Origin of the sequence: Mongoliimonas terrestris, from assembly GCF_001927285.1 — a bacterium.
Classification (GTDB): Bacteria; Pseudomonadota; Alphaproteobacteria; order Rhizobiales; family Pleomorphomonadaceae; genus Chthonobacter; species Chthonobacter terrestris.
The window spans coordinates 1-109981 of the sequence record NZ_MSIG01000009.1 but is presented as its reverse complement, the minus strand read 5'-3'; the positions used below and the strand labels follow the sequence as shown (position 1 = coordinate 109981).

General features: G+C 69.4%; 116 protein-coding genes and 2 tRNA genes (1 of these 118 cut by a window edge). 44 read left to right on the top strand and 74 right to left on the bottom strand.

The window, feature by feature from the left end; translation table 11 throughout:
* A protein-coding gene (locus tag BUQ68_RS14405) for an SPOR domain-containing protein (protein WP_139315246.1) crosses the window boundary here: on the top strand, positions 1-52 show its final stretch. The gene continues 743 nt to the left of window position 1, outside the view; the window shows 52 of its 795 coding nt (coding positions 744-795); the start codon falls outside the window, past its left edge; its stop codon occupies positions 50-52.
* An 8-nt stretch (positions 53-60) separates the two neighbouring features.
* Here BUQ68_RS14405 and BUQ68_RS14400 read toward each other — a convergent pair whose 3' ends face one another.
* From BUQ68_RS14400 to BUQ68_RS14385, 4 genes are all read right to left on the bottom strand, one after another.
* Entirely contained in the window at positions 61-801 is a 741-nt protein-coding gene (locus tag BUQ68_RS14400; protein WP_075216683.1) for a cytochrome c biogenesis CcdA family protein, read from the bottom strand.
* Positions 802-931: 130 nt separating this feature from the next.
* Complete coding sequence (locus BUQ68_RS14395; protein ID WP_075216777.1) at positions 932-1678, bottom strand: ABC transporter ATP-binding protein; 747 nt, start codon at positions 1676-1678, stop codon at positions 932-934.
* A gap of 26 nt (positions 1679-1704) precedes the next feature.
* Positions 1705-2943 (bottom strand): ABC transporter permease, encoded by a 1239-nt coding sequence (locus BUQ68_RS14390; RefSeq protein ID WP_075216776.1) that lies wholly within the window; start codon positions 2941-2943, stop codon positions 1705-1707.
* Positions 2943-3950 (bottom strand): efflux RND transporter periplasmic adaptor subunit, encoded by a 1008-nt coding sequence (locus BUQ68_RS14385; protein ID WP_075216682.1) that lies wholly within the window; start codon positions 3948-3950, stop codon positions 2943-2945. The genes BUQ68_RS14390 and BUQ68_RS14385 overlap by 1 nt, the downstream gene beginning before the upstream one ends.
* Before the next feature lie 225 nt (positions 3951-4175).
* On the opposite strand from BUQ68_RS14385, the gene BUQ68_RS14380 reads away from it, so the two are divergent.
* The 5 genes from BUQ68_RS14380 to dprA all read left to right on the top strand — a co-directional run bounded on the left by BUQ68_RS14380 (position 4176) and on the right by dprA (position 9035).
* A complete protein-coding gene (locus tag BUQ68_RS14380; RefSeq protein WP_075216775.1) occupies positions 4176-5135 on the top strand; it encodes an aspartate carbamoyltransferase catalytic subunit in 960 nt (319 codons plus the stop codon).
* Positions 5132-6448, top strand: a complete 1317-nt coding sequence (locus BUQ68_RS14375; RefSeq protein ID WP_075216681.1) for a dihydroorotase — start codon at positions 5132-5134, stop codon at positions 6446-6448. The genes BUQ68_RS14380 and BUQ68_RS14375 overlap by 4 nt, the downstream gene beginning before the upstream one ends.
* Positions 6449-6554: 106 nt before the next feature.
* The gene (locus BUQ68_RS14370) at positions 6555-6962 is read left to right on the top strand and encodes a hypothetical protein (RefSeq protein ID WP_075216680.1); all 408 of its coding nucleotides are present in this window, start codon (positions 6555-6557) and stop codon (positions 6960-6962) included.
* A gap of 319 nt (positions 6963-7281) precedes the next feature.
* On the top strand, positions 7282-7896 hold the full coding sequence (gene plsY, locus BUQ68_RS14365) for a glycerol-3-phosphate 1-O-acyltransferase PlsY (protein ID WP_075216679.1): 615 nt from the start codon (positions 7282-7284) through the stop codon (positions 7894-7896).
* Positions 7893-9035 (top strand): DNA-processing protein DprA, encoded by a 1143-nt coding sequence (dprA, locus tag BUQ68_RS14360; protein WP_075216678.1) that lies wholly within the window; start codon positions 7893-7895, stop codon positions 9033-9035. The genes plsY and dprA overlap by 4 nt, the downstream gene beginning before the upstream one ends.
* A 14-nt stretch (positions 9036-9049) precedes the next feature.
* Here the strand turns inward: dprA and BUQ68_RS23790 are convergent, their stop codons facing one another.
* Positions 9050-9193, bottom strand: a complete 144-nt coding sequence (locus BUQ68_RS23790; RefSeq protein WP_175577821.1) for a hypothetical protein — start codon at positions 9191-9193, stop codon at positions 9050-9052.
* 383 nt (positions 9194-9576) lie between these two features.
* Here BUQ68_RS23790 and topA point away from each other — a divergent pair, with 383 nt between their 5' ends.
* From topA to rnr, 3 genes are all read left to right on the top strand, one after another.
* Positions 9577-12330 (top strand): type I DNA topoisomerase, encoded by a 2754-nt coding sequence (gene topA, locus BUQ68_RS14350; protein WP_083656585.1) that lies wholly within the window; start codon positions 9577-9579, stop codon positions 12328-12330.
* 142 nt (positions 12331-12472) lie between these two features.
* Positions 12473-13219, top strand: a complete 747-nt coding sequence (locus BUQ68_RS14345; protein WP_083656584.1) for a GGDEF domain-containing protein — start codon at positions 12473-12475, stop codon at positions 13217-13219.
* 244 nt (positions 13220-13463) lie between these two features.
* A complete protein-coding gene (gene rnr, locus BUQ68_RS14340) occupies positions 13464-15764 on the top strand; it encodes a ribonuclease R (protein WP_075216675.1) in 2301 nt (766 codons plus the stop codon).
* A 115-nt stretch (positions 15765-15879) separates the two neighbouring features.
* Here rnr and rpsI read toward each other — a convergent pair whose 3' ends face one another.
* The 3 genes from rpsI to BUQ68_RS14325 all read right to left on the bottom strand — a co-directional run bounded on the left by rpsI (position 15880) and on the right by BUQ68_RS14325 (position 17898).
* On the bottom strand, positions 15880-16356 hold the full coding sequence (rpsI, locus tag BUQ68_RS14335; protein WP_075216674.1) for a 30S ribosomal protein S9: 477 nt from the start codon (positions 16354-16356) through the stop codon (positions 15880-15882).
* A gap of 2 nt (positions 16357-16358) precedes the next feature.
* Positions 16359-16820 carry a 50S ribosomal protein L13 gene (gene rplM / locus BUQ68_RS14330; protein ID WP_075216673.1) on the bottom strand — a complete coding sequence of 154 codons (462 nt, stop codon included), beginning with the start codon at positions 16818-16820 and terminating at the stop codon, positions 16359-16361.
* A gap of 214 nt (positions 16821-17034) precedes the next feature.
* Positions 17035-17898 (bottom strand): cell envelope integrity EipB family protein, encoded by an 864-nt coding sequence (locus BUQ68_RS14325; protein ID WP_175577820.1) that lies wholly within the window; start codon positions 17896-17898, stop codon positions 17035-17037.
* A 104-nt stretch (positions 17899-18002) separates the two neighbouring features.
* Between BUQ68_RS14325 and BUQ68_RS14320 the strand changes: the two genes are divergently transcribed.
* The 5 genes from BUQ68_RS14320 to BUQ68_RS14300 all read left to right on the top strand — a co-directional run bounded on the left by BUQ68_RS14320 (position 18003) and on the right by BUQ68_RS14300 (position 21521).
* Positions 18003-18467, top strand: a complete 465-nt coding sequence (locus tag BUQ68_RS14320; protein WP_075216672.1) for a RidA family protein — start codon at positions 18003-18005, stop codon at positions 18465-18467.
* 145 nt (positions 18468-18612) lie between these two features.
* Positions 18613-19365, top strand: coding sequence for a glycerophosphodiester phosphodiesterase family protein (locus BUQ68_RS14315; protein ID WP_075216671.1), 753 nt, complete (start codon positions 18613-18615; stop codon positions 19363-19365).
* Positions 19366-19451: 86 nt separating this feature from the next.
* Entirely contained in the window at positions 19452-19682 is a 231-nt protein-coding gene (locus BUQ68_RS14310) for a hypothetical protein (RefSeq protein WP_075216670.1), read from the top strand.
* A gap of 84 nt (positions 19683-19766) precedes the next feature.
* Entirely contained in the window at positions 19767-21020 is a 1254-nt protein-coding gene (locus tag BUQ68_RS14305) for a GNAT family N-acetyltransferase (RefSeq protein ID WP_075216669.1), read from the top strand.
* A 72-nt stretch (positions 21021-21092) separates the two neighbouring features.
* Positions 21093-21521 (top strand): HIT family protein, encoded by a 429-nt coding sequence (locus BUQ68_RS14300; RefSeq protein WP_075216668.1) that lies wholly within the window; start codon positions 21093-21095, stop codon positions 21519-21521.
* A 38-nt stretch (positions 21522-21559) separates the two neighbouring features.
* Here the strand turns inward: BUQ68_RS14300 and BUQ68_RS14295 are convergent, their stop codons facing one another.
* The 3 genes from BUQ68_RS14295 to BUQ68_RS14285 form a co-directional block, all read right to left on the bottom strand.
* Positions 21560-22753 (bottom strand): FAD-dependent monooxygenase, encoded by a 1194-nt coding sequence (locus tag BUQ68_RS14295; protein WP_075216667.1) that lies wholly within the window; start codon positions 22751-22753, stop codon positions 21560-21562.
* A 37-nt stretch (positions 22754-22790) separates the two neighbouring features.
* Positions 22791-23036 carry a zinc-finger domain-containing protein gene (locus BUQ68_RS14290; protein ID WP_075216666.1) on the bottom strand — a complete coding sequence of 82 codons (246 nt, stop codon included), beginning with the start codon at positions 23034-23036 and terminating at the stop codon, positions 22791-22793.
* A 113-nt stretch (positions 23037-23149) separates the two neighbouring features.
* On the bottom strand, positions 23150-24079 hold the full coding sequence (locus BUQ68_RS14285; protein WP_075216665.1) for a lysophospholipid acyltransferase family protein: 930 nt from the start codon (positions 24077-24079) through the stop codon (positions 23150-23152).
* 227 nt (positions 24080-24306) lie between these two features.
* Here BUQ68_RS14285 and BUQ68_RS14280 point away from each other — a divergent pair, with 227 nt between their 5' ends.
* From BUQ68_RS14280 to BUQ68_RS14235, 10 genes are all read left to right on the top strand, one after another.
* Entirely contained in the window at positions 24307-24696 is a 390-nt protein-coding gene (locus tag BUQ68_RS14280; protein WP_075216664.1) for a GFA family protein, read from the top strand.
* A 702-nt stretch (positions 24697-25398) separates the two neighbouring features.
* Positions 25399-26670 (top strand): ABC transporter substrate-binding protein, encoded by a 1272-nt coding sequence (locus BUQ68_RS14275; RefSeq protein WP_075216663.1) that lies wholly within the window; start codon positions 25399-25401, stop codon positions 26668-26670.
* Positions 26671-26849: 179 nt separating this feature from the next.
* Positions 26850-27800 (top strand): carbohydrate ABC transporter permease, encoded by a 951-nt coding sequence (locus tag BUQ68_RS14270; RefSeq protein WP_075216662.1) that lies wholly within the window; start codon positions 26850-26852, stop codon positions 27798-27800.
* Positions 27797-28621: a carbohydrate ABC transporter permease gene (locus tag BUQ68_RS14265; protein WP_075216661.1), complete on the top strand. Its 825-nt coding sequence runs from the start codon at positions 27797-27799 to the stop codon at positions 28619-28621. The genes BUQ68_RS14270 and BUQ68_RS14265 overlap by 4 nt, the downstream gene beginning before the upstream one ends.
* Before the next feature lie 372 nt (positions 28622-28993).
* Positions 28994-30895, top strand: a complete 1902-nt coding sequence (locus BUQ68_RS23785; RefSeq protein ID WP_175577819.1) for a calcium-binding protein — start codon at positions 28994-28996, stop codon at positions 30893-30895.
* Between the two features lie 190 nt (positions 30896-31085).
* Positions 31086-31508 (top strand): DUF2141 domain-containing protein, encoded by a 423-nt coding sequence (locus BUQ68_RS14255; RefSeq protein WP_075216659.1) that lies wholly within the window; start codon positions 31086-31088, stop codon positions 31506-31508.
* 660 nt (positions 31509-32168) lie between these two features.
* On the top strand, positions 32169-33836 hold the full coding sequence (gene bglA, locus BUQ68_RS14250; RefSeq protein ID WP_075216658.1) for a beta-galactosidase BglA: 1668 nt from the start codon (positions 32169-32171) through the stop codon (positions 33834-33836).
* 405 nt (positions 33837-34241) lie between these two features.
* Complete coding sequence (locus BUQ68_RS14245) at positions 34242-35345, top strand: ABC transporter ATP-binding protein (protein ID WP_075216657.1); 1104 nt, start codon at positions 34242-34244, stop codon at positions 35343-35345.
* 382 nt (positions 35346-35727) lie between these two features.
* Positions 35728-36231, top strand: a complete 504-nt coding sequence (locus BUQ68_RS14240; RefSeq protein WP_075216656.1) for an SRPBCC family protein — start codon at positions 35728-35730, stop codon at positions 36229-36231.
* Between the two features lie 145 nt (positions 36232-36376).
* Positions 36377-37774, top strand: a complete 1398-nt coding sequence (locus BUQ68_RS14235; protein WP_075216655.1) for a TIGR03808 family TAT-translocated repetitive protein — start codon at positions 36377-36379, stop codon at positions 37772-37774.
* 117 nt (positions 37775-37891) lie between these two features.
* Here the strand turns inward: BUQ68_RS14235 and BUQ68_RS23320 are convergent, their stop codons facing one another.
* On the bottom strand, positions 37892-38212 hold the full coding sequence (locus tag BUQ68_RS23320) for a hypothetical protein (RefSeq protein ID WP_139315245.1): 321 nt from the start codon (positions 38210-38212) through the stop codon (positions 37892-37894).
* Between the two features lie 134 nt (positions 38213-38346).
* Positions 38347-39378, bottom strand: coding sequence for an asparaginase (locus BUQ68_RS14230; protein ID WP_075216654.1), 1032 nt, complete (start codon positions 39376-39378; stop codon positions 38347-38349).
* A 193-nt stretch (positions 39379-39571) separates the two neighbouring features.
* On the opposite strand from BUQ68_RS14230, the gene BUQ68_RS14225 reads away from it, so the two are divergent.
* Positions 39572-39916, top strand: coding sequence for a hypothetical protein (locus BUQ68_RS14225; protein ID WP_075216653.1), 345 nt, complete (start codon positions 39572-39574; stop codon positions 39914-39916).
* On the opposite strand, the gene BUQ68_RS14220 is transcribed toward BUQ68_RS14225, so the two are convergent.
* From BUQ68_RS14220 to BUQ68_RS14180, 9 genes are all read right to left on the bottom strand, one after another.
* The gene (locus tag BUQ68_RS14220) at positions 39864-40544 is read right to left on the bottom strand and encodes an SDR family oxidoreductase (protein ID WP_075216652.1); all 681 of its coding nucleotides are present in this window, start codon (positions 40542-40544) and stop codon (positions 39864-39866) included. The genes BUQ68_RS14225 and BUQ68_RS14220 overlap by 53 nt on opposite strands.
* Positions 40545-40584: 40 nt before the next feature.
* Positions 40585-41748, bottom strand: a complete 1164-nt coding sequence (locus BUQ68_RS14215; protein WP_075216651.1) for an aminotransferase — start codon at positions 41746-41748, stop codon at positions 40585-40587.
* 630 nt (positions 41749-42378) lie between these two features.
* Positions 42379-43968 (bottom strand): citramalate synthase, encoded by a 1590-nt coding sequence (cimA, locus tag BUQ68_RS14210; protein ID WP_075216650.1) that lies wholly within the window; start codon positions 43966-43968, stop codon positions 42379-42381.
* A gap of 68 nt (positions 43969-44036) precedes the next feature.
* Positions 44037-44993 carry a prolyl aminopeptidase gene (gene pip, locus BUQ68_RS14205; protein WP_075216649.1) on the bottom strand — a complete coding sequence of 319 codons (957 nt, stop codon included), beginning with the start codon at positions 44991-44993 and terminating at the stop codon, positions 44037-44039.
* Entirely contained in the window at positions 44990-45475 is a 486-nt protein-coding gene (locus tag BUQ68_RS14200) for a GFA family protein (RefSeq protein ID WP_075216648.1), read from the bottom strand. Before BUQ68_RS14200 ends, pip begins: the two co-directional genes overlap by 4 nt.
* Positions 45472-45873 carry a HEPN domain-containing protein gene (locus BUQ68_RS14195; protein ID WP_075216647.1) on the bottom strand — a complete coding sequence of 134 codons (402 nt, stop codon included), beginning with the start codon at positions 45871-45873 and terminating at the stop codon, positions 45472-45474. The genes BUQ68_RS14200 and BUQ68_RS14195 overlap by 4 nt, the downstream gene beginning before the upstream one ends.
* Positions 45870-46253 (bottom strand): nucleotidyltransferase domain-containing protein, encoded by a 384-nt coding sequence (locus BUQ68_RS14190; RefSeq protein WP_075216646.1) that lies wholly within the window; start codon positions 46251-46253, stop codon positions 45870-45872. The genes BUQ68_RS14195 and BUQ68_RS14190 overlap by 4 nt, the downstream gene beginning before the upstream one ends.
* Positions 46253-47659 carry a cysteine--tRNA ligase gene (gene cysS, locus BUQ68_RS14185; protein ID WP_075216645.1) on the bottom strand — a complete coding sequence of 469 codons (1407 nt, stop codon included), beginning with the start codon at positions 47657-47659 and terminating at the stop codon, positions 46253-46255. The genes BUQ68_RS14190 and cysS overlap by 1 nt, the downstream gene beginning before the upstream one ends.
* Positions 47660-47956: 297 nt before the next feature.
* The gene (locus BUQ68_RS14180; RefSeq protein ID WP_075216644.1) at positions 47957-48511 is read right to left on the bottom strand and encodes a DUF2087 domain-containing protein; all 555 of its coding nucleotides are present in this window, start codon (positions 48509-48511) and stop codon (positions 47957-47959) included.
* 365 nt (positions 48512-48876) lie between these two features.
* Here BUQ68_RS14180 and phnC point away from each other — a divergent pair, with 365 nt between their 5' ends.
* From phnC to phnE (BUQ68_RS14160), 4 genes are all read left to right on the top strand, one after another.
* Positions 48877-49674 (top strand): phosphonate ABC transporter ATP-binding protein, encoded by a 798-nt coding sequence (phnC, locus tag BUQ68_RS14175; protein WP_075216643.1) that lies wholly within the window; start codon positions 48877-48879, stop codon positions 49672-49674.
* Positions 49675-49758: 84 nt separating this feature from the next.
* The gene (gene phnD, locus BUQ68_RS14170) at positions 49759-50670 is read left to right on the top strand and encodes a phosphonate ABC transporter substrate-binding protein (protein WP_075216642.1); all 912 of its coding nucleotides are present in this window, start codon (positions 49759-49761) and stop codon (positions 50668-50670) included.
* 35 nt (positions 50671-50705) lie between these two features.
* Positions 50706-51623 carry a phosphonate ABC transporter, permease protein PhnE gene (gene phnE / locus BUQ68_RS14165; protein ID WP_083656579.1) on the top strand — a complete coding sequence of 306 codons (918 nt, stop codon included), beginning with the start codon at positions 50706-50708 and terminating at the stop codon, positions 51621-51623.
* On the top strand, positions 51623-52498 hold the full coding sequence (phnE, locus tag BUQ68_RS14160) for a phosphonate ABC transporter, permease protein PhnE (RefSeq protein WP_075216641.1): 876 nt from the start codon (positions 51623-51625) through the stop codon (positions 52496-52498). Before phnE (BUQ68_RS14165) ends, phnE (BUQ68_RS14160) begins: the two co-directional genes overlap by 1 nt.
* Positions 52499-52696: 198 nt before the next feature.
* Here phnE (BUQ68_RS14160) and BUQ68_RS14155 read toward each other — a convergent pair whose 3' ends face one another.
* Positions 52697-53197, bottom strand: a complete 501-nt coding sequence (locus BUQ68_RS14155; protein ID WP_210215649.1) for a CreA family protein — start codon at positions 53195-53197, stop codon at positions 52697-52699.
* Positions 53198-53321: 124 nt separating this feature from the next.
* A complete protein-coding gene (gene gltX / locus BUQ68_RS14150; protein ID WP_075216639.1) occupies positions 53322-54689 on the bottom strand; it encodes a glutamate--tRNA ligase in 1368 nt (455 codons plus the stop codon).
* Positions 54690-54897: 208 nt separating this feature from the next.
* Between gltX and BUQ68_RS14145 the strand changes: the two genes are divergently transcribed.
* Entirely contained in the window at positions 54898-56160 is a 1263-nt protein-coding gene (locus BUQ68_RS14145) for a glycosyltransferase family 87 protein (protein ID WP_245293258.1), read from the top strand.
* A 4-nt stretch (positions 56161-56164) separates the two neighbouring features.
* Here the strand turns inward: BUQ68_RS14145 and BUQ68_RS14140 are convergent, their stop codons facing one another.
* From BUQ68_RS14140 to BUQ68_RS14120, 5 genes are all read right to left on the bottom strand, one after another.
* The gene (locus BUQ68_RS14140; RefSeq protein WP_075216638.1) at positions 56165-57388 is read right to left on the bottom strand and encodes an MFS transporter; all 1224 of its coding nucleotides are present in this window, start codon (positions 57386-57388) and stop codon (positions 56165-56167) included.
* Positions 57389-57427: 39 nt separating this feature from the next.
* Positions 57428-58783 carry a nitrilase-related carbon-nitrogen hydrolase gene (locus BUQ68_RS14135; protein ID WP_175577818.1) on the bottom strand — a complete coding sequence of 452 codons (1356 nt, stop codon included), beginning with the start codon at positions 58781-58783 and terminating at the stop codon, positions 57428-57430.
* A gap of 79 nt (positions 58784-58862) precedes the next feature.
* On the bottom strand, positions 58863-59396 hold the full coding sequence (locus tag BUQ68_RS14130; protein WP_075216636.1) for a response regulator: 534 nt from the start codon (positions 59394-59396) through the stop codon (positions 58863-58865).
* 272 nt (positions 59397-59668) lie between these two features.
* Entirely contained in the window at positions 59669-61057 is a 1389-nt protein-coding gene (locus BUQ68_RS14125; RefSeq protein WP_075216635.1) for a class II 3-deoxy-7-phosphoheptulonate synthase, read from the bottom strand.
* Between the two features lie 196 nt (positions 61058-61253).
* Positions 61254-61688 (bottom strand): DUF1489 family protein, encoded by a 435-nt coding sequence (locus BUQ68_RS14120; protein ID WP_075216634.1) that lies wholly within the window; start codon positions 61686-61688, stop codon positions 61254-61256.
* A 413-nt stretch (positions 61689-62101) separates the two neighbouring features.
* Here BUQ68_RS14120 and BUQ68_RS14115 point away from each other — a divergent pair, with 413 nt between their 5' ends.
* Positions 62102-63727: a methyl-accepting chemotaxis protein gene (locus BUQ68_RS14115; RefSeq protein ID WP_139315244.1), complete on the top strand. Its 1626-nt coding sequence runs from the start codon at positions 62102-62104 to the stop codon at positions 63725-63727.
* Between the two features lie 25 nt (positions 63728-63752).
* Here BUQ68_RS14115 and gor read toward each other — a convergent pair whose 3' ends face one another.
* From gor to rpiA, 3 genes are all read right to left on the bottom strand, one after another.
* Positions 63753-65123: a glutathione-disulfide reductase gene (gor, locus tag BUQ68_RS14110; RefSeq protein ID WP_075216632.1), complete on the bottom strand. Its 1371-nt coding sequence runs from the start codon at positions 65121-65123 to the stop codon at positions 63753-63755.
* Between the two features lie 121 nt (positions 65124-65244).
* A complete protein-coding gene (locus BUQ68_RS14105) occupies positions 65245-65751 on the bottom strand; it encodes a DUF2059 domain-containing protein (RefSeq protein ID WP_075216771.1) in 507 nt (168 codons plus the stop codon).
* Between the two features lie 20 nt (positions 65752-65771).
* On the bottom strand, positions 65772-66476 hold the full coding sequence (gene rpiA / locus BUQ68_RS14100) for a ribose-5-phosphate isomerase RpiA (RefSeq protein WP_075216631.1): 705 nt from the start codon (positions 66474-66476) through the stop codon (positions 65772-65774).
* A gap of 252 nt (positions 66477-66728) precedes the next feature.
* Here rpiA and BUQ68_RS14095 point away from each other — a divergent pair, with 252 nt between their 5' ends.
* Both BUQ68_RS14095 and BUQ68_RS14090 read left to right on the top strand, forming a co-directional pair.
* A complete protein-coding gene (locus BUQ68_RS14095) occupies positions 66729-67418 on the top strand; it encodes an HAD hydrolase-like protein (RefSeq protein ID WP_075216630.1) in 690 nt (229 codons plus the stop codon).
* Positions 67419-67494: 76 nt separating this feature from the next.
* Positions 67495-67569, top strand: a tRNA-Val gene (locus BUQ68_RS14090).
* Between the two features lie 101 nt (positions 67570-67670).
* On the opposite strand, the gene BUQ68_RS14085 is transcribed toward BUQ68_RS14090, so the two are convergent.
* Positions 67671-69005 (bottom strand): NAD(P)/FAD-dependent oxidoreductase, encoded by a 1335-nt coding sequence (locus tag BUQ68_RS14085; RefSeq protein WP_075216629.1) that lies wholly within the window; start codon positions 69003-69005, stop codon positions 67671-67673.
* A gap of 512 nt (positions 69006-69517) precedes the next feature.
* Positions 69518-69964, bottom strand: coding sequence for a PaaI family thioesterase (locus tag BUQ68_RS14080; protein ID WP_075216628.1), 447 nt, complete (start codon positions 69962-69964; stop codon positions 69518-69520).
* Positions 69965-70118: 154 nt separating this feature from the next.
* On the opposite strand from BUQ68_RS14080, the gene BUQ68_RS14075 reads away from it, so the two are divergent.
* On the top strand, positions 70119-70550 hold the full coding sequence (locus BUQ68_RS14075) for a VOC family protein (protein WP_075216627.1): 432 nt from the start codon (positions 70119-70121) through the stop codon (positions 70548-70550).
* 77 nt (positions 70551-70627) lie between these two features.
* Here BUQ68_RS14075 and BUQ68_RS14070 read toward each other — a convergent pair whose 3' ends face one another.
* Positions 70628-72112 carry an SDR family oxidoreductase gene (locus BUQ68_RS14070; protein ID WP_075216626.1) on the bottom strand — a complete coding sequence of 495 codons (1485 nt, stop codon included), beginning with the start codon at positions 72110-72112 and terminating at the stop codon, positions 70628-70630.
* Between the two features lie 195 nt (positions 72113-72307).
* On the opposite strand from BUQ68_RS14070, the gene BUQ68_RS14065 reads away from it, so the two are divergent.
* Both BUQ68_RS14065 and BUQ68_RS14060 read left to right on the top strand, forming a co-directional pair.
* Positions 72308-73000, top strand: a complete 693-nt coding sequence (locus tag BUQ68_RS14065; RefSeq protein ID WP_075216625.1) for a DUF599 domain-containing protein — start codon at positions 72308-72310, stop codon at positions 72998-73000.
* Between the two features lie 13 nt (positions 73001-73013).
* Positions 73014-73370, top strand: a complete 357-nt coding sequence (locus tag BUQ68_RS14060) for a DUF3253 domain-containing protein (RefSeq protein WP_075216624.1) — start codon at positions 73014-73016, stop codon at positions 73368-73370.
* 19 nt (positions 73371-73389) lie between these two features.
* Here BUQ68_RS14060 and BUQ68_RS14055 read toward each other — a convergent pair whose 3' ends face one another.
* From BUQ68_RS14055 to BUQ68_RS14045, 3 genes are all read right to left on the bottom strand, one after another.
* Positions 73390-74187 carry a YdcF family protein gene (locus BUQ68_RS14055; RefSeq protein WP_075216623.1) on the bottom strand — a complete coding sequence of 266 codons (798 nt, stop codon included), beginning with the start codon at positions 74185-74187 and terminating at the stop codon, positions 73390-73392.
* Positions 74188-74287: 100 nt separating this feature from the next.
* Complete coding sequence (locus BUQ68_RS14050) at positions 74288-74680, bottom strand: hypothetical protein (RefSeq protein WP_075216622.1); 393 nt, start codon at positions 74678-74680, stop codon at positions 74288-74290.
* Between the two features lie 50 nt (positions 74681-74730).
* Entirely contained in the window at positions 74731-75360 is a 630-nt protein-coding gene (locus BUQ68_RS14045) for an ATP-dependent Clp protease proteolytic subunit (RefSeq protein ID WP_075216621.1), read from the bottom strand.
* A 226-nt stretch (positions 75361-75586) separates the two neighbouring features.
* On the opposite strand from BUQ68_RS14045, the gene thiM reads away from it, so the two are divergent.
* Together thiM and thiE are read left to right on the top strand one after the other, a co-directional pair.
* Complete coding sequence (gene thiM / locus BUQ68_RS14040; RefSeq protein ID WP_075216620.1) at positions 75587-76387, top strand: hydroxyethylthiazole kinase; 801 nt, start codon at positions 75587-75589, stop codon at positions 76385-76387.
* Between the two features lie 5 nt (positions 76388-76392).
* Positions 76393-77043, top strand: coding sequence for a thiamine phosphate synthase (gene thiE, locus BUQ68_RS14035; protein WP_075216619.1), 651 nt, complete (start codon positions 76393-76395; stop codon positions 77041-77043).
* 42 nt (positions 77044-77085) lie between these two features.
* Here thiE and BUQ68_RS14030 read toward each other — a convergent pair whose 3' ends face one another.
* The 4 genes from BUQ68_RS14030 to BUQ68_RS14015 all read right to left on the bottom strand — a co-directional run bounded on the left by BUQ68_RS14030 (position 77086) and on the right by BUQ68_RS14015 (position 80251).
* Positions 77086-77784 carry a glycoside hydrolase family 25 protein gene (locus BUQ68_RS14030; protein ID WP_075216770.1) on the bottom strand — a complete coding sequence of 233 codons (699 nt, stop codon included), beginning with the start codon at positions 77782-77784 and terminating at the stop codon, positions 77086-77088.
* 344 nt (positions 77785-78128) lie between these two features.
* The gene (gene mgtE, locus BUQ68_RS14025) at positions 78129-79541 is read right to left on the bottom strand and encodes a magnesium transporter (protein WP_075216618.1); all 1413 of its coding nucleotides are present in this window, start codon (positions 79539-79541) and stop codon (positions 78129-78131) included.
* Positions 79542-79798: 257 nt separating this feature from the next.
* Positions 79799-79883 (bottom strand) — tRNA-Leu (locus tag BUQ68_RS14020).
* 101 nt (positions 79884-79984) lie between these two features.
* Positions 79985-80251 (bottom strand): FliM/FliN family flagellar motor switch protein, encoded by a 267-nt coding sequence (locus tag BUQ68_RS14015; protein ID WP_075216617.1) that lies wholly within the window; start codon positions 80249-80251, stop codon positions 79985-79987.
* 106 nt (positions 80252-80357) lie between these two features.
* Here BUQ68_RS14015 and lipB point away from each other — a divergent pair, with 106 nt between their 5' ends.
* Positions 80358-81119: a lipoyl(octanoyl) transferase LipB gene (gene lipB, locus BUQ68_RS14010; protein WP_075216616.1), complete on the top strand. Its 762-nt coding sequence runs from the start codon at positions 80358-80360 to the stop codon at positions 81117-81119.
* 140 nt (positions 81120-81259) lie between these two features.
* Positions 81260-81427: a hypothetical protein gene (locus tag BUQ68_RS23780; protein WP_175577817.1), complete on the top strand. Its 168-nt coding sequence runs from the start codon at positions 81260-81262 to the stop codon at positions 81425-81427.
* 387 nt (positions 81428-81814) lie between these two features.
* Here BUQ68_RS23780 and BUQ68_RS14005 read toward each other — a convergent pair whose 3' ends face one another.
* Complete coding sequence (locus tag BUQ68_RS14005) at positions 81815-83824, bottom strand: acetyl-CoA carboxylase biotin carboxylase subunit (RefSeq protein ID WP_075216615.1); 2010 nt, start codon at positions 83822-83824, stop codon at positions 81815-81817.
* A 186-nt stretch (positions 83825-84010) separates the two neighbouring features.
* Here BUQ68_RS14005 and BUQ68_RS14000 point away from each other — a divergent pair, with 186 nt between their 5' ends.
* Positions 84011-85294 (top strand): lytic murein transglycosylase, encoded by a 1284-nt coding sequence (locus BUQ68_RS14000; RefSeq protein ID WP_245293256.1) that lies wholly within the window; start codon positions 84011-84013, stop codon positions 85292-85294.
* Positions 85295-85419: 125 nt separating this feature from the next.
* Positions 85420-86460 (top strand): AI-2E family transporter, encoded by a 1041-nt coding sequence (locus BUQ68_RS13995; RefSeq protein WP_075216614.1) that lies wholly within the window; start codon positions 85420-85422, stop codon positions 86458-86460.
* 16 nt (positions 86461-86476) lie between these two features.
* On the opposite strand, the gene BUQ68_RS13990 is transcribed toward BUQ68_RS13995, so the two are convergent.
* Positions 86477-87484 carry a hypothetical protein gene (locus tag BUQ68_RS13990; RefSeq protein WP_075216613.1) on the bottom strand — a complete coding sequence of 336 codons (1008 nt, stop codon included), beginning with the start codon at positions 87482-87484 and terminating at the stop codon, positions 86477-86479.
* 389 nt (positions 87485-87873) lie between these two features.
* A complete protein-coding gene (locus tag BUQ68_RS13985) occupies positions 87874-88464 on the bottom strand; it encodes an AprI/Inh family metalloprotease inhibitor (protein ID WP_075216612.1) in 591 nt (196 codons plus the stop codon).
* 632 nt (positions 88465-89096) lie between these two features.
* On the opposite strand from BUQ68_RS13985, the gene BUQ68_RS13980 reads away from it, so the two are divergent.
* Positions 89097-89543 (top strand): c-type cytochrome, encoded by a 447-nt coding sequence (locus tag BUQ68_RS13980; RefSeq protein WP_075216611.1) that lies wholly within the window; start codon positions 89097-89099, stop codon positions 89541-89543.
* Positions 89544-89618: 75 nt separating this feature from the next.
* Here the strand turns inward: BUQ68_RS13980 and BUQ68_RS13975 are convergent, their stop codons facing one another.
* Together BUQ68_RS13975 and BUQ68_RS13970 are read right to left on the bottom strand one after the other, a co-directional pair.
* Positions 89619-90932 (bottom strand): replication-associated recombination protein A, encoded by a 1314-nt coding sequence (locus tag BUQ68_RS13975; protein ID WP_075216610.1) that lies wholly within the window; start codon positions 90930-90932, stop codon positions 89619-89621.
* A 208-nt stretch (positions 90933-91140) separates the two neighbouring features.
* Positions 91141-92550, bottom strand: a complete 1410-nt coding sequence (locus BUQ68_RS13970) for a DegQ family serine endoprotease (protein ID WP_075216609.1) — start codon at positions 92548-92550, stop codon at positions 91141-91143.
* A gap of 179 nt (positions 92551-92729) precedes the next feature.
* Between BUQ68_RS13970 and BUQ68_RS13965 the strand changes: the two genes are divergently transcribed.
* Positions 92730-94745: an O-linked N-acetylglucosamine transferase, SPINDLY family protein gene (locus BUQ68_RS13965; protein ID WP_075216608.1), complete on the top strand. Its 2016-nt coding sequence runs from the start codon at positions 92730-92732 to the stop codon at positions 94743-94745.
* A gap of 131 nt (positions 94746-94876) precedes the next feature.
* On the opposite strand, the gene rplQ is transcribed toward BUQ68_RS13965, so the two are convergent.
* From rplQ to rpsJ, 27 genes are all read right to left on the bottom strand, one after another.
* Positions 94877-95302, bottom strand: coding sequence for a 50S ribosomal protein L17 (gene rplQ, locus BUQ68_RS13960; RefSeq protein WP_075216607.1), 426 nt, complete (start codon positions 95300-95302; stop codon positions 94877-94879).
* Positions 95303-95401: 99 nt separating this feature from the next.
* Entirely contained in the window at positions 95402-96424 is a 1023-nt protein-coding gene (locus BUQ68_RS13955) for a DNA-directed RNA polymerase subunit alpha (RefSeq protein ID WP_075216606.1), read from the bottom strand.
* A gap of 116 nt (positions 96425-96540) precedes the next feature.
* A complete protein-coding gene (rpsK, locus tag BUQ68_RS13950) occupies positions 96541-96930 on the bottom strand; it encodes a 30S ribosomal protein S11 (protein ID WP_075216605.1) in 390 nt (129 codons plus the stop codon).
* Positions 96931-97192: 262 nt separating this feature from the next.
* Entirely contained in the window at positions 97193-97561 is a 369-nt protein-coding gene (gene rpsM, locus BUQ68_RS13945) for a 30S ribosomal protein S13 (RefSeq protein WP_075216604.1), read from the bottom strand.
* Positions 97562-97945: 384 nt separating this feature from the next.
* A complete protein-coding gene (locus tag BUQ68_RS13940) occupies positions 97946-98539 on the bottom strand; it encodes an adenylate kinase (RefSeq protein ID WP_075216603.1) in 594 nt (197 codons plus the stop codon).
* The gene (gene secY / locus BUQ68_RS13935; protein ID WP_075216602.1) at positions 98536-99867 is read right to left on the bottom strand and encodes a preprotein translocase subunit SecY; all 1332 of its coding nucleotides are present in this window, start codon (positions 99865-99867) and stop codon (positions 98536-98538) included. Before secY ends, BUQ68_RS13940 begins: the two co-directional genes overlap by 4 nt.
* Before the next feature lie 319 nt (positions 99868-100186).
* Positions 100187-100663, bottom strand: coding sequence for a 50S ribosomal protein L15 (gene rplO, locus BUQ68_RS13930; protein WP_075216601.1), 477 nt, complete (start codon positions 100661-100663; stop codon positions 100187-100189).
* Between the two features lie 29 nt (positions 100664-100692).
* Complete coding sequence (rpmD, locus tag BUQ68_RS13925) at positions 100693-100896, bottom strand: 50S ribosomal protein L30 (RefSeq protein WP_075216600.1); 204 nt, start codon at positions 100894-100896, stop codon at positions 100693-100695.
* Positions 100897-100954: 58 nt separating this feature from the next.
* A complete protein-coding gene (gene rpsE, locus BUQ68_RS13920) occupies positions 100955-101521 on the bottom strand; it encodes a 30S ribosomal protein S5 (protein ID WP_075216599.1) in 567 nt (188 codons plus the stop codon).
* A 28-nt stretch (positions 101522-101549) separates the two neighbouring features.
* A complete protein-coding gene (rplR, locus tag BUQ68_RS13915; RefSeq protein ID WP_075216598.1) occupies positions 101550-101909 on the bottom strand; it encodes a 50S ribosomal protein L18 in 360 nt (119 codons plus the stop codon).
* A gap of 9 nt (positions 101910-101918) precedes the next feature.
* Complete coding sequence (gene rplF / locus BUQ68_RS13910) at positions 101919-102455, bottom strand: 50S ribosomal protein L6 (protein ID WP_075216597.1); 537 nt, start codon at positions 102453-102455, stop codon at positions 101919-101921.
* A 29-nt stretch (positions 102456-102484) separates the two neighbouring features.
* Positions 102485-102880 carry a 30S ribosomal protein S8 gene (rpsH, locus tag BUQ68_RS13905; protein WP_075216596.1) on the bottom strand — a complete coding sequence of 132 codons (396 nt, stop codon included), beginning with the start codon at positions 102878-102880 and terminating at the stop codon, positions 102485-102487.
* Positions 102881-102893: 13 nt separating this feature from the next.
* Positions 102894-103199: a 30S ribosomal protein S14 gene (rpsN, locus tag BUQ68_RS13900; RefSeq protein ID WP_075216595.1), complete on the bottom strand. Its 306-nt coding sequence runs from the start codon at positions 103197-103199 to the stop codon at positions 102894-102896.
* Between the two features lie 18 nt (positions 103200-103217).
* Positions 103218-103775 (bottom strand): 50S ribosomal protein L5, encoded by a 558-nt coding sequence (gene rplE, locus BUQ68_RS13895; protein ID WP_075216594.1) that lies wholly within the window; start codon positions 103773-103775, stop codon positions 103218-103220.
* Positions 103768-104085, bottom strand: coding sequence for a 50S ribosomal protein L24 (gene rplX, locus BUQ68_RS13890; protein WP_075216593.1), 318 nt, complete (start codon positions 104083-104085; stop codon positions 103768-103770). Before rplX ends, rplE begins: the two co-directional genes overlap by 8 nt.
* Positions 104086-104087: 2 nt before the next feature.
* Positions 104088-104456: a 50S ribosomal protein L14 gene (gene rplN / locus BUQ68_RS13885; protein WP_075216592.1), complete on the bottom strand. Its 369-nt coding sequence runs from the start codon at positions 104454-104456 to the stop codon at positions 104088-104090.
* An 84-nt stretch (positions 104457-104540) separates the two neighbouring features.
* On the bottom strand, positions 104541-104783 hold the full coding sequence (rpsQ, locus tag BUQ68_RS13880) for a 30S ribosomal protein S17 (protein ID WP_075216768.1): 243 nt from the start codon (positions 104781-104783) through the stop codon (positions 104541-104543).
* 11 nt (positions 104784-104794) lie between these two features.
* Positions 104795-104995, bottom strand: coding sequence for a 50S ribosomal protein L29 (gene rpmC, locus BUQ68_RS13875; RefSeq protein ID WP_075216591.1), 201 nt, complete (start codon positions 104993-104995; stop codon positions 104795-104797).
* 171 nt (positions 104996-105166) lie between these two features.
* A complete protein-coding gene (gene rplP, locus BUQ68_RS13870) occupies positions 105167-105580 on the bottom strand; it encodes a 50S ribosomal protein L16 (protein ID WP_075216590.1) in 414 nt (137 codons plus the stop codon).
* Positions 105581-105606: 26 nt separating this feature from the next.
* Positions 105607-106386 (bottom strand): 30S ribosomal protein S3, encoded by a 780-nt coding sequence (gene rpsC, locus BUQ68_RS13865; protein WP_075216589.1) that lies wholly within the window; start codon positions 106384-106386, stop codon positions 105607-105609.
* Positions 106386-106766 carry a 50S ribosomal protein L22 gene (gene rplV / locus BUQ68_RS13860; protein WP_075216588.1) on the bottom strand — a complete coding sequence of 127 codons (381 nt, stop codon included), beginning with the start codon at positions 106764-106766 and terminating at the stop codon, positions 106386-106388. Before rplV ends, rpsC begins: the two co-directional genes overlap by 1 nt.
* A 1-nt stretch (position 106767) precedes the next feature.
* On the bottom strand, positions 106768-107046 hold the full coding sequence (gene rpsS / locus BUQ68_RS13855; protein WP_075216587.1) for a 30S ribosomal protein S19: 279 nt from the start codon (positions 107044-107046) through the stop codon (positions 106768-106770).
* Positions 107047-107058: 12 nt separating this feature from the next.
* Positions 107059-107898 (bottom strand): 50S ribosomal protein L2, encoded by an 840-nt coding sequence (gene rplB / locus BUQ68_RS13850; RefSeq protein ID WP_075216586.1) that lies wholly within the window; start codon positions 107896-107898, stop codon positions 107059-107061.
* Positions 107899-107917: 19 nt separating this feature from the next.
* Positions 107918-108211, bottom strand: coding sequence for a 50S ribosomal protein L23 (locus BUQ68_RS13845; protein ID WP_075216585.1), 294 nt, complete (start codon positions 108209-108211; stop codon positions 107918-107920).
* Positions 108208-108828 (bottom strand): 50S ribosomal protein L4, encoded by a 621-nt coding sequence (rplD, locus tag BUQ68_RS13840; RefSeq protein WP_075216584.1) that lies wholly within the window; start codon positions 108826-108828, stop codon positions 108208-108210. Before rplD ends, BUQ68_RS13845 begins: the two co-directional genes overlap by 4 nt.
* Positions 108828-109544: a 50S ribosomal protein L3 gene (gene rplC / locus BUQ68_RS13835; RefSeq protein ID WP_075216583.1), complete on the bottom strand. Its 717-nt coding sequence runs from the start codon at positions 109542-109544 to the stop codon at positions 108828-108830. The genes rplD and rplC overlap by 1 nt, the downstream gene beginning before the upstream one ends.
* 28 nt (positions 109545-109572) lie before the next feature.
* Entirely contained in the window at positions 109573-109881 is a 309-nt protein-coding gene (rpsJ, locus tag BUQ68_RS13830; RefSeq protein WP_026782425.1) for a 30S ribosomal protein S10, read from the bottom strand.
* Positions 109882-109981 lie beyond the last annotated feature (100 nt).

Below are 109981 nucleotides of genomic sequence, written 5' to 3'. Positions count from 1 at the left end.
CATCGCCTGCCTGCCGGCCTTCTACCTCGGCCAGCCGCTGGCGCTGCGCTAAAAGCCGGCTCAGCCCAGGGTGGCGAGGGTCGGGAAGGTTTCCAGGAGCCAGAAGGAGACGGTCTGCATCTGGCCGGTGAGGAACATCACGCCGGTGACGACGAGCACGGCGCCCATCACCTTCTCCACACGGTTGAACTGGGCGCGGAAGCGCTTAAGGAAGGCCATGAAGGGCCCGGCGAAGAGCGCCGCCAGCACGAAGGGCACGCCGAGGCCGGCCGAGTAGACGCCGAGGAGCACGGCGCCCTCCCCCACCGTCTCGCGCGACCCGGCGACGGTGAGGATGGTGGCGAGGATCGGGCCGATGCAGGGCGTCCAGCCGAACGCGAACGCGAGCCCCATCACATAGGCGCCGACCGGCCCGGCCTTCACGCCGGCCGCCTGGAACCGCGCCTCGCGGTAGAGGAAGGCGAGCCGGAAGACGCCGAGGAAGTGCAGACCCATCAGGATGATGACGACGCCCGCCACGGAGGCGAGAAGCGGCGCGTTGCGGGCGATCACCTGCCCCATCACCGACGCGGTGGCGCCGAGGGTGATGAAGACGGTGGCAAAGCCGAGCACGAAGGCGATGGCCACGCCGACCACGCGCAGGCGCGCCACCCGCCGGCTTTCGGCGACGTCGGTCAGTTCCTCGATGGTGGCGCCGGCGAGAAAGCCCAGATAGGGCGGCACCAGCGGCAGCACGCACGGGCTGACAAAGGAGATGAGGCCGGCACCGAAGGCGGCGAGGAAGGTCACGTCGGGGGTCATGCGAACCTGGCTGATGCTGTCCGGTGGAAGACTTTTAGGGGGCCGTCCGCGCCCCGTCGAGGGCGCGCCCGGCCGCAGGGCCTTCACGATGCCGTCACAGGACCGGGGAGCGTCACAGGAGCGGAGGGCGTCACAGGAGCGGTCCGGTGCGCACCGGCTCCGACGCCGGCCGGTCGCTGACGATCAGGCCGTCGACGAGGTGGATGCGCCGCTGCATGCGGGCGGCGAGGTCGAGGTCGTGGGTGACGGCGATCACCGTGCGGCCATCGCGGCGGACGAGACCGTCAAGGATGTCGAACACCTGGCCGGTGGACTTGCTGTCGAGCGAGCCGGTTGGCTCGTCGGCGAGGATGACCGGTGGGTCGTTGGCGAGCGCCCGCGCCACCGCCACCCGCTGGCGCTGGCCGCCGGAGAGCTGGTCGGGCCGCTTGTGGCCGTGGTCGGCGAGGCCGAGGGCGGCGAGGATCTCCTCCGCGCGGGCGCGCATCTCCGCCTCGGTGCGGCGGCCGAGCCGGCGCATGGGGATCATCACGTTGGCGAGCGCGCTGAACTCCGGCAGCAGGAAGTGGAACTGGAACACGAAGCCGAGGGTGGCGAGGCGAAGCGCCGCCCGCGCGTCGTCGTCGAGGGAGGCGGTCTCCCGGCCGGCGATGCGGATCTCGCCGGACGTCGGCGGATCGAGAAGGCCAAGGAGGTAGAGGAGCGACGACTTGCCGGACCCGGACGGACCGGTGATGGCGACGAACTCGCCCCGGCCGACGGCAAAGGTGGCGTCCTTGACGAGGGTCACCGGCACGGTGCCGCCGAGCACCCGGCCGGCGTGCACGGCCTCGATGAGCGGCGTGGCGCTGGCGGGAGCGACAGGGTCGCCCGACATCTCGGCGGACGCGGAGACGGTGGCGGTCATGTGGCCCCCCGGATGATGTCGACCGGATTGAGCGACGCCGCCCGGCGCGCCGGCAGGTAGCCGGCGACCGCCGCCGAGCCCATGGCGAAGAGGGCGGCGAGCGCGTAGTGGGTCCAGTCCACCACCACCGGCAGGTGGGTCATCTCCACCTCCGCCTTCACCTCGAAGCGGATCGATCCGAGGAGCATGGTGAGGGCGAAGCCGAGGCCCCAGCCGAGAACGGACCCGACCGTGCCCATGGCGAGCCCTTCCATCAGAAAGAGCCGGCGCATGTCGGCCGAGCGGAAGCCGAGCGACTTCAGGATGGCGATGTCGCGCGCCTTCTCGTGGGTGATGGTGGAGACGATGTTGAAGATGCCGAAGCCGGCGACCAGCAGGATGGCGCCGACCACCGTGTACATGATGACGTTGCGCACGAAGATGGCTTCCAGAAGCGACTGGTTCGCCTCCTGCCAGGATTTGGCATCAAGGCCGAAGGTGCCCTCGATCCGGTCCGCCACCGCGTCGGCCGCGTAGGGGTCGTCCAGCGACAGGCGGATGGCATTGATGGCGGAGGGCTGGGCGGCGAGGGTCTGGGCATTCTTCAGGAGCATGTAGACCAGCTGGTCGTCCTCCGCCGAGACGCCCGAGTTGAAGACGCCCACCACGCGGAAGCGGAGCGACACGCCCTCCGACGACGAGACGGTGATGGTGGAGCCGACGGCGGCACCTAGCGTTTCGGCGACGCCGTCGCCGATCACCACCCGCGAGGCGGTGGCCTTCAGGTCGTCCACCCGGCCCTGCACCATGTTGCCGGGGAGCGGCGACACCGCGGCGTAGCGGTCCGGATCGATGCCGACGACCGAGACGCCGACGTCGCTGCCGCCATAGCGGGCGGTCGCCTGCAGGCCGAGGGTGCCGGAGACGCGGCCCGGCACCCAGGTGCGGAGCGCCGCTTCCACGGCCGCCGGGTTGAGGATGCCGCGCCGGTCGTCGCGCGGTCGAAGGCCCGAATAGTCCGCCACGTCGTAGACGGCGCTCGCCGGCTGCGGCCGTGGCTTGCGGGTGTCGACCGAGACGGAAACGTGCGGATACTCTTTCACGATCGTGTCGATCAGGTCGTTCTGGCTGCCCTGCATCAAGGCCGCCATGGCGATGGAGAAACCAACGCCGAGGGCGACCCCGAGCACCGACACCACCGTCTGCCGGCCGCGGCCGGCGATGTGGGTGAGCGCCAGGTCGACCAGGAGCCGGATCACGGCCGTGCCTCCACCCGGACCCTGTCGCCGGGCGCAAGGCCCTCCGGCACGGGTACGAGGACGACCTCGCCGCCGGCAAGGCCCTCGGTGATCTCCACCGTCTCAAGGCCGCGGATGCCGACCGTGACCGGCACGCTGGCGACCCGCCCGTCGGCCCCGACCGTCATCACGGCGCCGTCGGAGAGCGCCGCGGCCGGCACCACAAGGGCGTCCGCGACTTCGCGGATGACGATGTTGGCGTCCACCGACATGCCGATGAAGAGGGGTGTCTCGTCCGGCAGGGCGATGCGGACCCGGTAGGTCTTCAGCACCGGGTCGCCCTTGGGGGTGAGGCGGGCGACGGTGCCGGTCAGCGCCTCGCCCGGGAAGGCGTCGGCGAAGAGGAGCACCGACTGGCCGGCCTTGACGCGGGGGATGTCCTCCTCGTTCACCTCCGCCTCCACCTGGAGCGGACGCGGGTTGCCGACCCAGGCGAGCGCCTCGCCTTCGCGGGCGATCTCGCCGATGGCGGCGTCGAGGCGGAGCACCTGGCCGGCCATGGGGGCGGTGATCAGGTGGTCGTTGGCCTGCTCCTTGACGGCGGCGAGTGACGCCTCGATCTGGGCGAGGTCGGCGGCGGCTCGCTCCCATGTCTGCTCGCTGCCGACGCGCCGCTCGAAGAGGTCGGCGGCGCGCTGGAGTTCCTTCACGGCGAGCACCCGCCGGGCCTCCAGCTCCTGCAGGCGGGCGCGGATCTCGCTGTCGTCGAGGCGCACCAGCAGATGGCCGGCCGGCACCGTATCGCCCTCGCAGTCGCAGACGGCGACGATGCGCTTGCGGACGAGGCTGGTGACCTCCGCCCAGCGCGCCGGCTCCACGATGCCGGAGGCGTAGACGATCTCGGCGGCCGTGCCGCGCCGGGCCTCCACCGTCTGTACGATCAGCGGGCGGCCGAGGGCGTACCAGGCGGCGCCGGCACCGGCGGCCAGAAGGATCACCACACCGAGCAGGGTCGTCCGACGCATGCTGTCCGTCCCTCGACGTCGCCGGTTGCGCTTGATGAAGAACCGGTCGCAAGGCCATGTCTATGCGGGTGGGCCCGCCGCCGACATGATCGAGGTCATGGCGCCCGCCCTCTCGCCGTCGACGGACTGCCGGCCGCACGCCCGGGCAGAGTGCGTGCGCGCTGCCTGTGGATGAGCGCCATCCGCCTTGCCCCGGCGGCGGAACCGGCCTATCACGCTGGCTTCATGACCATGACCGATTACGGTTTCGACCGTCGCCACCTGCTCGGCATCGAGGGGCTTACCCGGCTGGAGATCCTGGATCTCCTCGACCGGGCCGAGGCCAACGTCGAGATCGGCCGCCAGGCCAACAAGAAGCGCGACTCGCTGAGCGGGCGCACCCAGATCAACCTCTTCTTCGAGGCCTCGACACGGACCCAGTCCTCGTTCGAGCTCGCCGGCAAACGGCTCGGCGCCGACGTCATGAACATGGCGGTGGCGGCCTCGTCGGTGAAGAAGGGCGAGACCTTGATCGACACGGCGGCGACGCTGAACGCCATGAACCCGGACGTGATCGTGGTGCGCCACCACGCCTCCGGCGCCGTGGCGCTGCTCGCCCAGAAGGTGGACTGCTCGGTGGTGAACGCGGGCGACGGCGCCCACGAGCACCCGACCCAGGCCCTCCTCGACGCGCTCACCATCCGCCGCCACAAGGGCCGGATCGAGCGGCTGACCATCGCCATCTGCGGCGACATCATGCACAGCCGCGTGGCGCGGTCGAACATCCTCCTCCTGACCGCGCTCGACGCGCGGGTGCGGCTGGTGGGGCCGTCCACCCTCATCCCGTCGGCCTTCCGCGACATGGGCCTGGAGGTGACCACCTCCATGCGCGAAGGCCTGAAGGACGCCGACATCGTCATGATGCTCCGCCTGCAGCGCGAGCGCATGCAGGGATCGCTGGTGCCGTCGGTGCGGGAGTACTTCCACTATTACGGCCTCGACCCGGAGAAGCTCGCCTTCGCCAAGCCGGACGCCCTGGTGATGCACCCGGGGCCGATGAACCGGGGCGTGGAGATCGACCCGCAGGTGGCGGACGGCCCCCAGAGCCTCATCCGCGAGCAGGTGGAGATGGGCGTCGCCGTGCGCATGGCGGTGCTCGACGCGGTGGTGAACGGGCGCGGCGCCCGCACGGAGGGGTCCGCATGAGCGCCTTCGCCAAGCGAGCCGGCGACACGCCGCCGCTCGTCATCGACAATGCCCGCGTGGTGGACCCGTCGCGGGGCATCGACGCGCCGGGCGCGGTGATCGCCCTCGGCGGCGTGATCGCCGCCGCCGGGCCGGACGCGCTCAACCAGGGGCAGCCGGACGGCGCCGAGGTGGTGGACGCCGGCGGCGCGGTGGTGGCGCCCGGCCTCGTGGACATGCGGGTGTTCGTGGGCGAGCCGGGGTTCGATCACCGGGAGACGTTCGCATCGGCGTCCAGGGCCGCGCTTTCGGGCGGCATCACCACCATCGTGACGATGCCGGACACCCATCCGGTGATCGACGATCCGGCGCTGGTCGACTACGTGTTCCGCCGCGCCCGCGACACCGCGCGCGTCCGCGTGCGGCCGATGGCGGCGCTGACCAAGGGCCAGGCCGGGCAGGAGATGACCGAGTTCGGGCTCCTCAAGGAGGCCGGCGCGGTCGGCTTCTCGTCCGGCCGGCAGGTGGTGGCGAATGCCCAGGTGCTCCGCCGCGCCCTCACCTACGCGCGCGACTTCGACGCCCTCGTCTGCCACATGCCGGAGGATCCCGACCTCAAGGGCGCCGGGGTGATGAACGCCGGCGACACGGCGGTCCGGCTCGGGCTCAGCGGCATCCCGTCGGAGGCGGAGAGCGTGATCCTCGCCCGCGACCTTCGCCTCGCGCGCCTCGCCAAGGGGCGCTACCACGCCTCGCTGGTCTCCACGGCCGAGGCCGTGGACCTGATCCGCTGGGCCAAGAACCAGGGCATCCAGGCGACCGCCGGGGTCGCCATCACCAACCTGACGTTGAACGAGATCGACGTCGGGGCCTATCGGACTTTCTTCAAGACCCAGCCGCCGCTCCGCTCCGAGGACGACCGGCTGGCGCTCGTGCAGGCGGTGGCGGACGGCGTGATCGACGTGGTGGTGTCCAACCACGACCCGCAGGACGTGGAGACCAAGCGCCAGCCGTTCGCCGAGGCGGCGGACGGGGCCGTGGGCCTGGAGACGCTGCTCGCCGCAGGCCTTCGGCTCGTGCACGCGGGCGATCTCAGCCTCTCGCGCCTCCTGGAAGCGACGGCGACCCGCCCGGCCGCCCTCCTCGGCCTCGACGCCGGCACCCTGAAGCCCGGCGCGCCCGCGGATCTGGTGGTGCTGGACGTGGATGCGCCCTGGGTGCTGTCGGAAACGATGCTCCTGTCCCGGTCCAAGAACACGCCGTTCGAGGGCGCGCGGTTCATGGGGCGCGTGGCGATGACGGTGGTCGGGGGGCAGGTGGCGTTCCGGCGGTAGGGGGATGGCGGAATGGGCTGGCGGGTGCGTAATCCAAGGTTGCGCGGACGGGAATTTTGGCGGTAGGATGTATTTGCCACTCGTAAATGAGGCAAATGCACCCCTCATGCTTCTCTGGTTCGCGATGAATGTCGCCTTGCCGCTGATGCCGCTCGCACTGGTCGCCGCCGTCGGCTGGCTGCTTGACTGGCGCAAGCAACTGCTCGACCTCATTTCAGACGGACAGCTCTATTTCTTCTCTGTGACCATCTGTGCCGTCTTCACGTTCGATGCGGTAACATCGCACCGGCTCGATCCCGCGCTTTTCATCGTTCTTTTGTTCGCCCTTCTCACGCTGATGTCCTTCTTCACTGTTTCCATGGTCATGGTCCATGGGCGTACGGACGAAACGGACCACACCGTTCCGGCTCATCGGACAGCCTTGCTTCGGAAACTCTCCCTGGTCTCGGTCATCATCTCCGGAATTACCGTCGGCGGAATCTGCTATGGTCGTTCGCTGCTGCAGATGGGCTGATCGCTTAGTCAAAGGTGCCATCATGGACCCGGCTTCGAAATCCTCGTCCGCATTTCCCATCACGCCGGACGATCTGCTGGCAGCAAGTTGCGGCATGGCGGTCGGCACGGGCATCGGTATCGCGATTGGTCTCGCCAACGCGGGTCCTTTGCTACTGCCCACGGCCCTCGGCATGGTCGGGCTTGTGGGGGGCGCCGTGATCGGGCGATCATCGCGGCGGCGCAAGGGGTCGGAAGGGCACTCGAACTCCGCTTGACCGTTTGCCTTCCGGAGGGGGAAGGCACTATACCGGCATGGGTTTTCGGGGAGCATCCATACCGTGCCTGATCCGATCAGCTGGTCCTTTGTCTGGCCCTACTATCTGGCGGCGCTTGCCGTCGGGTATCTGCTCGGCTCCATCCCCTTCGGCCTGATCCTGACGCGGGCGGCCGGCCTTGGCGACGTGCGGTCGATCGGGTCGGGGAACATCGGCGCCACGAACGTGCTGCGCACCGGTCGCAAGGGCCTCGCGGCCGCCACCCTTCTCCTCGACGGGCTGAAGGGCACCGCGGCGGTGCTGCTCGCCGGCGCCTACGGGCCGGAGACGGCGGTGGTGGCGGGCTTCGGCGCCTTCCTCGGCCACTGCTTCCCGGTCTGGCTCGGCTTCAAGGGCGGCAAGGGCGTGGCGACCTACATCGGCATCCTGCTCGGCCTGTTCTGGCCAGCGGTGTTCGTGTTCGCCGCCGTCTGGATCGCCGTCGCCTATTTCGTCCGCTACTCGTCGCTGGCGGCGCTCGCCGCCACCGTGGCCATCCCGCCGGTGCTCTGGTGGCTCGATCGGCCGCAGTTCGCCCAACTCTTCGCGGTGCTCAGCGTGCTCGTCTGGATCAAGCACCACGTCAATATCCGCAAGCTGCTCGCCGGCACCGAGCACAGGATTGGCCAGAAGACATGACCGCTTCCTCCGCATCCGGCGGAGTACGGTTGTCGAGACGCCAGCTTGTGGACTGGCTGCGGCTGATCCGGGCGGAGAACGTCGGGCCGGCCACGTTCCGCACGCTGCTGAACCACTACGGATCGGCCGCCGCCGCCCTGGAGGCGCTGCCGGAGCTTGCCCGTCGTGGCGGCGGGGCGCGGACGCCCCGCATTCCGACGCCGGAGGAGGCCGAGCGCGAGTTGGACCGGACGCTTGCCGCCGGGGCGCGGCTCGTGGCGCTCGGCGAGGAGGACTATCCGCCGCGCCTGCGTGAGATCCCCGCCCCGCCGCCGCTGCTGGCGGTGCGCGGCGACGGCGAGTGCCTGCGCCGGCCGGCGGTCGCCATCGTGGGGTCGCGCAACGCCTCCCTGCCGGGGCTGAAGATGGCCGAGCGTATCGCCCGCGGCCTCGGCGAACGCGGCTACGTGGTGGTGTCGGGCCTTGCCCGCGGCATCGACGGGACCGCCCACAAGGCGGCGCTCGGCTCCGGGACGGTGGCGGTGATCGCCGGCGGCATCGACCACATCTATCCGGAGGAGCACCGCCCGCTGCAGGACGACATCCTGCGGAACGGCGGCGCGGTGCTGACCGAGATGCCGTTCGGCTGGATTCCCCGCGCCCAGGACTTTCCCCGGCGCAACCGCCTCGTCTCCGGCATCAGCCTCGGCGTCGTCGTGGTGGAGGCGACGGCCAAATCCGGCACGCTCCACACCGTCCGCTTCGCGCTGGAACAAAGCCGCGACGTCTTCGCGGTGCCGGGCAGCCCGCTGGATCCCCGCGCCGAGGGCACCAACAAGCTGATCCGCGACGGCGCCCGGCTGGTCACCTCGGCCGCCGACATCGTAGAGGAACTGGAGCCGCTGCTTCGCCGGCTCCCGGACCGGCCGGCGGATAGCGGGCTGATGGATCCGGACGACGCGGGCGAGGACATCGGCCAGATCGACGACGATGCGCGTGCGTTGGTGCTCGACGCGCTCGGCCCGGTTCCCATGGCGGTGGACGACATTCTGCTCCATACCGGGCTCAGCCCACGCGTGGTGAACATCATCCTCGTCGAACTCACGCTGGCCGGGCGCGTCGAACGCCACGGCAGCCAGCTGGTCGCCCTCACCTTCTGACCGGGCGCGTGCCTTCAGCGAGTCCGCGGCGTCATGTCCCCGTCGGGCTGCCGCGGAACCGCCTCGACCCTCGTTTGTCCGGCACCGGCCGAAGCGGCTTCTTCACGGGCCATTTCAAGAAGATAGGCCAGCACTTTAAGACCGGCGCCGTCGGCCATGCGGCTCAACTCCTGACTCATGCGTGCAATATACTCGACCCGCTCACGCTGAGCGTCCGTCAACCCGCCCGTGCCCCGTTCCATCTGGACCGCCCATGCCGGTGTGCTAAAGCGCAATGCATATGACGAAACCTGCCATCCATCCACTACGTGCCTACAACCATGAGTAGGATTTTCCTGCAAAAGGTGCGTAAGGTCAAGAGCGAAACCAAGGCGTGCAATGCGCGTGTCGCAAGGGTCCCGATCGCCTCGCGACTTGACCCCAGTGCCTGTTGTCTTCCATTGAGGGACGGTAAATGGGGGCCGAGCCGTGCCAGCCGGGCGCCGATGGGCGATCGTGGCTGCGGCGGCAGTCTTTTCTCGACAACAAGTGACGAGAGCCGATGGACGTCGTAGTCGTGGAATCGCCTGCCAAGGCGAAGACCATCAACAAATATCTCGGCGGGGGTTACACGGTTCTCGCGTCCTACGGGCATGTTCGCGACCTGCCGGCCAAGGACGGCTCCGTCGATCCGGATGCGGACTTCGCCATGCAGTGGGAGGTGGACGGGAAGTCGTCCAAGCGCCTCGCCGACATCGCGACGGCCATGAAGTCGGCCGACCGTCTGATCCTTGCCACCGACCCGGACCGCGAGGGCGAGGCCATCTCTTGGCACGTGCTGGAGGTTCTCAACGCCAAGAAGGTGCTGAAGGGCAAGCCAGTGCAGCGGGTGGTGTTCAACGCCATCACCAAGCAGGCCGTGCTCGACGCCATGGCGAAGCCCCGCGACATCGACACGCCGCTGGTGGAGGCCTACCTGGCCCGCCGGGCGCTCGATTATCTGGTCGGCTTCACCCTGTCGCCGGTGCTCTGGCGCAAGCTGCCGGGCGCCCGCTCGGCCGGCCGGGTGCAGTCGGTGGCGCTTCGCCTCGTCTGCAGCCGCGAGAACGAGATCGAGACCTTCGTCCCGCAGGAATACTGGACACTGCTCGCCCGTCTGGCGACGCCGGCCGGTGACGAGTTCGAGGCCCGGCTCTCCGAGTGGGACGGCCGCAAGACCGGCCGCCTCGACGTCAAGGACGGCGAGACCGCGACCGCCATCCGCACCTTCCTGGAGCGCGCCAGCTTTTCGGTTGCGAGCGTCGAGGCGCGACCGCAGAAGCGCAACCCGTGGCCGCCCTTCACCACCTCCACCCTGCAGATGGAGGCCTCCCGCAAGCTTGGCTTCTCGGCCCAGCGCACCATGCAGGTGGCGCAGCGGCTCTACGAGGGCGTCGATGTGGGCGGCGAGACCGTCGGCCTCATCACCTACATGCGGACCGACGGCGTGCAGATTGCCCCGGAGGCGATCACCGCCACGCGCAAGGTGATCGCGGCCGAATACGGCGAGCGCTACCTGCCGGAAAAGCCGCGGCTCTACTCCACCAAGGCCAAGAATGCCCAGGAGGCCCACGAGGCCATCCGGCCGACCGACCTCTCCCGCCTGCCGAAGGCGGTGGCGCGCTTCATGGAGGACGAGCAGGCCAGGCTCTATGAGCTGATCTGGAAACGCACCGTGGCGAGTCAGATGGAGAGCGCCGACTTCGAGCGGACCACCGTCGACATCGTCGCCTCGGCGGACGGGCGCGCGGCAGGCCTGCGCGCCACCGGCCAGGTGCTGAAGTTCGATGGCTTCCTGAAGCTCTACACCGAGAGCAAGGACGACGAGGACGACGAGGAGGGCGGCGGTCGGCTGCCGAAGATGGCCGCGGGCGACGCCCTCGCCCGGCGCGGCATCACCTCCACCCAGCATTTCACCGAGCCGCCGCCCCGCTTCACCGAGGCGACGCTGGTGAAGAAGATGGAGGAGCTCGGCATCGGCCGGCCGTCCACCTATGCGGCGACCCTCGCCACCCTGCGCGACCGCGAGTATGTGAACGTCGACAAGAAGCGGCTGATCCCGTCCGACAAGGGCCGGCTCGTCACCGCCTTCCTGGAAAGCTTCTTCGAGCGGTGGGTGGAGTATGACTTCACCGCCAGCCTGGAGGAGGAGCTCGACAAGATCTCGTCCGGCGACATGGACTGGCGCGAGGTGCTGCGCCGCTTCTGGCAGACTTTCTCCGCCCATGTGGCGGAGGTGAAGGACCTGCGCGTCAGTCAGGTGCTGGACGCCCTCAACGAGGAGCTGGCCGCCCACGTCTTCCCGGCCCGGGCGGACGGGTCGGACCCGCGCGTCTGCCAGGTGTGCGGCACGGGCAAGCTGTCGCTGAAGCTCGGCAAGTTCGGCGCCTTCATCGGCTGCTCCAACTACCCGGAGTGCCGCTACACCCGCCAGCTCGGCACGGTGGAGGGCGAAGGCGAGGGGATCGGCGGGGACGGCACCAAGCTGCTCGGCACCGATCCGGTGAGCGGGCTGGAGGTGACGCTCCGCGTCGGCCGGTTCGGGCCCTATGTGCAGCTCGGCGAAGGCGACAAGCCCAAGCGCGCGTCGCTGCCGCGCGGCTGGACGGCGGACGCCATGGACCTGGAGAAGGCGCTTCGCCTGCTGGAGCTGCCGCGTCAGGTCGGCACCCATCCGGAGACCGGCAAGCCGATCGAGTCCAACATCGGCCGCTACGGCCCTTATGTGGCGCACGACGGCGTCTACGCGAACCTCGATTCCGTCGACGAGGTGTTCACCGTGGGGCTCAACCGGGCCGTGGCGGTGCTGGCGGAGAAGAAGGAGAAGGGCGCCCGCGGCCGCGCGACCCCCGTTGCGCTGAAAACGCTCGGCGACCATCCGGAGGGCGGCGAGATGACCGTCCGGGACGGGCGCTACGGCCCGTACGTGGCCTGGGGCAAGATCTACGCGACCCTGCCGAAGGGCTCCGACCCGCAGGCGGTGACGCCCGAGCAGGCTGTGGCGCTGCTTTCGGAAAAGGCCGGCAAGTCGCCCGCCAAGGCGAAGGCCGCGCGGTCGTCGGGCAAGTCTGCCGCCAAGGCGAACGGCGCCGCGGCGGACGGCGAGGCGGCCGAGGGAACGGCGCGCGCGAGCACCGCCGCCCGCTCGACCGCCGGCAAGGCCAAGACGTCGAGCCGGAAGACGGCCACGGCCGCGAAGGCGTCCGCCCCGAAGGCGGCGAGCGGAAAGGCCGCGGGCGACAAGCCGGCGGCCCGCGCGCGCAAGTCCGATGGTTGAACCGGACGGCTGGGCCGCCGAACGGAGAATTCCGTGATGGCGGTCCCGGATCGATGGAGATCGGGACTGCGCATTGACATGATGATTAGGAGTTTCGACACGCCTGCCGCCTAATCTCGTGGCCGAACAGGTGAATGCCATAATGACACCTTTGCCGTTTCGGTTTGCAGAGCTGCTCGGCTGGGCGATTAAGCCTGGGCCGAGGCTCTACGGCATCGTGTTCGCGTTCGTCCTTTGCGAAGCGCTCTTGGTCGTTGCCCTGATCCTCGCGGCCGATGCCCTGTCGGCTCTCGACACGGTCACATACGCCGCCGTGGGCGCCGTGTTGACGATCGCGCTCGCCTTGCCGGTCAACCTGCAGAGTTGTTCGGCCTATCTGTCGCTCCTCGATGCCAAGAATCGGATCGAGCAGATGAGCCGAACGGATGTGCTGACCGGCCTTCCCAATCGGCGAGTCTTCCTGGAGCTCGTCGACCAGCACATCGGACAGCCCGTCACCCTGGCTATCCTCGATGTCGACCGGTTCAAGACGGTGAACGACACCAAGGGCCACGTGGTGGGAGACCGGGTGCTGATGGCGGTCGCCAACGAACTGGCACGAGACCTCGCCACCGTCGGCACGCTTTGCCGGATCGGCGGCGAGGAGTTCGCGCTCCTCTGCTTCGGGCAGGCCGTCGAGGACGTGCTGCCCACAATCCAGCGCGCCTGTGCGGCCGTGGAAACGCTCCAGATCCCGAGCCCGTCCGGGGCGGTCCGCGTCACCCTGTCCTGCGGACTGGCCGCAACGCCGTCGCTTGCCGAGGTGCATCCGCTCTACGCGGCGGCCGACAGCGCGCTCTATGCGGCCAAGGCCGCCGGTCGCAACCAGGTGATGCTGGCGGCGGCCTGATCCCGCCACGCGCCGCGGACCGGCAGCCGGGGCCATGGGCAGCGGCGATGGAGCCGCCCGCGAACCCGTTCGGCACGACGGCGTTCAAGTCGTGTCGGGAGGCTCGCCAGGCGACTGTCGGCCCGACTGCCCTTCGGTCGGGGCTCCGGCCCAACCAGCCTGGAGCCGCCGCCGTTCGATCCGCGTTTCACTCCGGTCGAAGGATGCTCTAGGGTCGACTGGCCATTCAGGAGTTTCCAGAACCTTGCCCCGCAAGCCCCGCCCCGACGACGCCCTTCCCTTTCCGACCCGCGAGGCGGTGCTGCGCTTCATCACGGAGCACCCGACGCGGGCGACCAAGCGCGACATCGCCAAGGCCTTCGACGTGAAGGGCGAGGCGCGCGTGGGGCTGAAGTTGCTTCTGAAGGAGTTGGAGGGCGAGGGGCTGATCGAGCGGCACGCCAAGCGCCTGTCCCAGCCGGGCGCCCTGCCCCCGGTGCTCGTCTGCGAGGTGGTCTCCCGCGACGCGGAGGGCGACGTGTTCGCCGAGCCGGTGACCTGGGACGAGGAGAACGGCCCGCCGCCGAAGCTCCTGGTGCTGGCCAAGGCCGGCCGTCGCCAGGAGGGCGGCATCAACCCGGGGATCGGCGACCGCATCCTTGGCCGCATCACCGACATGCCGCGCGGCTACGAGGCCGTCGCCCGCGCCGCCGTGCGGCCGATCAAGCTCCTGGACCGCCGACCGGAGGGCATCATGGGGGTGGTGCGGCTGACGGCGGGCGGCGCCCGCGTGTCGCCCATCTCCAAGAAGCAGCACCATGAGTTCGTGATCGACACCGAGCACCTGAACGGCGCCGAGGACGGCGACCTGGTGACGCTCGACGTGCACCGCGCCGGCCGCTACGGGCTGCCGCAGGCGAAGGTGCGCGAGCGGGTCGGCTCCATGAAGTCGGAGAAGGCGGTCTCCATGATCGCCATCCTGGCCAACGAGATCCCGTACGTCTTTCCCGACGCGGTGATCGCCGAGGCGGAGGCCGCGCCGGCCGCCAGCATGGCGGGCCGCGAGGACTGGCGCGACCTGCCGCTCGTCACCATCGACCCGGCGGACGCCAAGGACCACGACGACGCGGTGCACGCGACGCCCGATCCGGACCCCGCCAACCCGGGCGGCGTGATCGTCACCGTCGCCATCGCCGACGTGGCCGCCTACGTTCGGCCGGGCAGCGCCCTCGACAAGGAGGCGCTGAAGCGCGGCAACTCGGTCTATTTCCCGGACCGGGTCATCCCCATGCTGCCGGAGCGCATCTCCAACGACCTCTGCTCGCTGAAGGAGGGCGTCGACCGCCCTGCCCTTGCCGTGCGGATGATCTTCGACGAGAGCGGCCACAAGCGGCGGCACAGCTTCCACCGGGTGATGATGCGCTCGGCCGCCAAGCTCGCCTACCAAGAGGCGCAGGCCGCTGTCGACGGCCGGCCGAGCGAGCGCGCGGCGCCTATCCTCGAGACGGTGCTCCGCCCGCTCTGGGACGCCTATGCGGTGCTCTCCCGCGGCCGGGCGGCACGCGAGCCGCTGGAGCTGGACCTTCCCGAGCGCAAGGTGCTTTTGAAGCCGGACGGCACCGTGGACAAGGTGGTGACGCCGGAGCGGCTGGACGCGCACAAGCTGATCGAGGAGTTCATGATCCAGGCGAACGTGGCCGCCGCGGAGACGCTGGAGGCCAAGCGCTCGCCGCTCGTCTACCGGATCCACGACCAGCCGTCGCTCTCCAAGATCGAGTCGCTCTCCGACTTCCTGCAGACCCTCGACCTCAAGATCGCCAAGCAGGGCAGCTTCACGGCCGGCATCTTCAACCGGCTGCTGACCAAGGTGGAGAACCACCCGAACGCCCAGCTGATCAACGAGGTGGTGCTGCGCTCCCAGAGTCAGGCGGAATACTCGCCGCTGAACATCGGCCATTTCGGCCTGAATCTGAGGCGCTACGCCCACTTCACCTCGCCCATCCGGCGCTACGCGGATCTCATCGTCCACCGGGCGCTGATCCGCGCCCTCGGCCTTGGCGACGACGGCCTGCCGACCGGCATCGAGGAGCGCCTCGAGCGGATCGCTGCCGACATCTCGGCGGCGGAGCGCCGGGCCATGCAGGCGGAGCGCGAGACGATCGACCGGCTGATCGCCGAATGGCTGTCGGACAAGATCGGCGCCACCTTCCGGGGGCGCATCGCGGGCGTCACCAAGGCAGGCCTCTTTGTGAAGCTCGCCGACACCGGCGCCGACGGCTTCATCCCGGCCTCCACCATCGGGGCGGACTACTATGCCTATGACGAGGTGCGCCATGCCCTCGTCGGCTCGCGCACGGGCGAGACCTACCAGCTCGGCGACACAGTGGACGTGAAGCTCGTGGAGGTGGCGCCGCTCGCCGGGGCGATGCGGTTCGAGATCCTGTCGGACGGCCGCTCCGGGCGGCCGATGGCGCGCTCGCGCCTGCGCTCCTCCCTCCGCCATCCGGACCGCAGCGGCGAGCGCAATGCGCCGCGCAAGACCTACGGCCCGCGCCGAGGCCGCTGAAGCGTCCACCGTCCGGGGTTTCTGGCGCCACTTCCGTTTCCGAACGCAAAAAGGGCGGCACCGGTGGCGCCGCCCTTGATGGTCTTGTCTGCCGTTCGCCGGCGCCGATGAAGGATCAGCGCTTGGAGAACTGGAAGCTGCGGCGGGCCTTCCGGCGGCCGTACTTCTTGCGCTCGACGACGCGGCTGTCGCGGGTGAGGAAGCCGAGCTTCTTCAGAACGCCGCGCAGGCCCGGCTCGTAGTAGGTGAGGGCCTTGGAGATGCCGTGACGCAGCGCGCCGGCCTGGCCGGACAGACCGCCGCCGGCGACGGTGGCGACCACGTCGAACTGGCCGTCGCGGCTCGTCGCGAAGATCGGCTGCTGGACGATCATCTGCAGGACGGGACGGCCGAAATAGGCCGTGAAGTCCTTGTCGTTCACGGTGATCTTGCCGGTGCCCGGCTTGACCCACACGCGGGCGACGGCGTCCTTGCGCTTGCCGGTCGCGTAGGCGCGGCCGAACTTGTCGAGCTTCTGGACATGGACCGGCGCTTCGGGCAGCGCCTCGATGGCGGTGCCGGCGAGTTCGGAGAGGGAGGACAGCTCGGCCATGGTCAGGTCCTCGCGTTCTTCTTGTTCAGGGACTTGACGTCGAGCAGCTCGGGCTGCTGGGCGGCATGCGGATGCTCGGCGCCGGCGTAGACGCGCAGGTTCTTGAGCTGCTGGCGGCCGAGCGGACCCTCGGGGATCATGCGCTCGACGGCCTTCTCGATGACCCGCTCCGGGAAGCGGCCTTCCAGGATCGCACGGGCGGTGCGCTCCTTGATGCCGCCGATGTAGCCGGTGTGCCAGTAATACTTCTTGTTCTGGTACTTCCGGCCGGTGAAGACCACCTTGTCCGCGTTGATGACGACGACGTTGTCGCCGTCGTCGATGTGCGGGGTGTAGGAGGCCTTGTGCTTGCCGCGCAGGCGCATCGCGATCAGGGTCGCGACGCGGCCGACAACGAGGCCTTCAGCGTCGATGAGGATCCACTTCTTCTGGACCTCGGACGCCTTTGCCGAGTAGGTCGCCATGGATTGAACCATCCGTTGTTCTTGACGTCGTCCGCGCCGGATCCCTGCGGGAGCCCGTTTGCGGGGGACGGAGCCGTGGCGGCATCCGTCGTCGGCGTGGTCTATACGCGGACGATGCCGAAACGTCAAGCCGGCCGCCGGAGATCAGCCAAGCGAAAACAATGACTTACAGATGCGGTATTATGTTACCGTATGTTTTTCGCCATTCCCGGACTTATTCGCAGGGCGTCGTCGGCAGAGCCTCGAAATGGGTGAGGTCGCCCTGGAGCGCGAATTCGCCATAGTCCATGCGAAGGTCCGCCGAGACACCGTTGTCGAAGAGGTCGAAACCGATCGAGTATTCGGGCGTCAGGTCGCCGCCCTGCGAGGCGTCGAAGTAGGCGACCGTCACCGGCCAGCGGCGCGTGGTACCGACCGAGGCGGCCGGCCCCTCGGGCGGGCCGCTGATCGGTTCGCCGATGATGGTGGAGGTGGCGTAGGTCTTGTCGCCGGTCTCCGATCCGTCGAACACCTCGCCGGCGAGCACGGTGTCGCCCTTCTCGGCCGCGGCGATCACCTTCAGGAGGTGCTCGGTCGGGAAGATCACCTCCGGCTTGAAGGCGACCTTGGCCTCGGTGGGCGAGACCAGGTCGACGCTGACGCCGCTGTCGCCGCGCACGGCGGCGCCCTTCACCTCGTCGGTCAGCACCTGGTTGGTGAAGGTCTGCGACAGGAAGTCGAAGCTGTCGCCGGCGCCCGATTCGAACGTGGAGGTGCGCAGGTCGGTGACCGTGGTGGAGCCCTCCCCGTCGGTCATCTCCACCACGAAGCGGAAGTTGACCGTGTAGCCCTCGCACGGGGTGCCGGTGAACTCGAACACCATGCGCCCGCCGACGGCCGCCATGCCTTCCGAACCGCCCTGGGGCTGCTGATCGGCGAGACGGAGGTCGTAGACCGCCCGGTGCGGCAGCAGGCTGGCGGCAGCGGCGGCGGCCGGAGACAGCCCGGGCCCCGCCAGAAGGGCGGCCATGAACACGGCAGACTTGAACGGCGCCCGCATGGCGTCTCCTTCAGTGAGGCGGATGGGACGGGCTTGCATTCCCGCACCCACAACGGCCACTTCGTGCGCTGCGTCTTGCATTGCGCACGGCGGCCCGCCGGCCCATAAAGCGCGGGATCGGGACCTTTTCAAGGAGTAAACGAATGGCTGGCATCGTGGAATCTCTCATGGCCGAACTGGGCCTGGCCCTCCCGGCGGCGCCCCTGCCGGCCGCCAACTACGTGCCGGTGGTCCGCACCGGGAACCTGCTTTTCGTGTCCGGTCAGATCTCCCGCACGCCGGACGGCCGCGAGATCGCCGGCAAGCTCGGCGCCGGCCTCTCCATCGAGGAGGGTCAGGAAGCGGCGCGGATCTGCGCGCTCAACATCCTGGCGCAGGTGAAGGCGACCGTGGGCGACCTGGACCACATCGTCCGGGTGGTGCGGCTCAACGGTTTCGTCAACTCGGCTCCGGATTTCCTCGACCATCCGAAGGTGATCAACGGCGCGTCCGACCTGATGGGCCAAGTGCTGGGCGAGAAGGGAAAGCATTCCCGCTGCGCCCTCGGCGTCGCCGCCCTGCCCTTCGGCGTGGCGGTCGAGATCGACGCGGTCGTCGAAGTCGCCTGACCGTCATCGATCCGGGTTAGGGAGGGTCGGCTCGCAAGGGCTGGTCCCGATCCGGCCCCAACGTGCCAACCCCGGCCGGCCCGCAAGAGGGCCGCGCCGGTCCGCGCAGCCCATCGACAGCCGCTTCCGCACGAGGGTCCTTTCCATGTCCGCTCCCGCCTGGCTGACCGCCGCACCGGTCGCGCATCGCGGCTTCCATGACGCCGCCGCCGGGCGGATCGAGAACACGCTTTCGGCGATCGGCGCCGCGGCGGACGCCGGGTTCGCCGTGGAGATCGACGTCCATCTCTCCGCCGACGGCGCGGTCTACGTCTTCCACGACCACACGCTCGACCGCTTGACCACCGGCACCGGGTCCACCGAAGGCCTGACCCTCGCGGCGCTCCAGGCCGTGCCGTTCCGCGCCACGGCGGACCGGATCCCGAGCCTGGCGGGGGTGCTGGAGCGGATCGGCGGCCGGGTGCCGCTGGTGATCGAGGTGAAGAGCCTGTTCGACGGCCGCCACGACGCGCTGACCCGGGCAGTGGTGCAAAGCATCGCCGGCTATGCCGGCCCGGTGGCGGTGATGTCCTTCGATCCGCGCATCGTCGCGGACGTGCGGACCCTGGCGCCCCACGTGGTGCGCGGCATCGTGGCGGACGACGCCAGGCACCCGGAGTACGACCGGTTGACGCCGACGGAGCGCACGACGCTTGCGGCGCTCGCCCATCGCCGCGAGACCGATCCTCACTTCGTCGCCTACTGGGTGAAGCTGCTGCCGAACGACGTGGCGCGGACCGTGCGCGAAGACTGGCGCCTGCCGCTCCTCACCTGGACGGTGCGCACGCCGGAGGACCGGGCGGCGGCCGTGTATGCCGACCAGATCATCTTCGAGGGCTTCGATCCGCGCGCCGGGTGATGGTCCGACGGCTGCGGAACTGTGACGGCGAGGGTGCGGTTGAGGGAACATGCCGCGAGGCACCCCTTCGACCGGAGCATCAGCCCGTGAACCGCACCGACCCCATCCAGAAGCCGACCACCGACCACGCCGAGGTGGCGGAAGCCCGCGAGCGCCTGAAGGAAGAGGGCTCGCTCCGCGAGGAGGCCCGGCGCCACGAGGCGGAGATCAACGAGGCGCTCGACGGCGCCCATGTGCCGGGTGACGACGAGATGGACACCGCGGATCCGGCCGAGGAAGGCGCGGACCGGGCCTTCGTGCCGCGCCCGATGATCTGACCGCCGGCCATTTTCGGCCCGCACACGGCTTTTTGCGGCGCGTCATCTGGAAATCGGCGCCGGGTCGGCTACCTTGGCCAGACGATGCCCGGCGATCTCACCCTTCGAACCGTCCACACGCTGAAAGAGATCGACCGCGCCCGCTGGGACGCGGTCGCCAACCCCGGCTGGACCGTCGGCCCCGGAGGCCCGCTGCCGGCGGACGACCCGGCGCGGCCGTACAACCCCTTCGTTTCGTTCGACTTTCTGTCCTCCCTGGAGGAGGCCGGCTGCGCTGTGGGCAAAACCGGCTGGGGCGGCTGCCATCTGGTGGCCGAAGCGGCGGACGGCACGCTCGTCGGCGCCATTCCGGCCTATGTGAAGACCCATTCCATGGGCGAGTACGTGTTCGACCACGGCTGGGCGGATGCCTACGAGCGGGCCGGCGGGCGCTACTATCCCAAGCTTCAGGTGAGCGTGCCCTTCACGCCGGCGACAGGTCCGCGCCTTCTGGTGCGCGACGATCTGACGGGGGCGGTGCGGCCGCTGCTCGCCCGGTCGCTGGCGGCGGTGGGGCGGCAGCTGGGGGTGTCGTCCATCCATGTGACCTTCGCCGAGGAGGCGGAGGTGGAGGATCTGGCGGCGGCGGGTTTCCTGGTGCGCTGGGACCAGCAGTTCCACTTCGCCAACCCCGGTTACGGAAGCTACGAGGACTTCCTGGCCGAACTCGCTTCCCGCAAACGCAAAGGGTTGCGCAAGGAGCGGCGGGAGGCGCTGGAGGGCGGCATCACGGTGGAGCACCTGACCGGCGCCGCCCTGACGGAGGCGCACTGGGACGCCTTCCACCGCTTCTACATGGACACCGGCGCCCGCAAATGGGGCCGCCCGTACTTGAATCGCGCGTTCTTCTCGCTGATCGGCGAGCGGATGGCCGATCGAATTCTTCTGGTGATGGCCAAACGGAATGGCCGTTACATTGCCGGAGCGCTGAATTTCATCGGGTCGGACGCGCTCTACGGTCGCAATTGGGGCTGTATCGAGGAGCATCCCTATCTGCACTTCGAGGTCTGCTATCATCAGGCGATCGATTTCGCCATCGCCCACGGCCTGAAGCGCGTGGAGGCGGGCGCCCAAGGGGAGCACAAGCTGGCGCGCGGCTACCTGCCGGTGACCACCCGCTCGGCCCACCATATCGAGGATCCGGGCTTGCGCCGGGCGGTGGCGGATTTCCTGCGGCGGGAGCGGGCTGTGGTCAGCGACGTGGCGGAGCGGCTGACCGAAGCGGGGCCGTTCCGGAAGGCGGAAGCCGTTGGACCGGTTGGCGAAATCGAGACGGTGGCGCCCACCGACGAGGAGTGAGCCGACGCGCCGGCTTGACCCTTCGGCCGCCGGCGGCGACAACACGTCGACGTCTCACTGAGGAGCACCCGGATGACCGAGGCCTACGATCCCAACAACATCTTCGCCAAGATCATCCGCGGCGAGATCCCGTGCCACAAAGTGTTCGAGGACGACGATACCCTCGCGTTCATGGACATCATGCCCCAGGGCAACGGTCATGTTCTTGTGCTGCCGAAAGGTGAGGCGCGGAACATCCTGGACGCGACACCGGAACAGCTTGCGGCTGTGATCGCCACCGTGCAACGGATCGCCAAAGCGGTGAAGGCAGCCTTTGCGGCGGACGGCGTCTTCGTGCAGCAGTTCAACGAGGCGCCGGCCGGCCAGACCGTTTTCCACCTGCACTTTCACGTCATCCCGCGCTTCGAGGGCGTCGGCCTCCGCGGGCACACCGGCCAGATGGCCGACCACGGGCTGCTGGCCGAGCACGCCGCCAAGATCCGCACCGCGCTCGGCGGCTAAGTTGCTGAAGGGGCTGGATGATTTCGGAGGTGGCCGGGTCAGTCCCGGTCGCGCCAACCCCAGATCCAGTCCATCCGGGCGAGCATCCGGTCCGGCCCCAAGAGGCGCATGACCGCATTCCGGCTGTCGGCGGAGAAGCCCGAAAGGTGGTAGATCCGGCCGTTCCGGGCGGCGGCGTCGGCGACCTTGAGGGCGCGCGGTCGGCGCTCGGCCTCGTAGGCGGCGAGGCGGCGGGGGACCGGGCGGCTGGTGTCGGTGAGGTGGCGGGAAAGGACGGCGGCGTCCTCGATCGCCATGGCGCCGCCCTGGGCGACGAAGGGCAGCATGGCGTGGGCGGCGTCGCCGATGAGGGCCGTCCGGCCCTTGGTCCAGGGGCCGTTCGGGGCCCGGCAAAGCGCCCATTTCCGCCAGTTTTCCGGGATTTCCACGAGGCGGCGGACCGGGTCCGGCCAATTTGCGAAGGCGGCGGTGATCTCGGCGGGTTCACCCGGGACGTCGTAGCGCGGTTCCAGCCAGTCTCCGTCGACGGCGGCGATCAGGTTGAGGAGGCGGCCGCCCCGGATCGGATAGGTGACGAGGTGGATTTTCGAGCCGAGCCAAAGGCTTGTGCCACGCGTCAGATCCTCGATGGCAACCGTCTCGGCCGCCTCGATCGGCACCACGGCCCGCCAGGCGATGCGGCCGGAGTAGACCGCCGGGCCGCCGCCGAGGGCGAGGGTGCGCATCTTCGACCACACCCCGTCCGCCCCGACCAGGGCCTCCGCGGCAATCGAGACGCGCGATTCGCCGAACAAAATGTCGGCTACAACGGCGTCCTTGTCGTCCCTTGTCGCCTCGATGTAGCCGCCAAGGTGCAGCTTGATGCGCGCGTTGTCGGCTACAGCCGACAACAGCGCCGCCTGCAGGTCGCCCCGGTGGACGACCCAGTAGGGCGCGCCGTAGCGGGCGGGGATATCGTCGAGGGGAAGGCGGACGATGTCGGCGTTGGATCGGGCGTCGCGAATGCGAATGGCCGCCGGGGCGAATGCCACCGGCCGGAGGGCGTCGCCGAGCTTCAGGTCGACGAGCACGCGGGCGGCGTTCGGCGAAAGCTGGATGCCGGCGCCCACCTCTTCCAGGTGGACGGCGCGCTCCACGATCGTCACCGCCTTGCCGCGGCGGGCGAGCGCGAGGGCGGCGACGAGACCGGCGATGCCGGCGCCGACGATCACCACCGGCGGCTGATCGGCCATGCTGATCCTGTCCCGCGAAAAGCGCCCGAAGGAAAGGTCAGGCCGCCTTCGGCGTGTAGGCGGCTTCGGCCGGCACCGATTCGGTGGACTTCAGGCTCGGGTCGTAGATGTAGAGGGTGGAGCAGTAGGGGCAGATCTTCTCGTTCTCATCGCCCATGTCCAGGAAGGAATGGGGATGGTCGAACGGCGGCCGGGCTCCGATGCACATGAACTCGTGCGCGCCCACGCGGATGCTCTCCACGCCGGCATCATTGGTGAAGTGCGGAACGACGGCGTCGGCCATGACGGCTCCTCGAGAGGCAAGCGGCGGGTTTCGGCGGGACCATACGCCGTCGCGGCCGGCGGGAAAAGGGGGGCGGGCGGGCCGTCATCGGAACGCGCCCTCCCTCCCCTTCGTCAGTGCTCCAGCCGGCGGCGCGGGCGGCGGCGGCGGTCGCGGAGGGCGGCGGGCAGCCGGCGGAGGGCGTCGATCGGGCGCCTGCGGCGGCTGATCTCCTCCAGGTGCCGGTACTGGGCGCCGAGCGCGTAGGTGCGGGCGCGGAGGTCGTCGGCAAGGGCGCGCCGGTCGATCAGGTGGGCGAGCGTCTCGAAGGGGATGGCGTCGCCGATCGCGACCGGCATGCGGGTGCCGATGCGGTCGTGCACCTCCTTGAAGATGAGCGACAGCCGGAGCGACAGGCTGATGTGGCTGGCGATCTGGAAGAGACGCGAGTTCTGGCCGGCGAAGAAGATGGGCACCACCGTCGCCTTGGTGCGCTGGATGAGCTGGCTGGTGAAGGGCTGCCAGGTGGCGTCGATCGCCTGCTTGCGGCCGAGCCGGTCCGGCGCGGTGGAGACACCGCCGGCCGGGAAGACCACGATGCAGCCGCCGTTCTCCAGATGACGGCGCGCGGTGGCGCGGGTCTTCAGGTTGGTGGCGAGCGCCTCCTCGGTCTCGGCGAAATCGACCGGGAGGAGATAGGGGGCGACCTCGGGCGCGCGGAGCAGCACGGCGTTGGTGAGCACCAGGAAGTCGGAGCGCACCTTGCCGATGAGCCAGGAGATCACGATGCCGTCGAGAACGCCGAACGGGTGGTTGGCGACGACGACCAGCGGGCCGGTGCGCGGAATGGCGGCGAGCTGGCCCGCGTCGACCTCCACGTCCAGCTCGAGCTGGCGCACGGCGGCCTCGAAGAAGCTCTCGCCCGGCACCGGGTTGCGCTGATTCTCCAGATAGAGCCGTTTCAGCTTCGGCTGGCCGGTCGCCCGCTCGATGAGACGGATGAGGTTGCGCTTGAACGGGGGGAAAGTCGGGTCGGCGTAGCTGAAGATCGGATCTTGATGCATCGGAGCGGTCATCGTGTGGCCGTTGGGCTGCAGGCCGATAGTCGGCTTTATGACACGAGTAGACAGATTTTGCGAAGGTCCCGTGACGGCCGGCGGGAGAGTACGCGAAGCGCCTGACCGTTCGGGACCCGCAGGGAGACCGCCCGACGGCGGAACGGGGGGCGAAACGGCCGGGCGGATCCGTTCGTTACGCTCGTCTGACGGTGGCATGACGAAGGAGACGGATCATGGAGCGGTTCACGGGAGGCTGCCTCTGCGGGGCGGTGCGGCTGGTGGCGACGGGGCGCCCGTACCGGGTGGGGATCTGCCACTGCATGGACTGCCGCAAGCACCACGGCGCACTCTTCTACGCCGCGGCGATCTTTCCCGAGGACGCGGTGTCGGTGGAGGGCGAGACGGGGAACTACGCCGGCCGGCACTTCTGCCCGCGCTGCGGATCCTCCGTGTTCGCCCGGTCGGGGGACGAGGTGGAGGTGAACCTCGGATCGCTGGACGCGCCGGACCAGCTGACGCCGACGTACGAGAGCTGGGTTGTCCGCCGGGAGAGCTGGTTGCCGGCGTTCCCGGTGGCGCGGCGGTATGAGCGGGACAGGGAGACGGGTGGGCGGGGGGAGTAGAGGGTGGGGGTGGGGAAGGGAGGGAATGCGTGGGTGGTCCGCCTGCGCGGACCATGAGGATCAAGCGAAGTCGGGTGTACCAAGCCAGGGTTCAGTCGGTAACGCTTTCACGTCTCCCCCAACGTCATGGTCCGCGGAGGCGGACCATCCACGCTTCTCCGCGTGGTGGAGGTGAGCGTGGTGGGGCGGCGGGTTCATGCGTGGGTGGTCCGCCTGCGCGGACCATGACGATCGGGGTGGGCGAGGAGAGCCGGTGGGGGTGGATCGACAAGTCACGGTGGGGGTCAGGGCTCGGCTTTCGCGTCATCCCGACGAAAGTCGGGATCCAGCCATGGGAACGGGTAGGTGCACCGGCGCGGATCTGGTCGCGGACGGTTGGGCCCCGGCGTTCGCCGGGGTGACGACCTGGGGAGGTGGGGAAGGCTCATCGCGCTCGCCGATCCTCTCCATGGGACCATGGGCAGCCTTGGCCTGGACTCTCGACACCGCGACCCATGGGTTGCTTCCCATAAAAACCATCCCTTTCGGTTGTGCCGTTGCCTTGGAACATCCTCCCGGCGGTCGCGTTGGACCGTCAGGCGGGAGCGTCACCTTGGGCCCGGTCTAGCCGGGCGGCGTCCCTTGGGGATGACGGTTGGCGCTCTCTTGGACGAGGAACCGCGGGAGACGGTTCGATCGCGAGGGAGGATGACGATGGGTGAGATGAAGGGTCTGACGCGGCTGACGGCCGCGTCGCTTCTGGCGGGCGTCGCGCTCGGGGCGACCATCGCGGGCGCGGCGGAGCTGTCCGTGGTGTCCGGGGCGGTCGGCAACGACCTTGCCGAGATGCGCCAGCAGCTGGACCGGTTCGCCGCCGAGAGCGGCCACACGGTGGACCTCGTGTCGATGCCGGCGTCCACCACCGACCAGTTCGGCCAGTACCGGCTTTGGCTTTCCGCGCAGAACCGGGACATCGACGTCTACCGGACGGACGTGATCTGGGCGCCGCAGCTCGCCGAGCATTTCGTCGACCTGACGCCGCACGTGGGCGACGTGATCGGCGGGCATTTCCCGGCGATCGTGGAGAGCCAGACGGTGGACGGCAAGCTCGTCGCCATGCCGATGTATACGGACGCGCCGGCGCTCTACTACCGCACCGATCTCCTGGAAAAGCACGGCAAGGAGCCGCCGAAGACCTGGGAGGAGATGGCGGCGACGGCCAAGGAGATCATGGACAAGGAGCGGGCCGAAGGGAACGCGCAGCTCTGGGGCTTCGTGTTCCAGGGCGCGGCCTACGAGGGCCTGACCTGCAACGGGCTGGAGTGGATCACGTCGTTCGGCGGCGGCCAGATCGTGGAGCCGGACGGCACCATCTCGGTCAACAACCCGCAGTCCGTGAAGGCGCTGGACACGGTGCGCGGCTGGATCGGCACCATCGCGCCGCCGGGCGTGCTCGCCTATCAGGAGGAGGACGCCCGCGGCGTCTGGCAGACCGGCAACGCCGTCTTCATGCGCAACTGGCCCTACGCCTACGCACTCGGCAACAGCGACGACAGCGCCGTGAAGGGCAAGTTCGACGCCACCACCTTGCCGATCGGCGAGGGCGGCGACCGGTCGGCGGCGACGCTCGGCGGCTGGAATCTGGCGGTCTCCAAGTATTCGCCCAACCAGGAGGCGGCGATCGAGCTCGTGAAGTTCCTGGCCGGCGAGGAGGCGCAGAAGTTCCGCGCGCTCACCAACTCGCGGCTGCCGACGATCCAGGCGCTCTACGACGACCCGGAGATCGTGGAGCAGCAGCCGCTGATCCCGCGCTGGAAGGAGGTCTTCCTCAACGCGGTGCCGCGCCCCTCCGCGCCGACCAAGGCGGACTACAACGAGGTGTCGAGCGAGTTCTGGACGGCAGTCCACAACACGCTGTCCGGCAGCGGCGAGGCGGAGAGCAACCTCCGCCGCCTGGAGGCGCGGCTGAAGCGGCTGCAGGGCAGCGGCTGGTGAGCCGGCGCCGGATGATTCGAGCGGCCTGACGGCGCCTTAGCGCCAACGAACGGACGTTTGTGACGGCGGTCGCCGGCCTTCCCTAACCTGGGGCCGGCGGCGCCCTTCTGGCCGACCCGCCCGCCGGGCGGGCACCCTACCTTTCCCCTTGCCGATCAACCGCCACCCGGAGCCCACCCATGGCCGGACCGGTGTCCCGCAATTCCGAGCTCGGCCGCCAGCGCGTCCGGGCGGCGTGGGGCTTTCTCACGCCCATGCTCCTGGTGCTGGCGCTCGCCGCCGGTTGGCCGCTCGCCCGCACCATCTGGTTCTCGTTCACCGACGCGCGCCTTTCCGGCCTCGACGAGGCAAGCTGGGTGGGCGTGCTCAACTATGTGGAATATCTCGACTACGGCGACGGCGAGGGCGAGTATTTCGGGCTTCTCGCCGATCCGAGCTGGTGGGCGGCGGTGTGGAACACGCTGCGCTTCGCGCTGATCTCGGTGACGCTGGAGACGCTGTTCGGCCTTATCATCGCGCTGGTGCTGAACGCCTCGTTTCCCGGCCGCGGCCTCGTGCGGGCGGCGGTGCTGGTGCCCTGGGCCATCCCGACCATCGTGTCGGCGAAGATGTGGGCCTGGATGATGCACGACCAGTTCGGCATCCTCAACGACATGGGCCTCGCCCTCGGCCTCATCGACGCGCCGATCGCCTGGACCGCCTCGCCGGACACGGCGATGATCGCCGTCATCATCGTGGACGTGTGGAAGACGACGCCCTTCATGGCGCTGCTCATCCTGGCGGGCCTGCAGCTGGTGCCCTCCGACATCTACGAGGCGGCGCGGATCGACGGGGTGCACCCGGTGAAGGTGTTCTTCCGCATCACGCTGCCGCTAATCCGGCCGGCCATCATGGTGGCGGTGATCTTCCGCGCCCTCGACGCGCTCCGGGTGTTCGACCTCGTCTACGTGCTGACGCCGAACAACGACCGCACGCGCACCATGTCGGTGTTCGCGCAGGAGAACCTCTTCCAGTTCGACAAGTTCGCCTACGGCTCGGCCGCCTCGACGCTGCTCTTCGTGGTGATCGCCCTGATGGTGATCCTCACCATCACGCTCGGCCGCATGGACCTGGAGGGCCGCCGGTCATGAAAGCGATCAAGACGCTGCTCTTCTACGCGCTGGTGGTGGTGATCGTCGTGCAGGCGGTCTTCCCCTTCTACTATGCGATCATCACCAGCTTCAAATCCGGCACGGCCATCTTCCAGGTGGACTACTGGCCGACGGCGATCTCGTTCGACAACTACACGCGGGTGCTGTCGAGCGGGTCCTTCCTGCGCAACATCGGCAACTCGCTGTTCGTGGCGACCACGGTGGTGGTGCTGTCGCTGATCCTGGCCGTGACGGCCGCCTATGCGCTGTCGCGCATCCCGTTCCGCGGGCGGGGGCTGTTGCTGATCACCATCCTGTCAGTGTCCATGTTCCCGCAGATCGCCGTCTTGGCGGGCCTCTTCGAGATGATCCGCGCGGCGGGGCTCTACAACTCGCTGTTCTCGCTCGTCTTCGCCTACATGATCTTCACCCTGCCCTTCACGGTGTGGGTGCTGACCACCTTCATGCGCGACCTGCCGGTGGAGATCGAGGAGGCAGCGATCGTGGACGGCGCGGGGCCGTGGACCATCATCACCAAGGTCTTCCTGCCGCTCCTCTGGCCGGCGCTGGTGACGACGGGGCTGCTCGCCTTCATCTCGGCCTGGAACGAGTTCCTGTTCGCCCTCACCTTCATCTCCAACAACGACCAGCGGACGGTGCCGGTGGCCATCGCGCTCCTCTCCGGGGCGACGGAGTTCGAGACGCCGTGGGGCAACATCATGGCGGCGAGCGTGATCGTCACCGTGCCCCTGATCGTGCTGGTGCTGATCTTCCAGCGCAAGATCGTGGCGGGCCTGACGGCCGGCGCCGTGAAGGGCTGATGCCGGAATGGTGCGCCGCCGCAAGGGCCAAGCGGCGGCGCGCGCTTCGGGAACTGCGGATGGCGGCAAGACGATGGCAACCATCGGCGGATTCACGCGGTGGATGTGGCCGTTTGCAGGTGCTGCGCGCCATTCGGGCATGATTGCCGACGGGAAGGCGCGGCGGGGCCGCAACGGACGGCGGAACCGTGCGGTGCGGACAAGTCGCTTCAGGTTCGAGGCAAAAACTCTCGATCAGTTCTAAAGGTTTTCCGTCCAATTGAGATTAAAATCGTGCCGATCCGTTAAAGCGCGGCTTTTGGTTGATAAGAGCCGATCGTTGCAGCGCCCTCAGGAACAATCTCAAGTACGGCGAGACTTGTGGAGGCGCTGATGAGTACCTTGTCCTTCGATCTTGCGCAGACGTCCCTGGAACCGGGCTGGGCGCCGGGGAGCGGCAACCCGCACGACTTCTATTGGCGGAACGGGCTGACCGGCTACGAATACACCACCGAGGCCGACCCCGGCACGACGCAGACCGGCACCAGCGGCCTGTTCGCCTCGGTGGAGGGCGATGTGGCAATCGCGGCGGCCTTCTTCGAGACCAACACCATCGTGGGCTGGAACGGCAAGCCGGTGATCGCGGTGGAGTGGGCCGACGACGAGACGGTGTCGGTGACGCTGGAGCGGAACTGGAACGTCATCAAGAACATCGAGATCGACGGCTACGACGGCGCGTCGCTGACGGTGGCGAACTTCGTGGACGTGTGGGTGCGGCTGAACGAGAGCCGCGACCAGTCCATCACCCTCGACGACGTCAAGCGGGCCGAGGTGGCGCTCGGCTCCGGCGACGACCAGGTGATGATCAACATCGCCACCAACGGCAGCCTGTGGACCAACACGTTCAAGGTCAACACGGGCGACGGCGACGACACCATCACGGTGGGCGAGGACGTGACCTACAAGGGCACGGACCCGAACGGCTTCCAGTGGCAGTGGGTCACCACGCAGCTGAACGCCGGCGCGGGCGACGACGTCGTGAACGCCGGCAACGGCAACAACACCATCTTCGGCGGCGACGGCAACGACCTTCTGACCAGCGGCTACGGCAACGACAAGATCGACGGCGGCGACGGCGCGGACGTGATCTATGGCGGCGGCGGCAACGACTGGATCTCGGCCGGCAGCGACACCGAGGCCTGGGTGAACGAGATCCACGGCGGCACCGGCAAGGACACGCTGGTGGGCTCGGCGGTCGGCATCACCCACTTCCACCTGGACGACGTGAGCGCCGGCGACCGGGTGACCGGCGGCGGCACCGGCATGGACACGCTCTCCGTCGGCGAGGAGGCCAAGTACAACGTGGCCGGTGCCAACGGCTTCTTCAAGGTGAACGGCGCGACCGTGTCGTCGGTGGCCGAACTCTACATCGACACCGGGGCGGAGACGCGGGTGAACGTCTACGGGCAGTTCGCCAAGTCCGGGCTGGAGCGCGTGATCGTGAACTCCGACGGCACCCACATCATCAACGCGGGCGGCGCCGGCGGGGTGGTGCTGGAGGTGGACGCGGACGGCGGCCACGGCTCCATCATCGGCTCCAAGGCGGGCGACATCTTCGCCATCTCGGACTTCAACGACACCGACAGCATCGACGGCCGGGCGGGGCTGGACACCCTCACGCTGCGGACCGGCGGGACGGACGTGCAGACGCTCGCCATCGAGGGCCTCGGCGGCGGCACCACCAGCGTCAACGGCGGGTTCGTCAAGAACGTGGAGAGCTTCCTGATCGAAGGCGGCGAAGGCGGCGACCGGATCATCCTCTCCGGCGACCTGACGGGCTCGTTCGTCTACGAGGCCACCGGCGATGAGGCCAGCGTGTTCTTCGCCGAGGACGTCACCTCGGCGGTCTCGCTGAAGGCGACGGGCGCGGGCGGCAACGACATCCTGGTGGGCGCCGGCGGCGACGACATCCTGGCCGGATCGGGCGGCGGCGACATCATCGTCGGCGGCATGGGCGACGACCTCCTCTACGGCGGCAGCGAGAGCGACCCGGCGCTCGACGACGGATCGTCGGACCTCTTCGTGTTCGAGGCGGGCAGCGGCAACGACCAGGTGTTCGGCTTCGGCGCCGGTGACCTCCTGGACATCACCGACTACGGCCTCACCTTCGATGACCTGGTCACCCAGGGCCGTCTGGTGGCCGGCGCGGGCTTCGTGGACGTGCTGATGACGGACGACGACAGCATCCGCGTGCACGTGGCGAGCCTGGAGGCGAGCGACTTCCTCTACACCTGAGGCAGGATCCCCGGACACGTAGAGCGAACCGGCCCCGCCGGACGGCGATCCCGAGCGATCACCGTCCGGCGGGGCCGCTTGCTGTCTGGCGGGTGGCGCCAACGGCGGGATCCTTCGGCGGATCTCGTCCGTTCCCGTCGGGAAGCGTCCGCCCGGCGGCGGGCGGACAGTGATGCGGAGGACTGGTTTCATGATGCGCAGCGCGGCACTCCTTCTCGCCCTTGCGGCGGCGAACCCGGCCCCGGCGGCCTCCCTGGTCGTCGACGTGGACGGCATCGCATCGGCGGAGGGTTCGGTCGGCTGCGCGCTCTACACGGGGCCGGAAGGCTTCCTCGACAGCGCCCGCGCGGCGGCGCTGGTAGCGGTGCCGGCCGATCCCGCCGGGGTGACGTGCCGGTTCGACGGGCTGGCGGACGGGATCTACGCGGTGGCGGTGCATCACGACGTGAACGGCAACGGGGAGGTGGACACCAACCTCATCGGCATCCCGCAGGAGCCGTGGGGCGTGACCAACAACGCGCGGCCGCGGATGAGCGCGCCATCGTTCGAGGACGCGGCGCTGCGGGTCGAGGGGGACGGCGCGGCGGCGGCGCGGGTGACAGTGGCGGAGTGAGGGAGATGGGAAGGGGCGTGGGAATGGGGGAGAAAGCGTGGGTGGTCCGGATGAACCGGACCATGACGATCGAGGAGTGAGTGGTGGGGGCGGAGCGGAGCCGGGATGCGGGGCGGGTGTTGGAGTGCGGGGCGGGCGTTGGAGTGCGGGGCGGGCGTTGTGCGGGGCGGGCGTTGGGGTGCGGGGCAGGCGTTGGAGTGCGGGGCAGGCGTTGGGGTGCGGGGCAGGCGCTCGAGGTTCCGTTGCTACCGCCCTCGTCATGGTCCGGTTCAGCCGGACCAGCCACGCATGGCGACGGTGGGAACGGCGCGACAGAGACCGAGATTCGTGAGACGTCATCCCGACGGACGTCGGGATCCAGCCGACGGTGCAGGATGATGGGACGGTGCGGGTGATGGGTGGGACGGTTGGGCCCCGGCGTTCGCCGGGGTGACGACCTTGGCGAAGGTTGGCGGGGACGGGGCATAGGTCGCGGGATCGCCGTTGGCGGCGGAACGCGGGGTCCTTGCCGCGGGCGTCAGCAGAAATCGCGAGGGTCGGCGGGGTTTCGGGGGTTTCAGCGGGATCTTTCGGGGGCGTTCCCTTCCCATTAAGTATGAGACCGTAGAGTGTGCGTTGCAGCGTGTCTCCTATCCACCGTGCCTTGGATCAGCCCTCCCGATGAACAAGCCCCTCCCCGCGTCCGCGCCGGCCGCCCACAGCCGCTTTTCCAGCCCGACCTGGTGGCGGGGGGCGGTGATCTATCAGATCTATCCGCGCAGCTTCCAGGACTCCAACGGCGACGGGATCGGCGACCTGCCGGGGATAACCCGCCGGCTCGGCTATGTGGCGGACCTCGGGGTGGACGCGATCTGGCTGTCGCCCTTCTTCACCTCGCCCATGAAGGACTTCGGCTACGACGTGTCGGACTACCGGGACGTGGACCCGATCTTCGGCACGCTGAAGGACTTCGAGGCGCTGGTGGACGAGGCGCACCGACTGGGCATGAAGGTGATGATCGACCAGGTGCTGTCGCACACTTCCGACCAGCATCCCTGGTTCGCGGAAAGCCGCAGGGACAAGACTAATCCGAAGGCGGACTGGTATGTGTGGGCCGACGCCAAGCCGGACGGCACGGCGCCGACCAACTGGCTGTCGGTGTTCGGCGGCCCGGCCTGGGAGTGGGACAGCCGGCGCTGCCAGTATTATCTGCACAACTTCCTGGCGTCCCAGCCGGATCTCAACTTCCACAACGACGAGGTGGTGGAAGCGCTTCTCTCGGATGTGGAATTCTGGCTGCAGCGCGGGGTGGACGGGTTCCGGCTCGACACCGTGAACTACTATTTCCACGACCAGGAATTGCGCTCCAACCCACCGCTGGAATCCGGGCCGACCGGCAACGACGCCCCGGCGGTGAACCCCTACGGCCGGCAGCTGCACGTCTATGACAAGACGCGGCCGGAGAACATCGGCTTCCTGAAGAAGTTCCGGGCGCTGCTCGATCGCTATCCGGGCACCACCACGGTGGGCGAGGTGGGCGACGGCGACCGCTCGCTCGACACCATGGCGGAGTACACCTCCGGCGGCGACAAGCTGCACATGTGTTACACGTTCGACTTCCTCGGCAACGGCTACGGCCGCGAATTCGTGACCAACACGCTGACCCGGTTCGAGACCCGCGCCACGGACGGCTGGCCGTGCTGGGCGTGGTCGAACCACGACGTGGTGCGCCACTACACCCGCTTCGCGCCGAAGAGCACCGATCCGGACCGGCTGGCGCGGCTGATGAGCAGCCTGCTCCTGTCGTTCCGCGGCTCGGTCTGCCTCTATCAGGGCGAGGAGCTGGGCCTCGGCGAGGTGGACCTCGCCTTCGAGGACCTGGTGGACCCCTACGGGATCCGCTTCTGGCCGGAGTTCAAGGGCCGCGACGGCTGCCGCACGCCCATGGTGTGGGACCGCAACGCGCCCTATGGCGGCTTCTCGCACGGCAAGCCGTGGCTGCCGGTACCGGCGGAGCACATCGCCCGCGCGCCGGACGGGCAACTGGCCGATCCCGGGTCGATCCTCGCGCACTACCGGCAGTTCATCCACTTCCGCCGGTCCGAGCCGGCGCTTTTTGAAGGCGACATCGAATTCCTGCCGAGCACCGGCGACGTGCTCGCCTTCGTGCGCCGGCACGGCAACACCGCCATCGTCTGCGTGTTCAACCTCGGCCCCGAGGCGGCGGACTTCGCGCTGCCGGACGGGACGACGGTGGAGGCGATCGGCGGGCTGGGGTTCACGGCGTCGGAGGCGGGCGGGGTGGTCAGCCTGCCGCCGGAGGACGCCTTCTTCGGGCGGGTGCGCTGAGGAGGCGAGAGGGCTGATTATCGAGGCAATAGCCTGAGGGCGCTTCACATCCTTCCACTAAGGGGAAGGTGGCCCGTAGGGCCGGAAGGGGTTGTGTTTTACTCCTCTTTCGACGCGGTTATGCTGGTCGACAATAGAAAACGCGCTGCTGGAATGAAAAAGACAACCCCTCCCCCGGCCTTTGGCCGGACCCTCCCCTAAGGGGAGGGATCGTGACCGCTTCAACACCTCGAGAGGGGAGCCGGACGAACCAGGAGCGCCCCATCCGGCGCCGTTTTTCGTGCGGCCACCCTCACGCCTGCGCTTTTTCGCCTGTCGATGCTTCGGACCGGGAACCAACCGCCCGGACGACCGGTTGCCGATGAGGCCGGGAGGACGGCCGCGACGGTGCCCGGGAGGAGGACCATGGCGGATCTGAAGCTGACCAAGGTGGAGAAGGCCTACGGAAGCGTGCAGGTGCTGCACGGCATCGACCTCGACATCCGGTCGGGCGAGTTCATCGTGTTCGTCGGCCCGTCCGGGTGCGGCAAGTCCACCCTGCTGCGGCTGATCGCCGGGCTGGAGGACATCACGGCCGGCACGCTTTCGATCGACGGCAAGGTGGTGAACGCCCTGCCCCCGGCCAAGCGCGGCATCGCCATGGTGTTCCAGTCCTACGCGCTCTATCCGCACATGACGGTCTACGACAACATGGCGTTCGGCCTGAAGCTCGCCAACGCCACCAAGGCGGATCTCGACCAGCGGGTTCGGGCGGCGGCGGAGATGCTGCAGATCACGCCCCTGCTCGACCGGCTGCCGCGCCAGCTCTCCGGCGGCCAGCGGCAGCGGGTGGCGATTGGCCGGGCGATCGTGCGCGACCCGAAGGTGTTCCTGTTCGACGAGCCGCTCTCCAACCTCGACGCGGCGCTCCGGGTGCAGACGCGGATCGAGATCGCGCGGCTCCATGAGCGGATGAACACCACGACGATGATCTACGTGACCCACGACCAGGTGGAGGCGATGACGCTGGCCGACCGGATCGTGGTGCTGAACGCCGGCCGGGTGGAGCAGGTGGGCTCGCCGCTGCAGCTCTACCACGCCCCGGACAACCTCTTCGTCGCCCGCTTCATCGGCTCGCCGTCGATGAACATCGTGCCGGCCACCATCGAGGCGGCGGGGGCGCCGGCGCGGATCCGGCCGGACGGCGGGCGGACGGTGGACGCGGACGTGGAGGTGGCGAACGCCATGACCGGCCCGGGCGCCTCGCTCGGCGTGCGCCCGGAGGACCTGAGGCCGACCGACGGCGAGGGCCTCTTCCGCGGGACGGTGACCCTGGTGGAGAAACTCGGCGAGGTGACGCTCGCCTACCTGGACGCCGGCCAGCCGGAGCCGATCGTCGCCAAGATCGACGGCGAGGCGCGGGTGACGCGCGGCGAGACCCTGGCCGTGACGGCGCCGGCCGACCGGTTGCACGTGTTCGACAGCGCCGGACGGGCGCTTCGGCGGACGCGGGCGGCGCGGGCGGCGTGAGGGGGGGAGGGGCCGGTTGTGGAAGGCGTCGGCCCGTCGCTGGTTTGCGTCTTCCGCCAGCCCCCGGACGTCACCCCGGCGAAAGCCGGGGCCCAACCGCAGGCAGATGTATCCGCACCGGCACGCGTTTCGGCTCTGTCGGCTGGATCCCGACTTTCGTCGGGATGACGGTTCAGGAGGATGACGGTTCAGGGGGGATGACGGTTCAGGGGGGATGACGGCACGGGTAGGTCGGGGCGACGGGCCGAGTACGCGGATCGGGCGCTTGGGCGTCACGAGGATTTCGTGAAGTTCATTTGGAATCGCGGGTGCAAGCGGAATAGGGTTTTTCGCGACCGGATCTCGGAAAAAGGTCCGGCGGAAAAAACCAGGAGGAAACTGCATGCGCTTTGCCGCCAACCGGGCGACCGTCGCCACGCTTGCCGCCATCATCATCGCCCCCGCCCTCGTGACGTCCGCGCTCGCCGCCGAGGCGCGCAAGCGGCAGGAGAGCAAGGCGGTCACCGTCGAGGCCGTGTGGGCCGCCATCGGCGACTTCTGCAACATCAAGACCTGGCACCCGGCGATCGCCGACTGCGCGATGTCCGAGATGGACGGCAAGCAGATCCGCACGCTGACGACCGGCGACGGCGCCAAGTTCGTGGAGGCGCTCGTCTCCTACGACGACGCCGCGATGAGCTACACCTACACCATCCTGGAAAGCCCGCTGCCGGTGGAGAACTACGAGTCCACCCTGTCGGTGAAGGCCGACGACGACGGCGGCGCGGCGGTGCTGTGGACCAGCACCTTCGACGCCAAGGGCGTGACCGACGACGAGGCGAAGGCGATCGTCGAGGGCATCTACGCGGCCGGCATCGAGGCCGTGCTGGCGAAGGCCGCGAAGTAATCACCGCCTGAAGGATGGGGCGGGCGGCGTTCGCGCCGCCTGCCCTCCCCGCTTCGCCCGCCGCGGCCCGCCTGTGCCATTCCGGCACGTCCGGCGCGGAACGGGCCTTGCGACACCGTCTCCTCCAACAGTTGCGGAGACGGCCATGCATCGACGCGCGTTCCTGTTCGGCACGGCCGCGGCCGCATTCGGCCTCGCGGCCCGTGCGGCGTCGGCGGGTGCGGACCTGCCGGGCATCTCGCTCCTCGACCTCCGCGGGCCGCTGCCCGAGGCGGACGCGACGCTCCGGCCCGGGGCGGTGGACGACCAGAGCGCCGCGCTTCAGGCCGCCATCGACCGGGCGGTTCTGGACGACCGGCCGCTCTTCCTGCCGCCGGGCCGCTACGAGGTTTCCAACATCACGCTCCGGGACGGCCTCACCCTCGTCGGGGTGCCGGGGCGGACGCGGCTCGTCTACGGCGGCGGCGGCCACCTGATCGAGGCCATCGCGGCGCGCGGGGTGGGCCTGCAGGGGCTGGTGCTGGACGGCGCCAACCGGCCGTTCGCCGGCTATGCATCCGGCCTCGTGCAGTTCAACGGCGTCGCCGACATGGTGCTCGACGGCGTGGAGGTGATGGGCAGCCCGCGCGCGGGCCTGGCGCTGGAGCGCGTCTCCGGCCGCGTGACCCGGTGCCGGGTGAGCGGATCGCGCGAGGCGGGGCTCTGGTCGGTGGACGCGGCGGGGCTTTCGATCACCGACAACACGGTGTCGGACTGCGGCGGCGGCGGCATCCTGGTGCACCGCTGGGAGGCGGGTGACGACGGCACGATCGTGACGGGCAACCGGGTGGAGCGCATCGCCGCCCGTCGCGGTCCGAGCGCGCCGCAGGGCAACGGCATCCACCTCGTCCGGGCGGCCGGCGTGCTCGTCGCCAACAACCGGCTGGCGGATTGCGCCGTCTCAGCGATCCGGGCGGAAGCGGGCGCGAACCTGCAGATCACCGGCAACAGCTGCCTGCGGTCCGGCGCGGCGGCGATCCGCGCGACGGACGGCTTCGAGGGCGCGCTCGTGTCCGAGAACGTGGTGGACGGGGCGGGCGCGGGCGTCGCTCTGGCGGACTTCGCGGGGGCGGGCGACGGCCGGCCGGCGGGCGGGCGGCTGGCGCTGGTGGCCGGCAACCTCATCCGCAACCTCAGCGCCGCCGCGCCCGACGCGGCGACCTGGCCGGCGACCGGCGGCACCGGCATCCTGGTGGAAGCCGACACGGCGGTGACCGGCAACGTGATCGACACGGCGGCGGGCGCCGGCATCCTGATGGGCTGGGGCCCTGCCCTCCGCGACGTGTCGGCGAGCGGCAACGTGATCCGCAACGCGCGCATCGGCGTGGCGGTGAGCGTGGTCGACGGGGCAGGCGCGAGCGTCATCACCGACAACCTGATGAGCGTCATCGCGGACGGCGGCGTGCGCGGCATGCGCTGGGCCGAAGCGGTGACCGGCGACCTCGCGGTCGCGGGCGACCCGACGCTGGCGCATCTGACGGTGCGGGGGAACAAGGTGGCGTGAGGGTGGGGATGGGATTGTTGAAGCAGGTTCGGGATGAAACGCCGACCGCTGGAGCCCCCTCCTCCATCGTCATGGTCCGGTTCAGCCGGACCAGCCACGCATATCTCGGGCGCGGCGTCACACGGAATGCGTGGGTGGTCCGCCTGCGCGGACCATGACGATCGAGGTGGGGTGGAGTGGGGTGGAGTCGCCGCTTGCCGCTTGCCGCTTGCCGCCATTGCCGAGGGCCGCGGGTGCATCCTCCTCCATCGTCATGGTCCGGTTCAGCCGGACCAGCCACGCATGTCTCGGGCGCGGCGTGACACGGAAATGCGTGGGTGGTCCGCCTGCGCGGACCATGACGATCGAGGTGGGGTGGAGTGGGGTGGAGTCGCCGCTTGCCGCTTGCCGCTTGCCGCCATTGCCGAGGGCCGCGGGTGCATCCTCCTCCATCGTCATGGTCCGGTTCAGCCGGACCAGCCACGCATATCTTGGGCGCGACGCGACGCGGATAGGCGTGGGTGGTCCGCCTGCGCGGACCATGACGAGCGGGGAGGCCAGGGGATGCTGGGCGGGCGGTTCAGGCGGGCGGTTCAGGCGGCGGGTTTGAGGGCGGTGGTGTAGCCGGCGGAGGGGCGGAGGTGGCCGCAGGGTTCGCCGGCCCAGGAGCGGATCTCCGGGCGGACGAGGGGGGCCATGCGGCGGCCCACAGGATCTTCCGCGTCGATCCCTAGGATATCCACAAGCAATGCCGCGACGGCGACCTCGGCGGCGCGGGCGGCGCCGTCGTCGATCTTGAGGGCGATTCCCAGACCCTGTTCGGGCAAGGCGGCGGTGAAGACGCCCTCGGCGCCGGTCTTCACGAAGGCGCGGGCGCCGAGGATCTCCATGGCGCGGGTGCAGAAGCGGCCGGTGCCGGCGACCTGGAAGGGCTCCGCCGCGGCGGCGGCGCGGAGGCGATCGCAGGCGGCCTTGCGGGCAGGCGTAAGGCCGGTGCCGGTGACGAAGCGCGCGAAGCCGTGGGCGATGGCGCGAAGCGGCACCGCGAAGGTCGGGATGGAGCAGCCGTCGGTGCCGGAAAGATCGGCCGCATGGGGCGCGCCGGTCATGGCCTCGCCCGCGGCGATGACCTCGCGCATCAACGGTTGCTGGGCTTTCACATAGCCTGCCGGGTCGGCGCCCATGGCGACGGCCGCGCAGAGGAAGCCCGCGTGCTTGCCGGAGCAGTTGTTGTGGATGCGACCGGCGGGCGCGCCCATGCGGTGGAGGGTCGCCTGATCCTTCGGGCTCGACGGCCACTGGGCACCGCATTCCAGGCAGCCCTCGTCGAGGCCGGCGGCGGCCAGCATGGCGCGGGCGGTGTCCACATGGCGGCGCTCGCCATTGTGCGACGAGATGGCGAGCGCCAGTTCCGAGGCGCCGAAGCCGAACCGGTCGGCGGCGCCGGACTCGATCAGCGGCAGCGCCTGGAAGGCTTTGACGGCGGAGCGCGGAAACACCGGCCGGTCGATGTCGCCGATCGCCAGCACCACGTGCCCGTCGCCATCCACCACCGCGACGGCGCCCGTGTGCCGGCTCTCCACGACGGTGCCGCGGGTGACTTCCACAAGGACGGGATTGGACATCAGGCGCTCTCCTCCGATTCCGGACCAGGCGGATGGCAGTAGCAGACCGCGGCCGTGCCGGGTAGATGCGTGATGCAACCTTATAGAGATGGGCGCGCTTGAGAATAACTTATGGGTTTAAGGTTTTCTCAGGAAAGCTCATTCATTCTAGGTTGATCCATTGACGACGTATACCACCAGTGCGAGGCGGGCTATGCCGTACAATCTCTTCATCGTCTACGACCTGCAGTCCTCCGACGCGCGTGCCGACGCGGTCACCAGCGCCGTGCGGGCATTGGGGCGGTGGCACCAGTTTCAGCGCACGCTCTACTATGTCAACACGCCGCACGACGCCCGGCAGGCGCTGGATCTTCTGGCCAAGGTGCTCACCGACGGGGACAGGCTGGCGGTGATCAACGCGGCAAGCGGCTTCGTCATGACCTGGGACCCGGCCATCGCCGAGCAGATCGCCGCGGCGCGGGCGCGGGCGGAGGCCGCGGCGCCCCTCAGCGCGAGAGCGGCGCCAGAAAAGCCCCCTCCCCCAGAACCTCGCCGTTGAGCATGGCGGCATGCTCGGAGAGGAGGAAGGCGACGAGCCGGGCGGTCTCGTCCGCGGCTTTCGCGCCGGGCGGACGCGGAGCGCCGCGGCGGGTGCCGGTGGCGGGCGCGACGACGGCGTTGACCCGCAGACCGGCGTCGGCCAGTTCGCCGGCGAGCCCCCGCACAAAACCGGCGAGAGCGCCGCGGGCAGCGAGCGCGACGGCGCCGGCGTCTTTGTCCTCCGGCGGCAGCACCAGCACGATGGCGCCGCCCTCGTCCATGCCGTCGGCCGCGAAGCGCACGAGCGTGCCGGCCCCGACCAGCGGACCGGCGAGGACGACGGCGAGCTCTTCCGGCGCGGCGACCAGAAGCGGCGTCGCCTCCGGCGGCTCGATGACGATCACGAGGCCGGTCGGCGGACCGAAGCGCTCGTCCACCGCCTCCATGACCTCCGCCGTCTCGTCGAGATCGGACGGGTCGAGGGCGAACAGGAGCGTCATGCCCGGGTCGTAGCGGGGCTCCAGGGCGGCGATGCGATGGGGATCGCGGTCGAGGATGACGACCAGGTGCGTCAGCGCGATCAGGTGGTCGGCAACGGCGCCGCCGAGGTCGCTGGCGCCTCCCATGACGATGGTGATCCGCTCCATCCTGCCCTCCCCGTTTTTCTGGCCGGCCGCCCGGCCCCGATCAGGCGGCGCGGCGCATCCAGCGCGCCAGCCGATCGAGCGCCGCGTCGAGCACCTCGTCCTTCTTGCAGAAGCAGAAGCGGATGAAGGTCGACGGCGGATCGGACGCGTAGAAGGCCGACACCGGCACGGCCGCGACGCCCGCCTCGCGCGTCATCGTCAGGCAGGCCTCCCGATCGTCGGCGATGCCGAGGGGGCCGGTGTCGGTGGTGACGAAATAGGTGCCGCCGGAGGCCAGCACATCGAAGCCGAGGTCGGCGAGGCCGGCGGACAGGCGGTCGCGCTTGGCCTGCAGGCCCGCCTTGAAGCCAGCGTAGTAGGCATCGTCGAGCGCGAGCCCGACCGCCACGGCCGCCTGCAGGTTGGGCGGCGTGGTGAAGGTGACGAACTGGTGCGCCTTGGCGATCGGCGCCAGGAGGTGCGGCGCCGCGGTGATGTAGCCGATCTTCCAGCCGGTGAGCGAGAAGGTCTTGCCGGCCGAGCCGATCCGCACCACCCGGTCGCGCATGCCGGGGAGTTGCATGGGCGACAGGTGGGCGCGGCCGTCGAACACCAGATGCTCGTAGACCTCGTCGGCGATCACATAGGCGTCGAACCGCTGGCAGAGGTCGGCGATGAGCTGGAGCTCCTCGCCGGTGAACACCTTGCCGGCCGGGTTCATGGGCGTGTTGATGAGGATGGCCTTGGTGCGCTCGGAGAAGGCGGCGGCGAGCGCATCCGGGTCGATCTCCCAATGGGGCGGGGTGATGCGGACGAGCTTCGGGATGCCGCCCGCCTGCCGGACCATGGGCACGTAGCAATCGTAGAGCGGCTCGATCAGCACCACCTCGTCGCCGGGCGCGACGAGGCCGAGGATGGCGTCGGCGATGGCCTCGGTGGCGCCGGAGGTGACGAGCACCTCGCTCTGCCAGTCCACGTCGAGGCCGAGGAAGCGTCGGTTGGCGTCGGCGACGGCTTGGCGGAGGGCGGGGATGCCCATCATGGAGGGGTACTGGTTCGAGCCGGTCATCACCGCGTCCGCCGCCGCCCGCCGGATCGCCTCCGGCCCCTCCGTATCCGGGAAGCCCTGCCCGAGGTTGATCGCCCCGGTCTCCACCGCGAGGCGCGACATGACCTCGAAGATGGTGGTGGGCATGCCGGTGAAAAGCGGGTTGGTGGGCTTCATGAGGCGCGCGAGGACCTTTGGCCGGACCGGAGCATAAGTCGGAGAAGTGTTAGGCGAGGCGGGGGGTGGGGACAAGAGTGGGGTGGGGGGTGGAGCGAAAGGACGCTTGGGGGGTGGGGAGTGGGGGGAGCGAAAGGACGCTGGTGGGGTGGGGCGTGGGCGAAGGGAGAGGACGCTGGTGTGGGGTGGGGCGTGGGGGGCAAGGGTAGGTGCGCGGCGGTTCCATGCGGGACGTCATCCCGGCGGACGCCGGGATCGAGCCGACGGCAGGGGTGTCCGGGCCGGTGCGGTTGATGCCGCGGTCGGTTGGACCCCGGCGTTCGCCGGGGTGACGGTCTCGGGAGGATGGAGAGGGGACTGGAGGGAGGGAGCGCCCTCGCCCGGCCCGTCGTTGCCCCTGCCTGCACACCTCCACCGTCATGGTCCGCGAAGGCGGACCAGCCACGCATTGGAAGCGTGGGAAAAAGCGTGGGTGGTCCGCCTTCGCGGACCATGACGATGGAGGCGTGTCGGGTGCAGGGCCTCAGCCGTACACCGCCTCGGCCTTGCCTCAGCCGTACACCGCCTCGCCGGGAGACGGCCGTTCACCGCCTCGGCGGGGCGGGCAGCCCTCATCAGCCCTCGCCCCCGTCAGCCCTTCATCAGCTTGTAGGTGATGGAGTCCACGAGGGCCTGGAAGGAGGCGTCGACGATGTTTTCGCTGACGCCGATGGTGGACCAGCGGCGGGCGGCGCGGCGGTCGAGGCTTTCGATGAGGACGCGGGTGACGGCGCCGGTGCCGCCGTTGAGGATGCGGACCTTGTAGTCGACGAGTTCCAGGCTCTCGATTTCGGCCTGGTACTTGCCGAGGTCCTTGCGGAGCGCCTGGTCGAGGGCGTTGACCGGGCCGTTGCCTTCGGCGACGGACATGAAGGTCTCGCCATCCACGACGAGCTTCACCACCGCCTCGGAGACGACCACCACGTCGCCGTTGGCGTTGAAGCGGCGCTCCACGGAGGTGCGGTAGCTCTTCACCTGGAAGAAATCCGGCACGCCGCCGAGGTGGCGGTGGGCGAGGAGTTCGAAGGAGGCGTCGGCGGCCTCGTAGGCGAAGCCGCGGGCCTCCCGCTCCTTGACCTCGGCGAGGAGGCCGTCGAGGCGGCGGTCGGCCTTGTCCACGGTGACGCCGAGGCGGTCGAGTTCGGCGATCAGGTTGGACTTGCCCGCCTGATCGGAGACGAGCACCCGGCGGCGGTTGCCGACGCTTTCCGGCGGCACGTGCTCGTAGGTGCGCGGATCCTTCAGGATGGCGGAGGCGTGGATGCCGGCCTTGGTGGCGAAGGCGGACGTGCCGACGAAGGGCGCGTGGCGGGCGGGCGCGCGGTTGAGGATCTCGTCGAAGGCGCGGCTGACGGTGGTGAGCGTGGCGAGCGAAGCGTCGGAGACGCCGGTCTCGAAGCGCTCCGCGTAGAGCGGCTTCAGCTTCAGCGTCGGGATCAGCGTCGTCAGGTTGGCGTTGCCGCAGCGCTCGCCGATGCCGTTGAGCGTGCCCTGGATCTGCCGGGCGCCGGCCAGCACCGCGGCGAGGGAGTTGGCGACGGCCTGTCCGGTGTCGTCGTGGGCGTGGATGCCAAGGTGGTCGCCCGGCACGGACGCCGACACGGCCGTGACGACGGCGGCGACCTCCTCCGGCTGGGTGCCGCCGTTGGTGTCGCAAAGGACGACCCAGCGGGCGCCGGCCTCGAAGGCGGCGCGGGCGCAGGCGGTGGCGTAGGCGGGGTTGGCCTTGTAGCCGTCGAAGAAATGCTCGCAGTCGACCATCACCTCCCGGCCGGCGGCGCGGGCGGCCTCCACCGACTGGCGGATGGAGAGGAGGTTCTCCTCGCCGGTGGTGCCGAGGGCGACCTCCACATGATAGTCCCACGACTTAGCCACGAAGGTGACGGCGTCCGCGTGGGCGGCCACAAGGGCGCGCACGCCGGGGTCGTTGTGGATGGAGACGCCCGGGCGGCGCGTCATGCCGAAGGCGGTGAAGACGGCCCGGCGGGTGCGCGTCTCGGCGAAGAAGGCGTCGTCCGTGGGGTTGGCGCCCGGATAGCCGCCCTCCAGATAGTCGATCCCGAGGTCCTCGATCAGCCGCGCCACCTGGATCTTGTCCTCCAGGGAGAAGTCGACGCCCGGGGTCTGCGCCCCGTCGCGCAAGGTGGTGTCGTAGAGATAGAGGCGGGACTTGGCGGGCATGAACGGGCTCGGGGGGTCAGGTCGGCGGAGCGGCGGCGGAGCGGGCAAAGTGAAAAGCCGGCGAACGTTTATGATTTGCCGGCGAAGCGATCGGTGGCGGAGACCAGCTGATGCAGGATGCCGGGCTCGCTGAAGGCGTGACCGGCGTCGTCCACCATCCGGAAATCGGCCTCGGGCCAGGCCCGGTGCAGGTCCCAGGCGGTCTTCGGCGGCGTTGCCATATCATAGCGGCCCTGGACGATGACACCCGGAATGCCACGGAGCTTGTGGGCGTCGCGGATCAGTTGGCCCTCCTCCATCCAGCCTTCGTGGACGAAGTAGTGGTTCTCGATCCGGGCGAAGGCGAGCGCGAACTCGCCGTTGGAGAAGGCGGCGGAGAGCGACGGGTCCGGCAGGAGAGTGATGGTCTCGCCCTCCCAGATCGACCAGGCCTTGGCGGCCTCGATGCGGGCGGCACGGTCCTCGCCGACGAGACGGCGGCGGTAGGCGCCGATCAGGTCGCCGCGCTCGGCCTCCGGGATGATGGAGAGGAAGCGCTCCCACTTGTCGGGGAACATGAGGGAGGCGCCCTCCTGGTAGTACCAGGCGAGCTCCTGCCGGCGGAGGGTGAAGATGCCGCGAAGGACGAGTTCGGAGACGCGGTCGGGGTGGGTTTCCGCATAGGCGAGCGCCAGCGTCGAGCCCCAGGAGCCGCCAAACACCAGCCAGCGGTCGACGCCCGCCATGGCGCGCAGCTTCTCGATGTCGGCGACCAGATGCCAGGTGGTGTTGGCCTCCAGCTCCGCATGGGGGCGCGAGCGGCCGCAGCCGCGCTGGTCGAACAGGAGCACGTCGTAGAGCGCCGGATCGAACACCCGCCGCTGGCTCGGCGAGCAGCCGCCGCCCGGCCCGCCGTGCAGGAAGATAGCCGGCTTGGCGCCGGGGGTGCCGACCCGCTCCCAGTAGATCGTGTGGCCGTCGCCGACGTCGAGCATGCCGGTGGCGTAGGGTTCGATCGGCGGATAGAAGCCGCGGCGTTCGGTCATCGGGTGTCCTCCGGGGGCAGCGGCCAGCGCGGGGTGTCGTGGTCGGGGTGCTGATGGGAGACGACCGAGCGCATGAAGGCGGCGATGGCCGGATCGTCGTCGTTGTGGCGGCGCGGCAGGCCGGCGAGGTCGTCCACAAAGGGGACGCGGCTCTCGTACTCCAGCTGGCTGACCGGCTTGAAGGCGGATGGATCGTCGAAGCTGCCGATGGTGATGGCGATTTCCGTCCCCGCCTCCCAGGTGAGCGGAGTGCCGCAGTCGCCGCAGAAGCCGCGAAGCGCCACGGTGGAGGAGCGGAAGATCTTCCGCGCGCCGCGCGTCCAGGTCAGCCGCTCCGGATCCACGTTGACGAAGGCGCCGTAGAGCCCGCCGGTCGCCTTCTGGCACATGCGGCAATGGCAAAGCGTGGCCGACTTCACGCCGTCGCAGCGGAAACGGATGGCGCCGCACTGGCAGCCACCGGTGATCGGGGGAGCGGTCATGGGGTGTGCTCCGAAGATGCGTCCGGCCGCATGCGAAGCGCGGCGGCGGCTTCGATGATTTCAGCAGCCATCGCCACGTCCCGCCGCGCCTCGTCCAGGCCGACAGACGCGAGATCGTAGTCCGCCATGGCACGCGCCTCGAACAGTCGGTGCAGTTCCCGGCCATGGTGCGACGGCATGCGCCCGGTCTTCACGAAGGCTTCCGAGAAGAGCCGGGAGACGGTGCGATGGGTCTTGATCGCCGCGAGATCAAGACCCGCCTCCGTGGACAACAAGTCCCTCACCGCGTTGAACACGGCAAAATACGCACGGTTCACTGCGCCATCGGCATCGCCGGCATCGAGGAGAAGCCGGGCGGCGGCGAGAGCTTCCTCGGACTTGGCGCGAAGGTCGGTCATGCGGGGCCCAGGGGTTTGGCGTCACGGCGTGCGGCGCGGACGAGGTCGGCGGCGGATGCCGGGTCCGTCCAGGCGTCGGCGCCGAGGATCCAGAACTGGACGTAGAGGCCCCACCGGTCGAGGACCTGTTCCGTGATAGGGAGAAGCGCGACCTTCTCCTGCCAGGGGCTCCAGTCGCCCGGCGCCAGAACGACCGCCACGTCGGCGTCGCTCTCCGGTCGCGCATCGCCCCGCGCCCGGCTTCCGAAGAGGACGGCACGGTCGAGCCGCGGGCCGTAGTGGGCCGACAGAGCACCCGCCACATGGTCGAGCGCCGCAGCGACAGCTGCCGGCGTCGGCGGCTCGGCGAGCTGAGCAAGGTTGGCGGACGCGGGCGACATCACCGCTTCGCCTCCCAGGTGGTGACCGGCTCGCCGGTGGCGGGGTCCTTGCCGTCCTTCAGGGTCACGCCCAGGGCGGCAAGCTCGTCGCGGAGGCGATCGCTCTCGGCGAAGTTCTTCGCCTTGCGGGCGGCGAGGCGGGCGGCGACGAGGGCGTTCACCGCCGCCGCGTCCACGTCGGCGGCGGGACGGCGGGCCGCCCAGGCGGCGGGGGTGTCGGCGAGGAAGCCGAGCATGCGGAGCGTGGCGGCGAGCGCGGCGGGCTGCTGCTTCAGGCCGTGCAGTTCGGCGATGGCCTTCGGCGTGTTGAGGTCGTCGGCGAGCGCGTCGAGGACGGCGGGCGCGACGGCGCCCTCCCCCGCGTCGGCTGTCACCGCGTACCAGTCGTCGAGCACGCGCCAGCTCTCCTCCATGCCGCGCACCGTCCAGTCGATCGGCTGGTGGTAGTGGGAGCGGAGCATGGTGAGGCGCAGCACCTCGCCCGGCCAGTCGGCGAGGAGGTCGCGGATGGTCGTAAAGTTGCCGAGGCTCTTCGACATCTTCTCGCCTTCCACCTGAAGGAAGCCGTTGTGCATCCAGACGTTCGCCATGCGCGGCGTGCCGAGGGCGCACGAGGTCTGGGCGATCTCGTTCTCGTGGTGCGGGAAGACGAGGTCGATGCCGCCGCCGTGGATGTCGAAGGTGTTCTTCAGCGGGTCGTCGCACTGAAAACCGCCGCCGGAGGGGGTGATCAGGGTGTCGAGCGACATGGCCGAGCATTCGATGTGCCAGCCGGGACGGCCGCGCCCCCACGGGCTCGGCCAGCCGGGCTCGTCGTCGGATGAGGGCTTCCAGAGCACGAAGTCCATGGGATCGCGCTTGTAGGGCGCGACGTCCACGCGGGCGCCGGCGATCATGTCGTCGAGGGAGCGGCGGGCGAGCGCGCCGTAGGCCTTCATGGCCGGCACGTGGAAGAGTGCGTGGCCCTCGGCCGCATAGGCGTAGCCGCGCGCGATCAGCCGCTCGATGAGGGCCACCATGGTGGCGACGTGCTCGGTGGCGCGCGGGGTGAAGGTGGGCGGCAGGCAGCCGAGGGCGGCGACGTCGGCCTGGAACTGGCCGTAGGTGGTCTCCGTCAGGGTGCGGATCGCCTCCACCGGCGGCACGCCGGGGTAGTCGCGCACCGCGCGCGCGTTGATCTTGTCGTCCACGTCGGTGATGTTGCGCACGTAGGTGACGTGGTCGGCGCCGTAGACGTGGCGGAGCAGCCGGAAGAGCACGTCGAAGACGATCACCGGGCGGGCGTTGCCGATGTGGGCATAGTCGTAGACGGTGGGGCCGCACACGTAGAGGCGCACGTTCGCCGGATCGATCGGGACGAAGTCTTCCTTCGTGCGGGTCAGCGTGTTGTAGAGCTTCAGGCTCAAGACAGAGATCCCCTTCCCCAGCGTCGTCACGGTCGGGCGCGCGCGCGCCTGCGGTTCCACCGGCTGGCGGAAGCAGTCATCCGTGCGATCTGGAGAAGGTCAGACGGGGACGGCCGCGGCCAGCTTGTTCAGCTCAGCCACAAATCGAACAGGTCGAAATCAGGATGCGGGCGCCGTGGCGCATGTCCGTCGTCATGAAACTGGTATGCGCGACCACCGGCGCCCCGTCAAGGGCGGGGGCCGGCGGCGCGGGCAGGAGAAGCGGGGGCGGGCTTGGCCGCCGGCCGGCGGCGGCCGTCAGGGTATGGCGACGCGGCGGAGCCGTTCGGTGAGGGCCTTCAGCTCCGGCGGCGGCGGCTGTTCCACCCGCTGGTAGACCCGACCGTCGCGGGTGCGGGTCACGAGGCGGTATTCCACCAGCGAGCGACGCAGGAGCGCCGGGTCGCCGAACCCGTGGTGGTCGAGCAGGAAGACACTGATCGAGCGCTCGTCGAACACCCGCCCGGCCGGCAGGCGCGACCAGAGCACCCAGAGCGCCAGTTCCACCTGATGGGCGCGGGTGGGCCAGCGGGTCAGGCGGCCGTCGCGGTCGAACAAGCGGGCGGTGCGTTCCACACGCGTCCAGTCCACCGGGGCGGGCGGCGGCGGCGGGGCCGCGGCGAGCCGGGCGCGGGCGCTCTCGGCGGCGCGAAAGTGCTGGAAGTTGCGCCAGCCGGCGGCGCGGCAGACCAGGTTCAACGTCTCCACATGACCGAGCCGGTCATCCGGGACGGCCTCGGTCAGCTCGCGGCGGAGGTTGCGGGCGAAGGCGGCGAGGTCGGCGACCTCGAACGGAAAGGCAGTTCGCGACATGGCTCATCCTCGGACGGCCCTTGCCCCGTGCGGGGTGTCGATGGTCGCCGCCTTGTCGACCGGGCGCTTCGAGACGAGCGGGGCCGTGCGGGTCTCTGGCAGGTTTAGCACCCCTGTCGGGGCGGCGACGCCTCGGTGAACTGCCGACCGGATGTCGGTTCTAGCGAGCCGCGCTCCGCTCATCAAGAGGGCGCGCGCCACGCGTGTGCCCGCTGGGCGGCGATCGGCCCTCCGGCGCGTCCTGGGCGCCAAGCGGCCGTGCAGACATCTAGATGACCGTCACGGGACCGTCACTGAACCTTCGCGCATGCGTTAACCAGCGTGGATAGGAGTCAAGCCAGCAACCACCGCCAGGAGCAGCGCCCATGCTGGCTATCGAAGGACTGACCCGACGTTTCGGTGCGAAGGCCGCCGTCAGCAATGTGACGCTGGAGATCGAGCCGGGTGCCTTCGTGGGCGTGATCGGGCGGTCCGGCGCCGGCAAGTCGACCCTTCTTCGTCTGATCAATCGTCTGGTCGACCCGTCCGAGGGCCGGATCGTGTGCGACGGGGTGGACGTGACCGCCCTTTCCGGCCAGGCGCTCCGCCATTGGCGCGCGGACTGCGCCATGATCTTCCAGCAGTTCAACCTTGTCGGCCGCCTGGACGTGCTCACCAACGTGCTGACCGGACGGCTCGCCAAGGTGTCCACCACCCGCTCCGTGCTGCGGCTGTGGAGCGACGAGGACAAGGCCCGGGGGCTCGCCGCCCTCGACATGCTGGACATGGCGTCCTTCGCCGCCCAGCGCGCCGACAGCCTCTCCGGCGGCCAGCAGCAGCGCGTGGCGATCGCTCGCGCGCTGGTCCAGGAGCCGAAGATCCTGCTCGCCGACGAGCCGATCGCCTCGCTGGACCCGCGCAACACCAAGGTGGTGATGGACGCGCTCCAGCGCATCAACAAGGAACTCGGCATCACCATCCTCTGCAACCTCCACTCCCTCGACCTCGCCCGCGCCTACTGCGACCGGCTGGTGGGCATGGCCGACGGCCGGGTGGTGTTCCAGGGCCGCGGCTTCGACCTGACCGACGACGTGGCGCGCGAGCTCTACGGGCTGGAGGCCGGCGACGTCATGGAGGACGCCCACGGCGTCGGCGCCGAGACCCGAATGGCCGCTTCGGCCTGACCGATCGCGGGTGACCGGCGGCAGGCCGGCCCCGTGCAAAGACGACAAGAAAAACACCCTCTTCCCAACAGGAGTTCAGGTCCGATGTTCACCCGCCGCACCGTGCTCGGCGTCGCCGCCGCCGCCGTCGCCTTCGCCGCCACCCCGGCCCTCGCCGACTGGAAGGCCGAGTATCCGGAGATCACCTTCGCCGTCGTTCCGGCCGAGAACGCCTCGGGCGTGACCGAGCGCTACGGCCCCTACGTCGACTACCTCTCCAAGGAACTCGGCGTGAAGGTGACCTTGCGCATCGCGCAGGACTACGCCGCCGTGATCGAGGGCCAGCGTTCGGGCGAGATCCATGTCGCCTACTACGGCCCGTCCGCCTTCGCCCGCGCCCTGATGACCGGCGTGGAGACCGAGGCGTTCGCCATGGAAGTCTCCAAGGGCGGTGTGAAGGGCTACTACGCGGTCTTCTACGTGAAGGCCGACAGCCCGTACCAGAAGATCGAGGACCTGAAGGGCAAGAACCTCGGCCTCGTGGATCCGAACTCCACCTCGGGCAACAACGTGCCGCGCTTCGAGATGGACAAGATGGGCATCGACCCGGAGACCTTCTTCTCCAAGGTCGTCTACGCGGGCAGCCATGAGAACGCCATCACGGCGCTTCAGCAGGGCACCGTGGACGTCGCCGCCAACTGGTGGAACGCCGAGGACGACAGCAACCTCCTCCGCATGGCTACCAAGGGCATGGTGAAGGCCGAGGACTACCGGCTGATCTACAAGTCGCCGATGATCGTGAATTCGCCGATCGCCTACATCAGCAGCCTGCCGGACGACATGAAGGCCGCCATCAAGGCCGCCTTCCTGGAGTCGCACGTGAAGGCCAAGGAGGCGTTCGACCGCATCTCCGACGGCAAGAACGAGCCGTGGGTGGAGAACAACAACAGCAACTACGACACCATCATCGAACTCAACACGTTCGTTGACGCGCTGAAGAAGAAGAAGGCGTCCTGATCGATCCGATCACGCATGCCGGCCGGACCATCGCCATGGTCCGGCCGGTTTTTCTTGTGCAGCCGGGAGCCGCGCCCTTGTCGTCCTTCAGCCCCAATCCGCAACGCATCGACGCGCTGAAAGGCGCCTACGCGGATGCCATCGCGGCACGCCGAAACCGCATGATCCTCGGCATCCTGGTGTTCGCCCTGGTGATCGTCACGTCCGGCTGGATGGCGGAGGTGAACCTTGCCAAGCTGGCGGCGCGGATCGGCAACTTCACGAGCTACATCGAACGGCTCGCCTTCCTGGACAACGGCGCCTTCGTGCTGACCGACATCCGCGAATGGTACTGGGGCATCACCCATTGGATGCGCCTGCTGATCGAGACGCTGATGATCGCCTACGTGGGCACGATCGTCGGCGCGGTGCTGGGGTTCGCGCTCTGCTTTCCGGCGGCGCGCAACCTGACCCGTTCGGCGCTGGAGATGGCGGTGGTGCGCCGCTTCCTGGAGTTCTGCCGGACGGTGCCGGAGATCGTGTTCGCGCTCATCTTCGTGGTGGCGTTCGGGCTCGGTCCGCTGCCGGGCGTCCTCGCCATCGCCATCCACACCACGGGCGCCCTCGGCAAGCTCTTCTCCGAGGTGGTGGAAAACATCGACATGAAGCCGGTGGACGGCATCGTGGCGAGCGGCGGCAACCGGGTTCAGGTGATCCGCTTCGCGGTGGTGCCGCAGGTGCTCTCCAACTTCTTCAGCTACACGCTGCTGCGCTTCGAGATCAACGTGCGCGGCGCCGCCATCATGGGCTTCGTCGGCGCCGGCGGCATCGGCCAGGACCTCCTGGAGTCGGTGCGCAAGTTCTACTACTCGGACGTCTCGGCCATCCTGATCCTTCTGATCGTCACCGTGTTCGTGATCGACATGGCAACCGAGCGCGCCCGCCACGCGCTGATCGGCCGGGAGGCCCACTGATGACCGCCACCAACCAGCGCACCCTCTCGGCCATCGCCCGTGAAGAGGGCCCCCGGCTGCGCGCCGCCTACCCGGACGTGTTCAGGACCGACATGAAGGCGCGGGCCGTCACCATCGGCACGATCGTGCTGCTGGTCGGGCTGTTCGTCTACGGGCTCAGCATCCTGGAGACGACGTGGTGGCGCGTGTTCCTCGGCTTGGGGGAACTCGGCAAGTTCGTCGTCTACATGATTCCGCCGAACCCGGAGACGCTGTCGAAGGCGCTCGTCTATGTCCACGCGCTGGCCGAGACCGTCGCGATCGCCATCCTCGGCACGGTGCTGGCCGCCACACTGGCCCTGCCGTTCGGCTTCCTGGCCGCGCGCAACGTGATCCCGAGCTGGATCGCGCGCTTCTTCGTGCGCCGCAGCCTCGACACCATCCGCAGCGTGGACGCGCTGATCTGGGCGCTGATCTGGGTGAACGTGGTGGGGCTCGGTCCCTTCGCCGGCGTGCTCGCCATCATGACGTCCGACTTCGGCGCGTTCGGCAAGCTGTTCTCCGAGGCGATCGAGGCGGCGGACGGAAAGGCGTCCGAGGGCATCAAGTCGACCGGCGGCGGCAACCTGCATCAGGTGCGCTTCGGCTTGCTGCCGCAGGTGCTGCCGCTGTTCGCCAGCCAGGTGCTCTACTACATCGAGAGCAACACGCGCTCGGCCACCATCATCGGCATCGTGGGCGCCGGCGGCATCGGCCTGCATCTCTACGAGCAGATCCGGACGCTGGAGTACCAGCACGTGTCCTTTATCATCATCCTGGTGCTGATCGCGGTGTCGGCGATCGACTGGGTGTCGAGCCGTCTGCGCTTCGCGGTGATCGGCGTGCGCCAGACGTGAGGAAGGGTTCCCCTTCCGCCACCGTCATCCCGGCGGACGCCGGGATCCAAGCGAAGGCGGGGGAAGGCCCGACGGTGCGGATGCGACCGCCGACGGTTGGGCCCCGGCTTTCGCCGGGGTGACGTCCTGGGGTGGGGTGTGGCGGGACGACGGAGGCCGGTTTGTCCGCCACCATCGTCATTGCCCGCCCTCCCCGCCTCAGTCCAGCCAGTCGGCGCACTTCGGGGCAGCGGCGTCGCCCCAGGGCATGATGGGGACGGACGAGGTGGAGTTCTTCGGGCTGCCCTCGATCAGCCGGTCCGAATAGACCAGGTAGACGAGCACGTTGCGCGCCGCGTCGCAGCCGCGGACGATCTGCATCTTCTTGAAGAAGAGCGAGCGGCTCTGGCGGTACATGTCCTCGCCCTGCTCGAACTTCTGCTTGAAGACGACGGGGCCGATCTGGCGGCAGGCGAGCGAGATGTCGGAGACCTCCTCGGCGATGCCCAGCATGCCCTCCACGCCGCCCTTCTCGGGCACGGTGAAATGGCAGGCGACGCCGCCGACCAGCGGGTCGTCGATGGCGTAGACGGCGAGCTTGTGGTCGGGCGTCAGGAATTTCCAGACGGTGGAGCGCTTGAAGATGAGATCCGGATCCTGCGCCAGGGCGCCGGTGACGGAAAGAGCCAGCGCGGCAACGGCCGCGATCATGCGCATCATCATGGGTCGGACGGTGTCCCCTCGTGGAGCGGCGAGCGGCCGCTGCGCACCTTATGTGGCCCCTGGCCGTGTCGATTGAAAGACGGAACGCGGGGGATCGTTGCGCGGCGCGCCGGAGGGCGCGTCACGGCGAGAGGCGTCGGAGCGCTTCGTCGCGGCCGATGAGGGGGAGGAGCGCCGCCATCTCCGGGCCGTGGTCGAGGCCGGTGAGGGCGAGGCGGAGCGGCATGAAGAGCCCCCGCCCCTTGCGGCCGGTGGCGGCCTTGAGGGCGTTGGTCCAGGCGCGGAAGGTGTCGCCGTCGAACGGCTCGGCCGGAAGAAGCCGGGCGGCCTCGGCGACGAAGGCGCGATCCTCCTCGGCGATGACGGGCGTCAGGCCGGTGCCGGCGACCACGTCGGCCCAGGTGCGGGCCTCCGCGACGGTGGCGCAGTTGCCGGCGACGGCGGCCCAGAAGGCCGGATCGGCGGGCGCGCCGAGGGCGGCGAGGCGGGGCGCGACGCGCTCGAAGGGGAGGGCATGGACGGTGCGGGCGTTGAGCGCATCGAGGTCGGCCGGGTCGAACCGGGCGGCGGATTTCGACGCGTCGGCCGGATCGAAGCCGGCCGCGAGGGCGTCCACGGAGGCGACGGGCTCCACCGCGTGGCTGGTGCCGATGCCGACCGCCAGGGCCGCGACCGCCTCCGGCTCCAGGCCGCGGTCGCGCAGCGACCGGATGGAGAGGGCGCCTGTGCGCTTGGAAAGCCCCTCCCCGCTCGTGTCCGTGAGAAGGTTGTGGTGGCCGAAGGCCGGGACGGTGCCGTCCAGCGCCTGGAAGATGGCGATCTGGACGCCGGTGTTGGTGACGTGGTCCTCGCCGCGGATGACGTGGGTGATGCCGAGGTCGATGTCGTCGATCACGGACGGCAGGGTGTAGAGATAGGTGCCGTCGGCGCGGATCAGCACCGGGTCGGACAGGGAGCCGAGGTCGACGGTCTGCGGGCCGCGGCAGAGGTCGTCCCAGTGCACCTCGCGGCGCTCCGGCTCGAACGGATCGGCGGTGAAGTTCGGCAGGAGGAAGCGCCAGTGCGGCGCCCTCCCCTCCGCCTCCAGGCGCGCGCGGTCGTCGGCGGTCAGGCGGAGCGCGGCCCGGTCGTAGACGGGCGGCAGGCCCCGGGCGCGCTGCCGGCGGCGGCCGTAGTCGAGCTCCTCCGCGGTCTCGTAGGCCGGATAGAGCAGGCCCTTGGCGACGAGTGCGGCCTTGACCGCGTCGTAGCGGTCGAACCGGTCGGACTGGCGCACCACCTGATCGGGGCGCACCTGCAGCCAGGCGAGATCCTCCGCGATGGCGGCGGCGAAGGCGTCGGTGGAGCGGGCGCGGTCGGTGTCGTCCAGGCGAAGCACGAAGCGGCCGCCGTGCCGGCGCACCATGAGCCAGTTGAACAGCGCCGTGCGGGCATTGCCGATGTGGATGTAGCCGGTCGGCGACGGGGCGAAGCGGACGGTGAGGGTCATGGGATCCGTCTCTACCCCCTGCCCCGTGCGCCGGCAACCGCTCCCGCGCGGCCGAGGCGCGCGATCGTGGGCCGCGCGCGCGGGCGGGGCGGGTGAAGGAGCAGAACGATGCCGGCGGATTCTCGCATTGCAAGAACTCAATGTTAAAGGCGCTCGACTAGGGTCCGGAACGCCCGACCCTCAAGACCATACGCGACCGCGAGCCCTTATGAGCGCAACCAACACGCCCATGACCCCCGCCGCGCCCGCGACGCCCCGGTTCGGCAGCGTGCTCAAGCGGCACGTGGCGCTTCTTGTCGTCGTGCTCGCGCTTTCCATCGTGATGCGGATGCTGACGCTGTCGGGTCTGGTCGAAACCGACGGATCCAAGGAGCTGGTGGACTACGAGGTGTTCCATGTGGCCGGCCAGATGGTCTGGCGGGGCGAGATCGTCGACGCCTACGCGTTCTTGAAGATGGCAGAGGCCGAGGCGGCCTACGCGGGTTGGGACACGCCTGAAACCATCATGCCGTGGAACTATCCGCCGCCGTTCAACCTGGTGGTGGCGGCGCTCGCCCTGCTGCCGGTGTGGCTGGGATACGGCGTCTTCATCGGCGCCACCATGGCGGCCTACCTCATCGTCCTGCGCCGGATCGCCGGCGACGCCTTCGCCCTGGTGCTGGTGGCCTTCTTCCCCGCCATGACGGTAACGGTGAGCTGCGGCCAGAACGGCTTCCTGACCGGCACGCTGATCGGTCTGGCGGGGCTGGCGCTGGCGGACGGGCGCCGGCGGGCCGGGCTGCCGCTCGGCCTGATGGTGATCAAGCCGCACATCGCGGTGACCTTCGCGCTGTTCACGGTGCTCACCCGGCGGTGGGCGGTGGTGGCGATCGCCGCCGTCACGGTGGCGCTGACGAGCCTTCTTGCCACCGCGCTGCTCGGACCCGCGGTGTGGGGCGCCTTCGTGGCGGGCGCGGGCGAGGCGAAGTTCCTGATGGCGGAGGGGCTGTTCCCGCTGTTCCGGATGGTGTCGCCCTATTCCACCGTGCGCACCCTGGTGCCGTCGCCGGAGATCGCCATCCTGGTGCACGGGATCGTCGCCGCGGTGGCGCTCGGCCTCGCGGCGCTCGCCGTGCGGCGGTTCGAGACGCGGCAGGCGATCGGCATGATGGCGGTGCTGGCGCTATCCATCAGCCCCTACGCCTACGACTACGACCTGCCGGTGATCGCCGTCGGCGCGGCCTTCCTGGCGCCGACCTTGCGCGACCATGCCCGCCGCGGCGAGCTGATCGCCCTCATGGCGCTCGCCTTCCTGGCGTCAGGCTTCGGCCTGGCACAGACGCGCAATCTGGAGGCCATGGCGATCCCCCCGGTGCCGGGGCAGGATCCGCTCACGCTGTCCATCTCGGGCCTGTTGATCGTTGTCGGCGTGGTCTTCGTCTGGCGGGTGCTGGAGCGCGCCCGCGCGGCGGCGACGCCGGCTGCCGTTTGAAGTTTCAGGCGGTCCGTCGGCGGCCGACCGCGACCGACACCACGGCCATGACGGCCGCGGCGAGCACGGAATAGAGGCCGAGCGCGATCAACGTGGTGGCGACCGGGATGCCGGCGTCGGCAAGGAGGCCTACGAGGGCCGGCGACAGGGCCGACGCGAACACGAGGCCCGAGGTGGCGAGCCCGCGGACGGCGCCGAGGTGGCGCGTGCCGTAGAGCTCCGCCCAGAGCGCGCCGAGAAGCGTGTTGGCGCCGCCGGCGGTCATGCCCGCCAGCCCGAGCGCGACCGGCAGCAGCCAGGGCGCTTCAGCGAACCCGATCAGGATGGCGGCGAGACCCATGGGCAGGAGATAGACCGGGAGGATGCGGCGCGCGCCGAACCGGTCGATCACCACGCCGGCCACAAGGCTGGTGATCACCGTGGTGCCCGCGTAGATCGGGAAGGCGCCGGCGAACCAGGCGAGCGGCCAGCCCTTCTCGGCCGTGAGCGGCACCTGGGTGAAGAAGATGGCGGTGAGCACGAACGGCGGAGCGAGGACGCCGGGCTGCAGCGCGTAGAAGAGGCCGTCGCGCAAGACCTCCGCCCGGGTCCAGTGGCGGCCGGTCTCGTCCGGGTGCGGCGTCACGCCGGGGAGCGGGGCGGCGGCGGTGTCCTCCGGCTCGCGGCGGAGGAGAAGCGCGGTGGCCGGGATGGCGACGAGGATGAGGAAGCCGGCCCCGATCGCCCACGTCTCACGCCAGCCGACGAGGCCGATGAGCGCCACGGCGATCAACGGAAACACGGATTCGCCCGACGGATGGCCGAGGGCGGCCAGCGACACCGCCCGCCCGCGCAAACGCGGGAACCAGCGGGCCATGCCGGTCATGGCCACGTGGCTCATCATGCCCTGGCCGAAGAAACGAAGGCCAAAGAGAAGCACGACCAGCATGGCCGGATGGGCGACGACGCTCATCAGGCCGGCCGTGACCGCAAGACCCGTCATCATGAAGAGCGCGACGCCGCGGAGCTTCACCCGGTCGGTGACCTTGCCGGCGACCATCAGCGTGACGGCGCTGGCGAGCGTCGCGGCCGAATAGAGCGTGCCGAAGCCGCCGGCGGAAAGGCCGAGCGCGAGCTGCAGGTGGCCGGCGAAGATGGAGACGAAGAAGGTCTGCCCGAAGCTGGAGGACAGGGTCATCAGCCAGCCGGCGACGAGCCAACGGAAACCGGCGCGGAGTGTTTCGGGCATCAAGGGAACCAGAGGGGGGCAGCAGGGGGAGGACGGCGGTCAGGCCGCGCCTTGTCGGGCGGCGAAGCGGAGGCCGTCGGGAGCGGGGGACGGATGCGGACGCGGAGCCGGATCCGCGGTACGGCTCGCGTCGGTGGACGCGGTGGGCGACCCTGAGCGCCAAGCCGCGAGCCGCGCCACGTCGGCCGGCGCGAGAGGCCGGAACAGGGCGTGGGGGCCGGGATGGGCGCAGTCGCCGCCGACGAGGAGCGCGTCGTGCGTGGCGGCGGCGGCAGCGAGCGCGGCGGCGCGGGCGACGGGGAGGAGCGCGTCCCGAAGGGCAGGGCCGGATGGGACAGCCGCGCCGTCCGCGAGCATGCGGTCGAGGCCGTCGATCACAGGCGCGAGCGGCAGCGGCGCGACGCGGATGCCGAGGGCGGCGGCGAGGACGGCCGCCTTGCGCGTCGAGTCCGCATCCGGCATCAGGCCGAGCACCCGGTCGGCGCCGAAGGCGTCCACCGCCACGGTGGCGGCGACGAGGCTTTCGGGCGCGGAAAGGTCGAGGGCGAGACGCTGCCGGCCGGCGGCGTCGACCCAGCCGCGGGCCGCCGTGACGAGCGCCTGCCAGAGCGCGGCGTCGGGTTCGAGGGTGTCGGCGATGGCGCCGGGTTCGACGGACCAGCGGTCGGCGCCGTCGCGGACAAGGACGGCACGGCTGAGCGCGGGCTCGAACATCGGCAACTGGACGGCGAGGCCGCGGTCGGATCCGAGCGCGAAGCTGCCGCCCGCCCACACCACCGCGCCGTCGCCGCCGGCCGCGTTCACCAGCACAAGGGCGAGATCGCTTTCCACGACCCGTGCGACGGCGGTCTGCAGCATGGTGTCCTGGCTGTCGGGGCCAAAGATCCAGGCGGCGGGCGACACGAGGAGGTCCGCGCCGGTCTCCACCAGACATTCCACAACGTCCGCGTGGGCGAGGTCGTCGCCGATCGGTACGCCGAGCCGGACGCCGCGAAACGGCACCGGCCCGGGCATCGGACCCGGCTTGAACGGACCGCCCGGCACCGCCCGGTGACGGGTGAGCTCGATCCGTCCGCGGTCGAGGAGGACGGCGCTGTCGTGGAGGTCGTCGCCCTGCCGGGTGGGGCTGCCGACGACGAGGCCCGGGCCGCCGTCGGCGGTGTCGGCGGCAAGCGCCTCCAGGCCGGCGCGGCAGGCTTCCAGCCGATCGGTGTCGAGTAGCGGCGCGGCGGACGGGCCGCCGGCGAGGAAGAGTTCCGGCAGGACGAGGAGATCCGCGCCGTCCGCCGCCGCCTCGGCGCGGAGGCGCCGCGCGAGGGCGACAGCGCGGTCGACATCGCCCGCCGCTGGCCCGACCTGGGCCAGCGCGAGCCGGAGGGACGGGGGCGCGGTCATCATGGGGATCCGTGTAGCAACCGCCCCGGTGCGCCGCAATCGTCGCATCGGGCAGCCCGAAAGGGCGCGGCCGCGTCGGCTAGAGATAGGTGATGTCGCCGGTCTCCGGCGGAGCGGGTCGGGCCGGCGCGGGCGGCTCGGGCAGGCGCACCTGCATCTGGCCCGGCAGGACCGGGACCGCCCGGCCGTCGCGGCGCATGTAGCCGATGCGGGCCGTGGAGAGGCGCTTCAGCCGGTCGTAGAGCAGGCGCGGCGAAACCGGTTTGACGATGAAGTCGTTGGCGCCGATGCGCACCGCCGTCAGCACCTGGCGCTGGCCGCTGTAGGCGGAGAGAAACACCACATACTGGGTGGCGATCTCGTCGGAGGGGTGGGTGCGGATCCGGTTCAGGAGGGCGACGCCGTCCACGTCCGGGAGGTTCCAGTCGAGGAGCAGGATGTCGGGCCGTGCGCGCACGACCATGTCCCAGCCATCCTGGGCCGTGGCGCCTTCCACAATCTGCCGGATGCCGAAGCCGTTGAGCATCGCGCGGACGAGACGGCGGGAATAGGCGTTGTCGTCGACGAGACCGATCCGAAGACCATCGAGAGCGAGATAGGAGACCGCAGCCATTCCGTGCACCCGCTATGCGCGTATGACAATCAATATAGATCGTCCAAGCGCGTGTACACCGAATACATGGTCAAATTCAAGGGTTGATTATCCTGGCCTATAGGACGAGATGCATAACCGATGCTGATAGGAACGGCAGCTATGCAGATCGCGTAAATACAAGCTGTCCTGCATTACACACCTAAATCTTAAGACCCGAGCAAATTGAAGCCGGGAAAGGACATGAAAAAGGGGGCCGACGGCCCCCTTTCGCGTGGACGGCGTGGTGCCGATTACTCCCCGGCGACGGCGAGGCGGACCGGCATGCCGCGATGGTCGCGCTCGGCTTTCAGGTTCTCGGCCACCAGGAAGGCGAGCTCGAGGGCCTGATCGGCGTTGAGGCGCGGGTCGCAGTGGGTGTGGTAGCGGTCCGACAGGTTCTCCGCCGAGATGGCGGTGGCGCCGCCGGTGCACTCGGTGACGTCGCGGCCGGTCATCTCGATGTGGATGCCGCCGGCGTGGGTGCCCTCCGCCCGATGAACGGCGAAGAAGGCCTCCACTTCGCGGAGGATCCGGTCGAACGGGCGGGTCTTGTAGGCGTTGAGCGTGATGGTGTTGCCGTGCATGGGATCGCACGACCAGACCACCTTGCGGCCTTCCCGCTCCACCGCACGGATGAGCTGCGGCAGGTGCTCGTAGACCTTGTCGGCGCCGAAGCGGGCGATCAGCGTCAGCCGGCCCGCCTCGTTCTCCGGGTTGAGGATGTCGATGAGGCGCAGAAGCTCGTCCGGCTGCAGGCTCGGGCCGCACTTCAGGCCGATCGGGTTCTTCACGCCGCGGGCGAACTCCACATGGGCATGGTCCGGCTGGCGGGTGCGGTCGCCGATCCAGATCATGTGGCCGGAGGTGGCGTACCAGTCGCCGGAGGTGGAATCGACGCGGGTGAGCGCCTGCTCGTAGCCGAGCAGCAGCGCCTCGTGGCTGGTGTAGAAGTCGGTGGAGCGCAGCGCCGGCGCGGTCTCCGGATCAACCCCGCAGGCGCGCATGAAGGCGAGGCTCTCGGTGATGCGCTCGGCGATCTGGGCGTAGCGGCTCGCCTGGGGCGAGCCCTTCACGAAGCCCAGCATCCAGGTGTGCACGTTGTCGAGGTTGGCATAGCCGCCCTGGGCGAAGGCGCGCAGGAGGTTCAGCGTGGCCGCCGACTGACGGTAGGCCATCTCCTGGCGCTGCGGGTCCGGGATGCGGGACTCGGCCGTGAACTCGGTGCCGTTGACGATGTCGCCCCGGTAGGCCGGCAGCTCGATGCCGTCGATCACCTCGGTCGGCTTGGACCGCGGCTTGGCGAACTGGCCGGCGATGCGGCCGACCTTCACCACCGGCTGGGCGGCCGCATAGGTGAGCACCACCGCCATCTGCAGGAAGACGCGGAAGAAGTCGCGGATGTTGTCCGCGCCATGCTCGGCGAAGCTCTCGGCGCAGTCGCCGCCCTGCAGGAGGAAGGCTTCGCCGGCCGCGACGGTGGCGAGCTGCTTCTTCAGCTTGCGCGCCTCACCTGCAAAAACGAGCGGCGGATAGGTGGCGAGGCGCGCCTCCACGGCGGCCAGTTCCCCGGCGTCGGGATAGGCGGGGACCTGCTGGATCGGCTTCGCTCTCCAGGTATCGGGCTTCCAGGCGGTGCTCATGGTCGGTGCTCTGTTCGTGACCCGCGCACGGAGCTTGTTGCCCTCTTGCGCCGGTCGACCTCTCTCCAAGACGCGCGGTTATACACAAGGTAACCACACCGCGCCACAATCGTAGCCGCACGGATCCGATGTTTGCCGCTTATTTCGCCGGGATGCCAATTGCGGCGCGCGGGCGCCGTGCGCCCTCCCCGCCCGGTCAGATCAACGCCAGTTCGACGAGGGCGCGGCGCATCTCCGGGTGCATGTCGTCGTGGCCGGCGGTGACGCGGATGTCGGCGGGCGCGTCCTTCTCGGTCAGGTAGCGCCAGCCCTGGAACGGGCGGCGCGGCTGGAAGGCGGTGCGCACGAGGGTGGGATCGAGCACGAGATCGCAGCGCTCGATGCCGTCCACGTCCTTGAACGGGCGGATGTGGACGACGCGCTGGCGCACCTGCACCTGACCCTTGATCACCCAGTAGAGCGACCCGCCGTCGACGATCTCGGCGGCGCGCTTCGGGATCATGCGGGTGGTGTGGGTCTGCTCCGGCGTCCGGCCGGCGGCGGCCTGGTCGGCCAGCCGCATGCGGATCCACTGGTCGAGATCCTCGACGCTGTCGGCCCCTACGCAGAGTTTGATGAGATGAAGCGCCATGTGTCCTTCCATGCGCCGCGGCGCGCGACCCAAGATGTGGGCCTTCGGCGCCGTACCGTCAAACGACCGGGCCACTCATCCACAGGAAGAGACTGCGATGCCTGACCGGCGCGTCCCATCGCTCCGCCTAATGACGTACGCAATTTTGCGCTCCAAATGACAGGAACAATCGAGCCGAAACACACATCCGGCGCGGAAGATCACCGATTGGGCGCGCTTTACGCGGTGAATATGAGGCGTTCAGGGGTCGTTAACGGCGAACATCTACATTAATTCGCGTATTAACATTTGAGGTACCGGCTTTGCTGTCCTCCTTCCTGCGTCGCCCGGATCCCGTCGCCGCCGCACCGGCCGTCCCCGAACCCGTTCAGGCGGAGGCTGGTCCGTCGTCCTCCGCCAACGGGGCGGTGGACATGATCGAGGACGACGTCCGCGACACGCGCCGGCGCCTCGCGGCCGCGAACGCGGCGGTCTCGGCCAAGGTGGACGAGGCGCTGAAGCGCACCGACGAGATCGCCGCCGACGCGGAGGGCCTTGCGACAGCGGTCGGCCAGGCCCAGGAGACGGTGGACGGCCTGACGCGCCGGTTCGACGAGATCGCCATGGCGGGCCGGGGCATCGGCGCCGAGATCACCCGGGCGACGGCCCTCGCCGAGGAGGCGCAAGCCGGCGCCACGCGGGCCGGCACCGGGGTGCAGGACCTCGACGTCGCGATCGGCAAGATCGAAACCGTCGTCGGCCTGATCGCCAAGATCACCAAGCAGACGACGCTGCTGGCCCTCAATGCCACGATCGAGGCCGAGCGCGCCGGCGAGTCGGGCCGCGGTTTCGCCGTGGTGGCCAACGAGGTGAAGGCCCTTTCGGTAGAGACCCAGCGGGCCACGGTGGACATCCGGCAGATCATCATGGAGCTGCGCGGCACGGCGGAGGAGTCGGTCGGGGCGGTGAACGACGTGGTGTCGGTGATCGAGCGCATCACGCCGACTTTCGCGGCGGTGGCCGACGCGGTGGGCGCCCAGGCCGCGGTGATCGAGGAGGCCGCCATCGCGGCGGACGCCACGCGCGCCTTCGTGGACGGGGTCTCGGCGCGGGCGAACGCCATGCGCCAGACCAGCGTGCGCGTCGGCGAGGACGTGCAGGCGGTGCGCACCGCCGCCACGGGGCTTGCCGGGGACAGCGACCGCAGCACGGCCCGGCTGACCACGGTGCTCCGCCAGTCCGAGGTGGGGGATCGGCGGCGCCACGACCGCTTCCCCGCGGAGCTGCCCGTCGTTCTCAGGGCGCACGGGACGACGCACCAGACCCGGTCGATCGACGTCTCAGCCGGCGGCCTGCTCGCCGCCATTCCGGCCGGCGCGACCCTGCCGGTGGGCACGTCTCTGACCGTCAACCTCGGCGGCGCGACGGACGTGCCCGGAACGGTGGTGGCGGTGTCCGGCCTCGGCCTTCACATCGCCTTCGGCACCACGGGGACCGCGGCCGCGGCGGGTCTGGCCGGCACGCTCGCCGAGATCCGGGCGGAATACCAGGACTTCATCGACCGGGCCGTCCGCACGGCCGGCACCATCAGCGAGCTCTTCGAGACCGCCCTCGCCCGGCGGGAAATTTCGGCGGAGGCCCTCTTCGACGTCGCCTACCGGCCGATCCCGGGCACCAACCCGCAGCAGTTCGACACCACGGGCCTCGCCTTCCTGGAGCGCGTGCTGCCGCCGATCCAGGATGCGCTGCTGGCCACCGACACGCGCATGACTTTCTGCGCGGCGGTGGACCGGAACGGCTACCTGCCGGTGCACAACGCGGCCTTCTCCAAGCCGCAGCGGCCGGACGATCCGGTCTGGAACGCCGCGAACAGCCGCAACCGGCGGATCTTCGACGACCGGGCGGGCCTGATCGCCGCCCGCAACGCAAGGCCCTTCGTGGTGCAGGCCTACCAGCGCGACATGGGCAACGGCACATTCATCCTGATGAAGGAAGTGGACGCGCCGATTCGGGTGAACGGCCGCCAATGGGGCGGCTTCCGGACAGCCTACCGGATGTGAGGGCGGACCGCGGGGCGCCTCACGGTCAGCGGCGGTGCTTGACGCTCGGGCTGCGCATGGTCACGAGCTCTTCCGCGGCGGTCGGGTGGACGGCGAGGGTGCGGTCGAAGTCCGCCTTGGTGGCGTTCATCATCAGCGGAATGCCGAGGAGCTGGGCCATCTCGCCCGCGTCCGGGCCGATCACGTGGACGCCGAGCACCCGGTCGGTGATGGCATCGACGATCAGCTTCATGAACATGCGCTCATCTCGGCCCGCAAGGGTGTTGCGCATGGGCCGGAACTCGGCCTTGTAGACGTCCACCGCCGCGTGGTGCTGGCAGGCCTTTTCTTCCGTCAGGCCAACGGTGCCCATCTCCGGCGTGGTGAAGACCGCCGTCGGCACCAGCGCGTGGTCGACCAGCACCTCCCGGCCGCCATAGACCGTGTCGGCGAAGGCATGGCCCTCGCGGATGGCGACCGGCGTGAGGTTCACCCGGTTGGTGACGTCGCCGACCGCGTAGATGGACGGCACCGACGAGCGCGACGCGCTGTCGACCCGGATGGCGCCGAGCCCATCGAGGGCGACGCCGGCGGCTTCCAGGCCGAGGCCCCTGGTGTTGGGCACGCGGCCGGTGGCGTACATCACGAGGCCGGCGGGCAGCGTCTCTCCGGTGGACAGGGATGCGACGACGCCCTCGCCGGTGCGCTCCAGACTTGCCACATCCGTGCCGCAGAGGATGCGGATGCCGCGCTTGCCCATGGCGGCGGCGACCTTGTCGGTGATCTCGCGGTCGAAGCCGCGCAGGATCTGTTCGCCGCGGTAGACGAGGGTCGTCTCCACGCCGAGGCCGTTGAAGATGCAGGCGAACTCCACCGCGATATAGCCACCGCCGACCACCACCACGCGGGGCGGCAGGGCGGGAAGATCGAAGATCTCGTTGGACGTGACCGCGTGCTCGATGCCGGGCACCTTGGCGGGCAGAAAGGGCCAGGCGCCGGTCGCCACCAGGATGCGCTCGGCGGTGACGCGGCGGCCGTCGGCGAGGCGAACGGTGTTGGGGTCCACGATCTCGGCGCGGGTGCGCAGGATGGTGGCGCCGGACCGCTCCATGTTGGCCACGTAGGCCTTCTCCAGGCGGTCGATCTCGCGGTCCTTGGCGGCGATGAGCGTCGGCCAGTCGAAGCTGGCGGGGCCGACGGTCCAGCCGAAGCCGGCGGCGTCCTCGAACTCGTCGGGAAAGCGCGAGGCGTAGACCATGAGCTTCTTCGGCACGCAGCCGCGGATCACGCAGGTGCCGCCCACCCGGTGCTCCTCGGCGACGGCGACGCGGGCGCCGTATCCCGCCGCGATGCGGCCGGCGCGCACGCCGCCGGACCCGGCCCCGATGACGAAGAGGTCGTAGTCGAACGCCACCATGCCCGCCCCCGTTTGGTTCGCGCCGGCGCCCGGCCGATCGGAAAGTCCCGGCCCGGCCGGGGTCGGATGAACGAAAAAGGCCGCCGGGACGCCCGACGGCCGCGCATCCGGTCCTGATCTATCAGAACTGGTGGCCGCGCTTGATCAACTCCTCGCGCGCCTTCGTGACCAGTTCGGTGGAGAGCGTGTCGCGCCAGATGCTGGCAGAGCGCATGCTGTCGCGGATCACGAGCGGCATGGTCTGGCCGAACTTGATGCCGACCTCGGAGGAGTAGAAGGCGGTGATCTCCTTCAGCTCGGCCTCGGTGAAGCGGGCGGCCCAGGCGCGCTCCAGCTCCCGGTCGAGCTCCGGCCGCTGCTTGGCAAGGCCGAGCGCGACCTCGTTGACGACCTCGTCGATCTCCTGGACGAGGGACGGATTGGACCGCTGGAACAGCGCCTTCGCCTGATCGGCGAGCATCGGCAGGATGGTGTCGAACTGCTCGGAGGCGTGGGCGGCCGTCATGGTGGCGCGGGCGGCGGCCAGGTGCGTCTCGCTGAACTCCTGGGCGTTGGACGGCCCGGCCAGAACGGCGACGCAGAGCGCCAGGCCGGTCAGGCGACCGAGACGCTGTAGAGTGCTTCTCATCGAATTCCTCCGGAAGGAGATCATGTCGGACTTCTATCGATGCGCTGGATGCCGGTTCGGCCTGCCACGATCACACTCGAGGCAAGGCCGATGAAGAGACCATGCTCGACCACGCCGGGGATTCGCGATAGCGCTGATGCAAGTGCTTTTGGGTCTGAAATCTGGCGAAATGATGCATCCACCAGCCAATTTCCCTGGTCGGTGACGAGCTTGTCGCCCTCGGCGGACCGGCGGAACCCGAGCGCGCCGCTGAGGCCCACGCTGCGGGCGGCGTCGGCGATGGCCCGAATGGTAGCGGTGGCGCCGAAGGTCACCACCTCGATCGGCAGCGGAAAGGCGCCGAGCGTCTCCACCCGCTTGCTCTCGTCGGTGATGACGATCATGCGCCGGCTGTCGGCGGCGACGATCTTCTCGCGCAGAAGCGCCGCGCCGCCGCCCTTGATGAGGTCGAGATTCGGATCGAACTCGTCGGCGCCGTCAACGGTCAGGTCGAGGCCCGCCACGTCGTCGAGGGTGATCAGCCGGATGCCGAGCTCGCGTGCCAGCACCTCGGTGGCCTTGGAGGTCGGCACGCCGACCACGTCGAGGCCGGCCGCGACGCGCTCGGCGAGGAGGCGCACGAACCAGGTCGCGGTCGAGCCGGTACCGAGCCCGAGGCGCATGCCCGGCCGGACCTCCTCCAGCGCAGCCGCGGCGGCCGCCTTCTTCATCTCGTCGGCCGACATGGTCCGCCCCGTTTCGTACCTCTTCCCGGCTCGGCTCATACCATGGTGGCGCGCGCGGTCAAGCGCGGGCGGTGGCGCGCGCCGGCCGATCGGGCGGGACCGCCCGCCCCTCGCCCCCGGGTCCGGGGTCGAGGCGGATTGCACGCCAGCGAAGCCGTCTGCGTCGAAGGCACAAGGGGTGCGGCGCACACGGGCGCTTGCCGCCCCTCTGACGGCACCGTAAGGAAGGAACACCGCAACCGGAACCGACCGATGGCCGCGCCGCTCCTCGTCCTCGATCTCGACGGCACTCTCCTCGACACGGCCCCCGACCTTCTCGGGGCGCTGAACACCCTGCTCGGCGAGGAAGGCCTGCCGGCGGTGGACCGGTCGGCGGTGAAGAACAACTTCGGCCAGGGCGCCCGCGCGCTGATCGTGGAGGGCTTCCGGCGGGCCGGCGTGCCGCTGGCGGTGGACCGGCTGGAGCCGCTGGTCGACCGCTTCATCGCCCTCTACGCCGGCCGGATCGCCGACGAGACGCTGCCGTTTCCAGGCGCGCTCGCGGCGCTCGACCGGCTCGGCGGGCGCGGCATCCGGTTCGCCATCTGCACCAACAAGCGCCTGCACCTGGCGCTTCCGCTCTTGGCGACGCTCGGCCTCAAGGACCGGTTCGACGCGGTGCTCGGCGGCGACAGCCTTTCGGTGCGCAAGCCCCATCCGGACCACATCACCGGCACCATCGCGGCGGCGGGCGGGACCGTCGAGACGGCGGTGATGGTGGGCGACAGCGAGGCCGACGTGGCGGCGGCGCTGGCCGCCGGGGTGCCGGTGATCGGCGTCAGCTTCGGCTATACGGCCGAGCCCATCGACAGCTTCGGGCCGACCACCGTGATCGACCATTTCGATGCCATCGACGCCGCCCTCGCCCGCATCTCCCCGGCCTTCGCCGCCGCTCTCCGCTGATCGCGGGAGAGACGGTGATCGCGCTTGACTTGGCCCGGCACCGCCCCTTATATCGCCCCCACGCCGACGATGTCGGGGGCGCGTAGCTCAGCGGGAGAGCACCTCGTTCACACCGAGGGGGTCACAGGTTCGATCCCTGTCGCGCCCACCATCGACGGCCTGCCCTTCCAACGAATCCGTTACAGCCGGACCTGAGCCGCCTGATGCAGGCGACTGATTCGCCATGCGTTCTGCCGGCGGTCGCTGCACGGCTTACTGCGGCTCCCTCAGCCCGTACCACGCGTAAACCGCCTTGAGGCCGACGCGGCGGATCAGCGGGTGGCCGAGGTGGGGCGGGAGGCCGCGGAGCGGCGCGGGCAGGTCGATCGGGCGGCCCTTCTCCTCCACGATCGCGCGGGCGATCCGCCGGCCGGCCCAGGTCGCGGCGGCGACGCCGTTGCCGTGCCAGCCGAACGCATAGTGGACGCCGGGCTCGTCATCGAGGCGGCCCAGGGCGGGGGTGAGGCGGCCGGTCAGGCAGACGAGGCCGTTCCAGGCGTGGTCGATCTCCACGTCCTTCCAGGGCGGGAAGACCTCGCCGAGGCGGCGGGTGAGCCAGGCGGTGACGCGGGCCTGTTCGGCGGGCGAGCCGGAGGTGCCGCCGCGGCCGCCGAACAGGAACCGTCCGTCCGGCAGAAGGCGGTAGTAGAACAAGAGGTTGCGTGTGTTCGACACCGGACAGGCGGTGCGCCAGCCGACGGCGGCAAGCTCGGCTTCGGTCAGCGGCCGGGTGACGATGATGCTGGAGATCGCCGGAAGCGTGCGGTTGGCGAAGGCGCGGTGGATCGTGTCCGGCGTGTAGCCGTTTGTAGCGACAACCACGGTCCTTGTCCGGATTGTAGCGCCCGGTGTCGTCAGGATGTAGCCGCCGCTGTCGCGCGTCCAGGCGATGACCGGACTGTCGGCGTGGACCTTGGCCCCGTGGCGCGCCACGAGCGCCCTGAGGCCGGCCAGATATTTCAACGGATGAATACCGAAGGCGCCGCGCAAGCCCGCCGCGCCGAACTGTTCGGTGCCGCCGTGACCCATCTTGGTGAACGCGTGCCGGTCCATGAAGAAGGCCGGGAGTCCGAGCTTGCGCACGTGGAAATCCACGGACGCCCGAAGGGCCGGCGCGACGGAGGCCCGGTGGGCCACCTCGTAGGTGGCGTCCCCTTGCGGGTCGGCGTCGATGCCCTCGGCGAGGAGCGCGCGGACGAGGTCGATGCCCTCCATCTCGGCGGCGTAGAAGCGCCGGGTCTCCGCCTCGCCGTGGCGGGCGATCATGGCCTCGGCGGAGAGCTTGGCGGACGACAGGCTGACGAAGCCGCCGTTCCGCCCGGACGCGCCCCAGCCGATCGGGCCGGCCTCCAGCACGACGGCGGAGACATGGTGGTCGCGGGCGAGGTGGAGGGCGGCGGAGAGGCCGGTGTATCCGCCGCCGATCACCACCACGTCGGCAGCCTGGTCGGCGGCGAGCCGGGGCGCCGGCGGAACGACGGCGGTGGCCTCCCAGTAGCTCGGGGCCTTCCGGTCGGTGCGGTAGGCATCGGGATGGTAGACGGCCACGGTCCAGGGGCTCCGAGCGGGACGGTGGGGGGAGGTTAGCGGGGTTTTGGGGCGGGGGGTATGGGGGGGAATAGGGTTCGCTCAGGGGCGGCGCCGACGTCCGGCGGACGCGGGGACGCAGCCGACGGAGGAGTGCTTGGAGCCGGTGCGGGTGATGGGTTCTCTGCGTGCGGCGCCGTCATCCCGGCGGACGCCGAGATCCAGCCAACGGAGGAGTCTATCGAGCCGGCGCGGGTGATGTCCTCGTCGGTTGGGCCCCGGCTTTCGCCGGGGTGACGCGTTGGGGGGAGCGGAGCCGCTCAATGGGGGGATGGGGTGCCCTCCCCTAAGCTGATGTTCATCGCCATCGTCATGGTCCGGTTTCGCCGGACCATCCACGCTTTTGACGGGGAAGGAATGCGTGGGTGGTCCGCCTTCGCGGACCATGACGGAGGGCGCGGGTGGAGCCACGGAGGGGGCGCTCTAGAAGACATGCATAAACTACGAATCAGAAATCCTTTTCCCGGCTGGCCTCATCCTCTTTCGAGCGGCGGGGGGATGGAGTAGGTGGCGCTCGCGATGGCGTAGGGCGCGCGGCCATCGGCGTCGCCGATTTCGACGGACGAGACGGCGAGGCGCTTGCCGAGCTTCATCAGGCGGGCGCGGCCGAAGAGGAGGCCGGGCTCGGGCTTGCGCAGGAAATCGATGGAGAGATGGGTGGTGACCGTAAGGGCGGAGCGGCCCACGTGGGCGAGGATGACCACCCAGGCGGCGATGTCGGCAAGCGTCATCAGGGTCGGGCCCGACACCGTGCCGCCGGGACGAAGGGATTCCGGGCCGGCCGCGCAGGTGACGACCGCCGTCCCCTCCCCGACGTCCGTGACCACGTAGGCGCGCCGAGTCGCGTTCAGCTCCGGGAAGACGTCGTCGAGATAGCGGTTGATCTCGTCGGGGGTCAGCACGGGGGTCGGCGGCGGCATCAGGGGGTCTCTCCTGGGTCTTACGGGGCCCGGCCGGTCGGCACTGGTGACGGAGGCTGACCGGCGTGGCGCGCAGTCTCTGCTAGCATGGTCCCGCGGCCCGTCGCCATGGCGGCCGGCCCCACCTTTCGCCGCATAGAAGGATTGCCGAAGGATGCCGCCCTTTCTCAACGCCGTTTCGATCATCACCCTCGGCGTCTCGGATCTCGCCGCGTTGCGCCGGTTCTACGAGGCGCTCGGCTTCACCGCCGCGCCGGCCTCCCAGGAGAGCGTGACCTTCTTCCAGCTGTCGGGCGTGGTGCTCGCCCTCTACGGCCGGGAGGCGCTGGCCGAGGACGCGCGGGTGTCGGCGGAGGGCAGCGGCTTCCGGGCGGTGACGCTGGCGCAGAACCTGCCCTCCCCGGCCGCCGTGGACGCGGCGATCGCCCATGCGGTCGCCTGCGGGGCGACGCTGGTGAAGGCGGCGGAGCCGGTGTTCTGGGGCGGCTATTCGGGCTATTTCGCCGATCCGGACGGGCACCTCTGGGAGGTGGCCCACAACCCCTTCTTCCCGCTGGCCGAGGACGGCCGCGTCAGCCTCGGCTGAACGGACGAAGGCCGCCGCGCGGGTTCACGCGCGGCGGCCTTGGATGGGATCAGGCGGTGCGGATCAGCGGCCGGGTGTCACCACCAGTCGGTCCAGCGGTTGCGGCGGCGGGGCGCGACCCAGTCGGGCAGCGCCTCTCGGGCCCGGCGGGCCAGATGCTCGGCCTCGGTCTCGACGGCGTCGCCATAGCGGTGCAGGCGGCGGCCGGCATCGGCCGTGAGCGCGGCGAGCCGGGACTCGGTTTCCGCCTCGGTGGCGCCGAAGCGGCGCTGCACGTCGCCGCCGAGCGCCCCGAGGGCATGGCGGGCGCTGCCGGCGAGCGCGCCGAGGCGGTGCTGGGCGGCGCCGGTGAGGCCGCCGAGCCGGTGCTGGGCCGTACCGGCCGCGGCGCCGAGCCGGTGCTGCGTCTCGCCGGCGGTGTCGCCGATCCAGTGGCGCGCCGAGCCGGTCCAGCCGCCGACAGTGTCGTGAGCGCGGCCGAGCCAGTCGGTGCCGACCATGCGGCGCCAGCCGCGCGGGGGCTCCTCCCACGGCCAGCGGCCGGTGGAGACGCGGGTGACGACCACATAGCCGACGCCGAGGGCGACGCCGGCCAGAAGCAGCGCGGCGACGGGGCGCAGGCGCATCTCGGTGTAGAGCGACGTCTCGCGGGCCGGAAGACCGGGGCTGCCGCGCTCTTCGCCGTCGCGGGTCGGAGCGTGGAGGTTGTCGCGGGTCGCCTGGTCGCCGTCACCGACGGCGGCGTCGCGCATCTGCGAGGTGTGCCAGTTGGACGAGACGGAATAGTCGTAGAAGGCCGGGAAGGCCCTCTGCATGAGGACGGTGAGCTTGCCGCCGCCGCCGACGGTCATCTCGCGGCGCGGATGGGTGGCGCAGTGCAGGATGGCGCGGGCGACGATGTGCGGCGCGTAGCGCACCGGCGGCGTCTTCGGCTGGCGGTTGAACAGCGTCTTGGCGTGGTCGACATAGGGCGTGTCGATCGCCGCCGGCTTGATCAGCGTGATGCTGATCGGGGCGTGCTCCGCGTCGAGATCCTGGCGGAGCGCGTCGGTGAAGCCGCGGACCGCGTGCTTGGAGGCCACATAGGGGCCCTGCAGCGGGACGGCGATCTCCGACAGGATGCTGCCGATGGTGATGATCGCCCCGCCCTTCTGGCGCAGGTGCTCCACCGCCTTCAGGGAGCCGTAGACGACGCCCCAGTAGTTGGTGTCGAACACCCGCCGGTGATCCTCCATGGAGACCTCGTCGAGGAATCCGTAGAGGGCGACGGCGGCGCCGTTGACCCAGGTGTCGAAGCCGCCGAATCGCTCCGTGGCGGTGCGCACGATCCGGTCCACGTCGGCTTCCACGGCGACGTCCGCCGTCACCGTCGCCACGGTGCCGCCGTCGATCCGGATCTCCTCGGCGACGGCCGCGAGCGCTTCCGCGTTGCGGGCGGCCATCACCACCCGGGCGCCGCGGGCGGCCGCCATGCGGGCCGTGACCAGGCCGATGCCGCTGCTGGCGCCGGTGATGACGATCACCTGGTCGCGCAGGGGCTTGAGGCGGTTTCGTGACAGCATGGAAAAAACTCCGGATCAGGGCGGCGGCGCCCCGGCACCAGGGACGGGGGCCGCGCGCGGAAAAGACGCCGCCCGGAAGACGCGCGCGCCGCCGCAATGGTTCCGAACCGGAAACGTCCGGTGGCGCGATAGCCCTTGCCGGCGGGCGCCGCTGTTGGCAGGGTCCGGCGACGATCAACCGGCCGGAGTGCGCGCGTGCCCGGATTCACCACCCTCGACCTGGCGGCCGGATTGTTCTTCCTGGCGTCCTGGATCGGCTACGCCTGGCTGACCGAGCGCAGCCCGTTCCGGCACCGGACCCTTTCGGCCGCCATGAACCGGCAACGCCACGCCTGGATCCGCCAGTTGGCGGAGCGGGACCTCCGGATGATCGACACCGCCATCATGGGCGGCCTGCAGAACGGCACCGCCTTCTTCGCCTCCACCAGCCTTCTGGCCATCGGCGGCGGCTTCGCGGTGCTGAACGCCAGCGACCGGGTGGTGGAGATCGCCCGCGACCTGCCGTTCGGCCTGACCGTCGCGCGGGCCGCCTGGGAGACCAAGGCGGTGGGGCTGCTCCTCATCTACGCCTATGCGTTCTTCAAGTTCGGCTGGTCCTACCGGCTGTTCAACTACGCCTCCATCCTGATCGGCGCGGTGCCCCACCGCTCGCTGATGGGCACGCCGGAAATGGAGGCCGCGATCGCCAGGGCCGCCAAGATGGTGGTGCTGGCCGGCGCACAATTCAACCAGGGACTGCGGGCCTTCTTCCTCTCGGTGGGCTATCTCGGCTGGTTCGTCGGACCCATTCCGCTGATGATCAGTTCGGCGATCGTGCTGACGGTGCTGACCCGGCGCCAGTTCTTCTCTCCCTCGCGTGCCGCCGTGGCCGTGGACGAGCCCTCCTGACGAGTAGATTGCGATGATCGATCCCCGCCGCATCAAGGCCGCCGCCATCCGCGAGCAGGCGATGGCGCTCGCCACCGAACGCCGCGACGGCCGCCCCGTGGACCCGAGCGAGGTCGCCCGCGCGCTCGTCGGCAGCAACGAGAAGCTCTGGCGCCAGCTGATGAAGCCGGTGAAGGACGAGGTGGTGCGCCTCGCCGAGGACGGGCGCGTGGTGATCCTGCGCAAGAACCGGCCGGTGCCGCCGCGCGAGGTGCGCGGGCTCTACCGCTTTCGCCTGCGCGCCGAGGACGAGCCGGCGCCGACCTTCGCACCCTCCGAGGCGGTGCTGGCCGACGACGACGCGTTCTGGATGGACGACGAGGAGGATTGAGGGATCGGAAGGCGGCGGTTCACGGCGCCGGGAAGAGCGCGTCGGTGTAGCCGGCGAAGCGGTAGGCGACGAGGCCGATCCATTCCTTGACGGCGACGTCCACCTGGAAGAGCGACTCGCTGGCGAACTGCCGACCGATGATGGGCGGGTCCGACACGGAGCGGTAGTCGACCGGATAGGCGGTGATGCCGGTCCAGCCGGCGGCGCGGAAGACGCCGACGGAGCGCGGCATGTGGAAGGCGGAGGTGACCAGGAGCCAGCGGTCGCCGGGCTTCGGCGCCACGATGTCGTAGGTGAGCGTGGCGTTCTCGCGGGTGTTGCGGGAGGCGCGCTCCAGCACCAGACGCTCCGGCGGAACGCCGAGGCTGGTGAGGACCGTCCGGGCGACGTCCGCCTCCTGGCGCTCGGTGGGCAGCACTTCGCCGGAGCCGCCGGTGAAGATCACGCGGGCGTTCGGATAGCGGCGGGCGAGCTCCACGCCGGCGAACAGGCGCTCGGCCCCGTCGGTGAGCTGGGGCTGGTCGTTGCGCTCGTGGGTGCCGATGATGTCGAGGGCGCCGCCGAGGATGATGATGCCGGTCGGCTCGCCGTCCATGGCGGTGAACTGCGGGAAGCGCGTCTCCAGCGGCCAGAGGAGCGCGTTGGAGATGGTGGTCCAGCCGAATAGGATGAGGCCGCCGAGGCCGAGGGCGAACACCGTCGCGCCGGTGCGCCGGCGACCGAACCAGCGCAGCGCGAGGCCGAGCAGCATCAACAGGATGACGGCGTTGGACGGCCGGATGACCAGATAGATCAGCTTGGACGCGATGAAGAACATGGGCGGCTGCGGCGATCGGTCCGAGGGAAGCCGGCCGGCGTCGCCGCCGGCCGTCGGGACAGGGGACGGAGACCGGATGGGGCCGGCGGGGACCGCCGGGTCATTCCGGCGCCAGCGCCGATCCGGGCACGTTGCCGACGACGCCCGCGTGGGACACCTCGCACCAGCGCGCGTCGAGGAGCTTCATCTGCTCGGCCTTGGTGCCGAACTGCCAGGCGCCGAACGGGATCTCGCTGCGGCACCAGCGGAGCACGATGCCGGTGGCGCCGGCCGGGATCTCGCCGACGGCCTTGGCGCCCTCCACCATGGCGGCACGGAGTGCGACGGGACCCTTGGCGCGGAGCGCGTAGGTCATGTCGTAGGGCGAGGCGGACTGGGCGGCGGCGGGGCCGACCGCCAGCGGGCCGGGGCCCGACAGGACCGCGGCGGCGAGCACGATGGCGGCAGCCGCCGGGCCGAGGACGCGTCGCGTCCGCCGCATGGTGATGCGCATGACCGTCCCCCCGGGTCGCGACGGCCGGCGGGGCGCCGGCCGCCCTCTCGTCAGCCGGTGATCTCGCCCGCGGACCGGACGACGCGGCCGGCGAGGCCGTAGGCGATCGCCTCGTCGGCGCTCATCCAGTAGTCGCGGTCGGTGTCCTTCTCGATGCGCTCGAGCGGCTGGCCGGTGGCGACGGAGAAGATCTTGTTCAGGCGGTCGCGCATCTTGAGGATCTCGCGGGCCTGGATCTCGATGTCCGTCGCCATGCCGCCGGTGCCGCCGGAGGGTTGATGGAGAAGGAAGCGGGTGTTCGGCGTGCAGAAGCGGCGCTCCTTCGGCACGGACACGTAGATCAGCGCGCCGGCGCTCGCCACCCAGCCGGTGCCGAGGATGTTCACCGGGGCCGGGACGAACTGGATCATGTCGTGGATCATGTCGCCGCTCTCCACATGCCCGCCGGGCGAGGAGACGATGACGGTGATCGGGTCGGTGTGGCTGGCTTCGGCAAGGGCCAGGAGGCGGGCGGTGACGTCCTTCGCCAGGTCCTGGTTGATGCCGCCGGTGATGAGAACGGTCCGGGACTTGAAGAGGTACTTGTCGACCTGCGGCGCCGGGGCGGCGTCCTTCTTCTCTTCCTTCTCGTCCTCGTCGTCGAGACGGGCGAGCCACTCGGTGGCGATGGCCTTGGTCATGGGTACCTTCTTCGACGTTCTGGCCCCGAAGCCGACTCCGGGACGATGTGTGGTCAGGTCTGTTGGTAGCGCAGTTCCCGGCCCGGCGGCAACCCGATCCGCCGGACGTCTCGTTCTATAGAAGAACTTGCCAGGGCGGGTTCAAGGCCGGTTGCGGATTCGGGAACTCCGGGAGTTGACGTAAACGCATCCTTTCTGCACGGTCCAGCGAACAGAGGCATGAACTATGCAGATATCTGAAGTAGTTGCCATCCTGGAACGGGTCCGTGACCGGGCTCCCCTCATCCACAACATCACCAACTATGTGGTGATGAACAACACCGCCAACGCGCTCCTGGCGTTCGGCGCCTCGCCGGCGATGGTGCACGCCACCGAGGAGGTGGAGGAGTTCACCGCGCTTTCGGCGGCGTTGGTGATCAACATCGGCACATTGTCGAGCCAATGGACCGCCGCCATGCGGCTGGCCGCCATCACGGCGCAGCGTTTCGGCAAGCCCTGGGTGCTGGACCCGGTGGGCGTGGGCGCGACGCGCTACCGCACCGTCGCGGCGGCCGACCTCGTGAAGCTGAAGCCGACGGTCGTGCGCGGCAACGCCTCGGAGGTGATGACGCTGGCGGGCGCGGCCGGGGCGGCGCCGAAGGGCGTCGACAGCGTGCTCGCATCCGACGCGGCGGTGCGAGGGGCGATCGCCTTCGCGGCCGAACACGGGCTGGTGGCGGCGGTGACGGGCGCGGTGGACGTGGTGAGCAACGGCCAGCGCACCCACTTGGTGGAGGGCGGCGACCCGCTGATGGCGCGGGTGACCGGCCTCGGCTGCACCGCCTCGGCCCTGGTGGCCGCGTGCCTTGCAGTGGAACCGGATCCGCTCGCCGCCACGGTGGCCGCCCTGGCGGCACTGAAGGCCGCCGGCAAGGCGGCGGCCGACGTGGCCGGGGGACCGGGCAGCCTGCAGGTGGCGCTTCTCGACATGCTGCACTCCCTGGATGCGGCGACGCTGGAGGCGCATGTGGCCGTGCGCAAGCTCTGACCCGAATGCCCTCCCCCGCCGTCCGCCATCGCCTGGACCTCAGGCTCTATTTCGTCACCGACCACCGCCTCGCCTTCCCGACCCTTCTGTCGGTGACTCGGAAGGCGGTGTCCGGTGGAGTCACGCTTGTCCAGCTGCGCAATCCGGACATCGGCGGGCGGGCGCTTCTTGAGCAGGCGATCGCCCTCAAGGCCATGCTGGACCCGCTCGGCGTGCCGCTGATCGTCAACGACCGGGCGGATGTGGCGGCAGCAGCGGGCGCCGCGGGCGTGCACGTGGGCCAGTCGGACCTGCCGGCGGCGGCGGCGCGGGCGCTGCTCGGCCCCGACGCGGTGGTGGGGCTCTCGATCACCGACGCGGGCCAGCTTGCGGCGGTCGACGGCGCGGCGGTGGATTACCTGGGCATCGGTCCGGTGTTCGCCACCGGCACCAAGCCGGACGCGGCGGCGGCCCTCGGGCTCGACGGCACGGCGGACATCGTGGCGGCGGCCGGCCTGCCGTCCGTCGCCATCGGCGGCATCGACGCGGAGAACGCGGCGGCGGTGGCGGCGACCGGGGTGGCCGGGCTCTCGGTGGTGAGCGCGCTCTCCGCCGCGGAGGACCCGGCGGAGGCGGCGCGGCACCTGCGCGCCGTCATGGCCGCGCGGCCGGCCTGAGGCGCATCGCGGCGGGATTGGTCGGGACGGCCGGTGCGGGCCTCAACTGGTCGGGTCGTGGGCGCCGTTAAGGAAGGTCTGCCACTGGCGGGGCGAGCCGTAGAAGACGTTGCGGTCCACATTGCCCCGGATGCCGGGCACCCGGCCGGTGGCGGTGTGCTGCCAGAAATGCCAGCGGCGGTCGCCATAGCGCACGGACGGATGGCCGGCGACGCTGCGCAGCCAGATGTGATAGTCGCCGAACGCGCCGACCATGCGGTCGCGGTGGAAATCCACGGTGGTGTAGATCACCGGCCGCTTGCCGTAGTGCGCCTCGATGGCGGTCAGCCAGCGGCGCATGTCGGCGTGGATCTCCGCGCGGGACGGCTGGCGGCGGCAGGTCTTGCTGTCGTGGTTCCATTCCATGTCGAGCACCGGCGGCAGGGCCGACGGGTCGACCGGCACGTTCTGGATGAACCAGGCGATCTGGTCCTCCACCGGCCGGCAGAAGTACCAGAAGTGATAGGCCCCACGCGCCACCCCGGCGGCGCCGGCGGCGTTGTAGTTTTCAGCGAAACGCGGATCGAGCCAATCGCCGCCCTCGGTGGCCTTGATCCACGCAAAGGTGACGCCGCCGCTGCGCACGGCCGTCCAGTTGACGGCCTCCTGGTAGTAGGAGACGTCGATGCCGTGGACGGCGAAATCCTCCGGCTCCGGGGGATCATAGTCGAAGAGGGCGCACGAGGCGGCGACCAGCGCCATGGAGGCCACCAGCAGCGCCCGAGCGGCCCGGCGGACCCTCGGCGCCTGGGTGCGGCCGGCGTCCATCGCCTGCCCTCCCCGTGCCTTCGGCTGGTCGAACGTCGCGGCGGCGGGGGCGGGCGTGGGCGTCATCGAGCGGTCCTGCGTGCGCGAAAGGCGGTCCTGGCGAGGGGGCGTCCGGATGCGACGGAGACGGGCATCTGATCCGCCGGCCGGCGTCGTGACGGCGGCTGGAACGCCGGACCCTGCCCCACGATGGTGAACGGGGAATTAAGATTGCCGCATACTCATGCGGGCACAAGCGGAGCCGAGTGGGGATAACGGACTCCCTACCACCCTTCCCCTCAGCCGAGCAGGATCAGCGTCGCGAGGCCGAGGAAGGCGACGAAGCCGACGATGTCGGTGATCATGGTGACGAAGACGCCGGAGGCCACGGCCGGATCCACCTCGAACTTGTCGAGCGCGAGGGGGATGAGGATGCCGGCGAGCGCGGCACACACGAGGTTGATCACCATGGCGGCGCCGATCACCACCCCGAGCATGGGGTTCTGGAACCAGAGCCCGGCCACCAGCCCGACCGCGATCGCGAACGCGAAGCCGTTGAGGAGGCCGACCATCACCTCGCGGCCGACGATGCGCCAGGCGTTGTTGGCGTCGAGGTCGCGGGTGGCGAGCGCCCGGACGGCCACCGTCATGGTCTGGGTGCCGGCGTTGCCGCCCATGGAGGCGACGATGGGCATGAGCACGGCGAGCGCCACCATCTGCTCGATGGTGGCGTCGAAGAGGCCGATCACCGAGGAGGCGAGGAAGGCCGTGGCGAGGTTCACGATGAGCCACACCGAGCGGGTGCGTACGGTGTAGAGCACGCTGTCGGAGATCTCCTCGTCGCCGACGCCGGCGAGCGCGCGGATGTCCTCCTCCGCCTCGGCCTGGATCACGTCCACGATGTCGTCGATGGTGAGGACGCCGACGAGACGCTCGCCCTCGTCCACCACGGCGGCGGAGATGAGGTTGTAGCGCTCGAAGAGGCGCGCCACCTCCTCCTGGTCCTCGGTGGCCTGAACCAGATGGCGGTTCTCGTGCATGATGTCGGCGATCTTCGTCGGCCGGCTGGCGCGGAGGATCTTGTTGAGCGACACGGAGCCGAGCAGGCGGAAGCCGGGATCAATGACGTAGAGCTCGTAGAACTCCTCCGGCAGATCCTCGCGCTCGCGCAGGTAGTCGATGGTCTGGCCGACGGTCCAGAACGGCGGGACGGCGATGAAGTCCGTCTGCATGCGCCGGCCGGCTGTCTCCTCCGGATAGTCCAGGCTGCGCTGGAGCGCGAGCCGGTCCGTGAAGGGCAGTTGGGCGAGAATCTCGGCCTTGTCCTCCTCGGCGAGGTCCTCCAGGAGGTAGACCGCGTCGTCGCTGTCCATCTCGCGGACGCCCTCGGCGACCGTGGCGGTGGGCAGCTCCTCCAGGATCTGGACGCGGATGGTCTCGTCGACCTCGGTGAGGGCGGTGAAGTCGAACGCGTCGCCGAGAAGGCGCACCAGCGGCGCGCGGTCCTCCGGATGAAGCGCCTCCAGGAGGTCGCCCACGTCCGCCTCGTGCAGGTCGCCGGCGAGCGCCCGCACCCGATCCGAATCGGCGGTCTCGATGGCGTCCGTCAGGGCCGCCACGAAGGCGGGGTTCAGGTCGCCGTCCTCGTCGCGAAGCGCCAGCACCGCGGAGAACTCGGGATCGTCGGGCGCGTGGGAGTCGGGATCGACCATGGCGGCCCCCGTGGTTCGGGCATGACTTCGGATGCGGATGAGGCGGTGCCCGGACCTTCGGCCGGTCAGGCTCCGTGGGCGGACATAGCGTTTCGCAGGCGCACACTCAAAGGCAAAATTGCCCGCGCGGGCGGACGGCGGCCTGCGGCGGGACGGCTGTGGCCACCGGGCGGCAGGCCTCGGCGCCGGATTTCCGGAGCGATGCCTGGAAACGACGACGGCCGCCCAAGAGGGCGGCCGATCGCTTCGTCAAACACTGGTGCGGTCGAGAAGACTCGAACTTCCACGGGTTGCCCCACAGCGACCTCAACGCTGCGCGTCTACCAATTCCGCCACGACCGCTCTCGTGGACTTTGCCGCCGGGCGTCCCGTCGGCGCCGGCTTAGTAGCAAACCCGCATGGGGGTTACAAGGGGGTATCGGCGGCGCCCGTCCTGTTCGGGTTCAGAGCTTCTTCACATTGATCTGCGGGCGCGAGCCCGGCCGGCGGAACAGCACCTCGGTGATGGAGATGCCGACGTGCTCGCCCTTCAGCACCACCTGCCCGCGGGCGACCGGAATATCGTTGGCAAGGATCTGGACGTCGTCGTCCGCGTGGGTGTCGAGCTCGATCACCGCGCCGCGGCCCATGCGCAGCAGCTGGTGGATGGGCATGGTCTGCCCGCCGAGCACGACCGATATATCGACGAAGATCTTCTCGAAGGTCGACATGCGGATTATGGATCCTGGCAAGGGGCGCCGTTGGTGTGGCCGGCTCGGCGAGTCGGCGGACGGATGGGGACGCCTGTCACGATGTTTCGGACCTCATGGTTACCGGATGGTTAATGCGCGCGACGCCCTCGACACCCGCTTTGCCGCACGCCCCGGCTCGCCGCCGGTGGAATGGGTGGTGGCCGACGTGCCGGTGCCCTACCCGGCCGCCGTCGCCGAGATGGAGGCGCGGGCCGCGCTGATCGCCGACGGGCGGGCGGCGGAGCGGATTTGGCTGGTGGAGCACCCGCCGCTCTACACGGCGGGCACCAGCGCCGACGCGGCCGACCTGATCGAGCCGGACCGGTTTCCGGTCTACGCCACCGGGCGCGGCGGGCAGTACACCTACCACGGCCCCGGCCAGCGGGTGGCCTATGTGATGCTCGACCTGAAGCGCCGGCGCGAGGACGTGCGGGCCTTCGTGGCGGCGCTGGAGGCGTGGATCATCGGCACGCTCGACGCCTTCACCGTGCGCGGGGAACGGCGCGAGGACCGGGTGGGTGTCTGGGTTCGCCGGCCGGACCGGGGGGACGGGGCGGAGGACAAGATCGCCGCCATCGGCATCCGGGTGCGCCGCTGGGTGACCTTCCACGGCATCAGCCTCAACGTGGAGCCGGATCTCTCCCACTTCTCCGGCATCGTGCCGTGCGGGGTGACAGACCACGGGGTGACGAGCCTCGTCGACCTCGGCCTGCCGGTGACCATGGCGGACGCCGACGTGGCGCTGAGGGTGGCGTTCGAGCGGGTGTTCGGCGAGACGGTGACGGTGGACGAGCGGGCCGCGGCCGAGGCGGCGGTGGCGCAGGCGGCGGGCGGCGCGGTGGGTTAGGCGCCGGTCGGTCGAATTGTTCGGAAATCCACCATCCTTTGCTGGGGCGAAGAATGGATGATGGACAGGGATCTTCGCCGCGCGCGTGTGGCGGGACCCGGCCCGGGCGCCTTGCCCCGGGTCCACCGTGGGGGTGGGCCATGGAAATTCTGGAAAACCCGTTCGTGCTCGCCGGCCTGCTCGTCGTCGTCATCATGCTGACGCGGCTGATGACGGTGATCCAGGTGCAGTTCGTGTGGCTCGATCTGGACTGGCTGTTCGACGACAGCGATGGGGACGGGGACGGCGGCGGGGATGGCGGGGACTGAGGCGATGGGGGACGGGCTGGGTCGGCGGTGGATGCCATCGTCCGGGTCGGCCGTTGCCGGAAGGAAAGCGTGGGTGGTCCGCCTGCGCGGACCATGACGGAGGTTGGTGGGGGGTGTGGGGGTTGGCGGGAGTTGTCGGGGCTGGCGTAGTCGTCCTCCCGGTGGACGCCGGGTTCCAGCCGTCGTTTCCGCGTCGCGCCCGTCGAGTCGGCCCTGGCGTCGGTTGGATCCCGGCGTTCGCCGGGATGACGGGAATGGGGGATGGAGGGGGCGGGGCGGCGGAGGCGAGTCGGGGTGGGTAGCCGTCATCCCGGCGGACGCCGGGACTACGGGATCGGGGGATGGTGGGCGTGCGGACAGCGGCCACTGCCCTCAACGCCCTTCCCCTCAGGCGAATTCCAGGATGACCGCGTCGACCGCGAGGCTGTCGCCGGGTTTGGCCTTGATGGCGGAGACGGTGCCGTCGCGTTCGGCGCGGAGGACGTTTTCCATCTTCATGGCTTCCACCACCGCCAGCGTCTCGCCGGCCTTCACCTCCTGGCCCTCGGCGACCGAGATGGAGACGACGAGGCCGGGCATCGGGCAGAGCAGGTACTTGGAGAGGTCCGGCGGCTGCTTCACCGGCATCAGGGCGTCGAGGGCCGCCACCTCGGGCGTCATGACGCGGCTGAAGGTGGTGACGCCGCGCCAGGCCAAGAGCGTGCCGCCGGGGGCCGGGCGGGCCTGGACGGCGACGGTGTCGCCGCCGACGGAGCCGATCCAGACCGGCTCGCCCGGACGCCACTCGGAGGTGACCGTGAGGGTGCGGCCGGCGATGGTGACGTCGATCTCAAGCGGCACGGCGGCGTAGCCCTCCGGCACGGTGACCGGGATGTGCTCGCGGTCGAGCCGGACCACGTAGTCGGTCCGCCACTTGCCGGAGGCCGGGCGCAGGCGGCCGGTGTGGTGCTCCAGGCGCTCGCGGCGGATGAGATCCATGCTGAGGGCCGCGATGGCGAGGACCGCGCGGGTCTCCTCGTCGGTGGCGCGGCCGGTGAAGCCGTCCGGATACTCCTCCTTGATGAAGCCGGTGGAGAGGTTGCCGGCGCGCCAGCGCTCGTGCTGCATCAGGGCGGTGAGGAAGGGGATGTTGGGCTGGATGCCGTCGATGACGAAGCTGTCGAGAGCCTCCGCCTGGGCGTCGATGGCGGCGAGGCGGGTCGGGCCGTGGGTGACCAGCTTGGCGATCATCGGGTCGTAGAACATGGAGATCTCCGAGCCCTCCACGACGCCGGTGTCGTTGCGCACGGTGATGCCGTCCTTCACGCCTTCCGCCGGCGGGCGGTACTTCACGAGGCGGCCGGTGGAGGGCAGGAAGCTGCGGTAGGGATCCTCCGCGTAGACGCGGCTTTCAACGGCCCAGCCGTCGATCTTCACGTCGGCTTGCGTGATGGACAGCTTCTCGCCGGCGGCGACGCGGATCATCTGCTCGACGAGGTCGATGCCGGTGATGAGCTCGGTGACCGGATGCTCCACCTGAAGACGCGTGTTCATCTCCAGGAAGAAGAAGGACTTGTCCTGCCCGGCGACGAATTCCACGGTGCCGGCGCTGTCGTAGCCGACCGCCTTGGCGAGGGCGACGGACTGCTCGCCCATCGCGCGGCGGGTGGCCTCGTCGAGGAGCGGCGACGGCGCCTCCTCGATGACCTTCTGATTGCGGCGCTGGATCGAGCACTCGCGTTCGTTGAGATAGATGACGTTGCCGTGCTTGTCGCCGAGGAGCTGGATCTCGATGTGACGCGGGTTGACTATGAACTTCTCGATGAAGACACGGTCGTCACCGAACGAGGACGCGGCTTCCGACTTGGCGCGGGCGAAGCCGTCGGCCACCTCGGACGCGTCCCAGGCGATGCGCATGCCCTTGCCGCCGCCGCCGGCGGAGGCCTTGATCATCACCGGGAAGCCGATGTCGCGGGCGACGACCACCGCCTCCTCCGGGCTCTCGATGACGCCGAGGTTGCCCGGCACGGTGGAGACGCCGGCCCGGTCGGCGAAGATCTTCGACTGGATCTTGTCGCCCATGGCGTCGATCGCGTCCGGGTTCGGACCGATGAAGACGATGCCCTCGGCGGCAAGCGCGCGCGGGAAGGCCGCGCGCTCGGAGAGGAAGCCGTAGCCAGGATGCACGGCCTCGGCACCGGTCTGCTTGCAGGCAGCGATGATCTTGTCGATCACCAGATAGGACTGGGCGGCCTGGGGCGGACCGATGTGGACCGCCTCGTCGGCCATCTCCACGTGGAGCGCATCGCGGTCCGCGTCGGAGAAGACCGCGACGGTCTTGATGCCCATGCGGCGAGCGGTCTTGATGACCCGGCAGGCGATCTCACCCCGGTTGGCGATCAGGATCTTGGAGAACATTCGCTTTGCGCCGCCCTTGCACTGGTTCGTGTTTGTCCCGGACTTCTAAAGGACTTCCGCACCGCCGAAAACTAAGCCGATGGGCTGATACCATGCTCCCGGTGACGCAGGAGGCAGTCGGTCGCAGGCACGTGGCGGTCGCCGGGGCGGGTTCCACGGGCGCCGGATCATGACACAATGGCGGGCATGACCAGCATGCTTCCTTCGCCCCCTTCGCCGGCCCGTCTCGGGCCACTCCGTGTCCTCGCCGCCTTCGCGCTGGGTCTTCTCGTGACGGCCGGAGACGGCCGCGCCGCCGTGGACCGGCCCGCCGTGGAGGCGGCGTTCCAGCGCTGGCTTGCCGACACGGCCGCGCCGGCGGCCCGGCGGGCGGGCGTTTCGGACGCCACCATCCGGGCGGCGACCGCCGGGCTGACGCCGGACTGGTCGCTGCCGGACCTGGTGCCGCCCGGCGCGCCGCCGCCACGCGGGCCGTCCTTCCAGGCGGAATTCGCCTCGCCGGGCCGCTACCTGGACGCCAAGCGGCTCGCCGGCCTGACGAGCGCCGGCCGGGCGCGGCTGAAGACGCACGGGGCGGTGCTGGATGCCGCCGAGCGGCGATACGGGGTGCCGGCCGAGATCATCGTGGCGATCTGGGGCCGGGAATCGGATTTCGGGCGCGTGCCGCTGAAGCATTCCGCCATCCGGGTCACGTCCACGCAGGCCTTCATGGGCGCGCGGAAGGCCATGTTCCTCGACGAATTCGTGGCGGCCCTGACGATCGCCGACGAAGATCACCTGCCACTCGGGGAAATCCGCAGTTCGTGGGCGGGCGCGCTCGGCCAGCCGCAGTTCATGCCGACCAAGATGCTGTCCCACGCGGTCGACTTCGACGGAGACGGCGCGCGGGACATCTGGCGGTCGACCGCCGACGTGCTGGGGTCCATCGGCCACTACCTCCAGGATTTCGGCTGGCGACCGGGGGTGCGCTGGGGGGTGGAGGTGAACCTGCCGGACAGTGTGCCGTGCACCCTGGAAGGCCCCGACAAGGGCCGGCCGCTCGGCGACTTCGCGGCGGCGGGCGTGACGCTGGCGGACGGCCGGCCGCTTCAGGCCGACGCGCTCGGCGCCGGGAACCCGGACGCGCATCTCCTGATGCCGGCGGGCCGCAAGGGGCCGGCCTTCCTGGTCTCGGAGAACTTTTACGTGCTGAAGCGCTACAACGAGAGCGACCTCTACGCGATCTTCATCGGCCATCTGGGCGACCGGCTCCGTGCCGATGCGGCGATCCGGGGCCGCTGGGCGACCGTGTCGGGCTTCACGCGGGGCGACGTGCGCGACCTGCAGGAGCGGCTGATCGCGGCCGGCTACGACGTGGGCGGGGCCGACGGGCTGGTCGGCTGGCGGACGCGGACGGCCATCGGCGCGGTGGAGACCGCGCGCGGCCTGCCGCCCACGTGCTATCCGGGCAAGGCGCTGATGGGCGGCTGAGGGCGGCCGTCAACACACGCGCCGTCGATCGAAGGTGCCGCGTCGCAACAATCCGCGCGGCCAGCCGTTACCCCTCCGAACGGCCGGGCCGCACCCGGCCGGCTGCGACGACCGGGGGATGGCGAATGTCGCGACGAACGATCAGTCTGGCGGTGATGGCCGGGATCCTGGTGCTGGTCCTTTGGGCCGCTCCGACCGCGCTGCTTCTCGTGTTCGCCGGCATCCTGGTGGCGGTGTTCCTCACCGGCGGCGGCGACCGGCTGGCCGCCTGGCTGCACCTGCCGAAGACGGGCGGCCTTGCGCTCTTCGTCGTGCTTCTGATCGCCGTGTTCTCGGTCTTCTGGATCGTGGCCGCGCCATTCCTCGCCGAGCAGGCCGACCAGCTGTGGACCCAGGTGCCGGAGGCACTCCGGACCCTTCGCGAGCGGCTTCAGGCCTACAGCTGGAGCCGGGAGCTACTGCAGGACGTGGAGGCCTCGGAGGTCGCCTCACAGGCGACGTCGAGCGGCATGTCGGCCGTCAGCATGGTGACGGGCATCGTGGTGAGCCTCGGCAACGCCGTGATCGTGCTCTTCCTCGGCCTTTATCTGGCGATCAACCCCGGCTCCTACGTGACGGGGTTCGCCTTCCTGTTCGATCCGGCGCTCCGGCCGCGCGTGCGCATGATGATGCGGGAGGCCGGCGTCGCGCTGCGCGGCTGGATCGGCGCGCAGCTCGTCTCCATGACGGCGGTGGGCGTGCTGACCTGGCTCGGGCTCTGGTTCCTCGGGGTGCCGCTCGCCCCGGTGCTTGGGCTGCTGGCCGGCCTCTTCGCCTTCATCCCCAACCTCGGGCCGTTGCTCGGCGCCCTCCCCGCCGTGCTCCTCGCCTTCACGGACGGATGGTACCTGGCGGTGCAGGTGGTGATCCTGGTGCTCGCCGTGCAAACGGTGGAGAGCTACATGATCACCCCGACCCTGCAGAAGGAGACGGTGGACCTGCCGCCGGCGCTCACGATCGCGGTTCAGCTCTTCTTCGGGCTCCTGTTCGGCACCCTCGGGCTGGCGCTCGCCACCCCGTTCGCGGCGGCGATGCTCCGGGTGACGCGGATCTTCTACGTGAAGGGCTATCTCGACACGCGGCCGGCGGCCGAGCGCATGGGCGAGGCGACAGCCGGCCCGGCTTGAACCGAGGCCGGCCGGCTCAGGCGGCAGTGTCGAGGAGCGTGCGGAGCGACGGATGGATGTCCGGGCTCTCCTCGCGGAGGAAGAGCAGGAGCGCGCGCTCGTTGGCGTGCAGCGGACCGTCCCGGCCGATGCGGTCGGCGAGCCATTTCACTTCGTCGGCGGTGACCACCTCGGCGGCCTTGATCTCGGCCTCCATGGCGCGCACACGGCGGGTGGCCTCGCTCTCCTCCGGCTCGCGGAAGGACGACCAGATGCCCTTGAGGCCGTGGGTGAGAAGGCCCGACATGGCGTCGCCGAAGATACCGACGATGCCGCCGGTCGGCTGGTCGAGCCAGGCTTCGCGGCGGAGCGCCTCCTCGCGGGTCGGCACCGTATAGCCGCGCGCCGCCATCAGGAAGTTGGCGACGGCCTTGACGAAGAGGTCAGACCAGGCCGGATCGCTCTCGCCCTCGACGAGGCCGTCGTTGAGGTCGAACAGGACTTCCGCCTCCTCGCGGCTGATGCCGACCGCGCCGGAGCTGCCGAAGGCGAAGAGGACGCGGCGAAGGAGTTCCACCTCGTCGCGGGTGATGACGCCGGGCTCGCCCCGGTGCTCGGGCGCGAGCGGGCCTTCGCCGTCGAGGACGGCCAGGGCGACCTGGCGAAGCACGAAGGCGGAAAGCTTGGGCGGGCAGGAGGACGCCGCTTCCAGGACGCGGATGAGCACCTCCAGTTCGGCGCGGGTGCGCACCAGCCGGCGGTCGCTGACGCTGTCGATCAGCCAGTCGGCGGTCGCCTCGGTCACGTAGCCTTTCGGCTGCTCCTGCCAGACGGCGAAATCGACCACCGCCTCGACGAAGAAGCCGATCCACTCCGGACAGGTCTCCGACACGCGCTCGTCGAGCGCGAAGGCCCACTCGGCCTCCTCGCGGGAGACGACCGCGTTGCCGTAGACTGTCTCGCGCAGCCGGCGCACGTCCGCCGGTTCGATCCGGCCCTTGCGGACCAGCGACAGCACGGCCGGCGGCCAGGTTTTCTCACTCATCCCACACGCCCCCTGACAGGCGGAAAGCCCATTCGGAGACGTACGCTAGCGAAGAAGGGTGGCGGGGGGCTTAAGCGAAAGGGTTAAGGGATTGGTGGTGGGGGTGGGGACAGGTGGGGCGCTTGTCCGCCTCGGTCGCGAACCGTCATCCCGGCGCACGCCGGGATGACGGTGTGGGGACGGCGGCGGGGTGGGGGAGGCGCGCTTCCCTTCCACGTCATGGTCTGCTTTCGGCAGACCATCCACGCATTCGTCAGACGGCGGCGAAATGCGTGGGTGGTCCGCCTGCGCGGACCATGACGGTCGGCGGAGGATGCGGGTGGTACGGGCGGGCGGCGGAGGGTGCGGTGGGCGGGGGAGTTGCCTTTCCCCGCCCTGCCCTCGAACCCTCACCGCCAGAGCGTGACCGACGTGCCGTCGGGGAGGCGGCCGGTGAAGACGTCGGGGCCGGTGGGGCGGAGGGCGAGGATGGGTTGGCGGTTGAGGTCGAAGGCGACGAGGCCGTCGTCGACCGGGGCCCAGAGGGCGATGCTGGCAAGCGGCAGGGCCTCGCAGCCGCGGGTGCGGGCAGTGTAGTCGCCGACCGCGTTCGGGGAGCCGAGCGAGATGGCGCAACCGCGATCGCCGGAGCGGGCGAGCGTCCAGGGGCCAAAAAGGACTTGCGGGTCGGCCGTGCGGGAGAAGGCGGCCGGGCGGACCGGCGCGGAGAAGCGGGCGGTGCCGACGGACGCGGAGAGGCCGCCGGCCGGACCGCCGATCGAGCCGGTTGCGGTGTCGGTCTGCACGGCGACGGGGCCGATGGGGGTGGGCGCGAGGGGTGCCGCGGCGACCGGACCGGGGCCGACGGGACCGGGCGCGCCCGTGAAGAGGGAGGCGCGCGGGTCGAGGAGGCCGCTGTCGCTGGACATCTGGCAGCCGGATAGGACGAGCGCCGCAACAACGGCGACGGTGCACGCAAGGCCCGACGGCAGCGAGGACATCCGGCCGATGCACGACCGGCTGAGAGACAACCGGCTGAGAGACAACCGGCCACTTAACGATCGGCCGAGATATTTCGGGCCGAGAGACGAACGGCCGAGGGGCGGCAGTCCGAGAGTCCTGCCGGTGCGAGGCCGGCCGGCGCCGGTCGATACGAAACGAAGGGGCATCGGCGAATCTCTGTTGCCGCTCGGGAACGCCGTCGATGCTGCTGGGTTCCCGACCGCCTCGCAAGAACGGCGGAGGGTCCTCCACCCCAAAAATGGGGGTCGTGGGAGGAGGGGCACCACGACCCTCAGTCAGTCCCGGGAGCGGGAGCTGCCTGCCGGCCTATCGGAAGAAGCAGGTCGAGAGGGACGGTGGCTGCGTTCCGACAGGTGGCCATCGAAAGTGAGTGTACATGAGTGGCGCCCCGCCGCCAGCCGGCAAATCGCCAAAATGAACAGACGGACATGGTGGAGAGCGGCGCCCGCGCATCGCACCTGCCGAAACCACGGAGCCGCTATCGATAGAAGACTTGACGTTCTGTTGATCGTGAGGTGATCGCGGCTGCCTTGCGCCCGTCGCATGCCGTTGCGAGCATCGCCTCGTCGGCCGCCCATCGGCCGAACTGGCAGGCAGAAGAGGCTCTTAAATGAAGAAGTTTGTGATCGCGGGGGCGTTCGCCGTCTCTCTTCTCGGGATGGTCGGGTCGATGGCCGTTGCGGCGGACGATCCGATCAAGGTGCGCGAGGAGCTCATGGAAGGCATCGGCGATGCCATGAAGGTGCTCGGACCCACCGCGCAGGGCAAGATGGAGTATGACGCCGCCAAGGTGACGGCGGCGCTGCAGACCATCGCCACCAACTCCGCTGACTTCCCCAACCACTTTCCGGAAGGGTCGGACGCCGGCAAGACCGAGGCGCTGCCGGCGATCTGGGAGAACAAGGCCGATTTCGACGCCCGCTCGCAGAAGCTCGCCAAGGACGCCGAAGCGGCCATCGCGGTGTCCAGCAACGGGCTCGACGCCTTCAAGCCGGCGTTCGGCGAAGTCGCGTCCAACTGCAAGGGCTGCCACGAGAAGTACCGCAAGCCGAGCTGACCTGAGCCTCACCCACCAGACATTGGCGATCGAGGGCCGTCGGAGCGATCCGACGGCCTTCGTGCGTTCGGGAGATCAGCTCTCGCCGCCGCCCTGGCGTTCGCGGCGAAGGCGGGCCCAGTAGTCGAGCCGCTTGCGGAGGTCGCGCTCGAAGCCGCGTTCCACCGGGTTGTAGAAGCGCGCGCGCCCCATCTTCTCGGGGAAGTAGTCCTGGCCGGAGAAGGCGTCCGGCTCGTCGTGGTCGTAGCGGTAGCCGGTGCCGTAGCCCTCCGCCTTCATGAGCTTGGTGGGGGCGTTGAGGATGTGCTTGGGCGGCAGGAGGGAGCCGTTCTCCTTGGCGGCGCGGGTGGCGGCCTTGAAGGCGGTGTAGAGCGCGTTGGATTTGGGCGCCGTAGCCACGTAGACGACCGCCTGGGCGATGGCAAGCTCGCCCTCCGGCGAGCCGAGCATCTCGTAGGCATCCTTGGCGGCGATGCACTGGGCGAGCGCCTGGGGGTCGGCGAGGCCGATGTCCTCCACGGCCATGCGGATCAGCCGGCGGACGAGGTAGAGCGGGTCCTCGCCGGCGTCCACCATGCGGCAGAACCAGTAGAGCGCGGCGTCCGGGTCGGAGCCGCGCACCGACTTGTGGAGCGCCGAGATGAGGTTGTAGTGGCCGTCCTGCGCCTTGTCGTAGACGGGCGCCCGACGCTGGACCACCTCCTGCAGGGTCTTGGCGTCGAACGTCTCCCCCTCCCCGGCCGCGCGCCAGACGTCCTCGGCGAGGGTGAGCGCCGCCCGGCCGTCGCCGTCGGCCATGCGCACGAGCACGGCCCTCGCCTCCTCGTCGAGCGGCAGCGGGCGCTCCATCACGGCCTCGGCGCGATCGAGGAGCTGGCCGATGGAGGTCTCGTCGTGGGCCTTGAAGACGAGCACGTGGGCGCGGGAGAGGAGCGCGGCGTTCAGCTCGAAGGACGGGTTTTCCGTGGTTGCGCCGACGAGCGTGATGGTGCCGTCCTCCATCACGGGGAGGAAGCCGTCCTGCTGGGCGCGGTTGAAGCGGTGGATCTCGTCGACGAAGAGGAGCGTGCCGCGGCCGAGCTGGCGGCGGGCGCGGGCGGCCTCGAACATCTTCTTCAGGTCGGCGACGCCGGAGAAGATGGCGGAGATCTGCTCGAAGGCGAGGTCGGTCTCGCGGGCGAGGAGCCGCGCCACGGTGGTCTTGCCGGTGCCGGGCGGTCCCCAGAGGACGAGCGAGCCGAGGCTGCCGGAGCGCAGCATGCGGGTGATCGTGCCGGACGGACCGACCAGGTGGTCCTGGCCGACCACGTCGGCGAGGCGCTCGGGGCGCAGGCGGTCGGCGAGCGGGCGGGGACCGCCGCGGGCCGGATCGGCGAAGAGGTCGGTCACCGTCGGGGTGCCTCGGCAAGGGGAACGGGCGGCCGGTTCTCCCCTGCGAGGCGCCGGCCGGCCCGAGGGGCGACGGCGAGACTAGAGCGCTTTCCGACCTGATGGAACCATCAGGTCGACTAGAAATCGCTCCAGATTCAATCAGCTGGAGCATTCTCTCATCGATTAAGTCGTGCAATTTGATCGGAGAATGCTCTAGCCGCTTCGCTCACCGGAAGGCGAGACGAATGATGCGCCCGTTGCGGTCGAGCGTCAGGCGCCAGAGGAGCGGCCGGTCGGCCGTGAGGGCGGCGAGGTCCTCGGTGGAGGCGATCTCCTGGCCGTTGACCACAACGATGATGTCGCCGGGCGCAAGCCCCACCCGGGCCGCCGGCGACCGGCGGGCGACGTCGGTGATCACCACGCCGATCTGGCCGCGGAACGGGATGCCGAGCTCGCGCGCGACGGCCGGCGACAGGTTGGCGACGGTGGCCCCCTGGAAGGGCGAGGGCTCGGTGACCACCAGCTCGTCGCGGGGGGCGCTCTCCGGCGGCGGGGCGAGCGGCACGCGCACGGTGCGCTCGCGGCCGTCGCGGTAGACCGTGAGCTCGGCCTCGTTGCCGATGCCCTTGGTGGCGAGGCGGTAGTTGAAGACGCGCGGGTCGGACACCTCCACGCCGTCGACGGCGGTGACGAGGTCGCCGACTTCCAGGCCCGCCGTGGCGGCGGGGCTGTCGTCGAACACGGACGTGACGAGGACGCCGGAGGGGCGCTCCAGGCCGAGCGTCTCGGCGATGTCGGCAGTGACGGGCTGCAGGTCGGCGCCGATCCAGGGCAGCTCCACCGTGGAGCCGCCCTTGCGGGCCTGGTCGATCACCACGCCGACCATGTTGGACGGGATGGCGAAGCCGATGCCGTTGGAGCCGCCGCCCCGGGTGAAGATGGCGGTGTTGATGCCGACGAGCCGGCCGTCCATGTCCACGAGCGCGCCGCCGGAATTGCCCGGGTTGATGGCCGCGTCGGTCTGGATGAAGAACTGGTAGTCGGAGATGCCCACCTGGCTGCGGGCGAGCGCCGAGACGATGCCCTGGGTGACGGTCTGGCCGACGCCGAACGGGTTGCCGATGGCCAGCACCAGGTCGCCGACCTGCAGGTCGTCGCTGTTGCCGAGTGGCAGGGAGGGGAAGTCGCCGCGCCCGTCGCGGATCTTTAGGATGGCGATGTCGAGCTGCTCGTCCTTCAGGATGACGTCGCACTCGTACTCGCGCCGGTCGCTGAGGGCGACCTTCACCTCGGTCCCCTCCCCGATCACGTGGTTGTTCGTCACGATCAGGCCGGACGGGTCCACGATGACGCCGGAGCCGAGGGAGTTCTGCTGCCGCTCCCGGCGTGGCTGCGGCAGGTCGCGGCCGAAGAACTGGCGGAAGAAGGGATCGTCCATCAGCATGGAGCGGTTGTCGGCGACCCGGCGGCGGGAGGCGTAGACGTTGACGACGGCCGGCGCCGCCTCGCGGGCGACGGGGGCGAAGGAGAGCTTCATCTCCGTGTCCGAACGGGGCGGCACCCGGTCCTGGGCCAGCGCCGGGCCGGCGAGCCCGGTCACCAGGATGACCAAAGCGGCAGCGAATTGTCTGACCATGAATGAGTCCCCGTCGGCGCTCGTCGATGCGCTGTCCTTTAGAGGATCAGGCGCGGCGACGCTACGGCGGGGTTTCGGCGGCAGTTTGACAGCCCCACCGCCGCCGACGCGCGCCCAAGCGGGCCGGGACGCGATATGCTGGGGCGGACGCGATTCGCCGGTTCGCGGAGCGGGATGTCATGACGAGTTCCAATACCCCGACGCCCCACTGGATCGAGGACGCCCTCGGCCTCATCGGCCGCGGTGCCCTCGGCGAGGCCGAGACGCTGACCAAGGCGCGGCTCGCCGACGCGCGGACGGCGGACGGGCTGCACGCCCTCGGCCTCATCCGCCTGGAGCAGGGGGACGTGAACGCCGCGCTGACGCTGCTGCGCGCCGCCGAGCACCTGCTGCCGACGCCGCGGCTTCTGCACAACCTCGCCACCGCGCTGGAACGCGCCGGCCGGGTGGACGAGGCGGTGCTTCTGGAACGCCGGCTGATCGAGGCGGCGCCGGACTATCTGCCGGCCTACCGTGGCCTCGCCAACCTGATGGTGCGGGCGGGCGACCTGCAGGCGGCCGCGGACGTGTGGGGCGTGATCGGCGCCCGGGCGGCGGAGGCGCGGGCGATCGACGTGGTGCAGACGGTGATCGCCAGCCTGAAGGGGCTCGGCCGGGTGCCGCGCAACTGGTCGCGGCTCGCCAACATGCTGCGGATCGACGGCCACGAGACCGAGGCGGTGGCCGTGCTGGACCTGCGGCTCGCCGACCAGCCGACGGACCTCGGCGCGCTGCTGATCAAGGCCATGACCCATCTGAAGGTGGTGCACGCCGGCGAGGCCGAGATCCGCGACCGGCGGGCGCGCTATGCGGGCGCGATGGAATACTTGGAGGCGCGCGTCGGGACGGCGGCGCCGGTGGATCTGGCGGCGGCGGCCGTGGAAGTGGGCATGGCCAAGCCCTTCTACCTTTCCTACCAGGGCGAGGACGACACGGAGCTGCAGAAGCGCTACGGCCGGATCGTCTCGGCCATGATGGCGGCGCGCTTTCCCGAGCCAGCGCCCCGGCCGCCGGCGGACCGGCCGCGCATCCGGGTGGGGTTCGTGTCGGCCTATTTCACCCTCCACTCCGTGTCGAAGCTCTTCCGCACCTGGATCCGCGACCTCGACCGGGAGCGGTTCGAAGTGATCGGCTACCAGCTCTCCACCGACGTGGACGCCTGCCGCGACGAGATCGCCGGATGGTGCGACCGGTTTGTTTCGGGCGACCGGGACGTGGCGGGCTGGCGGGAGGCGATCCTCGCCGATGCGCCGGACGTGCTGATCTACCCTGAGATCGGCATGCACACCCTGGCGGTGCAGCTCGGCTGCCAGCGGCTGGCGCCGGTGCAGGCGATGGCCTGGGGTCATCCGGTGACCTCCGGCTTTGCCAGCATGGACTATTTCCTGTCGAGCGCCCTGATGGAGCCAGAGGGCGGCGACGCGCACTATACGGAGACGCTGGTGCGCCTGCCGGGGCTCTCCATCGGCTACGACCCGCTGCCGATCGACGACGCCGTGATGGACCGCGCCGACCTCGGCCTGCGGGAGGACGCGGTCGTCTACGTGTGCTGCCAGTCGCTGTTCAAATACCTGCCGCGCCATGACGAGGTGTTCCTGGCGCTCGCCATGGCACTGCCGGACGCGCAGTTCCTCTTCATCGGCGCGGCGGGACAGCCGGCCACGGTGACGTTCCGGGCGCGGCTGGAGGCGGCCTTCCGCAAGGCGGCGCTCGACCCAGACCGGCACCTGGTGTTCGCGGACCCGGTGATGCCGGACCGCTTCCCGGCGCTGATCCGGGCGGGCGACGTCTATCTGGATTCGATCGGCTGGTCGGGCGGCAACACCACGCTGGAGGCGATCGCCTGCGACCTGCCGATCGTGACGCTGCCGACCGGGCTGATGCGCGGCCGCCACTCGGCCGGCATCCTCACTCAGATGGGCCTCGGCGACACGGTGGCGACGGATGTGGTGGACTACATGACGCGCGCCGTGCGGCTGGCAGACCCGGAGGCGCGTGCCGCGCTGGTGGAGCGGCAGAAGGCGGCGCGCTTCAAGCTCTACGGCGACCAGCGGCCGGTGCGGGCGCTGGAGCGGATGCTGATCCGGGCGGTTGTGGAACGGCGGACGCCGCCGACGCTGGACGAGGCCGACCAGGGACTGTTCGCGCAGGGGTGAACGCGGCCGCAGCCGGATGTGGCCCCGATCACGCCTGCCGTCCGGGTTGCGCGCGCCCGCGCCGACATGAAAAAAGGGCGGCCGGAGCCGCCCTTGTTCTTTCGCAGATACCTGACCGCGCTGTCGATCGATCAGGCGGCTTCGGCTTCGGCGGTCGCCTCGGCGCGGGCCTTGTCGGCGGCGCCCTTGGCGTTGACGTCGCGATCGACGAACTCGATCACCGCCACCGGGGCCGAATCGCCGTAGCGGAAGCCGGCCTTCAGGATGCGCGTGTAGCCGCCGGAGCGGGCCTTGTAGCGCGGGCCGAGAATCTCGAAGAGCTTCTTGGCGGCGACTTCGTTGTTCTGCAGCTCGGCCACCAGCTGGCGGCGGGCGGCGAGGTCACCCTTCTTGGCGAGGGTGATGAGCTTCTCGACGATCGGACGCAGGTCCTTCGCCTTCGGCAGGGTGGTGACGATCTGCTCGTGCTCGACGAGCGAAGCCACCATGTTGGCGAACATCGCCTTGCGGTGGCTCTGGGTGCGGCTGAACCGACGGCCAGCAAAACCGTGACGCATGGCCTTCTCCTTCGTGTGTCTCTGTGCGCGGCATCACGCCGGGCGTGGGGTCGTTGGGTAAAGGAGCCGGCAGACCGGATGGACCGCCGGCGGCTCTCGTCAGTAGTTGTGGTCTTCATAGCGCTTGGCGAGATCCTCGATGTTCTCCGGCGGCCAGTTGGGCACTTCCATGCCGAGATGGAGACCCATCTGGGCGAGAACTTCCTTGATCTCGTTGAGCGACTTGCGGCCGAAGTTCGGCGTGCGGAGCATCTCCGCCTCGGACTTCTGGATCAGGTCGCCGATGTAGACGATGTTGTCGTTCTTCAGGCAGTTCGCCGAGCGGACCGACAGCTCCAGTTCGTCGACCTTCTTGAGCAGCGCCGGATTGAAGGCGAGTTCGGGGACCGACTCGACCTTGGTGTCCTTCTGCGGCTCTTCGAAGTTGACGAAGATGGACAGCTGGTCCTGCAGGATGCGGGCCGCGTAGGCGACCGCGTCGTCCGGCTTGACCGCGCCGTTCGTCTCCACCGTCAGGGTCAGCTTGTCGTAGTCGAGAACCTGACCCTCGCGGGTGTTCTCCACCTTGTAGCTGACCTTGCGCACCGGCGAGTAGAGGCTGTCGACCGGGATGAGCCCGATGGGAGCGTCTTCCGGACGGTTGCGCTCGGCGGCCACATAGCCTTTGCCGGTGTCGACGGTGAATTCCATGCGGATCTCCGCGCCCTCGTCGAGGGTGCAGATCACGAGGTCCGGGTTCAGGATCTCGATGTCGCCGACGGTCTGGATGTCACCGGCCACGACGACGCCCGGGCCCGACTTGCGCACGACCATGCGCTTCGGACCCTGGCCCTGCATCTTGACCGCGATCTCCTTGATGTTAAGGACGATGTCGGTCACGTCCTCGCGCACGCCGGCGATCGAGGAGAACTCGTGCAGCACGCCGTCGATCTGCACCGCCGTCACCGCCGCACCCTGCAGCGACGACAGCAGCACGCGACGCAGCGCGTTGCCGAGGGTGAGGCCGAAACCACGCTCCAGCGGCTCGGCGACCACGGTCGCGACCCGCTTCGGATCGCGGCTCTGCGCAACCTCGAGCTTGTTCGGCTTGATGAGCTCCTGCCAGTTCTTCTGGATGCTCACGATGATACCCTTTCCTTGAGAGCGGACGGGCGAGCCCCATTCTGTCGGACCCGTCACCGCCGCTCGAAACGGCAGAACCGGTGCTCCTCAAGAGCACCGGGCATTCCCGGCGATCGTCAGACGCGACGACGCTTGCGCGGGCGGCAGCCGTTGTGCGGGATCGGGGTCACGTCGCGGATCGACGTGACCAGGAAACCGGCCGCCTGCAGCGCGCGGAGCGCGGACTCGCGCCCGGAACCCGGGCCACGGACCTCGACCTCGAGGGTCTTCACGCCGTGCTCGCTCGCCTTGCGGGCGGCATCCTCGGCGGCCATCTGGGCGGCGTAGGGGGTCGACTTGCGCGAACCCTTGAAGCCCATGGTGCCCGACGACGACCAGGAGATGGTGTTGCCCTGGGCGTCCGTGATGGTGATCATGGTGTTGTTGAAGGTCGAATTCACATGGGCGATGCCCGACGTGATGTTCTTGCGCTCGCGGCGACGAACGCGTGCAGCTTCCTTAGCCATCCGTGGTCTCTCTTATTCCTTGATGGACGATCTCGACACCGCCGTAGTTCCAGCGGCTACACCGGAGCGCACGCCAACAGTCCTCAACTCGCGCACCGGAAATGTGATCCCGGACTCCGCCGAAACGGCCCCGGACGACGGAAGACCCGCCGTGAACGCAAACAAGGCCCGGATCGCGATCAAGACCGCGACACCGGCGCCAGGCCCGCACGCATGACAGAACGGCGCCTCGATCCCGAGCCGCCGCCCCGACACGCGAAACTTACTTCTTCTTGCCCGCGATCGCCTTCGCCGGACCCTTGCGGGTGCGGGCGTTGGTGTGCGTGCGCTGACCGCGGACCGGGAGACCGCGACGATGACGCAGGCCGCGGTAGCAGCCGAGGTCCATCAGGCGCTTGATGTTCATCGCGGTGTCGCGACGAAGGTCACCCTCGACCATGTAGTCGCGGTCGATGACTTCGCGGATCTGCAGCACTTCGGCGTCGCTCAGTTCGTTGACGCGACGCTCGATCGGCACACCGACCTTCTCCAGGATCTCGGACGCGAACTTCGGGCCGATGCCGTGGATGTACTGGAGCGCGATCAGAACGCGCTTGCCGGTGGGGATGTTGACGCCTGCAATACGGGCCACTGTGTTCTTCTCCTGTCGTCGCGGGAGGCATGCTCGCCGCTCCCTCCCGCCGACGGGGCGATGCGCCCGCAAGGGAGGTCTTGTCTCATAAGCGGCTCGCAAAGCTCGGACGGGTCCGACCATTGCGAGCGTCACGGCCCGACCGGCCGGTGCCCGTTCGGGCTAGCCTGCGCTCCCGACGCCCTGACAGGTCAGATCGTCGCGAGCTTGGGTCTCAAGCACGAGGCCGGGGCCGCATGCCGCCGCCGCAGGATCGGATTGCTCCAACCGCAAACGCGCGACGATGCCCCGACCGTGCATGGATCGTGGATAGGTGCGGGTTGATAAACGACCCGCCCTCGCCCGTCAACCGATTCCGCGCCGAAACGCCGGAAACGGGCTGCCTCAAGCCGACACGGCCTCGTCCAGGATGGCGGCGATCGAGGCCGATACCTGGTCGATCGGCGCCATGCCGTCCACGGTCCGCAGAAGCCCCCTCTCCCGGTAGTAGGGGGAGAGCGCCGCCGTGAGGCTGGCGAACTCCTGCAGGCGCTTGGTGAAGACCTCCGGATTGTCATCCTTGCGGACGGGCAGGCCGGCGGCCTCGGTGTCCTTCGCGCGCTGGACGATGCGGCCGACCAGCTTGTCGTTGTCGACCTTGAACTCGATCACGGCGTCGAGCTTCAGGCCCTTCTGCTTCAGCATGGCGTCGAGCGCTTCCGCCTGGGCGATGGTGCGCGGAAAGCCGTCGAGCACGAAGCCCTTGCGGGCGTCCGGCTCCTCGATGCGGTCCGCCACGATGCCGATGACGATCTCGTCGGAGACGAGCTGGCCGGCATCCATGACGGCCTTGGCCTTGAGGCCGACCTCGGTCCCCGCGGCGACGGCCGCCCGCAGCATGTCACCGGTGGAGAGCTGCACGATCCCGTGCCGCTCGACCAGACGCTGCGCCTGCGTTCCCTTGCCCGCGCCCGGTGGTCCGAGCAAAATCAGCCTCATCGACGCCTCCCCCGCAGTTTCGACTTCTTGATCAGCCCCTCGTACTGGTGCGCGAGCAGGTGTCCCTGGATCTGCGCGACCGTATCCATCGTGACGCTGACCACGATGAGGAGAGACGTCCCCCCGAAATAGAACGGAACGCCCGTGGCCGATATGAGAAATTCGGGTAAGAGGCAGACCACCACCAGGTAGGCCGCGCCGATCACCGTGATGCGGGTGAGCACGTGGTCGATGAACTCGGCGGTGCGCTCGCCCGGGCGGATGCCGGGGATGAAGCCGCCGTGCTTCTTCAGGTTCTCCGCCGTTTCGGTCGGGTTGAACACGATCGCCGTGTAGAAGAAGGCGAAGAAGACGATCATGCCGCCGTAGAGCAGCATGTAGAGCGGCTGCCCATGGCCGAGGAGCGTCGTCGTCGTCTGCAGCCAGCCCGGTTCGCCCGTGCCGGCAAAACCCGCCAGCGTGGCGGGGACGAGCAGCAGCGAGGAGGCGAAGATCGGCGGGATGACGCCGGCGGTGTTGAGCTTCAGCGGCAGATGGCTGGAATCGCCCTGGAACATCCGGTTGCCGACCTGGCGCTTCGGATACTGGATGATCAGCCGGCGCTGCGCCCGCTCCACGAACACGATGGCGGCGATCACCACCACGGCGAGGATGATCACGCCGATGATGATGGGCGTGCCGAGCGCGCCCTGGCGACCGAGCTCCAGCATGCCCGCGAGCGCCGACGGCAGCGCCGCCACGATGCCGGCGAAGATGATGAGCGACGTGCCCTGGCCGACGCCGCGGGCGGTGATCTGCTCGCCGAGCCACATCAGGAACATGGTGCCACCGACGAGGGTGATCACCGTGGACACGATGAAGAACGGACCCGGATCCAGCACCAGACCGCCGGAATTCTGCAGGCCGACGGCGATGCCATAGGCCTGGAAGGTGCCGAGAATCACGGTCAGGTAGCGGGTGTACTGGTTGATCTTCTTGCGGCCGGCCTCGCCCTCCTTCTTGAGGGCCTCCAGCGACGGCACCACGCTCGTCATCAGCTGCACGATGATCGACGCGGAGATGTAGGGCATGATGCCCAGCGCGAAGATCGCCATGCGCTCCACGGCGCCGCCGGCGAACATGTTGAAGAGGCCGAGGATGCCCTGGCTCTGCTGCTGGAACGCCTGGCGGAGCGCTTCGAGGTCGACGCCGGGGATGGGGATGTAGGTGCCGAGGCGATAGATCACCAGAGCGCCGAGCGTGAACCAGATCCGCTTCTTCAGCTCTTCCGCCTTGGCGAAAGCCCCGAAATTCAGATTGGCTGCAAGCTGTTCTGCCGCAGAAGCCATGTGTCACTCCGTCCACAGAGGACAAGTCGTCGAAAACGCGGGATCCGGCCGGCGCACCAACGCCCCTCTTCGGGGTCCGTCGATGCCGCCTGCCGTCTCGTGAGCCGTTTGCCGTTCGCCGGCGGCGCGGACCACTGAGCCGAGTGCCAGCCGGACGAGCCGCCCTGCCCTGCCGCCCCTTGCGGCGGCCGCGGACGACCGGTGGAAGCTGACGCCCATATAGGTGGCGCGCCAGAACGGAATAAGCCCCCGGGCGCGTCGATGGCAAGGCCCACCCGGCGGGTGTGCCCCTTCGACGCCCCCGAGGGCCTTGATCCGATCAGGCCTCGGCCGGAGCCGGGGCCGCCTGGACGGTTATGGTGCCGCCGGCCTTCTCGATCGCCGCAACCGCAGGCGCCGAGGCGCCGGCCACGTCGAAGGTGACGGCCGTGGTGAGGGTGCCGCCGAGGATCCGCACGCCGTCCTTGACGCGGCGGATGAGGCCGGCCGCCTTCAGAACGTCCGCGGTGATCGGGGTGCCCTTGTCGAGCACGCCAGCGTCGAGCGCCTTCTGGATGCGATCCAGGCCGACTTCGTTGAAGTCCTTGGCGAAGATGTTGTTGAAGCCGCGCTTCGGCAGGCGCCGATGCAGCGGCATCTGGCCACCTTCGAAGCCCTTGATGGAAACGCCCGACCGCGAGGTCTGGCCCTTCACACCACGGCCGCCGGTCTTGCCCTTGCCGGAGCCGATGCCGCGACCGACCCGCATGCGGTTCTTCGTGGCGCCGGGATTGTCCCTGAGCTCGTTGAGCTTCATGTCCTTCAGTCCTTCCGACCGGTGGTTTCTCAGGCCTCGTCCACGACGCGGACGAGATGCTGGACCTTCGCGATCATGCCGCGCACCGCAGGGGTATCCTGCAGCACCGCGCGGCGATGGAGCTTGTTGAGGCCGAGGCCGATCAGCGTGGCGCGCTGCTCGGACGGCCGACGGATGGGGCTGCCCGTCTGTTCGACGGTGACGGTCTTGCCCGCGGTTTCAGTGGTCGACATCTGTCAGATCCTTGGCAGAGACGGCGGGCACCCGGAGGGCACCCGCCTCGTCCGTCGATCAGGCCTCGGCCGCCACCGCATCCGGATCCACGTCGCGACGACGGGACTGGAGGGCGGAGACCTTGAGACCCCGGCGAGCCGCGACCGAGCGCGGGCTGTCTTCACGGGCGAGCGCATCGAAGGTCGCGCGCACCATGTTGTACGGGTTGGACGAGCCGAGCGACTTCGTCACGATGTCCTGGACGCCCAGGGCCTCGAAGACGGCGCGCATCGGACCGCCGGCGATGATGCCGGTACCGGCCGGAGCCGCCCGGAGCACCACGCGGCCCGCGCCCCAACGACCGTTGGTGTCGTGGTGCAGGGTGCGGCCTTCGCGCAGCGGCACGCGGACCAGCGCCCGCTTGGCGGCTTCCGTCGCCTTGCGGATGGCTTCCGGCACTTCGCGCGCCTTGCCGTGGCCGTAGCCGACCCGGCCCTTCTGGTCGCCGACGACGACGAGGGCGGCGAAACCGAAGCGCCGGCCGCCCTTCACCACCTTGGCGACGCGGTTGATGTGAACCAGGCGGTCGACGAATTCGCTGTCGCGCTCTTCCCGGTCCCGATTGTTGCGATCACGTTCAGCCATGTTTTTCTCTCTCTCGGGTCCGGGACCGTCAGAAGTCCAGGCCGCCCTCGCGGGCGGCGTCGGCAAGCGCCTTGACGCGGCCGTGATAGAGGAACTGGCCGCGATCGAACACGACCTTCGTGACGCCGGCCGCGAGCGCACGCTCGGCGATCAGCTTGCCGATGGCCGCCGCGGCGTCCTTGTCGGCGCCGCTCTTCAGATCTTCGCGGAGCGACTTGTCGAGCGACGACGCCGCGGCGAGCGTGGCGCCCGCCGTGTCGTCGATCACCTGGGCGTAGATGTGACGCCCGGTGCGGTGCACGCTGAGGCGGGGGCGACCGTAAGCCACCGCCTTGATCGACCGGCGCACGCGAGCGCGGCGACGACCGTTACCAATGAGCTTAGCCATGGCCGACCCTTACTTCTTCTTGCCTTCCTTGCGGACGATCACCTCGTCCGAGTACCGGACGCCCTTGCCCTTGTAGGGCTCCGGCGGACGGAACTTGCGGATTTCGGCGGCCACCTGTCCCACGCGCTGGGCGTCGATGCCGGAGATGTTGATCTCCGTCGGCTTCGGCGTGGTGATGGTGATGCCCTCAGGAATGGGATAGATGACGTCGTGGCTGTAGCCGAGCGACAGGTTCAGGTTCTTGCCCTGAACCGCCGCCTTGTAGCCGACGCCGGTGATCTCGAGCTTGCGGTCGAACCCGGTCGTCACCCCTTTGAAGAGGTTGGCGATCTGGGTCCGGGACATGCCCCAGCTGGCGCGTGCCGGCTTGGACTCGTCCTTCGGGTCGACCTTGATCGAGCCGTCCGCGTCCTTGGAGACGAGAACGAGATCGTTGACGAGGAACTTTAGCTGACCCTTCGGCCCCTTGGCCACCACGGTCTGCCCGTCGATATCGGCCGTGACCCCCTTGGGGACCGGGACGGCCTTCTTTCCAATGCGAGACATTGTGAAATTCCGTTGCCAGTCTGGAGTGGTCAGAACACGCGCAGGAGAATCTCGCCGCCGACGTTCTTCTCGCGGGCCTCGTGGTCGGCCATCACACCCTGGGGGGTGGAGAGGATCGACACGCCGAGGCCGTTGGCCACGCGGGGGAGGTTCTTCACGGACGCGTACACGCGCCGACCCGGCTTGGAGACACGCTCCAGGGTCCGGATCACAGGCTCGCCGTCGTAGTACTTGAGTTCGATCTCGTACTCCGAACGACCGGCTTGCTCGACGGCGGCATAGCCACGGATGTAGCCCTCGGCGGCCAGGACATCGAGGACGTTGCCGCGCAGCTTGGAAGCCGGCGTCACGACCTTGGACATCTTGCGCATCTGGGCGTTGCGAATACGGGTGAGCATATCACCCAAAGGATCGGTCATGGACATGGGACCGTTCTCCTTACCAGCTCGACTTCACGAGGCCCGGGATGAGGCCCTGCGAACCCAGCTCACGCAGGGCAATGCGGCTCATCTTGAGCTTGCGGTAGTAGGCGCGCGGACGGCCCGTGACTTCGCAGCGGTTGCGAATGCGGACGGCGGCGGAGTTGCGCGGCAGTTCGGCCAGCTTGAGGGTGGCGGCGAACCGCTCCTCGATGGGCAGCTCCTGGTTGGACACGATGTCCTTCAGGCTCTTCCGCTTGGCGGCGTACTGCTTCGTCAGCTTCTCGCGACGCTTGTTCTTCTCGATGGCGCTCTTCTTAGCCATGGTGTCTGAACCCTCTCGTCACTGCCGGAACGGGAAATTGAAGGCCTTGAGAAGCGCGCGCGCCTCGTCGTCGGACTTCGCCGTCGTGCAGACGATGATATCCATGCCCCAGATCTGATCGACCTTGTCGTAGACGATCTCCGGGAAGATGATGTGTTCCTTCACGCCCATGGCAAAGTTGCCGCGGCCGTCGAAGGACTTCGGGTTCAGACCCCGGAAGTCACGCACGCGGGGAAGCGCGATGGTGACCAGGCGGTCGAGGAACTCGTACATGCGGGTCTTGCGCAAGGTGACCTTGGCGCCGACGTTCATGCCCTCGCGGAGCTTGAAGGTGGCGATCGAGGTGCGGGCCTTGGTGATGACCGGCCGCTGGCCGGCGATCAGGGTGAGGTCGTTGACAGCCGAATTGATCTTCTTGCTGTCCGCGACCGTCTCGCCGACGCCCATGTTGATGACGACCTTATCGATCGCCGGGACTTCGAACGGGTTCTTGTAGCCGTACTGCTCGATGAGAGCCGGACGGATCGTCTCTTCGTAGGTGCGCTTGAGACGCGGCGCGTAGGTCGCCTCAGCCATCGATCGTCTCTCCAGAACGCTTGGCGACGCGGACCTTGCGGCCGTCGTCGAGAAGCTTGAATCCCACACGGGTCGCCTTGCCGTCCTTCGGATCGGCGATCGCGATGTTCGACAGGTGGATCGCCGCTTCCTTGGCGATGATGCCACCTTCCGACTGCGCGCTCTGGCGGGTGTGCTTGCGAACGATGTTGATGCCGCGAACCACGGCCCGTTCTTCCGTCGGACGGACTTCGACCACTTCGCCGGTCTTGCCCTTGTCCTTGCCGGTCAGAACGACGACCTTGTCGCCCTTCTTGATCTTGGCGGCCATTGTTAGAGAACCTCCGGGGCCAGCGAGATGATCTTCATGTGGTTCTTCGCGCGCAGTTCGCGCGGAACCGGTCCGAAGATACGGGTCCCGATCGGCTCCTTCTGATTGTTGATCAAAACGGCGGCGTTCCGGTCGAACCGGATCACCGAGCCGTCCGAGCGACGGATGTCCTTGGCCGTGCGGACCACGACCGCCTTCATCACGTCACCCTTCTTCACGCGACCACGAGGGATGGCCTCCTTCACCGAGACGACGATGATGTCGCCCACGGAGGCATACTTCCGCTTCGAGCCGCCGAGCACCTTGATGCACATGACACGACGGGCGCCGGAGTTGTCCGCCACGTCGAGGTTTGTTTGCATCTGAATCATGACTTGGCCGCCTTATCTTCTTCTCGTCCCTCCTGCCGTATCCGCAGCGGAAGGGGAAAACCAAACCAAACGCTCAGTTCGTCCTCAGCCGGCCTGTTCGGCCCCGACGACGATCCAGCGCTTGGTCTTGGAAATCGGACGGCTCTCCTCGATGAAGACCACGTCCCCGACCTTGTGCTGGTTCGTCTCGTCGTGCGCCTGGTACTGCTTGGACCGGCGCACGGTCTTCTTCAGCAGCGGATGGGTGAAGCGACGCTCCACCTTGACCACCACCGTCTTGTCGGTCTTGTCGCTGACGACGGTGCCCTGCAACACGCGCTTCGGCATCTTCGTCTCCTTCAAGCGTTCTCGGCCGTGCGCTTCTGGCGCAGGACCGTATGGATACGGGCGATATCGCGACGAACGACCCGCACCCGCGAGGTGTTCTCGAGCTGGCCCGTCGCCTTCTGGAAGCGCAGGTTGAACTGCTCTTTCTTCAGCTTCCCCAGCTCGTCCTCGAGCTGGTCGGGCGTCATCACCCGGACATCGTTCGCCTTCATCGTCTTTCTCGTCCTCAGTTGAGTCTGACGCGGATCAACGCCGGATCAGTCAAGCCGGCGCTCTTTTGCCGTGTCGTCATCAATAGTTCAAGCGTGTTTTACCGGCGGAACGGTATGTCCCGCCGGCATGGCTGCGCTGCCGCCCGAAAGCCGGGCAAGCCCGGCGCCGGATCACTCGGCGATACGCTGCACGAAACGCGTCTTGATCGGCAGCTTGGCGGCCCCCAGACGCAGCGCCTCGCGGGCTACATCCTCCGGAACACCATCGAGCTCGAACATGATGCGGCCCGGCTTGACCCGCGCCGCCCAGTATTCGGGCGAGCCCTTACCCTTGCCCATGCGGACTTCCGTCGGCTTGGCCGAGACCGGAACGTCCGGGAACACGCGGATCCAGACGCGGCCCTGACGCTTCATCTGGCGCGTGATCGCGCGGCGAGCCGCCTCGATCTGCCGGGCGGTGACCCGCTCCGGCTCCAGCGCCTTGAGCCCGAAGGCCCCGAAGTTCAGGTCCGTGCCGCCCTTGGCGACCCCGTGAATGCGGCCTTTGAAGGCCTTGCGGAATTTGGTGCGCTTCGGCTGAAGCATGACGCCTCTCCCGTGTCCTTACTGTGTCAGCCGTTGTCGCGATCGCGGTCGCGATCACGACGGCCACGGCCGCCGTCGCGGTCGCGATCCCGATCACGGTCGCGGCGACGTTCGCCGCTCGGACGATCACCGTCGCCGGCGCCTTCCATGGCGCGGCGCTCGGAGGCCATCGGGTCATGCTCCAGGATCTCGCCCTTGAACACCCAGACCTTGATGCCGTTAGTGCCATAGGCGGTGTGCGCCGTGGCGGTGCCGTAGTCGATGTCCGCGCGGAGGGTATGCAGGGGCACGCGGCCCTCGCGGTACCACTCCAGACGGGCGATCTCGGCGCCGCCGAGACGGCCGCCCGCGTTGATGCGGATGCCTTCGGCGCCGAGGCGCATGGCCGACTGCACGGCGCGCTTCATGGCGCGACGGAAGGCGACACGGCGCTCCAGCTGCTGGGCGATCGAGAGCGCGATCAGGTTCGCGTCCGTCTCCGGCTTGCGGACCTCAACGATGTTGAGGTGCACTTCGCTGTCGGTGAAGTCACCGATGCGCTTGCGCAGCTTCTCGATGTCGGCGCCCTTCTTGCCGATCACCACGCCCGGACGGGCGGTGTGGATCGTCACGCGGGCCTTGCGGTGCGGACGCTCGATGACGACCTTGGAAACCGCGGCCGCCTTGAGCTCGTCCATCAGCCACGCGCGGATCTTGATGTCCTCGTGCAGCAGCTTGCCGTACTCGCCCTTGTTGGCGAACCAGCGGGAGTCCCAGGTCCGGTTGATGCCGAGCCGCAGACCGATCGGATTGACTTTGTGACCCATCAGGCGGTCTCCTCGACTTCACGAACCACGATGGTCAGGTTCGAGAACGGCTTGTGGATAGAGCCGACGCGACCGCGGGCCCGCGGCGAGAAGCGCTTCATGACGAGCGCCTTGCCGACCCAGGCCTCCTTGACGACGAGGGCGTCGACGTCGAGGTCGTGGTTGTTCTCCGCGTTCGCGATCGCCGACATGAGCGTCTTCTTGACGTCGATGGCGATGCGCTTGCGCGAGAAGGTGAGGTCCGCGAGCGCCGTGGAAACCTTCTTGCCGCGGATCATCGCCGCGACCAGATTGAGCTTCTGCGGGCTGACGCGGATGTTGCGGGTGACCGCCTGCGCCTCGTTATCGGCGAGCGAGCGTTCGCGCTTCGGCTTGCCCATGTTACTTCCTCTTCGCCTTCTTGTCGGCGCCGTGACCATAGTAGGTCCGGGTCGGCGCGAACTCGCCGAACTTGTGACCGACCATGTCCTCGTTGACCGAGACCGGAATGTGCTTCTGCCCGTTGTAGACGCCGAACGTCAGTCCGACGAACTGGGGCAGGATCGTGGAGCGACGGCTCCAGATCTTGATCACTTCGTTGCGCCCGCCACCGCGAACGGTCTCCGCCTTCTTGAGGAGGTAGCCGTCGACGAACGGACCTTTCCATACAGAACGAGCCACGGTCGTTCTCCCTTAGTTGGTCTTCTTGCGCGCGTGACGGCTGCGCACGATGAACTTGTCGGTCGACTTGTTCGACCGGGTCTTCTTGCCCTTGGTCGGCTTGCCCCACGGGGTGACCGGATGACGGCCACCGGACGTGCGACCCTCGCCACCGCCGTGCGGATGGTCGATCGGGTTCATGGCCACGCCGCGGACGGTCGGACGGCGGCCGAGCCAGCGGCTGCGGCCGGCCTTGCCGATCGACACGTTCGCATGATCCGGGTTCGACACCGCGCCGATGGAGGCGAAGCAGGTGCCGAGGATCTTGCGCTGCTCGCCCGAATTCAGGCGAACGATGGCGTAACCCTGGTCACGACCGACCAGCTGGGCATAGGACCCGGCCGAGCGGGCGATCTGGCCACCCTTGCCCGGCTTCAGCTCCACATTGTGGATCAGCGTGCCGACCGGAATGGCCGAGAGCGGCATGGCGTTGCCGGGCTTCACGTCCGCCTGGGCGGAGGCGATCACCTGGTCGCCGACGGCAAGCCGCTGCGGGGCCAGGATGTAGCTCAGCTCGTCGTCCGCATAGCGCACCAGCGCGATGAAGGCGGTGCGGTTCGGGTCGTACTCGAGCCGCTCCACGGTCGCCACCACGTCGAGCTTGCGACGCTTGAAATCGACGATGCGGTAGGACCGCTTGTGCCCGCCGCCACGATCGAAGGCCGTGATCCGACCCTTGTTGTTGCGGCCGCCGCTCTTGTTCAGACCGTGCGTCAGCGTCTTGATCGGCGCGCCCTTGTGGAGCTCGCTGCGATCGACCAGGACCAGCTGTCGCTGGCCCGGCGTCGTCGGCTTGTAATGCTTCAGTGCCATTGTCGTCCTGCCAAGTCGCTCAGAGGCCGGTCGTCACGTCGATCGAATGCCCTTCCTCGAGCGTCACGATCGCCTTCTTCACGTCCGACTGGGTGCCGAGAACGCCGCGGAAGCGCTTCACCTTGCCCTTGCGGATGAGCGTGTTGACGCTCTTGACCTTGACGGAGAAGAGCTGCTCGACGGCAGCCTTGATCTCCGGCTTGGTCGCCGTCTTGGCAACGTTGAAGACCACCTTGTTGTTTTCCGCCTGGATGGTCGCCTTTTCGGTGATCACCGGGCTGCGGATGATGTCGTAGTGCTTCAGGGTGCTCATTTGAACCGCTCCTCGAGCGCCGACACCGCCGCCTTGGTCAGCACCAGCGTCTCGCGACGCAGGATGTCGTACACGTTGATGCCCTGGACCGGCAGCACGTCCACGTTCGGGATGGCGCGGGCCGCGAGGCGGAAGGCCTCCTGCGGCTCGGCGCCGTCGACGATGAGCGCGTTGGTGAGACCGAGACCCGCCAGCTTGGCCAGCAGGAACTTGGTCTTGGCTTCCGCCGCGACCGCCTCGTCGAGAACCAGGATGTTGGCACCCTTGGCCTTGGACGAGAGCGCCAGCTTGAGGCCGAGGGCACGGACCTTCTTGGGCAGGTCGTGCGCATGGCTGCGAACAACCGGACCGAAGGCCTTGCCGCCGCCGCGGAACTGCGGCGCCGCCTTGTTGCCGTGACGGGCGCCACCGGTGCCCTTCTGGCGGTACATCTTCTTGCCGGTCTTGTTGACCTCGGTCCGGGTCAGCGTCTTGTGGGTGCCGGCCTGGCGCTTGGCCAGCTGCCAGCGCACCACGCGCTGAAGGATGTCGGCGCGCGGCTCGAGACCGAAGATCTCGTCGGCGAGCGCGACCGTGCCGGCGCTGGCGCCGTCGAGGGTCTTGACTTCGAGTTCCATCACTCACCTGCCTCCGCGGTCGCCGGAACGGCGGCGCCGTCCGTCTTGCGGAACTTGCCCGGGGTCGGCACGCCGTCCGGAAGCTTCTTCTTGACCGCGTCGCGGACGAGGATCCAGCCGCCCTTGGCGCCCGGAACCGCACCCTCGACCAGGATCAGACCGCGCTCCACGTCGGTGCGGACGATCTTGAGGTTCTGGGTGGTCACCCGCTCGTCGCCCATGTGACCGGCCATCTTCTTGTTCTTGAAGACCTTGCCGGGATCCTGGCGCTGACCGGTCGAACCGTGCACGCGATGCGACAGCGAGTTGCCGTGCGTCGCGCGGCCGCCGGAGAAGTTCCAGCGCTTCATCGGACCGGCGAAGCCCTTGCCGATCGAGGTGCCGGTCACGTCCACGTACTGGCCGGTGACGAAGTGATCCGCCGTGATTTCGGCGCCGACTTCGATCATGTTGTCCGGCGTGACGCGGAACTCGACCACCTCTCGCTTCGGCTCGACGTTCGCCACGGCGAAATGACCGCGCATGGCCTTCGAGACGTTCTTGACCTTGACCTTACCGGCGCCAAGCTGCAGCGCGGTATAGCCGTTCTTTTCTTCCGTCCGGTGGGCGACGACCTGGCAGTTCTCAAGCTTGAGAACCGTCACCGGGACGTGCTCGCCCGCGTCGTTGTAGACGCGGGTCATGCCCACCTTCTGTGCGATGACACCTGAGCGCATGGCGTTCTCTCTCAACACGGCCCGTCGATCAGAGCTTGATCTCGACGTCCACGCCGGCCGCCAGATCGAGCTTCATCAGCGCGTCGACGGTCTGCGGGGTCGGATCGATGATGTCCAAGAGGCGCTTGTGGGTGCGCATCTCGAACTGCTCGCGGCTCTTCTTGTCGATGTGCGGCGAACGGTTCACGGTGAACTTCTCGATCCGCGTCGGCAGCGGAACGGGTCCACGAACCTGCGCGCCGGTCCGCTTCGCCGTGTTGACGATCTCGCGGGTCGAAGCATCGAGGATACGATGATCGAACGCCTTGAGCCGGATACGGATATTCTGGCCGTTCATTGTCTTGACTACCTTGTGAGACGAAGCACGGGCACGACCCGTGCCCCGTCCTGGCTTGACCTTACTCGATGATGGACGCGACCACGCCCGCACCGACGGT

Bases quoted from the DNA above. Each gene is read 5' to 3' on its own strand.
- BUQ68_RS14400 (WP_075216683.1), bottom strand. From the start codon at position 801: ATGACCCCCGACGTGACCTTCCTCGCCGCCTTCGGTGCCGGCCTCATC.
- BUQ68_RS14395 (WP_075216777.1), bottom strand. From the start codon at position 1,678: ATGTCGGGCGACCCTGTCGCTCCCGCCAGCGCCACGCCGCTCATCGAG.
- BUQ68_RS14385 (WP_075216682.1), bottom strand. From the start codon at position 3,950: ATGCGTCGGACGACCCTGCTCGGTGTGGTGATCCTTCTGGCCGCCGGT.
- BUQ68_RS14380 (WP_075216775.1), top strand. From the start codon at position 4,176: ATGACCATGACCGATTACGGTTTCGACCGTCGCCACCTGCTCGGCATC.
- BUQ68_RS14375 (WP_075216681.1), top strand. From the start codon at position 5,132: ATGAGCGCCTTCGCCAAGCGAGCCGGCGACACGCCGCCGCTCGTCATC.
- BUQ68_RS14370 (WP_075216680.1), top strand. From the start codon at position 6,555: ATGCTTCTCTGGTTCGCGATGAATGTCGCCTTGCCGCTGATGCCGCTC.
- dprA (WP_075216678.1), top strand. From the start codon at position 7,893: ATGACCGCTTCCTCCGCATCCGGCGGAGTACGGTTGTCGAGACGCCAG.
- BUQ68_RS23790 (WP_175577821.1), bottom strand. From the start codon at position 9,193: ATGGCCGACGGCGCCGGTCTTAAAGTGCTGGCCTATCTTCTTGAAATG.
- topA (WP_083656585.1), top strand. From the start codon at position 9,577: ATGGACGTCGTAGTCGTGGAATCGCCTGCCAAGGCGAAGACCATCAAC.
- BUQ68_RS14345 (WP_083656584.1), top strand. From the start codon at position 12,473: ATGACACCTTTGCCGTTTCGGTTTGCAGAGCTGCTCGGCTGGGCGATT.
- rpsI (WP_075216674.1), bottom strand. From the start codon at position 16,356: ATGGCCGAGCTGTCCTCCCTCTCCGAACTCGCCGGCACCGCCATCGAG.
- rplM (WP_075216673.1), bottom strand. From the start codon at position 16,820: ATGGCGACCTACTCGGCAAAGGCGTCCGAGGTCCAGAAGAAGTGGATC.
- BUQ68_RS14325 (WP_175577820.1), bottom strand. From the start codon at position 17,898: ATGCAAGCCCGTCCCATCCGCCTCACTGAAGGAGACGCCATGCGGGCG.
- BUQ68_RS14320 (WP_075216672.1), top strand. From the start codon at position 18,003: ATGGCTGGCATCGTGGAATCTCTCATGGCCGAACTGGGCCTGGCCCTC.
- BUQ68_RS14315 (WP_075216671.1), top strand. From the start codon at position 18,613: ATGTCCGCTCCCGCCTGGCTGACCGCCGCACCGGTCGCGCATCGCGGC.
- BUQ68_RS14305 (WP_075216669.1), top strand. From the start codon at position 19,767: ATGCCCGGCGATCTCACCCTTCGAACCGTCCACACGCTGAAAGAGATC.
- BUQ68_RS14300 (WP_075216668.1), top strand. From the start codon at position 21,093: ATGACCGAGGCCTACGATCCCAACAACATCTTCGCCAAGATCATCCGC.
- BUQ68_RS14295 (WP_075216667.1), bottom strand. From the start codon at position 22,753: ATGGCCGATCAGCCGCCGGTGGTGATCGTCGGCGCCGGCATCGCCGGT.
- BUQ68_RS14290 (WP_075216666.1), bottom strand. From the start codon at position 23,036: ATGGCCGACGCCGTCGTTCCGCACTTCACCAATGATGCCGGCGTGGAG.
- BUQ68_RS14285 (WP_075216665.1), bottom strand. From the start codon at position 24,079: ATGCATCAAGATCCGATCTTCAGCTACGCCGACCCGACTTTCCCCCCG.
- BUQ68_RS14280 (WP_075216664.1), top strand. From the start codon at position 24,307: ATGGAGCGGTTCACGGGAGGCTGCCTCTGCGGGGCGGTGCGGCTGGTG.
- BUQ68_RS14275 (WP_075216663.1), top strand. From the start codon at position 25,399: ATGAAGGGTCTGACGCGGCTGACGGCCGCGTCGCTTCTGGCGGGCGTC.
- BUQ68_RS14270 (WP_075216662.1), top strand. From the start codon at position 26,850: ATGGCCGGACCGGTGTCCCGCAATTCCGAGCTCGGCCGCCAGCGCGTC.
- BUQ68_RS14265 (WP_075216661.1), top strand. From the start codon at position 27,797: ATGAAAGCGATCAAGACGCTGCTCTTCTACGCGCTGGTGGTGGTGATC.
- BUQ68_RS23785 (WP_175577819.1), top strand. From the start codon at position 28,994: ATGAGTACCTTGTCCTTCGATCTTGCGCAGACGTCCCTGGAACCGGGC.
- BUQ68_RS14255 (WP_075216659.1), top strand. From the start codon at position 31,086: ATGATGCGCAGCGCGGCACTCCTTCTCGCCCTTGCGGCGGCGAACCCG.
- bglA (WP_075216658.1), top strand. From the start codon at position 32,169: ATGAACAAGCCCCTCCCCGCGTCCGCGCCGGCCGCCCACAGCCGCTTT.
- BUQ68_RS14245 (WP_075216657.1), top strand. From the start codon at position 34,242: ATGGCGGATCTGAAGCTGACCAAGGTGGAGAAGGCCTACGGAAGCGTG.
- BUQ68_RS14240 (WP_075216656.1), top strand. From the start codon at position 35,728: ATGCGCTTTGCCGCCAACCGGGCGACCGTCGCCACGCTTGCCGCCATC.
- BUQ68_RS14235 (WP_075216655.1), top strand. From the start codon at position 36,377: ATGCATCGACGCGCGTTCCTGTTCGGCACGGCCGCGGCCGCATTCGGC.
- BUQ68_RS23320 (WP_139315245.1), bottom strand. From the start codon at position 38,212: ATGACGATGGAGGAGGATGCACCCGCGGCCCTCGGCAATGGCGGCAAG.
- BUQ68_RS14230 (WP_075216654.1), bottom strand. From the start codon at position 39,378: ATGTCCAATCCCGTCCTTGTGGAAGTCACCCGCGGCACCGTCGTGGAG.
- BUQ68_RS14225 (WP_075216653.1), top strand. From the start codon at position 39,572: ATGCCGTACAATCTCTTCATCGTCTACGACCTGCAGTCCTCCGACGCG.
- BUQ68_RS14220 (WP_075216652.1), bottom strand. From the start codon at position 40,544: ATGGAGCGGATCACCATCGTCATGGGAGGCGCCAGCGACCTCGGCGGC.
- BUQ68_RS14215 (WP_075216651.1), bottom strand. From the start codon at position 41,748: ATGAAGCCCACCAACCCGCTTTTCACCGGCATGCCCACCACCATCTTC.
- cimA (WP_075216650.1), bottom strand. From the start codon at position 43,968: ATGCCCGCCAAGTCCCGCCTCTATCTCTACGACACCACCTTGCGCGAC.
- pip (WP_075216649.1), bottom strand. From the start codon at position 44,993: ATGACCGAACGCCGCGGCTTCTATCCGCCGATCGAACCCTACGCCACC.
- BUQ68_RS14200 (WP_075216648.1), bottom strand. From the start codon at position 45,475: ATGACCGCTCCCCCGATCACCGGTGGCTGCCAGTGCGGCGCCATCCGT.
- BUQ68_RS14195 (WP_075216647.1), bottom strand. From the start codon at position 45,873: ATGACCGACCTTCGCGCCAAGTCCGAGGAAGCTCTCGCCGCCGCCCGG.
- BUQ68_RS14190 (WP_075216646.1), bottom strand. From the start codon at position 46,253: ATGTCGCCCGCGTCCGCCAACCTTGCTCAGCTCGCCGAGCCGCCGACG.
- BUQ68_RS14180 (WP_075216644.1), bottom strand. From the start codon at position 48,511: ATGTCGCGAACTGCCTTTCCGTTCGAGGTCGCCGACCTCGCCGCCTTC.
- phnC (WP_075216643.1), top strand. From the start codon at position 48,877: ATGCTGGCTATCGAAGGACTGACCCGACGTTTCGGTGCGAAGGCCGCC.
- phnD (WP_075216642.1), top strand. From the start codon at position 49,759: ATGTTCACCCGCCGCACCGTGCTCGGCGTCGCCGCCGCCGCCGTCGCC.
- phnE (WP_083656579.1), top strand. From the start codon at position 50,706: ATGGTCCGGCCGGTTTTTCTTGTGCAGCCGGGAGCCGCGCCCTTGTCG.
- phnE (WP_075216641.1), top strand. From the start codon at position 51,623: ATGACCGCCACCAACCAGCGCACCCTCTCGGCCATCGCCCGTGAAGAG.
- BUQ68_RS14155 (WP_210215649.1), bottom strand. From the start codon at position 53,197: ATGATGCGCATGATCGCGGCCGTTGCCGCGCTGGCTCTTTCCGTCACC.
- gltX (WP_075216639.1), bottom strand. From the start codon at position 54,689: ATGACCCTCACCGTCCGCTTCGCCCCGTCGCCGACCGGCTACATCCAC.
- BUQ68_RS14145 (WP_245293258.1), top strand. From the start codon at position 54,898: ATGAGCGCAACCAACACGCCCATGACCCCCGCCGCGCCCGCGACGCCC.
- BUQ68_RS14140 (WP_075216638.1), bottom strand. From the start codon at position 57,388: ATGCCCGAAACACTCCGCGCCGGTTTCCGTTGGCTCGTCGCCGGCTGG.
- BUQ68_RS14135 (WP_175577818.1), bottom strand. From the start codon at position 58,783: ATGACCGCGCCCCCGTCCCTCCGGCTCGCGCTGGCCCAGGTCGGGCCA.
- BUQ68_RS14130 (WP_075216636.1), bottom strand. From the start codon at position 59,396: ATGGCTGCGGTCTCCTATCTCGCTCTCGATGGTCTTCGGATCGGTCTC.
- BUQ68_RS14125 (WP_075216635.1), bottom strand. From the start codon at position 61,057: ATGAGCACCGCCTGGAAGCCCGATACCTGGAGAGCGAAGCCGATCCAG.
- BUQ68_RS14120 (WP_075216634.1), bottom strand. From the start codon at position 61,688: ATGGCGCTTCATCTCATCAAACTCTGCGTAGGGGCCGACAGCGTCGAG.
- BUQ68_RS14115 (WP_139315244.1), top strand. From the start codon at position 62,102: ATGATCGAGGACGACGTCCGCGACACGCGCCGGCGCCTCGCGGCCGCG.
- gor (WP_075216632.1), bottom strand. From the start codon at position 65,123: ATGGTGGCGTTCGACTACGACCTCTTCGTCATCGGGGCCGGGTCCGGC.
- BUQ68_RS14105 (WP_075216771.1), bottom strand. From the start codon at position 65,751: ATGAGAAGCACTCTACAGCGTCTCGGTCGCCTGACCGGCCTGGCGCTC.
- rpiA (WP_075216631.1), bottom strand. From the start codon at position 66,476: ATGTCGGCCGACGAGATGAAGAAGGCGGCCGCCGCGGCTGCGCTGGAG.
- BUQ68_RS14095 (WP_075216630.1), top strand. From the start codon at position 66,729: ATGGCCGCGCCGCTCCTCGTCCTCGATCTCGACGGCACTCTCCTCGAC.
- BUQ68_RS14080 (WP_075216628.1), bottom strand. From the start codon at position 69,964: ATGCCGCCGCCGACCCCCGTGCTGACCCCCGACGAGATCAACCGCTAT.
- BUQ68_RS14075 (WP_075216627.1), top strand. From the start codon at position 70,119: ATGCCGCCCTTTCTCAACGCCGTTTCGATCATCACCCTCGGCGTCTCG.
- BUQ68_RS14070 (WP_075216626.1), bottom strand. From the start codon at position 72,112: ATGCTGTCACGAAACCGCCTCAAGCCCCTGCGCGACCAGGTGATCGTC.
- BUQ68_RS14060 (WP_075216624.1), top strand. From the start codon at position 73,014: ATGATCGATCCCCGCCGCATCAAGGCCGCCGCCATCCGCGAGCAGGCG.
- BUQ68_RS14055 (WP_075216623.1), bottom strand. From the start codon at position 74,187: ATGTTCTTCATCGCGTCCAAGCTGATCTATCTGGTCATCCGGCCGTCC.
- BUQ68_RS14050 (WP_075216622.1), bottom strand. From the start codon at position 74,680: ATGCGCATCACCATGCGGCGGACGCGACGCGTCCTCGGCCCGGCGGCT.
- BUQ68_RS14045 (WP_075216621.1), bottom strand. From the start codon at position 75,360: ATGACCAAGGCCATCGCCACCGAGTGGCTCGCCCGTCTCGACGACGAG.
- thiM (WP_075216620.1), top strand. From the start codon at position 75,587: ATGCAGATATCTGAAGTAGTTGCCATCCTGGAACGGGTCCGTGACCGG.
- thiE (WP_075216619.1), top strand. From the start codon at position 76,393: ATGCCCTCCCCCGCCGTCCGCCATCGCCTGGACCTCAGGCTCTATTTC.
- BUQ68_RS14030 (WP_075216770.1), bottom strand. From the start codon at position 77,784: ATGGCGCTGGTCGCCGCCTCGTGCGCCCTCTTCGACTATGATCCCCCG.
- mgtE (WP_075216618.1), bottom strand. From the start codon at position 79,541: ATGGTCGATCCCGACTCCCACGCGCCCGACGATCCCGAGTTCTCCGCG.
- BUQ68_RS14015 (WP_075216617.1), bottom strand. From the start codon at position 80,251: ATGTCGACCTTCGAGAAGATCTTCGTCGATATATCGGTCGTGCTCGGC.
- lipB (WP_075216616.1), top strand. From the start codon at position 80,358: ATGGTTAATGCGCGCGACGCCCTCGACACCCGCTTTGCCGCACGCCCC.
- BUQ68_RS23780 (WP_175577817.1), top strand. From the start codon at position 81,260: ATGGAAATTCTGGAAAACCCGTTCGTGCTCGCCGGCCTGCTCGTCGTC.
- BUQ68_RS14005 (WP_075216615.1), bottom strand. From the start codon at position 83,824: ATGTTCTCCAAGATCCTGATCGCCAACCGGGGTGAGATCGCCTGCCGG.
- BUQ68_RS14000 (WP_245293256.1), top strand. From the start codon at position 84,011: ATGACCAGCATGCTTCCTTCGCCCCCTTCGCCGGCCCGTCTCGGGCCA.
- BUQ68_RS13995 (WP_075216614.1), top strand. From the start codon at position 85,420: ATGTCGCGACGAACGATCAGTCTGGCGGTGATGGCCGGGATCCTGGTG.
- BUQ68_RS13990 (WP_075216613.1), bottom strand. From the start codon at position 87,484: ATGAGTGAGAAAACCTGGCCGCCGGCCGTGCTGTCGCTGGTCCGCAAG.
- BUQ68_RS13985 (WP_075216612.1), bottom strand. From the start codon at position 88,464: ATGTCCTCGCTGCCGTCGGGCCTTGCGTGCACCGTCGCCGTTGTTGCG.
- BUQ68_RS13980 (WP_075216611.1), top strand. From the start codon at position 89,097: ATGAAGAAGTTTGTGATCGCGGGGGCGTTCGCCGTCTCTCTTCTCGGG.
- BUQ68_RS13970 (WP_075216609.1), bottom strand. From the start codon at position 92,550: ATGGTCAGACAATTCGCTGCCGCTTTGGTCATCCTGGTGACCGGGCTC.
- BUQ68_RS13965 (WP_075216608.1), top strand. From the start codon at position 92,730: ATGACGAGTTCCAATACCCCGACGCCCCACTGGATCGAGGACGCCCTC.
- rplQ (WP_075216607.1), bottom strand. From the start codon at position 95,302: ATGCGTCACGGTTTTGCTGGCCGTCGGTTCAGCCGCACCCAGAGCCAC.
- rpsK (WP_075216605.1), bottom strand. From the start codon at position 96,930: ATGGCTAAGGAAGCTGCACGCGTTCGTCGCCGCGAGCGCAAGAACATC.
- BUQ68_RS13940 (WP_075216603.1), bottom strand. From the start codon at position 98,539: ATGAGGCTGATTTTGCTCGGACCACCGGGCGCGGGCAAGGGAACGCAG.
- secY (WP_075216602.1), bottom strand. From the start codon at position 99,867: ATGGCTTCTGCGGCAGAACAGCTTGCAGCCAATCTGAATTTCGGGGCT.
- rplO (WP_075216601.1), bottom strand. From the start codon at position 100,663: ATGAAGCTCAACGAGCTCAGGGACAATCCCGGCGCCACGAAGAACCGC.
- rpmD (WP_075216600.1), bottom strand. From the start codon at position 100,896: ATGTCGACCACTGAAACCGCGGGCAAGACCGTCACCGTCGAACAGACG.
- rpsE (WP_075216599.1), bottom strand. From the start codon at position 101,521: ATGGCTGAACGTGATCGCAACAATCGGGACCGGGAAGAGCGCGACAGC.
- rplR (WP_075216598.1), bottom strand. From the start codon at position 101,909: ATGGCTAAGCTCATTGGTAACGGTCGTCGCCGCGCTCGCGTGCGCCGG.
- rplF (WP_075216597.1), bottom strand. From the start codon at position 102,455: ATGTCTCGCATTGGAAAGAAGGCCGTCCCGGTCCCCAAGGGGGTCACG.
- rpsH (WP_075216596.1), bottom strand. From the start codon at position 102,880: ATGTCCATGACCGATCCTTTGGGTGATATGCTCACCCGTATTCGCAAC.
- rpsN (WP_075216595.1), bottom strand. From the start codon at position 103,199: ATGGCTAAGAAGAGCGCCATCGAGAAGAACAAGCGTCGCGAGAAGCTG.
- rplE (WP_075216594.1), bottom strand. From the start codon at position 103,775: ATGGCTGAGGCGACCTACGCGCCGCGTCTCAAGCGCACCTACGAAGAG.
- rplX (WP_075216593.1), bottom strand. From the start codon at position 104,085: ATGGCCGCCAAGATCAAGAAGGGCGACAAGGTCGTCGTTCTGACCGGC.
- rplN (WP_075216592.1), bottom strand. From the start codon at position 104,456: ATGATTCAGATGCAAACAAACCTCGACGTGGCGGACAACTCCGGCGCC.
- rpsQ (WP_075216768.1), bottom strand. From the start codon at position 104,783: ATGCCGAAGCGCGTGTTGCAGGGCACCGTCGTCAGCGACAAGACCGAC.
- rpmC (WP_075216591.1), bottom strand. From the start codon at position 104,995: ATGAAGGCGAACGATGTCCGGGTGATGACGCCCGACCAGCTCGAGGAC.
- rplP (WP_075216590.1), bottom strand. From the start codon at position 105,580: ATGCTTCAGCCGAAGCGCACCAAATTCCGCAAGGCCTTCAAAGGCCGC.
- rpsC (WP_075216589.1), bottom strand. From the start codon at position 106,386: ATGGGTCACAAAGTCAATCCGATCGGTCTGCGGCTCGGCATCAACCGG.
- rplV (WP_075216588.1), bottom strand. From the start codon at position 106,766: ATGGGCAAGCCGAAGCGCGAACGCTCGCTCGCCGATAACGAGGCGCAG.
- rplB (WP_075216586.1), bottom strand. From the start codon at position 107,898: ATGGCACTGAAGCATTACAAGCCGACGACGCCGGGCCAGCGACAGCTG.
- BUQ68_RS13845 (WP_075216585.1), bottom strand. From the start codon at position 108,211: ATGAGCACCCTGAAGCACTACGACATCATCCGCAGCCCGGTGATCACC.
- rplD (WP_075216584.1), bottom strand. From the start codon at position 108,828: ATGGAACTCGAAGTCAAGACCCTCGACGGCGCCAGCGCCGGCACGGTC.
- rplC (WP_075216583.1), bottom strand. From the start codon at position 109,544: ATGCGCTCAGGTGTCATCGCACAGAAGGTGGGCATGACCCGCGTCTAC.
- rpsJ (WP_026782425.1), bottom strand. From the start codon at position 109,881: ATGAACGGCCAGAATATCCGTATCCGGCTCAAGGCGTTCGATCATCGT.